This window comes from Pedobacter sp. AC163 (assembly GCF_979258665.1).
This window is the reverse complement of the sequence record NZ_OZ409872.1, coordinates 2,710,560-2,825,902: the sequence shown is the minus strand read 5'-3', so window position 1 is coordinate 2,825,902 and position 115,343 is coordinate 2,710,560. Positions and strand designations below refer to the sequence as shown.

Below are 115,343 nucleotides of genomic sequence, written 5' to 3'. Positions count from 1 at the left end.
TGATCTTCACTTTGTTTGTGGTTACAGGCTGATCCAATTTGATTAATCTTTTGGCGCCAATACTGGTTCCATCGTAAATCTTTTTCCAGCTGTTATTCTCCAATATCTCAATATTGTAAGCTTCTATTCTTTGACCAAGCGGGATGTATTCTTGCAGGCTAACAATATCAAATGTTTTAGGCGATTTCAAATTAATCTCCAGGCTTGCAGTATGGTTATTATCTGTTGTGGCCCAATAAGTTTCCTTATTATTATCAATCAACTTATTTACGGAATAACTTTTTCGTGTATTACTGGCCGTTATGCTAGCATTTTTGGCAAAGTTATTCGCGAACGTATTTTTAACCATTTCCCCAAAAGTTTTTAGTGCTAACACATCATCATCATGTAACTGCCCCCGTGTATCTGGCGCTAAGCCTAAATCCAGACCGGCGCCTCGTCCAACGCTTTTTAAATACAGTTCGAAAAGCATTTCAGGGGATTTTGGTTTTTCGGTAGGATGATAGAACCAGCCTTTTCGCAAAGGAACATCACATTCTGCAGGCATCCAAAATTTACCGTTTCTTATTCCCTCAGGGCTCTCAGGATAGTTTGCCTGACCAGGTACTGCAACATTTTTTCCTTTTGGTGGCATTGGTGTAAAAGTAGCCCAACTGGTTTCCGCGGCATGCCCGTCTTCATTTCCCACCCACCTGATGTCTAGTCCGATGTCACTAAAAATATTGGCCATAGGTTGCATTTTTCTGGTAATGCCCCAGGTATTTGCCCAGTCATAATAGGTTGTGTTATCAATGGAACGTTTTTCTCGGGCTCCACCATAATAACCGTCACCACCATTTGCTCCGTCGTGCCAGCTCATAAATAATTCTCCGTAGTTGCCGTATAATTCTTTAAGCTGCGCTTGATAGATGGCTAAATATTTATCGGTGCCATAAAGCGGATTATTTCTGTCCCATGGCGAGCAATAAATGCCGAATTTTAAGCCAGCTTTTCTTACCGCCTGCTCCACTTCTCTTACCAAATCTCCCTTTCCATTTCGAAACGGACTTTTATTAATATTATAATCTGCTGTTTTCGTTGGCCATAATGCAAAACCGTCGTGGTGCTTGGCTACTAGAATAATTCCTTTTAATCCACCTGCTTTAGCTGCGGCAATAATTTGTTCAGCATCGAAGTTAGCTGGATTAAACGTCTTTGGGTCTGCATCACCAAAGCCCCATTCTTTATTCTCAAAGGTAGTAGGTGTAAAATGAATTAAGCCGTACACTTCTACATCATGCCAGCCAAGCTGTCTTTTTGATGGAAGAGCGCCATAAGTTTCAGGCGCATTTTGAGCATAGGTATTTATTGACAGGAACAGTAAAAACAGGGATATTATTCTCATATTGTTATCTTCGGTAAGCCAAATTACTAAGAATAAATTTGATTATTTGGAAAAATATTGAGCTAACTTTTCTCTTACAAAACGTTTCACCCTCAAAACCATATTTCCTTTTCTGGTGGATAGAAAGTGCTTGATGACTTGATAGGCTTTTTTGTCTTCCTCTATCACCTCTGGAAATTCAGTAATGGGTTTTGGGTTGATTACCACGTTATAAATATCGTTGATTCCGGAGTGCACACCAGTTCCGTCATGCCCAATATTATTCACCAGAGACTGGGATGGGTTTAGGGTTAATCCACCTTTCAAAAATATGGAAGCATACCAGCGAATAGCCCAACTGTTGTTTTTGCCTTTTTTAAATTCGAGCATCTGTTTCCAGAAATTCATTTTATTTTCTATCGAAAATGCCGATTTTTTCTTCTTATCAAATTGTTTGATGAGCGTATCAATGTTTGGCTCGAAATTCTTCCAAGCTCTCCCCCAGGTGGCCCATCCCCAACTGGTAGCGGCTCTGTAAAAAAATGATTGCGGTAAATCCTCTGCCTTTAAAGGATACATGTAGGCGCCGATATGCATTACTTTTTCTTCATCGCGATAGCGATTTAGGGCATCGTTAAAATACCTCAGCGTATGCGGTGAAATGATCAAATCATCCTCCAAAACGATCACTTGATCGTAATCCTTAATCAGTTTGGTTACGCCTTCTATCACGGAATTCGCTAAACCAGCATTTTCTTTTCGCTCAAATACCTTTACAGATTTAAAACCTTCAACTTTGTTAATCAGCGCTCTTACTTCTGCAACATTTTCTTCTTCTGATTTTGATTTTGCACCATCTGAAAATATAAACAAGTTGCTTTTGCCAGCTAAATCATTTTCCTGCAAAAATTTTATCGTACGTTCGGTATGTTGCGGACGATTGTAAACAAAAAGGGCTATTGGTGCTAGGTTTTGCATTGATGTTGTTTTTTCACCATTTAAGTGATGTAAGTTTCATTTAAGCCAAAAGGCATTAAAAAATTCTCTCGTATAATTCGTTTACATAGGTTTTTTGGCCTTCTTTAAAAATGTGGGTGCAATTGAAATTAATCATTAGTCCCATGGGTTGGTTTAATAGTTTCATATAAGTCAAAAGTTGCGCAATATGTATAGGCGCAACTGTATTTACTGATTTGAGTTCTACGACCAATGTGTTTTCGATTAATAAATCACATCTTAATTCAGCTTCAAGTTGGAGACCTTTGTATTCTATAGGAATGCTCAATTCGGTTTCAAAACTTAGGCCCTTTATTTGTAATTCATGCATCATACATTTATGATAGGTGCATTCTAATAATCCTGGTCCTAACGCTTTATGAACTTCAATTGCAGCGCCATTAACTTTGTAAACCAAATCCTTCAAATAATCTCTTGTTAAAAACATAATTCCTAATTCATTAAAATGAGTATGGATGTATTTGAAAAGGGAGATTTACTTAATGTTGGTACAAAAACTTATATTTTCTTATATTCCTTATATGGTCAATTTTTCTAAATACTTTAAAATATATGCAGATTTTGATCTGACTTTTGCGTCAAAACTGTATACGCATTTGCAAATTGCTCCTGCTTCTTTCTGCCCAATAAATTACCTAACGTTTTTTTAATTTTGTACTCCAGCTCGATCTTTAAATTCTTAGCAAAGGTTTCCGGGGCCTTCCTGTTGATGAATTCGTTAAACTTTACGGTTTCTGGCGCTGTCATCGAAACCTTATCTTCCAGAATTTCCAATCCTTCGCTTTGCAATAAAAACCGCAATGAGGTTGGCGTATACATATTAATGTGGCCATAATCCAAAAAGTGTTTCATGCGGTTATCTACGCCAAAACGGTAATCTTTTGGTACTTCAACCACAATATATTTGGCTACCCTTTTCAGTTCGCGAAGCAGGATACGCTCATGCTCTACATGCTCCAAAACGTGAGCGAGAATAATCAAATCGAAGCTATCATCTGCGTAGGGGATCTTATATCCATCGAAAGTCTGCGCTTCCTTTAAATGAGATAATTTTCTGTCGTTAATGATATCTACACCACTTTGGGCAATTTCCAAGGCATAAAGTTCGGGCGCAAAATTCCAATCATTTAAAAAATGCAAGATACTACCATCGCCAGCACCAACCTCCAAAACCTTTTTCGGTCGAATGCCTTTACAAACATCAACAATGTTTTTGGCCTTATATTTAGCACCAAGCATGCGCCAGGCTACATCACTGTTGGTGTAAAAATTATCGTAGGCTGTTTTAACTTCTTCGCTTAACATAACATTGGAGATTAAATGCCCAAACAATTATCGGCTTTATAAAAAACCGATGTTGCTTTTTCATAAAATAAGCCCGGAGAAATTCCGCTAAAACTAAGTTCCTTAAAGCCTTCTTCTTTTAAAAAAATGCGGGCAGGATCATAAACTTCGCGTTCGCTATCATCTAAAACAACTACGCCCGTTGGGGTTAAAGCCTCTAAGCTGTATCGGCAGCATCGTACCCGATCGCGGCCATCAACGATAATGATATCAAATTTTTTGCCTAACAAAGCGGCCTTTTTTGCATATTCCCCATCGCGTTGAAGCTCGCAAAAGATCATTTCTGCATTTGCCGGACTTGTTCCTTTTACCTTATCAAACCAGCCTTTATCATGCTCAACAGAGGTTACAGATCCGGCTTTCTCTGCATAAAAAATAGTAGAATTTCCAGATCCATATTCGAAAATATGTAGAGATTTATTGATCCGTTCTTTAATAAAATCGATAAAGGAATAGGTTACCCAAGGGAGTGCTTTGCCCTTCCCATCAACCGCTTGTTTTTTATCAAAGGCCGTGAACCATCCAATGCTGTTCAGATAACCTTTATGTCCGTATGATAGTAATGCTTTTAGCCTGTTAGGTTTTGCAATTAATGTAGAAAGTGCTTTTAAAGTGCTCAACGTTTTAATATTTTTTGAAATGCTGTGATCAAAAATAATGATTTTAACATCATTATTCCTTGTTGACGGGTTTTAGGGATGAGTAAGATATAAAATGCGGAGCTTGAACAGGCAATCAATGTTGCAATTGATGCGCCAACGCCTGCATATAGCGGGATTAACCATAGATTAAGAAGTATATTTATTATTGCGCCAACTGCAGTTCGGTAAAAGGAGATTTTAGTAAAACCTTCAGCAAGAAGAAATTGTGAGCTGGCGCTTCCTAAAAAAACAAACACGCCAGACCAGATATGAATGGGTAACATATTTTCTGCTCCTGCAAAGCGATTATCATAAATAATATCGATAATAATATTGGAGCTGAAAGTGATTATGAGTGCAACAGGTAGGCTTATCGCCACCAGTAAATCATATAAATTTTGCAGTCGTTTAATATAGCGGGCATGATCGGTTTTCCTGGCATGAATTAAAGCCGGAAAAACTGAAGTTACAATTGCAACCGGAATGAAATACCAGGCTTCGCTAATTTTTGCTACAGCACTATATATCCCGACGGCTGCACTTCCTTCACTTTTTAACATGACCTGATCGATCTTCATGTAAATAGAAACCATTACCGCTGATAATATTAACGGTGCTGATTGTTTCAATAACGATTTCGCCCGTTCTTTTTTAAAATGCCATTTGAAGATGCTAAATCCCTTAGAATGATACCTGATTGTTAATCCCAATGCCAGAATAAAACCATCGAAAACGAGTGCCCACGCAAACCATATTACTGGCACCTTTAAATACACGAGGATAATTTTAAAAACCGCAGAAGCGATTACGCAAATATTTTGAACCTGAACAACATATTTTGATTGCACCTGCGATTGAAAATAAGAATCGACTACGTTGAAAGATTTAAAAAAAGCTGCAAATGAAAGCAATGCCACTACATACGTTAAGGGTTCTCCAGGCTTATCAGAAAAATGATGGAACAATAAATACAAACCTATTGAAACAGGGATCAAGAGCAAGTTAACTGTTAACCTTAATAATAGAGAAGTTCCGAGTATTTCATCTTTTTTTGTAGGATCATTTATTATTTCCCGAATCACGAAGGTGTCCAATCCTAACGCTCCAATTGCAGCAGCAATCGCAGTAAAAGCATCGGCAAAGCTTAAATCCCCAAATGAAATCGGCCCCAGAAATCTGGCGACCACGAAGCCAACAATCATACTCAGGATGCGGCCAAACATCAGCCAACCCGTATTTTTTAAATACTTGTTAAATGCTTCTTCGTCAAATCCTTTTATAGTAGGTAACTTCATTAGCGCAAAGATGTAAAAAAATGTTTATCGCCAGATGAAGTATCCAAAAGTCAGTGAAAAACATTTGATAAATATGAGCGTTAACATTATACATTAATAACCAAATAAGATGAAACAGATCAAAATTATTTCCTGCTTTATTATTCTTGTTGTTTTTGCGTCTTGTAAAAAGAGTAATGAAAACCCAGTTTCGGCAAATGAGCCACCTTTAACCTGGCAAGAACATTGGTTTGAACATAACCAAGTGGTTAATCGGGTATTTTTCAATGATGATTTAGCAGTTTATTTTGATAAAGATGTGAATAAATCCATTACCTGGCCAAACGATTACCTAACCAAAGTATGGCAATATACCCGAAATGTTTATGGCGATTTTGGTCAGGATAAACGCTTGTTTGCCATTTTCCATACCGCGAAATATAGTGGCGGTCATCCTTCAAATTATTTCGAAGCCAGTCATGACAATCGAAATGTAATTGATGTGGGCTTATCAGATGCGAATGCCTGGGTTGGTTTTACCGCTGGCGAAAAAGACATTGTAACCCATGAGGTGGGTCATATTGTTGAGTTTGCATCAAAAGGAAAACATAACTCTCCAGCTTTTAAAATTTGGGGCGATAGCAAGTGGATGGAAATTTATCAGTACGATGTTTACAAAAAGCTGGGGATGACTGCTGATGCCGATCGTTGGTATAATAAATGTATGGCTACAGTTGATAATTTCCCGCGGGCAAATACGCAATGGTTTAAAAATTGGTTCTATCCAATATATGCCAATAACGGAGGAACTGCTACTTTAAATAGGTTTTTCGTGTTGTTGTCCCAAAATTTCCCGGCAAACGGAAGCGAGTACTCAAGGGACATGAACTGGGGAGAGTTTGTTCATTTTTGGAGTGGCGCTGCAGGTGTAAATTTGAAAGCTCAGGCTACTACCGCCTTTGGCTAGACAAGTGATATGGAAAATCAATTCAATAAAGCCAAAACTGATTTTCCGAATATAAAATATTAACTCAATGGCGCACCAACGGCAATATCGCATCGGTGTCCTGATTCACCATGTTTTGGATTTAGTTTAGCCCCAGTCTGGTTTTCCGCAGTTTTTACAGTTGCTGGTGCAAGAGTAGTTGGAGATGAGCTAACTGTCATTGCAGGTTGAACCGGTTTAGAAGTCAATGGCGCACCAACAGCAATATCACATCTATGGTTTGGTTGACCATGCGGAGGATTCATTCCTTTAGCCACTTTGGTGTTTATAGTTTGGGTCACCACTGGCTTGCCCGTAATTGCTTGTGCTGCTTGAACAGGTTTCGAATCTAATGGTGCACCAACAGCAATATCGCATCTGTGCCCTGGTTCCCCATGTTTAGGATTTAAGTTTTTTCCACTGCTGTTGTCTGTAGCTGTTTCTGTTACGTTAACTGCTACGGGCTGTGCTTGCGTAACGGGTTGTTGAGCTTGAGCCGTTGCGGCTTGATTCAATGGTGCTCCTTCTGCTAAGGCACAAGTATGGCCTGGCTCGCCATGTTTAGGATTAAATATTAATGTTTTGCCCGTGTTCTGCGCTGTAGCCGTGGCAGTATGAGTGCCTTTCTGCAATCCTTCCAGCCCACCGGGAGTAGCAACAACTGCGTTTTTCTCTTCTTTTTTTTCGCTATTGCACGAACATAAAATCGTCAAGGCGAATAGATAAAATAGGTGTTTCATAAAACTCAAGGATTTAATCAAATATGAGCAAATATTTTTATCGTTTAAAACTGTCCTCAATTCTAACCAACTGTTTTAAATGGTGCTTGAGATGAATTTCGATAAAACGAAGCCATTGTTTTGCATTTAAATATCCTAAACGAGGATGTTTGGTTTTGATCGTTCTATCGGCTGTTGCAACCAGAGGGTAAATTTTACTTAGCGATTCCTCAAATTCAAGAATGAAGTCTAAAGCTTCGGCTTTCGTTATTTTTTTTACTCGATCTATTAACCGTTTAGGCACTTTATATTTTTGCGACGGAGGGAAGGCGCCGAGAAATAAAATAACCTTAACTGCAAAATGAGTCGCTTCCTTTTCACCTTTGCCCTGAGCACTATTCTCTAAAGCGATTAGCGATAATAAGCTGGCATCGAATATATGCGAATACACCTCGCTATAACTCCAACCATTTATGGGTGGGGTTACCTGAAAAACTTCATCATCATAATGTGCTAGTTTGCTTTTATAAGCATCCACAATTTTATGTATTGATGTATTTACTTTGGAGCTTGTCATTTAATAAAGATAAAATAACAATTAGAAAAGCAACATTAATTCTTTCAAATGAGTAATTTGTTTGGCTACATCGGCAGGTTTTTCCTTTTCTAACGGATTGAAGAAAATAGCTTCCATACCAAAATTCAAAGCGCCATATATATCTGCTTCCAAACTATCGCCAATCATGATGCTCTCTGCCTTTGTTGCTTTGGCCTTATCCAGTGCATATTCGAAAATTTGTGGGTTTGGTTTATTAACGCCCACATCTTCAGAAATAATTACGTTTTCGAAATAAGGATTTAAATTGGATAAATTCATTTTGGTCAATGTCGTTTCCTTAAATCCATTTGAAATAATATGCAAAGAATATTTTTCCTGTAGATAAGCCAAAACTTCTTCAGCAGCCTCAAAAAGATTAGTCTTGGTTGGAGAAATACTGACGTAATCATCTTCAAATTGGTGCGGTACCGAATCGGGGTGAATCCCCAATTGAATAAAGGTTTTGCTAAAACGTTCTGCCCGTAAAAATTCTTTGGTAATTTTTCCAAGGTGATAATCTGCCCAAAGCTGATGGTTGTTCTCCGTATATTTTAAAATGAAATCGGAGCATGATAGTAGGCCAAGTTCCTTTAATTTATGGGTATGATAAAGTTCGTTCAAGGTTTCTTCGGCATTCCGATCAAAATCCCAGATGGTATGATCGAGGTCGAAAAAGATGTGTTTCTTCATTAAAATGTTTTTACAAAAGTAGATCATCTATGTTAATAATAGATAGTCTTTCGTTTTAGTTTGTAATTCTTCAATTAAACTCTCATCCATGTATTGATAATCATCTGGAATGTCCAGAATGATAATCCGCTTATTTACAATCTCATCATTAAACTTTTCAGCTATTCTTTGTTTATGTTTTTTTTCCATTACGAAGATGAGATCTGCCCATAATATATGGCCTGAGTTTAATTTGATTCTGGCAGATGGCGCAGTGCCTGCAGAGCGAATCTGGTGTTGACTGTGGTTTTTAAAAATTGTCTCCGCAGTTGCACTACGCCACTTATTTCTACTGCAAACAAAAAGAATGTTCATGTTTTTTAGCCCTGTTTATTTTCTTGCTACATCCTGCTTTATCCTTAAATCCTTGTAATCTTGATTACACTTTCTCTCCATAAGCCAAATCTCCGGCATCGCCTAGGCCTGGAACAATGTAAGATTTGCTGGTCATCTCCTCATCAATGGCTCCCAGCCAAAGTTTAGCCTTTGGGAGGTTGGCTTTTACGTGAGTTACGCCTTCGGTACTGGCAATAGCGGCTACAATGTGCAGCTCGGCAATACGATATCTATTCATTAATTCTTTGCAGCACATCACCATGCTTTGTCCGGTGGCTAACATCGGGTCGGCCATAATTAATATTTTACCATCCAAATCCGGAGTAGAGATGTAATCCATTTGGATCACGAAGTCGCCGCTTTTTTTAACTTTTCTATAAGCGGAAATGAAGCAACATTCCGATTTATCAAAGGTGTTCAATAGTCCTTGCTGCAAGGGTAAGCCCGCTCTTAAAATGGTAGCCAGAACAGGTTGTTGCTCCAAAACTTCGCATTGCGAAACCCCTAAAGGCGTAGTAACATCTTTAGTAACATATTTCATCGATTTACTAATTTCATAGGCGAAGAACTCTCCAATACGTTCGAGGTTTTTTCTAAAACGCATCGAATCTTTTTGAATGTTTTCATCACGAAGCTCGGCGATGAACGTGTTTGCTATGGATTTTGTCTTGCTTAAATCGAAAGTTGTCATTTTGCAGGTTTTGGGTAAGGGTATGGCTAATTTATTGTTTTTGATTGGTAAATGGGTAACATCTTTATGGCTAATTAATCAAAATGGCATTTTATATTGCTTAGCCAGAGAATAATTTTTAATTTACTCATCGCATCACTAAAACGTATTAGTTAGGCGATAACCAAGTATTTTCTTAACCTCAGTTTATGAATTTAGCTAAGCTTCGTAAAATCTTTACCCTTACTTTTATAGTTCTATCTTCCGTGCATGTTTTTGCTCAGCGCAAAATCATCAGCATTCAATCTGAGCTCGGAGCGATGATTAATCTTTCTGATTTGCCAAAATATACCGATGCGGTGGTCAAGCAATTTTCATCTTATGATACAACAGGGAATAACGATGATGGTTTTAGCGGGAAGTATTCCTTTATTAGAAAAAATGCAGATGGAAGCTCGGTTATTTTCGAAGATAAGGGGGCTGGGGTCATCAATCGGATTTGGACACCAACGCCCACCAATGATACACTCGATTTTTATTTTGACGGAAGTAAAAAGCCTTCTTATTCCATCCGTTTTGCAGACCTGTTTTCTGGCAAAGTTTCGCCCTTCAATCTTCCCCTGTGTGGCAACCAGATTGGAGGTTATTTTTGCTACTTCCCAATCCCCTACAAAAATGGATGTAAGGTAGTTTTTAGAGGTAAGAAACTTGAGTTTTACCAAATTCAATATCGCAATTTTGGCAAGTCAGCTACTGTAAAAACATTTAATCCAGCTTTATCTGCTGATGAGAAAACAGCTTTGGAGAAAATTTCTACAACTTGGGCAGATATCAAGGGACAAAATCTTTCGGTAAAAAACGCCGAAGCATTTGCAGTCGATAAAATCCTTAATCCCGGTGAAAGCGTTACCTTATTAAGTGTAGATAAGCCCGGTCGCTTTGTTGGTTTTGAAATGGAAAATGCCCTTCTATTTGAAGGATTAAGCAAACTTATCGATATTAAAATTACCTGGGATAATGAAAGCCAGCCTGCCGTTTACATGCCGCTGGCCGACTTTTTTGGCTATGCTTTTGGTCGGGTATCCATGCAAAGTCTGTTAGCAGGGACCGCCAACAACATCAACTACAATTATTTTCCAATGCCCTTTGATAAAAATGCGAAGGTGGAATTAATGTACCGAAAAGCCACATCGGCTGAAAAGGCAGAGCCGCTAAGAATTAAAGCAAAATGGTATTATTTACCCCTGCCACGGAACTCAAATACGGAAGGGAAATTTTACACTTATTGGAACCACGATAAAAATGCAGCAATGGGTAAGCCACATGTTTTTTTGCAGGGAGAGGGTAGAGGGCAATATGTAGGCACTATTTTGCAGGCGCAAGGTTTAAATCCAGGGATGACGCTATTTTTTGAAGGAGATGACTACACTTCAATTGATGGGAAAATGACCATGCATGGAACTGGTTCTGAAGATTATTTTAATGGAGGTTGGTATGCTTTGCTCGATCGGTGGGACCGGAAAATGAGCCTGCCTCTACATGGTTCGCTGGATTATTCCTTGCCCTTCAGCCGAACCGGGGGCTACCGCCTGTTTTTAACAGATAAAATGCCCTTCGAAAAAAGTATTCTCCATACCATTGAACATGGTCCGGAGCAAAATAATAAACCTGTCGACTATACATCCGTAGCATTTTATTATGCCGATAAAGCCATCTCCACATCAGCTAAACCTATAAATGAAAACACTTTGGTTTACCTTCCGGATACCATGATGGTGTATCCACAATTGATGAATGTTAGTTTTAACGGGCAAGCCACTATCAATGGAAACAATTTTATTTCTACCACAGGGGCACAAATCAGAATAGATTTACAGGAAATTCCCAACGGGAAATATAAACTTTTTGCCGATGTTGAAACTGCACCCGATGGTGCAGAAATTACTTTCTGGCAACGGCAAACACAGGTGAGCCAACCCATTTCCTTTTACAGCAGTCAAAAAGAAACCAAAAAGAAAATGTTTTTATGCGATGTAGAAATCAGTGAATTTCAAAATACGGTAACGCTTCATTTCAAAAACGATAAAGAGAGAAACAGGCTAAATATTGACCGACTAATTTTGATAAAAACAAAGAATTTGTGACCTGCCTAGCTGTTCATCTCATTAAAAGCAGCCTGCAGTTTTTTATATTTCAAATGGTTGGAGATACTACGTAATTCCCAGTTGCTTAAAAACTGGCCATTAACAAATTTTACGCCATCGATATAGTCTTTTAGCGTTTTTTTAATATCATCCAAGCTCATATTTTGTAGAACCGAGTCATTTAGGCAATAAGACTTAACCAATAGTGCTGTCACCTTTTCCAGCTGCAAATCGTACCAGTTAAATGGTGTACAAGTTCCGGCCCTAAAACCCGAAACTTCTGGATAACCCATAGAGTAATCTGTAGTAATGCCGGAGTTCAATAGGTTAAGGTAGCAAATCGGGAATTTTAAGGTTTCTAATTGTTGACTGCTTAAATTGATTTGATTAGGTAAAATCTTTTTTAGCTTGAATATGCCGTCTTTAATTTCATTTATTTTTTCCTTATCACTTGCGCAAGGTCGTAATAAGCCAACGCTTTTGTTAGTTAGCATTTGGGAGACTCCATTCTCCTGAATGTATTCAATTGCTACTTTTGGAAAATTTATAAAAAATACGGGCTTGATTTTTTGCTTTTCAATTATCGTTTCAAGTGCAGTTAAGGCCGTTTCATTGTTAATGCCAAAGCCGGTTAGTTGATCAAATTTTGAACTTAAATAACTGTTTTCTTTGCTGAATAAAGTGCTAAATATAAATCGTGTCTTCCTTAAAAAACCCTCAGGAGCATTTGGTGTAATACTAAAGTTAATACAAGGCTGACTGCTAAAATTTTTATCTGCGAAATTTACAGTGGGGTGCTTTTTGCGGATAATATTTTTAATCAGCAGTGCCCATTCATCGATAATGGGTCGGTCTAAAACCTTCCATTTATATTGGTAGCTACTTATGGCCTTAAATTCCTCATCGTTTTTTTGCTGATGCAAATATTCCTCATATCTCGTTACAATAAAAAAAGATGCAGCGAAAACATCAAAAGGAAGTGCAGAACTTTCTACCGGAAATGGCACCTGGTATTCGCCAAAAGGAGTAGTTTTGATATTTAGTTCATTAACCTTGTTGGAGAAGAGAATGGCAGTGCTTTTAAAAAAAATCTCGTCTCCGAATGGTTGTTCTCCATAGCTAATTTTAACGTGCTGGCTCTGTAAAAAATATTGGCTGTTTCCGGTGAATTCTATTTCGGCTCTGAGTATTTCCTTAAAGATAAAATTGAAAATGTACTTTATCCGGGGTGTTAAAACAGATGAGAAGATGATTAAATGCATAACTTATTTTAACAGTGCCGTGTATAAATTAAGATTATAAATAATTCTTCCCGCAGGTATGATTTTGATGTTAACGGGATACTAAAAATAGTGTTATTTTAACAGTAATTTAATATTTAATACAAAAATGACACTTAAAAGTTTGCCGTAAACTTTTTGTCTGGATACAAAATCTTGGTACTTTTTCTGATTTTGCCTTTCACAATATGAACGATACTCATCTGATCATCAAACAAATCGTATAAGATAATATTGGTAACTTCTGCTGATTTAAAACTGTTAACTTTTTCAACTTCCAGATAAATATTGGTGGCTTCATGATCGATCTCAAAACCTACATATTGCATGTTAATCTGCTTTCCGTTCGCCTTAATTTGTAAATGGGAAATGATATATTTTTTAATCACCTCATCCATTTTACCTTTAATTGCAGGATTAGTTAAGTCTATTTTTTGCTTGTAGTTTTTGGCCAGTATCGATTCAAAATCATCAGTAAAAATTCTGCAGCTTACCTCAATCGTTTTTTCTTGCTGATTGTAGTTTAACTCAGTTGTGCTTACATGTAATGGATGTTTCACATTAAATGCAAGGCAAACGTAACCGCATATCAGAATGGCAAAAAAGAATTTTATCTTACTCATGATTGAACCGATGAAATGCGAATTTACGAAATTATCGCTACGATGTTGTGATTCAATAGAGAGACTTGTTTCTCTCGATTCGAAATTTTGATCAAAAGGAATATATGTTCCTCTATCAACCCCTATGTCAGTAACATTTTAGGTAAACTTATCTGTTGTTTTGCGAAAATGTTAACTTTTCAGAATTATTAACTTAATTTTAAGCTTTAAAACTATCACATCCCGTTAGTTATCGAATTATTCATGCCGTTACAAGATTTTATTTTCTACTTTAAGTTAGGTTGGAGCCATATCATCAGTGCCGATGCTTTGGATCACCAGCTGTTTATATTGGCCCTGGTTGCAATTTACAGCTACACTAACCTAAAGCAAGTATTGATTTTGGTAACTGCATTTACAGTAGGGCATTCGCTAACTTTACTTTTGAGTGTGCTCGATATTATTCGTTTTGATAGCAAATGGGTAGAGTTTTTAATTCCCTGCACTATTGTCATTACTGCAGTGAGTAATCTATTTAGAAAGAATTTTTCCTTAAAATCGATCAAGATAAATTATTTTTTGGCGCTTGGTTTTGGATTGGTACACGGGATGGGTTTTGCAAACTCTATTAGAATGATGCTTGCGAAAGACCAGAATATAGGCTGGGGTTTGTTCGGCTTTAATGTTGGTTTAGAAGCAGGGCAGGTTTTTATGGTTTTAATCATTTTATTAATTACGTTTATTATTTTTAATTACACCAGAATTAGGCGCTTTAGCTGGGTTTTGTTTATATCGGCAGCCGTATTTAGCCTGGCTTTAAAAATGGCTTTAGAAAGAATACCCTTTTAGCATTAGAAAACATCATGAATAAATTGTTTACATTAACTGGCCTGCTTCTTATTTCTGGTAGCATGGCTACGGCTCAAAACATTCAGAACAATCCTGGTAGCAACCATGGAAATAAATTTGAGCAGTTGGGTACTATTTTGCCTACCCCAAATGAGCAGCGTACAGCAAGTGGTGCGCCAGGCGTAAAGTATTGGCAACAACGAGCGGACTATAACATTAAGTGCGAATTGGATGAAAAAAACCTGATGTTGACAGGTTCTGAAACTATTACCTATACCAATAATTCTCCTGATCCTTTAACTTACATTTGGTTGCAACTGGATGAAAATGAACACAGTACTTCTAAAAGTGCAAATTACCAGGATGCAACGAAAATGCCTGCCGGCGGAACTACGCAAACACTTGATCAATTGAGTGCCAAAGGCGATAATGGCAACGGGATCAACATTACCAAACTGACAGATGCAACAGGCAAGAGTTTAAAATACACGGTGAATAAAACCATGATGAGGGTTGATTTGCCCGTAGCTTTAAAAACCGGACAGAAGTATATTTTCAATATCAATTGGAATTACAAAATTACTGACAGGATGAGCGTTGGCGGCAGAGGTGGATATGAGTTTTTCCCTGCAGATGGGAATTATCTTTTCACCATGACGCAGTGGTATCCCCGTTTATGTGTGTACAGCGATTTTCAGGGTTGGCAAAACCACCAGTTTACAGGCAGAGGTGAGTTTGCCTTAACTTTCGGCGACTTTAAAGTTCAAATGACCGTTCCAGCTGATCACCTGGTTGGATCAACTGGTGAATGTATCAACTACAGCGCAGTGTTAACACCAACCCAGTTGAGCAGATACAACACCGCAAAAACAGCTACAGCTCCGGTAGAAATCCAGACCTTAGCCGAAGCAAAAGCTGCTGAGGGTAAAAAATCTACTGCTAAAAAAACCTGGGTATTTAATGCCAACAACGTTCGTGATTTCGCATGGACTTCTTCCAGGAAATTTGTTTGGGATGCTATGCCACAAAAAATTGAGGCTAACAACAACACCGTAATGTGTATGAGTTTTTATGGTAAGGAAGCTTACAATTTATACAGCAAATTCTCTACAAGAGCGGTAGCGCACACCATTAAAACTTATTCTGATTTTACCATCCCATATCCTTACCCGGTAGCACAAAGTATTGAAGCCGCCAACGGAATGGAATATCCAATGATATGTTTCAACTACGGCCGTACCGATGCAGACGGAACGTACAGCGAAAGCACCAAAAACGGAATGTTGGGCGTAATTATTCACGAGGTTGGGCATAACTTTTTCCCAATGATTGTAAACAGTGATGAGCGCCAGTGGACCTGGATGGATGAGGGTTTAAATTCATTTGTTGAATACTTAACGGAAGAACTTTGGGACAATAAATTTCCGAGCAAGAAAGGCCCGGCTTATACCATTGTTGATTATATGAAATTGCCGAAGGATGAGCTCGAGCCAATCATGACTAACTCTGAAAATATTGTTCGCTTTGGTCCGAATGCTTACTCAAAGCCGGCTACAGGTTTAAATATCCTTCGCGAAACCATTATGGGAAGGGAATTATTTGACTATGCTTTCAAAGAATATTCGAGAAGGTGGGCATTTAAACATCCTGAACCTGCTGATTTGTTTCGTACCATGGAAGATGCCAGCGGCGAAGATTTAGACTGGTTTTGGAGAGGTTGGTTTTATGGAACAGATCCTTGTGATATCTCTTTGGATAGCGTGAAATTTGCCAAAGCTGATTTTCCGAAAGAGGTGCCGGCGGCAAGATCTAGAATGGTTAAAGTGGACAAGCCTGCTTTAAATGCTTTCGAAGATATTTCGAAAATCAGAAACCGTGAGGATAAGAAAATTAATTTCTACGTTGATAAAAATACAGGCGCACAAGATTTCTATTATAAGTATGATAGAGGTATGGTTACCGTTGATACCACTGCTACAACAAAACAAGAAACGGCAATGCCTTACGAAGTTGTCCCGGAAGGAGACCAGGCCAAGTATGCGAATAAATTTTTGTACGAGCTGAGTTTTAGTAATAAGGGCGGTTTGGTTATGCCAATTATTGTAGAATTCGCGTATAAAGATGGAAGCAAGGAAATTGATCGTATCCCTGCACAAATCTGGAGGCACAATGAGTTGAAAACATCTAAGTTTTATGTTAAGGATAAAGAAGTAGCTTCAATTTTAGTTGATCCATTACGTGAAACAGCTGATATTGATACAAGTAATAACACTTGGGGCGGCAAAGCAAAAGAAAGTAAATTCAGAGCATTTAAAATGAAAGCTGCAACCGCGGTTAGAGGCCAGTCGGTTGGCTCAAACCCAATGAAAGTGGCAGGAAGTAAATAGATATTTTACTGTTTGATTAGAAATCCTCGTTGAATAATTTCAGCGAGGATTTTTTTTACTTAGTAAATCAAAAGTTCAACTTTAGATTTACTAGGTTGATGCTAATTTAAAGTCAATGAGATAGGATTAGGAAATTATGAAATAAAAAACCAACGGTTTTAAATCGTTTTGAACTTCGGTTGGAATCTCTTCATTTTATTCCAACTATTTCTAACTTTTCTGCCTGTTTCTTGTTTATCCTGTAATTCCGAATCCCCCTAACTGTTTTAAGGTTTTACACGAGGAAGAGAGCTCATCAAAATTGCTTATCACATCAATTTTGACTAAATTTGGTTAACAATGGAATTCAATATTACTTCAGAATATAAACCTACCGGAGATCAGCCAAATGCAATTAAGCAATTGGTTGATGGTGTAAACGCCAACGAACATTATCAAACATTATTGGGTGTTACAGGCTCTGGAAAAACATTTACCATAGCCAACGTAATTGAGCAAACCCAGAAGCCCACGCTAATTTTAAGTCATAACAAAACTTTGGCCGCTCAGCTTTATGGCGAGTTCAAGAATTTCTTTCCTGAGAATTCGGTTAATTACTTCGTTTCCTATTACGATTACTATCAGCCAGAGGCTTTTATAGCTTCGAGCAATACCTATATTGAAAAAGATTTAAGCATTAACGAGGAGATTGAAAAACTCCGTTTGCGCACCACATCGTCTTTAATGAGCGGTCGAAGAGATATTATTGTGGTTTCCTCCATCTCCTGCATTTACGGTATGGGAAATCCTGAAGATTTTTCCCGGATGGTTTTCCGATTTGGCGTAGGTTTAAGGATTTCTAGAAATGCTTTTTTACATAGTTTGGTAGAAATCTTATACTCTCGCACCACAACTGAGTTTAAACGGGGAACTTTTAGGGTTAAGGGTGATACCGTAGATATTTACCCGGCATATTTAGATCATGCCTATCGCATTTCTTTTTTCGGCGATGATATTGAAGAACTTTCTGCCATCGATCCGGTATCGGGTAAAACATTGGAAAAGTTGGAAGATATGGCCATTTACCCGGCCAACCTCTTTGTTACCCCAAAAGATCGGTTTAATCAATCGATCTGGGGAATTCAGGAAGAACTGGAAATCCGCAAAAACCAGTTGATCGCCGACAGGCATTTATTGGAAGCAAAAAGATTGGAAGAACGCACTAACTTCGATATCGAAATGATGAAGGAGTTGGGTTATTGCTCAGGAATTGAAAATTATTCACGTTTCTTCGATGGTCGCCAGCCTGGTATGCGTCCTTTCTGTTTGTTAGATTATTTTCCAGATGATTATCTGATGGTGATTGACGAAAGCCACGTTACGGTGCCGCAGATCAGGGCCATGTATGGTGGCGATAGGTCACGAAAACTATCACTCGTAGAGTATGGATTTCGTTTGCCAGCTGCGCTGGATAACAGACCGCTAAATTTTAACGAGTTTGAGGCTTTGGCACCGCAAACCATATATGTAAGCGCAACGCCTGCCGAATATGAACTGGAGAAATCGGAAGGTGTGGTGGTAGAGCAAGTGATTCGTCCGACGGGTTTACTTGATCCGGTAATCGAAATCAGGCCTGCAATTAATCAGGTAGATGATTTGCTGGATGAAATCGATTTAACCATAAAAGATGGCGGACGTATTTTGGTAACAACTTTAACCAAACGCATGGCCGAAGAATTGACCAAATATCTGGATCGTTTAAACATTAAAACAAGATACATCCACTCGGAGATAAAAACTTTAGAAAGGGTAGAAATTCTTCGTGGTTTACGTTTAGGGGAATTCGATGTTTTAGTGGGTATTAACTTGCTGCGTGAGGGACTGGATTTACCAGAGGTAACTTTGGTAGCCATTTTGGATGCTGATAAAGAAGGCTTTTTACGGTCAGAGAAATCACTCATTCAAACCATTGGACGTGCCGCCCGTAACGATCGGGGCAGGGTAATTATGTATGCAGACGGAATCACCGAGAGCATGGAAAAGACAATTTCTGAAACCAACCGTCGTCGCGATATACAAATTGCTTACAATCTCGAGCATGGCATTACCCCTAAAACAGTTGGTAAATCTCGCGAAGCGATTTTAGAGCAGACTTCAGTACTTGATTTCTCTCAGAAAGCCAGTGATAATAAAGCAAGAGCTTATGTAGAAAATGCAGAAATTAGCATTGCTGCTGATCCAATTGTACAATATATGGGTAAAGCTGAGTTGCAAAAAGCGATAGATAATACCAAAAAGGACATGCAGAAAGCCGCAAAAGATATGGACTTTTTACAGGCTGCAAAATTGCGTGATGAAATGTTTGCCCTGGAAAAAATGTATAACGAAAAGTTTGCTAAGTAACGTTTTTACTTCCATATTGCTAAAAATCGAAATTTATTCAGAATTTTGAAGCAAATGAACGGTCAGAACAGAAAAGATATTTACCCAGGTTTAGAAGTTGGCATCATCTTAAAAAAGGATCAGCGCTCAGGAAATATTACTTATGGGGTGGTTCAAGCGCTACTTACCTCAGCGGCTTTTCACTCACGTGGAATCAAAGTAAAGTTGGAAGATGGGCAGGTTGGGAGAGTGGCAGAAATTGTAGAAGAATAAAACTTTCTTTCATATTTTCGCCTTTTAGGTTTGTAATGGGAATGCAATTAAAGAATTGAGACGTAACAAAATAAATTTTGGTACGTCTATATTTGTAACAACAGTAAATTAAAGAATGGCATTTATTAAATTTATATTCATCGCAATATTAGTTCTTTGGATCATCAGAATGTTGATTCGATTGATATTGCCGATGCTGTTTAATAACCTGGCCAGCAAAATGCAACAACAAGCAAGCGGACAGGGGCAGCAGCAACAACGAAGATCGAAACCGGAAGGCGCAATATCTATAGATTATATGCCGCCTAAACCCGATCAAAGTAAAACGGATAAACTCGGCGACTTTGTAGATTACGAAGAAGTTAAATAGAATTCAAGTCCTGATGAAAATCGGGACTTTTTTTTGCTTTAGCTACAACGATGACTTCCTTCGAAAGATAAGATAGGTATCCACAACTGTTGGTCGACGAGGAATGATTTTTCATCATTTCGTGGCAATCTACCATTGATGTCTTTGTTTTTCGTCATTGCGATTCCGATTTTATCGGGAGAAGCAATCTCATTTGATAGCACAAACCAAGAATGAGATTGCTTCGTACCTCGCCTGCCTTCCGCAGACAGGCAATGACGACCGCCTTAAACTATAACCAATTTTCGCTTAATTCCTTTCCCGCTGATTGCGGAGATTTACGCAGATCGCTATCTTATCTGCGTAAATCATTTTAATCCGCGGGTTAATCTCTCGCCTCCACGTCATTGCGAGGCACGAAGCAATCCCAGTGCGATAGAATACAAAACCATAATTGTAAGTTTGCTTCGTGCCTCGCAATTGCGAGAAATGCTTCTTAAGCATTTCGTGACAATCTCGTAAAGTTCAACCTCTATTCAGAGTTTAATATCCGATTCTCAAATTCGCAAACTCACAATATCATGTACAGCCTCCTCAATTTTTCCATATTGGAATTCAAACCCATTATCGAGTAATACAGCTGGTTTTACCCACCTGCTTTTTAAAATTAATTCGGTTTCGGTACCAATAATTGCCGCACCAATACTAAGCAACCAGGCTGGCGTGGGTAAACCAAACGGAATTCCGTAGGTTTTTCTAATGGTTTTCATGAGCGTGTTATTGGTCACGGCATCTGGAGAAGTACAATTTACTACACCGCTAATGGCTTCGTTTTCTAGTAACCATTGAATGCTGTGAATCGCATCTTGTTCATGTACCCAATTCACAAACTGATTGCCATCACCTTGTTTGCCACCTAAACCAAATTTTACCAGGTTAAGCAATCTTGGAAATGCGCCATCGCTGCGGCCCAATACAATTCCCATTCTTAGCGCTATTTTTCTCGTTCCAGGCGTTTCTGTCTCGAAAAAACAACTTTCCCAGGCTTTGCATACATCAATAGAAAAGCCGTAGCCAATTTCTCCCGTATATTCATCTTGTGGGCGATCTTCGGCATGGCGATAAATAGTAGCGGAAGTAATATTAATCCAAAGCTTAGGCGGATTGAGCAAAGTCTGTATCACAGTATTTAACAGGCGAGTAGGAATAACCCTTGAATCTATTATTTCCTGCTGATTTTGTTTGGTATACCTACAGTTTACGTTTTTGCCGCACAGGTTTACCAATAAATCAGCGCTGTCAATAGCTTCGGTCCAATTACCTTCCGTTTTCCCATTCCATAAAATTGTTCTTACATTTCCATTTTGCGCTTTTTCCTTTCTACTCAAAATGATTACTTCGTTTGCTAAGCCACTAAAGTGCTTGGCTAACAAGCCACCCAAATACCCATTTCCACCAGCTAACACTATTTTATTGTAAATCATGACTGCTAAAAGTTAAAAATTAAACCTAAAATAATTAGACGATAAACTGCCCAGGTAATACTCATTACCAAACCCAGTTTCAAAATGTTACTTCTTCGAATATGTTCTAGAAACATTAGGCCGGCTACAACTAAAAAGTATAAAACATAAAGTGCGGGATGGATATTAAAAAGCTGATGAACCAGCAAACCTACGGTCAAGAGAAGTGAGCCAGCAAAAGAAATCGTCATCATATTGCCTAAATAATCCCAAAGCTTCTCTTTGCGGTAAAAACTAATAATTAAACCTTGAAAAAATATTTGTCCGCCACAAATAAAATACTCCCGATAAGCACTTCCCAGTGGAACATAATCGCTTAATAAATGGGCGTAAGCCGTTAAAATGTATGCCGTTAAAAACCAGGTAAACAGGAGGTAGGCAATACGATAGTGAATTTTAAAAGTAGGTTGAACACTATCGGCTTTGGTATTTGCAGGAATAATAATTTTTCTGTTGTAGGAAACGAAAGCGTAAAACTTAGCCATAATGAAAAGGAATGGCCCAAATGCAAATAGCGGCTTAAATACCGGCATGGCATGACCAATGATTTTAAACAAACTTTTTATACCATAAGTTACTTCGCCATTTTCCGTATTAACTAATGCAATTTCATTAGCCGCCCGTTGCCTGTCAACCAGCGGACAAAGATGTGCCGGCGTATGCTGGTAGGCTGCTCTTCCGTTTAAATCCAACATGCCAGCTTTTACAAATCCCTTGGTATAAAAGTGGCACATTGGACATTCTTCATCAAATAAAATGACGTGGTTGTTTAGCGTTTTCATCGTTTCTATATTTTAAACTTTCAGTAAAAAATGAAAGATTGGGTTAAAAAATAAAGCCGCTTAGGCTTTAAACTCCTCCACTTCTGGGAGGGTTGGAGTTGGGGCTATTTAAAAACCTTTAAAACAGATCCCCAGAACCAACTTTCTTCAGCTTTTAGCATGGTTTCCAGTGTTTTATCTACATTTCCAGCAAGCTTATTAATATCGGTGATCGATTTTTTAAACGTTTTGTATTCCGGATCTTTATCATCGCCCTGAACAGAAGAAAGCTCGTTTAATACTTTCAATACCGGCTCCAACTCTCTCTTTTTTCTCTCCTTGGCTACTTGCCTGGCAATGTTCCAAACATCTTTATCTGCAAAAAAGTATTCCTTTCTTTCGCCGGCTTTATGCTGCTTTTCAATCAATCCCCATCCAATTAAATCTCTCAAAGTCATATTCGCATTTCCCCTGGAGATACTCAAAGTTTCCATAATCTCTTCGGTAGTTAATGCTTCAGGAGAAATTAATAATAAGGCATGCACCTGAGCCATTGTACGGTTAACGCCCCATTCCGATCCCAACTTACCCCATGCTTCAATGAATTTTAGTTTTGCTGCTGCTAATTCCATAAACAAATATAACAACATTTTTAAAGTTTCAAAAATTATTGAAAGTTTATTTTTTTTGAAAGTTGTTATTTGGAATCTCTTTTAACCTGGTCTATCAATTGCTGGAAACCAGCATTCTCCTCTAAGGTATTTAGCAAATCGATTTGGCCTCGATCAAAGTAAACAGAAAGGCGTAAAACGGGCAAGGCGAGCTTTGGCTCAAACATAGTTCCGGGGGCAAAGCCGGGTTCATTGTTTTTCGCTCTGTCGCGATCAAACTTAACCGTTGTATGCACATATTCCTCATGCTGCTTTTCGCCTTTCATATACGGAATTAACCAAGCAACACTTTTTTGTATCGAAGAGCCGGCGCCAGATTGATAGGTGTAAAAATTTTCGCCTTTTGCCCGATCAATCATAATGGCAAGCTCCAGCATCGGTTCCAGGTCATAAATATGATAGTGCATAGCATCACGTTCTTTGAAATCTAAACTGGTACCGTCAGCATACAAATTGATATTGATATGCTGCTTTAATTTTTCAATTGTCCAATCGATCAATGCCTTGTCGTTTAGCGTGTAGCCAATTTCCCCAACAACCTTTAATCGGTGTGCATTCCAGTTGTTTATGGCGGTGCCTCTGCCGGATTGCATTCGCTTGCTGTTAATCTCTGCCAAGGCGGTTTCCTTTAGCCATTTTTCGATCAATGCCTTGTCTTTACCACCAATAAAATCTTTAATGAGATCATAGGCTTCAACCGCTTTATCCAAATTGGTATCATCTATCGGGTTACCATTTGGCTGGTTAATTTTTGCCCATGCGATTAAGAAGGACAAAGATTTGTCTAAATATTGTTTATTTCCATTAAGCCGATATTGTAGCGCAAGCGTATACATTTTATTCATATCGGCCAATGCCTGCTGAGTTTTTACCTTTTTTGGATTTCCTTTTAATAGACCTTCAGTCCTGATCGTATCAATCGGATTTGGTTGTTCCAGGAGAAAAGAAGAAACCAGTTTTTCAAAACTACGGTAAAGCTTTTTATTCTTCTCCGTTGATGAATTTTCCAACTTCAAAGTCGATATCTCCTTTTGATTAAGACTGACAATTTGTGTAAAACCTGAAAACGAAGCCAATAGAATCAGCACTGTAATCACAAACTTTCTCATAATAAAAGGGTTGAAATGTAAATTGATTATACAAAACTAAATTTTTATTCCACTCACATTTAATTAATTCCTTTTTTATCCCGCCCAAATTTTTATTTTTGACGTTCGTTTAAACTTAAACAAACCTTAATGAATAACTGGTTTAATAAAAATGGCATCCACCTCGCCATTATTGCATTTTTTGTAGTCATTACCTTTGCCTACTTCAGTCCTGTTTTGCAGGGAAAAGCGCCACAACAAGGCGATGTTTTGCAGGCAAAAGCCATGCAGAAAGAAATTATGGATGTGAAGGCTGCAACTGGAAAAGGTCCGCTTTGGACTAACCAGATGTTTGGAGGGATGCCAGCTTATCAAATATGGGTACAATATCCATTAAATATTACCACTTACGGTATCGATGTAATTAAAGGTGTATTTCCTGATCCTGTTGGTACAGTGCTTTTATATTTGCTGGGCGCTTATTTACTGTTTTGCGTACTCAAAATTAATCCCTGGCTTGCTGCAGCAGGAGCGATTGCATTTGCGTTTACTTCCTATAACTTTATCATTATTGCCGCCGGGCACAGTAATAAAGCATTGGCCATAGGTTTCTTTGCACCAATTTTAGCTTCAATCATCCTGGTTTTAAGAGGAAGATATTTAGTTGGGGCGAGTTTATTGGCGCTATTTATGGCTTTGGAAATCCGTTCCAACCATATCCAAATGACGTATTATCTTTTTATAGCCTTGTTTATTTTGGCTTGTATTGAATTATATCACGCCTACAAAGCCAGCCAATTGGCCACCTTTGGTAAATCAATTGGCTGGGCAGCTGCGGGAATTATCTTAGCAGTTATGGTTAACGCAGGTACACTTTGGACGACTTATGAATATGGCAAAGAAACCATTCGTGGAAAATCAAATTTAACGACTGATAAATCGGAGCCTGCAAACGGTTTAGATAAAGAATATGCTTATCAATGGAGCCAGGGTGTAGGCGAGAGTTTCACCTTTTTAATCCCTAATTTATATGGGGGTGCCAGTGGAGGACAATTAAATCCTGACGGTAAATTTATCAAGATCTTGCAAGATGGAACAGTATCAAATGTTTTAGGTCCAATATATGGTCAGGATACAGAAAAAGCATTAAATGCGATAGCTCAAAATGCAGGGTCAAATTATTGGGGTGATAAACCAGGTACTTCCGGACCATATTATTTTGGAGCGATTATTTGTTTCCTTTTTGTATTTGGCCTGTTTGTCGTAAAACACCGTTGGAAATGGTGGATATTGGGAACCAGTATCCTATTATTGTTCCTTTCTTTTGGACAAAATCTTCCTTTTATTTCAGATCTTTTCTTTGACTACCTGCCTGGCTATAATAAATTCAGAGCAGTAGAATCTATTTTGGCTGTTGTAGGTTTATTGGTTCCGCTACTGGCCATACTAGCCATTAAAGAAGCACAGGATGGAAAGTACGATCAAAAATATCTGGTTCAGCGCCTCACCTGGTCTGCAGGTATTACCGGTGGTTTTGCGCTTTTGGTTGCAATAGCCCCGACTGTATTTTTCAGCTTCACCAGTTCAACCCAAGCACAATTAACAACCTGGTTAAATCAAATCACACAAAATAATACTTCACTTACTGCTCAAATTTTGGCAGCGGTAAAAGAGGACCGCGTGAGCCTGGCTCGTGCTGATGCTTTACGTACTTTGCTTTTCATCGCTATCGGCTTTGGCTTAACCTGGGCATTTATCACCAAAAAAATGAACATGCAACTGGCGTTTGGCTTGTTGGCAGTAGTTATCCTGGTTGATTTATGGCAGGTTGATCGCCGCTACTTAAACAATCAAAACTTTGTTGCAAAATCAGATCTCGAAAATCATTATCAACCACGTGATGTAGACAACTTTATTTCTGCTGATAAGGATCCAAACTTCAGGGTTTTTGATTTATCGCTGGGCGATCCATTTAAAAGTGCTGAAACATCGTTTTTTCATAAAACGGTTGGGGGATTCCACTCAGCCAGGTTAAAACGTTTCCAGGAGCTGGTTGATCATCAGTTAACAAAAAGCATCAATCAAGATGTTTTGGATATGTTAAATACCAAATACATCATCACCCAAGATCCGCAAAACGGATCGTATAAGATGCAGCGTAACGCTACTGCTGCGGGTAATGCTTGGTTTGTACAAAGTGTTCAATATGCTAAAAATGCCGATGAAGAGATGAAAGCCATCAGCAGCTTTGACGCGAAAAAAGAAGCAATTGTTGATGAGCAGTATAAATCATTAATCGATACCAAACGTTTGGGTACAGGTGTAGAAGGGTTTATTAAATTGACCAATTATACACCTGATCATTTAACTTATGAATACTCTTCAGCGAAAGATGTGATTGCTGTTTTCTCTGAGATCTACTACAACAAAGGTTGGAAAATGTATATCGACGGGGTTGAGAAGCCTTATTTCAGGGCAGATTACATTCTTCGAGCTGCACAACTTGAAGGTGGGAATCATAAATTGGAATTTATCTTTCACCCAACCTCTTATTATGTAGGAGAAAATATTTCATTGGCAGGTTCAATTTTATTGCTTGCTGGTTTGGGCTTCGGGTTTTACTCAGAAAACAAGAAGAAAAAGAAGATAGTTAAAGGTTAACGGATTAGCTTATAATTCGATTAACCGAACTAAAAGTCTGTTTAAAGCAGGCGCTAAGAAGATAGAAAGTCATCTGATGAATAGAAGTACAAGGCTTTGTTCATTGGATGACTTTTGTGTTTTTGACAAGTTATTTTTCACAGGGATTAGCCCTTTTTATCCTTAAAGCAGTTGCAATATGCAACTTTACCTGCGGTTTTGACATCCTTTATCATTTCGAAGAATAATTTAATAGTCTCGTAACATTTGGTTGATAAACAGTGTCTTACATTTGTAATGTAAAATCAGATGATATGCTAGAGTCATTCTTCGCCGTTTGCTTGTTAATTATTGTACTTTATTTCTTTAGTCCTTTTGAGGTTAAACTTGATGAGGAAGAAGAGTGGTAGGATAATCTTCAATATTTTTAAACTGCTTAATTCAGGCGGTAATAAATTCTTCTCCCCTAAATTTCCCGGTTATGGATAAAAGAACCATTGATGTAGTCGTAATTTCCGATGTACATTTGGGCACCTACGGCTGTCATGCCAAAGAGCTTCTCAAATATTTGAAGAGTATTAAACCTAAAACCCTTATCCTAAACGGAGACATCATCGATATCTGGCAGTTTAGTAAAAGCTATTGGCCCGAATCGCATATGAAGGTGATCCGCAAGCTGATGAAGTTTGTATCTGAAGGGGTTCAGGTATATTATTTAACAGGAAATCACGATGAAATGCTAAGGAAGTTTGATGGGATGGAGATGGGCAGCTTTCACCTCCAGAATAAATTAATTTTAGAGCTCGACGGTAAAAAAGCCTGGTTTTTCCATGGAGATGTTTTCGATGTAACGATGCAGCATTCTAAATGGTTAGCCAAAATGGGCGCCGTTGGATATGATACATTGATTCTGATTAATAGCTTCGTGAACTGGATCCTCACCGCTTTTGGCCGTGAGAAAATGAGTTTCTCGAAGAAAATTAAGGCAAAGTTTAAAGATGCTGTAAAGTTTATTAACAGCTTTGAACAAACTGCTGCCGAATTGGCCATCGAGAAAGGATACAATTACGTGGTGTGTGGACATATTCATCAGGCAGAAAAAAGGAATATCACAACTGAAGATGGCGGGGTAACCTACTTGAACAGTGGCGACTGGGTAGAAAGTTTAACCGCTTTGGAGTATCAAGATCAAAGTTGGACCATTTTTAAATACAATCATATAGATTTTATCAAAGATGAATTAGACGAGGGGATCTTATCAGATGCTGAAGATTTAAAAAGTAAACTCGATGTAAACATACTTTTACAACATATTAAGTATGAAATTGCTCAATAATTTTAGATATTCGGGCACAAATGAAAATACTTTACGCAATTCAGGGAACAGGAAACGGTCACATTAGCCGGGCGAGGGAAATTATTCCATTGCTTCAAAAATACGGCGAACTCGATATTTTAGTGAGCGGTACACAGGCAGATGTTAAGCTTAGCCAGCCAGTGAAATATCAATTACATGGCTTCAGCTTCATTTTTGGGAAAAAAGGTGGTGTAGATCATTTTGCTACCTGGTTAAGCATGAATCTTTTTCGTTTCAGAAAAGACATGAAGCAATTGCCGCTGAAAGAATATGATCTGATTGTGAACGACTTTGAGCCTGTAAGTGCCTGGGCTTGTAAACTGCAGGGAATTGACTGTGTATCGCTTAGTCACCAAGCGGCCTTTAAATCAAAGAAAGTACCGCGACCTAGAACATTGGATTGGGGAAAGTTGATTCTAAGCCGTTATGCACCAACTAAATACCACATCGGATTTCACTTTGATCGATACGATACCTTTATTCACACCCCAGTAATCAGGGCTGAAATTAGGGCAATGAGAAGTGAAAACTTGGGTCATTATACTGTTTACTTACCAGCTGTTGATGATAAAAGGTTGGTTCAGTTATTTTCACAAATTCCTCAAGTGAAATGGGAGGTTTTCTCTAAACATAATAAAGAAGCTTACACTCACGAAAATGTTTCTGTACAGCCCGTAAACAATGAAAAATTTAACAAAAGCCTGGCTACCTGCGAAGGTTTATTTACCGGTGGGGGTTTCGAAGGGCCAGCGGAGGCGCTTTATTTAAAGAAAAAATTACTGGTTGCACCCATGCGCTTTCAGTTTGAGCAACAATGCAATGCTTATGCACTCAAGCAATTTGGCTTGCCTGTAATCTGGGGAAGCACAAGAAATTGGTTGCCTATTGTTAAAGATTGGGTTAATAATCCGCAGAAACATGAATTCGATTTCCCTGATGAAACGGAAAAGATTATTGATGATATGGTGAAAAAATATGCGAGGGTGTAGTTTTTAGTATGGAGTTCGTAGTGTTAAGTCCTTAGTCTGGGGCTAAAGTTTGCTCCTTGCTCTTTATTCCTTACTCCTTATTCATTGCTCCTTGCTCATTATTCCTTTCTCCTTGCTCTTTCATCCTTACCCTTTTGTCCTTTCAGCTTTTTATCTTTACTTTGCCTACTCTTTAAAAAGGCATGATTAATCAGTTTCGACAGTTAAATCCAATTAACCTCTTGTTTCTATTGGCTTACACATTTTTGATGCGTATTGCCATTTTTTATGAGACGCCAAGTCAGCTGAATTTTGATTTTTTGGAGCCTTTCGCCAGGCTGTTGATCAACATTGATTTAGATAATGCATTTTCGGCTTCAGCCAATATCTTTTTCGCGGCAGTAATCGTTTTTTCACAGGCCTTAATTTTTAATAGAGTTATCAATAACCACAATTTGCTGGCTAAACCAAGCTTTTTGCCTGCATTAATGTACATCACCGGGATGAGCTTATTCATGCCCTTCATGATTTTAAGTCCTGCGTTGATCGCTAATTTCTTATTGATCTGGGTGATTGATAAATTTTTAAAATTGGGCAAGAGCGCAAATTCCATTACCACAGTTTTTGATATCGGAATGATCATTGGCGTTGGAACGCTGATCTATTTTCCGTTCATGGCTATGTTATTGATGATTTTTTTAGCGCTTTTGCTTTTTAGATCTTTTAACTGGCGGGAGTGGGTTGCTGGCCTCGTGGGATTTATCACCGTGTTTTTCTTTCTTGCTGTATTTTATTACTGGCGTGATAACCTATCCTCTTTTTACCAGATCTGGAAACCTTTGGGCAATAAGTTTCCTTCTGTTTTTCAGGTGAACTATAACGATTATCTGGTGCTAATTCCGGTCGCTATTATTATCGTTCTGGCGTCTTTACAACTGCGTGAAAACTTTTTCAGAAGCTTTATCAGCACACGGAAAGGATTTCAATTGCTGTTTTTTATGTTCATTGTTGCAGGTGCCAGTTTCTATTTAAAACCAAACTTTCGGATCTGGCATTTTCTGCTCTGCGTACCGCCCGGATCAGTATTGCTGGCTTATTATTTCAGCAATGCGAAAAAGCGTTGGTTTTACGAAACCCTCTTTGTTTTATTTGTCCTATCTATACAATACTTTCTTTTCGTTTAACCTTTTTTAACAAAATACTAGATCAAAACTTAACAAAGATTGATAGCTTTGTGGCAGGATTTTGCGATTAATGCTTTTTGGATTGTAATTCGCTTGATAGAGATAGGTAGTATATCAAACAAATTTTCGTGTTAAAATACATAAATGCATAGTTTAAGCATTGATATAGGTAATTCATCGGTGAAGGTGGCTGTTTTTGCAGGAAAAGAAATCGTTCATCATCAACGGTTGGCTAAGCTGGGTATTTTAGATCTTGGTCAGCTAATCGACAAGTTTTCGCCCAAAAAATCAATCATCAGCAGTGTAAATCAAGAGATTGGAGCGCTGGAGGAATATCTAAAAAAACACACTCAATACGTCCGGTTTTCTGCGACCCTAACTAAAGGCGTTACGAATAGATACGAAACACTGATAACCCTTGGGTTGGATAGATGGGCAGGAATTTTAGGCGCAAATAGTTTATTCGCAAACGATGCTTGCCTGGTGGTTGATGCCGGAACCTGTATTACTTATGATCTGCTTACCAGCAAAAAAGAATATTTTGGCGGAAGTATAAGCCCCGGGATAGCCATGCGTTTTAAAGCTGTACATGAGTACACAGGGAGATTACCTTTGATAGATTGGAGTGCAAACGAAGCCATACCAGAAGGTAAGGACACGCAATCGGCCATAAAAAATGGTGTTTTGCAAGGAATTATAAATGAAATTGAAGGCTTTATCGCCTTAAATAATATAAAAGAAAGTGCTTTAAAGGTGATTATAACAGGTGGCGATGCTAATTTTTTGTATAAGCAATTACAAAACAGCATCTTTGCGCCTCAAATTATACAAGATCCCTATATCGTATTAAAAGGATTAAATGAAGCTATTGCAGATTAAAATGTACAAAAGAATCAATTATATTGCAGCCATACTCGTTCTAGTTTGTGGTTTAGGTGCTCAGGCGCAGGTTACCACTTCATCTCCATATTCAAGGTATGGACTTGGAAATATCAAGGGTTCATTGTTGCCACAGTTAAGGGCAATGGGCGGTATTTCTACTGCAGTAAATTCCATTACAGGATTTAATAACATCAACATGCAAAATCCTGCATCATATTCAGCCATCACTTTAACTACTATTGATGTAGGCATGAGTGCAGGCTTAACCAGTTTAACCCGAAATAACTTAAGCGAAACCAGTTTCAATGCTACTTTCAGCCACCTGGCATTTGCCATTCCGGTAAGTAGAAGATCGGCATTCAGTTTTGGAATCCTTCCTTATTCTGATTTAGGTTATTCTTACAGAAACAAGGTGAAAATTGATACCACCAGCGTAGATCAACTTTATGAAGGTGAAGGTGGTTTGTCAAAAGCCTATATCGGTTATGGCTATCGTATTGGCGATCACTTAAGAATTGGTGCCAATGCAGAATACATTTTTGGTAATCTTCAAACAACAAGAGCAACAGAATATGCCCTTGCAGGTGCAATCAATGCAAAACTTCAAAATAAAAATAGCGTAGGTGGCTTAAACGTTTCCTATGGTATTCAATATGATTTTAATGTTGGCAAAAGAACATCAGTAACTTTGGGCTACTCAGGAAGTAACTCGGGTAAATTAAATTCTAACCAAACATTTTTTGCTACCCAGTATACCAGAGATGCTGCTGGTAATGAAAGTACTGCGCTTGATACTTTAAATTCGGTAGATAACGGGAAATCGAACTTGACTTTACCATTAACGCACAATTTTGGTATCTCCATTAAACAAAGTGATAAATGGTTAATCGGGGCCGATTTTAGAATGAGCAAATGGGCTGCAACCAGTATTAACAATGTAAATTCTGGCTTACAGGATAGCTGGGGTGCATCATTGGGTGGCCAGTGGACACCAGATGCGACTTCGTATAATAGCTATATGAAACGTATTGATTATCGTTTAGGCGTAAATTACGATAAAACCTACATTCAGATTAATAATCAGGACATTAAACAAATGGGCGCTTCATTAGGTTTTGGATTTCCATTGCCAAGTGCTAACGCAGGTTCGGCGTTCTATAAAATTAACTTCACAACAGAAGTTGGTCAGCGGGGAACGGTAAGCAATAACCTCGTAAAAGAAAAATTCATTAACTTTCATTTAGGATTTACACTTAACGATACCTGGTTCCGTAGATATAGAGTTGATTAATGAAACCGCAAACTTTTTTCTTTGGTTTAATGCTGGGTATGCCATTATTTTTGGCATCCTGTGGCGATGACGACTTGAAAAAAGCAAATCCGGTTGCCATCAACAAAATCACTTTTTCCAGAGACAGAACTATTGGCGTAGAAGTGATATACAGTGATTCTGCTCGTGTAAAAGCCAAAGGAAATGCCCCAATCATGGATAAGGTTACCCCATCAGAAGGTGCAATCTATCAGGAAATGCCCAAAGGGGTAAATATCGACTTTTTCAATCCAAACGGAACCATTGATGGAAACCTCGTTTGTGATTACGCCATCCGTAAGGATCAGGATAAAAAGACGGAGTTTAGAAAAAATGTAGTTGTTAAAAATAGCAAGGGCGATACTTTTTCTTCCCAGGAGTTGATTTGGGATGAAATAAAGAAGATTTTCTACTCTACACAACGTGTTTACGTAAAGGGCGCCGATGGTAGCGAAGGCAATGGGATCAACTTCGAGGCTCCACAGGATTTCAGTACCTATTCAATGGAAACCGGAAGTGGCGATCTAAATATGAAGGAAGGCATAGCGCCATAAGAGATGACAGAATGAGTGAGTTTTGAATGAGTGAATAGCTAGGTAATACCTCAAGTTTTTATATCATTCTCTCATTTTATCCTTCTTTCATTCTCTAATTAAGCAATTCTATTTCCCTAAATATTAAACACTTGATAAATAAAATTTTGTGTTTTCTTTTTTAAGGCAAATTTGTATCTTGCGCCCTCTTAAAAAAAACTAAATAAATTTATAATTACAATATGGGATTAATGACATTTTTGCGTAACCGTGCTGGCTATATCTTGGTCTTCGCAATCGGTTTTGCAATTGTTGCATTTTTAGTAGGCGATGCAATTAACGTGGGTAAGCCTTTTTGGTCGGCAAATCAAAAAGTAGTGGGTACGGTTGATGGGAATGATATCAGTATTGATGATTTTCAACCAAAAGTAGATCAGAGTTTAAATCAATACAAACAACAATTCGGCGGAAGCTTAAATCCTCAAATGACAGCTATGGCTGTTGATCAGGCCTGGAATGCTGAATTGGCTGGCGTTTTATTGAACAAAGAATATGAGCGTTTAGGTTTAACGGTTTCTGAAGATGAGTTGTTCGACTTATTGCAAGGCCAAAATCCAAGCCCAATCATCAAACAATACTTTTCAAATCCTCAAACAGGTCAGATTGATCGTGCTACTTTGATGAATTTCTTAAAATCAAAAGATGCACAGGCTTTGCAGCAATCAAATATGTTGCAGCAGCAAATCAAAGAACAGTCTTTACAGGCTAAATATTCAAACTTGATCCGTAATTCGGTTTATGTAACTTCACTAGAAGCGACAGATGAATATACCAACCGCAATAAGCTGGCTAACTTTAAATATGTAGGTTTAGATTACAGTACTGTTGCTGATGCTTCGGTGAAATTAACTGATGCAGATTATTCAGCTTATTACGATGAGAACAAAGCTCGTTTCAATAATCCGCAAGAATCTCGTTCCTTCGATTATGTATCTTTCAGCATTCGCCCAACTGCAGCAGATTCTGCAGCAGTAAAAGCACAGGTTGAAAAAATTGCAGCTGATTTCAGAACTTCTAAAAATGATTCTCTTTTCGCCGCAATCAATTCTGATGTTAAAGTACCTTATACTTATTTATCAAAAGGTAAACTGGGTGATGCAGCTTTAGATTCAGCGGTATTTGCTTTGCCAGCGGGAAGTTATTATGGTCCGACATTAACCGGAAATTCTTATAAGTTGGTAAAAGTGATCGATACCCGTTTCTCTCCAGATTCGGTTAAAGTAAAACACATTCTAATTGATCCGGCTAAAGTTGGCGGTGAAGATAAGGCAATTAAGTTAGCCGATTCGTTAAAAGGCTTAATTGCCAAAGGCGGTAACTTCGCGGAGTTAGCCAAAATCTATAGCGTTGATGGTTCGAAAGATCAAGGTGGTTCTTTACCTTCTTTTACCCGTGGCCAAATGGTTCCGGAGTTTGAGAATGCTGCATTCGATGGCAAGGCTGGCGATTTGAAAGTGGTAAAATCACAGTTCGGTTACCACATCATGAGCATTGAAAGACAGATGGGTAATTCGAAAGTGGCGAAATTAGCTTATATTGAGAAAGCATTAGGCGCAAGTAGCAAAACGCAGCAAGCAGCCTATAAAGCGGCAAGCAATTTCTTAAACGATGTTAAAGGGAAAGATTTTGCTAAATATGCACAAGAAAAAGGTTTGAAATTAGCAGTTGCCGATAAGATTAGTGCAACTCAAGGTTTCGCTGCAGGTTTGGATAACCCACGTAAACTCATTCAAGATGCTTATGCTGCAGATAAAGGTGATGTTTTACCTGAAATCTACACCATGACCAATGAATATGTAGTGGCTCGTTTAACCGCTGTTAACCCTAAAGGTATTCTTCCGCTAGAGGCGGTTAAAAAAGAGATTCAGCCGTTGGTATTGAATGAAGTTAAAGCTAAAATGCTTAAAGATAAATTGAACGCTGCCGGTAAAGCAAGTTTAGATCAAATTGCATCTAAAGTGGGTGCCCCGGTTAATCCAGTTCAAAATATCGTATTCGCAAATCCTGTTATTCCAGGTGTTGCGCAAGAAAACAAATTGGTGGGTAGCGTATTCGGTACACAGCCAGGTAAAGTTTCTGCTCCTGTAGCGGGTGATCGTGGTGTTTATGTTTTTGTTGTGGATGGATTTACTAACCCAGCGCCGATTGCAAACATGTTTAAACAGAAGGAAAGTATGTTGTTAAGCTTAGGCCAACGTTCTGGTCAGGCGGCTTTCCAGGCTTTAATTGATCAGGCTACTATAAAAGACAATCGCGTGAAATTCTATTAATTAGAAATTCCGTAAATTTGCAACCGTCTCCACTTATAGTGGGGACGGTTTTTTTATTTAACAGCCATGGAAATTCAAGAAAATATCGTTAATAAAGTAGCCAGCAGTGGTTTAATTACTTTAAACCTGGAAGATTTTTATCATAAAGGAGAAAGGGTAATCTATGATATCAAGGATAATCTTTTTCACGGGTTAATGTTAAGGGAAAAAGATTTCAGGGCATTTATTAAAGAGCATGATTGGACCCAGTATCAAGATAAGAATGTGGGAATTGTCTGTTCTGCAGATGCCATTGTACCTACCTGGGCATATATGCTCTTAGCCAATAAGCTTCAGCCTTATGCCAATGAAGTCGTTTTTGGCGGGTTGGAAACGCTGGATGCAGTATTGTTTACTAAAGCGCTGGCTAAAATTAATCCACAAGATTATGCGGATGAACGCGTTGTGGTAAAAGGTTGTGGAGATATTGATGTTCCGGTTTCCGCTTATGTAGAAGTAACGAACTTGCTTACACCTGTAGTAAAAAGTATTATGTTTGGCGAGCCTTGTTCTACTGTTCCGGTGTTTAAAAGGAAAGATAGCCCAGCCCAGCCCTAACCTGCAAAAGAGAAAGCTTCAAAGCTTTGTATTTTATCGCGTTTAAATAATTTTAGTTTGGTTGGCTTTTTGTATATATTTCGGATTGATGATATAGCATTACATTCTCAATCGTTATCATCATAACACACAAACGAAACGCACAAGCAAATGAAAAAATTAATCTTATTATTCACGATAGCCATTGGAGCATTTAAGCTCCAGGCGCAAGAGTTGCCGCTCAAGAAAGATCCGGTTTTTCAGGAAGGAGAAACCTTACAATATAAGTTGCGATACGGCTTTATTACGGCTGCAGAAGCAACCATCAAAGTAACCAATTCTGATTTAGTTTTTGATAATAGGCCAACTTACAAGCTTACTGTTGATGCGCAAACATCAGGAACCTTTGATGTTTTTTATAAGATCAGAGATCATTACGATTCGTACATTGATAAAAAGGATTTGTTGCCTTATTTTTATCAGGAAAATATAAGGGAGTCAAGTTATAAGCGACAGGATAAAGCTCGGTTCAATCAGGACGGGAAAAAGATAGTATCTAACAGGGGTACTTTTACTTCTCCAACTACACAGACTTTTGATTTGGTTTCCGCATATTACTTCGCAAGAAGTCTGGATATTTCTAAGCTTAAAGTTGGCGATAGTTTCAAGCTGAACTATTTCCTGCAGGATGAAGTTTCTGCTTTAGAAATTGAATATGTGGGTAAAGAAACCATTAAAAGTAAACTAGGGAACATCCGTTGTTTAAAATTTAGTCCATCCATTAAACCAGGCCGGATATTTAAAAAAGATAGCCGGCTGTATTTGTGGGTTACCGACGATGGTAACAGGGTGCCTGTAAAAGCGCAGGTAGAAATTCTAGTTGGCGCCGTAACCATGGAATTAAAATCAGCCGCAGGCTTAAAATATGCTTTAGCAAAAGAATAATGATGATAGAAGTGGAACAAGTGCTGGTGCACGAAGACGTTTTAAAGGAAAACTTTGTTTGTAACCTCAGCAAATGCAAAGGGATCTGCTGTGTAGAAGGAGATTCGGGTGCTCCACTGGATCATGATGAAACTGCTGTTCTGGAAGAAATCTACCCAAAAATTAAACACTTGCTGAATGAAAAAGGTATTCAAGCCATTGAAGAGCAGGGCGTTTATGTAGTGGATGAAGATGGCGATTTAACTACGCCTTGTGTTGATAAAAACAAAGAATGTGCTTATGTGCTTTTTGAGGGCGGCATTACCAAATGTGCCATTGAAAAAGCTTACGAACAGGGAATCGTAGACTGGCAGAAACCTATCTCTTGCCATTTGTATCCTATCCGCATCACCAAGTATCCTGAATTTGATGTGCTTAATTATGACCGTTGGCACATTTGTCACGATGCCTGTACTTTCGGAAGAGAATTGAAAGTGCCGGTATACAGTTTTTTAAAAGGGCCACTGATCCGAAAGTATGGAGAAGATTGGTATAAAGAGCTGGAAAGTTCGGTAGCGGCGATGTAATTTATTTTTGAATGCTGAGCGATGATTTCATTTCAATCAGCCAGGGTTAAATTATGGTACTTGCGAATCTGCAGGGACTGATAGGTATGGCTAGACGAGTATTTTCATTGGATATTTTACCAAAAAATTAAATATATCAAAGAAGCAAAGCAGACGAGCCCACCTATCATGACAATCAAACAGCCTAGCCTTCTCATAAAATCTCGGGACGATTATTAGTTTTGCTAAACTAATTAATTATTTATCTTTTTCAAATAGCTAAACAGATTTCGTTTTTTATCGCTTCAAGATTAGCTCAAGTTTTTTGATACAATCCAATATGTTTTGTTAATAGAAATTTGTAACGCTGATCAGGTAGCTATATTTACAGTGAAGCAGTAGATCTTAACTCCTGATCTTAGTCTTTAAAAGCCAATAAGTTGTTTAATTGTAATAACTATCTTATTTTAGCCGACTGAAAATCATTTTATAACTGTGAAAAAAATTCTAATCACTGGTGGGGCAGGCTTTATTGGCTCTCACGTAGTCCGCCGCTTTGTAAACAATTACCCGAATTACGAAATCGTTAATCTTGATGCGTTAACTTATGCCGGTAACCTGGCTAATTTAACCGATATTGAGAACAAGCCTAATTATAAATTTGTAAAGGCGGACATTACCGACGCAGCTGCGATCATGGATTTGTTCAAAAATGAAAATTTCGATGCAGTAATTCACCTGGCGGCAGAAAGTCATGTCGATCGTTCCATTGCTGATCCTACTGCGTTTGTAATGACCAATGTGATTGGAACAGTTAACTTGCTAAACGCGGCACGTGAGTACTGGAAAGGTGATTATGATAAAAAACGTTTCTACCATGTAAGTACCGATGAGGTATATGGCGCTTTAGGTGAAGAAGGCATGTTTACCGAGACTACCGCTTACGATCCGCATAGTCCATACTCGGCTTCCAAAGCCAGTTCCGATCATTTTGTAAGGGCCTATCATGATACTTATGGAATGGATTGTGTAATCTCTAACTGTTCAAACAATTACGGTTCACACCATTTTCCTGAAAAATTGATTCCATTAGCCATCAATAATATCAAAAACAACAAACCTGTACCTGTTTATGGTAAAGGAGAGAATGTTCGCGATTGGTTATGGGTAGAAGATCACGCCCGTGCCATTGATGTGATTTTCCATAACTCGAAAACTGGCGACACTTACAATATTGGCGGTCATAATGAATGGAAAAACATTGATTTAATCAATCTGTTGTGCAACATTATGGACCAAAAATTAGGTCGTGAGGCTGGTGAATCGGCAAAACTGATTACATATGTTACTGATCGTGCTGGCCATGATTTACGTTACGCCATTGATTCTTCCAAATTACAGAATCAACTCGACTGGGTACCTAGTTTGCAATTTGAAGAAGGTTTAGCCAAAACGGTTGATTGGTACCTTCAAAATGAAGACTGGTTAAATAATGTTACTTCAGGGAATTACCAATCTTACTACGAATCACAGTACAATAATAAATAATGGAACTTGAACAGACAGGTTTAAAGGACTGTATCATTATCAAGCCGCGAGTTTTTGAAGATGCACGTGGATACTTTTTCGAAAGTTTCAATAAAGAAACCTTTGAAGAAAAAACAGGTTTGTCCGGCGATTTTGTTCAGGATAATCAGTCTCTTTCTTCTTATGGAGTAATCAGAGGCTTACATGCCCAAACAGGCGCATTTGCACAAGCGAAACTCGTGCGTGTAACTAAAGGAGAAGTTTTGGATGTTGCAGTTGATGCCCGACCAGGTTCGCCTACTTATGGACAACACGTGGCGGTAAGGTTAAGTGCAGAGAATAAACTGCAGTTGTACATTCCTAGGGGATTTGTACATGGTTTCTCTGTATTAAGTGAAACTGCAGAATTTTTGTATAAGTGTGATAATTATTTTAATAAAGCATCAGAAACCGGCGTGATTTACAATGATACCGATTTAAACATCGATTGGTTAATTCCCGCTGATGAGGCCTCAGTTTCTGACAAAGATCTGTTATTAAAACCTTTCGCTGATTTACAACATGGGTAAAATATTAATTATAGGTGCAGGCGGTCAGTTGGGGCAATGTTTAAAAACCGTTGCCGAACGAAGAGGGATTAATGATATTATTTTTCCAGCTGAGGCAGAGGCCAATATTTTGAACCAACCTGGATTAGAATCTTTGTTGCAAAAGGAGCAACCGGCTTTTGTAATTAACTGCGCTGCATATACAGCTGTAGATAAAGCGGAGGACGAAGTGGAGCTGGCAAAGGCAGTAAATGAAACGGGTGCAGCAAATCTAGCTTTGGCTTGTGCTTCCAATAAGGCCACTTTAATTCATGTCTCTACCGATTTTGTCTTTGAAGGAAATGTGGTGAAGCTATTGTCGGAAAACGACGAGGCAAACCCCATTAATGTATACGGACAAACCAAATTGGATGGTGAGAAAGCGGTGCTTGCTTTACTGAAAGAACATTTTATTCTTCGTACCAGCTGGTTGTATTCTGAATATGCCAATAATTTTGTGAAAACAATGCTGAAATTGGGTGCAGAAAGGGATGAACTTAATATCATAGCTGACCAGGTAGGTACACCAACTTACGCTATTGATTTAGCTAATGCTATTTTTGATGTTATTGAATCTGGTTCTACACAATATGGTGTGTATCATTATAGCAACGAAGGCGTAACTTCATGGTTTGATTTCGCTAAAACCATCTTTGATATTAGTCGTACATCGGTTAAAGCAAATCCTATCCCAGGTTCCGCTTATCCAACTAAGGCCATTCGCCCGGCATTTTCAGTGATGGATAAATCAAAAATTAAATCTACATTTAATATGGCTATTCCTTATTGGAGAGATAGTTTAGTAAAATGTATTGAAAAGCTAAAAGAAAATAATTGACGTCAAAGAGTGGATTAGTTTAGAGAAATCTAAAATCTAATGTCTAAAATCTAAAATCAAATGAAAGGTATAATCCTAGCTGGCGGTAGCGGAACACGCTTACACCCATTAACACTTGCTTGCAGTAAACAAATGATGCCGGTTTATGATAAGCCGATGATCTATTATCCGCTATCTACTTTAATGTTGGCTGGAATCAAAGAAATACTGATCATTTCTACACCCCACGACCTTCCTAATTTTGAAAAACTTTTGGGTGATGGAACTTCATTGGGATGTAAATTCAGCTACGCTGTCCAGGCAGAGCCAAATGGTTTGGCACAAGCCTTTGTGATTGGCGCTGATTTTATCGGTCAAGATAAGGTAGCCTTGGTTTTGGGTGATAATATTTTCCATGGTGATGGTATGGCCAAACTTTTACAAGCCAGCTCAGATCCAGATGGGGGAGTGGTATTTGCTTACCAGGTTGCAGATCCAGAACGTTATGGTGTGGTAGAATTTGACGAAAACAAAAAGGCTATTTCTATCGAAGAAAAACCAGTTTCGCCCAAATCAGATTATGCGGTGCCAGGGCTTTACTTTTATGACAATGAAGTAGTGGAGATTGCTAAAAATATTAAACCTTCTCCTCGTGGCGAATATGAAATTACCGATGTAAACCGTGTATACTTAGAGCGGGGTAAATTGAAAGTAGGCGTATTGAGTCGCGGTACCGCCTGGTTGGATACCGGAACTTTTGCCTCTTTAATGCAGGCTGGTGAATTTGTTCAAATTATCGAAGAACGCCAGGGTTTAAAAATTGGATGTATTGAGGAAATTGCGTATCGCATGGACTTTATTAATGCTGAACAATTGAGAGCAATTGCCACGCCGCTAGTAAAAAGTGGTTATGGTAGTTATTTGTTGAAATTGGTTAAATAAAAGCTGGTAAATAATTTTTCAAGGGCGCTGATCTTTCGGCGCCCTTTTTAGTTTAAGACCTCAATCAGTCGTCGTCTTTCCTAATCGTCATCTCGACCGTAGTGGAGAGATCTTTTTTTAAGGAAATCTTATCGGATATTTAAACCATATAGAAGTATAGGACATATAAATTGTTGTACTCAATCATTCGTCTTTTAACAATCAATCTCCTCACCAAATCGTCATCCTCAGCTTGACTGGGGATCTGCTGCTAAAGGAATTTTTTTCGCAAAATTTAATTTCCTTGCCAGGTCGTAATCTCCTCCAAAGCGATGGGATCTTTCTGAAATCAAGGCATGAGCAAGGTTTAACCTCACCCCCCGCCCTCTCCTTTAAGAGAGGGAGCCTATGACGGCAATAGCATCCTGCCTAACTCAATAAATCGTCATTGCTTGCCTGCCACAGCAATCCATTCATTTAGAGAAGCAATCCTTTTGTTTTTAAACCATATAGAAATATAGGCCAGATAGTTTGACTTGTCCGATTGTTGATCTTTATAATTAATTTTATATCATAAAATCCTCCACCAATCGTCCTCTCGACCGTAGTGGAGAGATCTTTTTTTAAGGAAATCTTATCGGATATTTAAACCATATGAGAAATATAGGCCATATAGGGTTGGTTTACTCAATCATTTATCCTTTAACTATCAATCCTCCTTGCAAAGCCGTCATCCTCAGCTTGACTGAGGATCTGTTGTGAAGGCGCCTTTTTCGGAATTTAATTTCGTCGCCAAATCGTGATCTCTACCACAGCGATGGGTCTTTCTGAAATCAAGGCAGGAGCAAGGTTTAACCTCCCCCCCGGCCTCTCCTTGAAGAGAGGGAGCCCATGACGGCAATAGTATCCTGCTTAACTCAATAAATCGTCATCGCTTGCCTGCCGCAACAATCCACTCTTTTAGAGAAGCAATCCTTTTGTTTTTAAACCATATAGGCTATATAGTTTGATTAGTCCGATTGTTGATCTTTATAATTAATTTTATATCATAAAATCCTCCACCAATCGTCCTCTCGACAGCAATGGAGAGATTTTTTTCCAAGGAAATCCTTTCGGATATTTAAACCATATAGAAATATTGGACATATAGGTTTATGGAAATTGTGCCTCACTATATGATCTATATCCCTATATGGTTATATACTTTACGTTAATTTTGAACCATATAAAAATATAGGACACAAGAGTTTGGTTTACACAATTATTCATCTTTGGAAAAATCCTTTAAAAATCAATCTGCTCACCAGATCGTCATCCTGAGCTTGACTGGGGATCTGTTGCTTAAGGAATCTTTTTCACCACATAATCCCCTCGCCAAATCGTCCTCTCGACCGCAGTGGAGAGATCTTTCTGAGGAAATCTCTAAGGCATTTTCAATACGGACTATTTTTCCGCTAATTCTTGCTGTGTTTTATCCTCAAGTCCTTGAATTTTGATATGCATCACAGTGATTAAATCTTTGGAACACCTGTTAAATTCTATATCTTTGGCGGCATCGCATCAATATGAATCATGATAAGTCTATAGCCGTTATTGGACTGGGTTACGTCGGCCTGCCTTTAGCCATTGAATTTGCTAAAAAATATAAGGTTATTGGATTCGATACTAATTCCGATCGTGTTTCATCTTTGAAAAGTCTGACAGATGCAACCAATGAAGCGAATCTGATTGATTTAAAAAACGTTCTTGGGTTCGAAGGCAACTATGGTTTGAAATTAAGCAATGCATTAGTGGATATTGAAGATTGCAATGTATTTATTGTCACCGTTCCAACCCCAATTGATCATTTAAAACAGCCCAATCTGGAGCCACTGCTGTCCGCAAGTAAAATGATTGCTGGAATCTTGAAGAAAAATGATATTGTTGTATACGAATCAACGGTTTATCCTGGCTGCACAGAGGAAGATTGCGTTCCTGTGCTCGAGCAGTATTCAGGTTTAAAATACAATATCGATTTCTTTTGTGGTTATTCTCCGGAACGCATCAATCCAGGTGATAAAATTAATACGCTCACTAAAATAAAAAAAGTTACATCTGGTTCAAATCCTGAAATAGCGTTAGAGATAGATGAACTTTATGCTTCCATCATTACCGCTGGAACGCATTTAGCACCAAGCATTAAAGTAGCTGAAGCATCAAAAGCGATTGAGAATGCACAACGTGATGTCAATATTTCATTTGTAAATGAGCTGGCCTTGATTTTCGATAAAATGAACATCGATACCTCAGATGTTCTTGCCGCAGCTGCTACCAAATGGAATTTTTTAACTTACAAACCTGGACTTGTAGGCGGTCATTGCATTGGCGTTGATCCTTACTACCTCGCACATAAATCTGAAGCGATGGGTTACAAACCAGAGGTTATCCTTTCTGGCAGACGAGTGAATGATAATATGGGGCTATTTGTAGCGAATAAGGTCATTAAACTGATTATCGCAAATAGTGGGATTGTAAATGGAACAAAAGTCCTCATTTTAGGTTTTGCCTTTAAGGAAAACTGTCCGGATATCAGGAACACTAAAGTGATCGATATTTACAACGAACTTCGGGAATTTAAAATTGATGTTGATGTATGTGATCCCTGGGCAAACAAAGAAACGGTTAAACTTGAATATGGAATTGATCTGATTGAAAAAGAAGAGTTTAAGCAATACCATGCCGTGATTATTGCAGTTGCTCACCAGCAGTTCTTAACAATCGACTACGCCAAAATGAAAAAAGATGGCGCAATCATTTTCGATACAAAATCTTTTATTGACCGCGAGTTGGTGGATGCGAGGCTGTAGATAAACTAATCGTCTTTTCAACGAAAGGGGAGATCTTTCTGGAATAAGGGTATGAGCGAGGTTCAACCTCACCCCCCGCCCTCTCCTTAAAGAGAGGGAGCTCATGACGGCAATAGCATCCCGCCTAATTCAATAGATCGCCATGCTGACCGTATCGGAGAAATCTATTGTTAGGAAAGTTCTTTTAATTTTCAAACCATATATTGACATAGGTCATATAATTTGGTTTATCCAATTGCTGCTCTTTTTAAACAATCTTCTATCATAAACTCCATTTCAATAAATCCCCTCGGCCAATCGTCATCTTGACAGCATTAGAAACAATCTTTTAAGTAGCTTATTTGCTTTTCGCCTCTTTGCTATCGAATGTTTTTTATCTTCCAGTACTTTATTTTTGTACCAATTCTGTTCCAATTAAGTATCTGAGGTCTTTCCTTGTAGAGAGAATCCAAGTTATCGTTTAGGAGTATTATTTGATATTGGGATGAGATTTGAAACCTTCATTCACGAAGGAATATTAGTAATAGAATCGTTCAGTCTGTAGTTAGCTACTAAAAAAGACTACATCAATATTGACATTTTCGTTACCTATAAATATTTTCCGTATGTTTGCATGCTCAAAAATCTATGGAATAATTTATGAAGGTTGCCCTTATTACTGGCGTTACTGGACAAGATGGTGCTTACCTGGCAGAGTTTCTGCTCAAAAAAGGCTATTTTGTTCACGGTATTAAAAGACGTTCATCTTTATTTAACACTGATCGAATCGATCATCTCTATCAGGACCAGCACGAAAACAATGTTCATTTCAAGTTGCACTATGGCGATTTAACCGATTCAACCAATCTGATTCGGATTGTTCAGGAAACGCAGCCCGATGAGATTTATAACCTGGCGGCGATGAGCCATGTACAGGTGAGTTTCGAGATGCCAGAATATACGGCCAATGCCGACGGAATTGGTACTTTACGTTTGCTGGAAGCGGTTAGGATTTTAGGCTTAGAGAAAAAGACCAAAATCTATCAGGCCAGTACGTCCGAATTATACGGCTTGGTACAGGCGGTTCCTCAAAGTGAAACTACCCCATTTTATCCACGTTCTCCTTATGCAGTGGCAAAGATGTATGCCTATTGGATCACGGTCAATTACAGGGAAGCTTACAATATGTTTGCCTGCAATGGAATCCTGTTTAATCATGAGAGTCCGTTGCGTGGAGAAACATTTGTGACCAGGAAAATTACCAGGGCTGCTGCCAAGATTGCTTTAGGCTTGCAAAACTGCTTATACTTAGGCAACCTTTCTGCTCAACGCGATTGGGGCCATGCTAAAGATTATATCGAGGCAATGTGGCTGATTCTCCAACAAGAGCAAGCAGAAGATTTTGTAATTGCGACAGGGGTAACTACTACCGTTCGTGATTTCGTACGCATGAGTTTTGCCGAGCTTGGCATAGAAATTGAGTTCAGCGGCAAGGATGAAAATGAAAAAGGGGTGATTATCGGAGTAGACACAGAATTGGTAAGCCAGTTAGGCCTTGATCCCGCAAAATTGTTTTTAGGTACAACGGTGGTTAAAGTCGATCCAAAATATTTCAGGCCAACAGAAGTAGATCTTTTATTGGGCGATCCGACCAAATCAAAGACAAAATTAGGATGGCAACCGAAGTATGATTTGGAAGCACTAGTTAAGGATATGATGCAAGCCGATTTAGCCTTGATGAAAAAAGATGAACATTTAAAGCAAGCGGGCTATAATACCTTAAATTATTTTGAGTAGCCAACAAAGTCGACAAATAATATATCCAAACAAATAATAAAAAGAGGAAAGTAATTTCCGGATGAATGCCGATCAAATCGGATCAATATGAAACAAAGTATAAAATTATTAATTCTAGCCATCTCTTTCCTTACGTTTAGCATTAGTGCTTATGCACAAAATTATGCAAATGTAAAGGTAGATGAACTCTCTGATGCGCAAATCTTGCAAATGATTAAAAAAGCCGAATCTATCGGATATTCTGATGCCCAACTAGAGCAGTTAGCTGCGGCGCAAGGCATGAAATCCGATGAGGTACAGAAATTAAGGCTTCGGGTAGAGAAAGTGAAAAAGCAAGGCACTGCCTCTGCCGTACAAACCGATGCCAAGGCGGTTTCTACAGGTCGCGAAATGAGCGAATCAACAGGGGGTGGTGAGATCAGTAACGAAAAAAAAGAAACTGATGACGAAATAGCCCCGAAAATATTTGGCGCAGAATTGTTTCGCAACGGAACCATCACATTCGAACCCAATCTTCGCATAGCGACTCCGAAAAGTTACATTATAGGTCCTGATGATCGGCTATTAATCGATTTGAACGGCGATAACGAGGCTAGTTACGATTTACCTGTGAGTCCTGATGGCGTTATTTCCCTTCAATATGTGGGCAGGATTGCGGTTGCTGGCCTAACCATTGAGCAAGCCACTTCTAAAATTCGTTCTGCACTGTCTTCTACCTATCCTTCTTTACGGTCAGGAAGGACAAGTGTAGCAGTTAATTTGGGCAATATCAGGAGTATCAAAATTATCATGACTGGGCAGGTAGTTAAACCTGGCACTTATACTTTATCTTCGCTATCAACGGTTTATAATGCACTTTACGCTTCTGGTGGCCCAGCACAAAACGGTTCATTTAGAAATATTCAGTTGATTCGGAATAATAAGGTAGTTGCCACGATTGATGTATATGATTTTCTTTTGAGGGGAATTCAGCAAGGCAATATCCGCTTGCAGGATCAGGATGTAATCAATGTTCCGGTATTTGAGAAAAGAGTGGAGATTACGGGTGAGGTAAAACGGTCTGCTTTATTTGAGGTGGCCAAAAACGAAACATTAAAGGATGTGATCGATTTTGCGGGTGGTTTTACCACTCAAGCTTATACAGCCAAAATTAAAGCCTTCCAGAATACAGATCGCGACCGTAAAATTATAGATATATCTGCTGCTGAACTGAACGCCTATTTACCTAAAAATGGCGACAAATTTGTGGTGGAGGCGATCCTGGACCGTTTTGCTAACAGGGTAGAGATAATAGGTGCGGTATTCCGTCCGGGCGTTTACGAGTTGTCAAATGGGCTTACTTTGCGTGCTTTAATTAACAAGGCAGACGGTTTGAGAGAAGAAGCTTTTTTAAATAGGGGATATATCAACAGGCTGAATATTGACAATACACAGGCGCTGATCTCTTTTGATGTCGCTAAAATTATTGCTGGTACAGAAACCGATATTCCACTGCAAAGGGAAGATAAGATTACGATTTCCTCCATATTGGATCTTAGGGATGAGTACAAAGTGACCATTCAAGGTGAAGTAAGAGCGCCAAGTACCTTTGAGTATGCGGATAGTATGACTTTAGAATCGGTGATTCAGTTGGCTGGTGGTTTCAAAGAAGGAGCGACGCCTAATCGCATTGAAATTTCAAGAAGGGTAAGGAATAGTGACGCCACTGCACCTTCTGCAAGGACTGCGGAGTTGTTTATTGTGAATGTAGACCAGAATTTACGCTTGGTAGGTGAACCTTTTATGCTAAAACCTTTTGACATTATTACAATCAGGAATGCAGAAGGTTATACCGTACAGAAACAAGTGAAATTAGAGGGCGAGGTGGTATATCCGGGTACCTACACCATTATTCGGAAGGATGAGCGAATCTCGGAACTGATCAGGCGTGCCGGGGGCTTAACCTCTTCCGCCTATCCTGACGGTGCATCACTCAAAAGACCAGGGGCGCAAAAAGTAAATCCAAATGATAAGAATGCCATCAATGACCGGGATGAAGAGGACAAGAAATTTCTAAACCTGAAAAGAGCGAGAGAATCAGGAGTACGGGATACCGTAGCTGCGGAGGTAGAGCAGAAATTGATTCAAAGTGATTTGGTAGGCATCAATTTAGTCAAAATATTAAAAGATTCGCTAACGAGGTTGGATTTGATTGTAGAAGATGGCGATATTATCCGGGTACCGAAAACCTTACAAACGGTTAAAGTAACTGGGGAAGTCTTAAATCCAAACAGCATTGTATATATGCCGGGAAAAAGTTTAAGACAGTATATCAACGGTGCTGGAGGCTATACTTCTAGTGCAAGAAAATCTGGGGTATATGTTAAATATCCAAACGGTTCAGCAGCTGCAGTGGGTAAGTTTTTGTTTTTTAACAATAATCCTAAAATTAAACCAGGAGCTGAAGTATTGGTGCCAAAGCGTGCGGAGCGTGAGCGTATGACAGCGCAGAGTTGGATTGGGATAGGCACTGCCGTCGCCTCTCTAGGAGCCATAATTGTGAGTTTATTAAGATAGATAATTGTAAAACTTTCTCATGTATCGAGAGATAATAGGCCACCTACAAAATAGTCATCTGATTAATGGTGCGTGTAAGGCATATTTTATGTTAATCGCTTGAGTAAAAAAAATAACAAAGAATACAAATGACCACATCTAGCCAGGATAATATTAATTTAGATAACAGCGAAATCACCCTTAAACAGGTTATCATGAAGTTTCGTGAATGGTATCGCTACCTGTTATCAAAATGGGTAATCATCTTAATCTTTATCTTAATCGGAGCCGGCCTGGGATTCCTTTATTCAATAATGAAGAAGCCAATTTACACGGCGACCACAACCTTCGTATTAGAAGAAGAGAAGGGTGGAGGTGGCTTAGGCAATTTAGCTGGATTAGCATCCATGGCAGGAGTAGATCTTGGAGGTGGGGGTGGTGGAATTTTCCAAGGTGATAATATTCTTGGTTTATATAAGTCGAGAACCATGTTGCAAGAAACCTTACTCACTTCCATCGAGGTGTCAGGGAAACAACAATTGCTAGTCGATCGCTACATTGAAATAAATGATTTAAGAAGCAAATGGAAAAAAACACCAAAATTGATAGATGTTAGCTTTCCACTTAAAAATGATCAATATGGCGCATTGATACCCAATAGATTGCGGGACAGTTTATTAGGATCGTTCATCGATGATTTAAACAAAAAATATCTCAATGTAATTAAGCCTGATAAGAAATTAAATATCATACAAGTTGATGTGAAGGCTCCTGACGAGATTTTCGCTAAAGCATTTAATGATGCGTTAGTAAAGAATGTAAATGAATTCTTCATCAATACAAAAACTAAGAAGGCAATTCAAAATGTTAAAATATTACAACATAAAACAGATTCTGTTAGGAATGTAATGAACGGGGCAATTTATTCAGCCGTTGCTGTTGCCGATGCGACGCCGAATTTAAATCCGACAAGACAAGTACAAAGGATTGCACCCTCACAAAAAGCACAGTTTTCGGCTGAAACTAATAAATCTGTACTCGGGGCATTACTTCAAAACCTTGAGCTTTCCAAAATGGGCCTTTTGAAAGAAACACCACTAATTCAAGTGATAGATCAACCGATTTACCCCCTAAGTGTAGCTAAGTTTGGAAAGATTAAAGGATTGATTATTGGAGCATTTTTGGCAGGCATAATGATAATAATCGTTTTGATTTTGAAGAAGTTTGTGAGTGACACAATAAAATAATATTTGATAAACTAATGAACATACTTATATCTGGAATAAATGGTTTCTTAGGTAAAGCGCTTACTGCACTTTTACATGAAGATTATAATATTTTCGGATTAGGAAGAAGTAAGTCATCAATGAATGAGATTGAGGTATTCTCGTCAGAAGAGTTGGATTCTTTAGATCTAGATATAGATATTGTTATTATGTGTCATGCAGCCATTTCTTCGGGAACTGTTTCTCTTTCTATTGACGAGTTATTCAAAGTAAATGTTGATTTAACCAAACGTCTTGTAGATAAGTTTGAAAATGCATTTTTTATTTATATTTCAACGGTGTCGGTCTATGATCTAAATTCTAATTTTATTTCAGAACATTCGCGTATTAACCCACAATCGGATTATGCAATTTCAAAATTATGGGCTGAGAAAATCGTCAGCCAACGGAAAAAGCATTCAATATTGAGGCTTTCCTCTGTTTATGGGATTGGTATGAAGGAAAATACAATTATTCCTAACTATATCAGTCAGGCATTAACTAAAAAATCGATACAAGTATGGGGAAATGGGGAGAGGGTTCAGAATTACGTGCACGTAGATGATGTAGTAAAATATATATTTTTGATAATTAAGAATCGAGATTCATTGAAGAATAAATTGCTCCTTGGAGTATCAAAAAGACATTATTCAAATTTGGAACTAGCGAAAATAATTTGTGAGTACACAGGCGCAAATATAGAGTTTGTAAATGAAGACAAATCTTATTCGTTTAAATACAAGAATGACCTCACGTTAAATGACCTAAATTGGGAGCCAAAAAGAGAGTTAGATACAGTAATACAACAATATATTGCATGGAAAATAAGATAGTACTGGTAACAGGAATTGGTGGGAATGTGGGGCAGGGAATATTGAGGAACATTAAGGATAAATATCCAGATATCAAGTTAATAGGGGTTGATATAGCTTCTTTTACTCCTGGAAATTATCTTTGTGATAAAACATTTCAAGTACCATACTCATTTGAGAGTGAGTATATACCTACAATTATAAAAATCATCAATGATGAAAAAGTTGATTTAGTAATTCCTTCGACAGATTACGAGATTTACTTTTTGTCTTTAAATAGAAATAGCATAAATGCAACAATCGCTGCAAGTGATCCTGAAACTACCAAGATATACTTAGATAAATATGAGACTTATCTATACCATACTAAAAACGACATACCCTTCGCTAAATCTTGGACACCATCAGATTACGATTTTTCAGAAAAGGATATTATCGCGAAACCGCGAGAAGGCCGAGGTTCCAGAGGCATATTAATCAATCCGGATGAACCAAACAAATTACCTGCTAATTATTTGATTCAACCATTAATTAAGGGTAAAGAAATTACCACAGCGGTGTATGTAACTAAAGAAAACATTCTACACGCTCTTTTCACTATGGAACGGGAGCTGACAAATGGTACGACCTCTAAATCGAAAGTTATATTTGAATATGATGAGGAGTTAAAAAAGATAGCAAATAAGATGATCCAATTAAAAGGATTAAGAGGAAGTTTCAACGTACAATCTATAGTTACAGATCGTGGCGAAATTGTTCCTTTCGAAGTTAATTGCAGGATATCAGGTACAAATTCAATCAGACATAATCTCGGGTTTCAAGATGTAGTATACACTGTCCAAGAATATCTTTTTAATGAGGAACCAGATGTAGCAAATGCAATTAAAGGAATCTCTACTCGAATTCTGCTAGATATAGTATACCCAGGAGCTACAGATGAAAATAGCCTAAACAATAGCTCAGCTAAACATATAATTTATTAGAAATGATTAAGTATATTTTATTTGATGTTGCAGGCACACTTTTGGGTAAGCCGAGCTTATTTGAAAAGTTAAGTTTATCATTGACAAGTTGTGGCTATTCGATCGATTTAAGCGAGCTAAAATTTAAGCATAAGATGGTTTCTGAAATAATACACTTTCCTGACCGTACAGATGAAAAATTTTATCAACACTTTAATTCAGAATTGTTACGGGCTTTGGGGATTGTTCCAAACGAAGAAATTTTAAGTAACATTTTTGCAAACTGTACTTATTTACCATGGGAGAAATTCTCGGATACTAATATTTTAGATGACATTGCTTTGCCAATCGGCATTATATCAAATTTTAACAGTTCTCTTAAAGAGAAAATCAACAATTTCTTTGGCCCAATATTTAAAAATATTTTAGTGTCAGAAGAATTAGGTATTGCAAAGCCAAATTTAGAGTTTTATGCAAAAACACTTGACGCCATCGGTTGCATGGCAAGTGAAGTATTATATATTGGCGACTCTATCAAGTTAGATATTGAGCCTGCAACTAAATTAGGAATAGAAAGTTTGTTAATTGATAGAGACAACTTTTATTCAACATCCAGATTCAAAATAACAAGTTTAAAAGAAATATTGGATAATATTTAAATGAAAAAACTCGCGATAATTGGAGCAGGAGATTTAGGCCAGCAAATTGCTCACTTTGCAATAAATGATAATCACTACGGTCAAGTTGTTTTTTTTGATGACATGGAAAAAAGTAGTGAGATTAATGGGTTTAAGATTATCGGAAGATCAGAAAACGTCATTGAAGAGTATTCGAAAAATAGTTTTGATGAATTAATTATTGGTATAGGTTACAAACACATTCAAATAAGAAAATCAATATTTGATATGTTTAAGCAGAAAGTGCCATTTGGGAAAATTATACATTCTTCTTGTTATTTAGATGATACTGTTATTGTTAATTCGGGGTGTGTAATCTACCCAAAATGTATATTAGACACAAACGTAATTGTGGGGTGTAATACAATCTTAAATATAGCATGTACTATTGCGCATGATAGTAGAATCGGTGAAAACTGTTTCTTGTCTCCCAGAGTGGCTATAGCCGGTTTTGTTAATATTGAAGAAATGTGTGTTTTAGGAATCAACTCCACAATAATTGACAACTTATCAATTAAGTGTAACACCCAAATTGGTGGGGCTGGCTTAGTTATAAAAAATATCGAAAGAGCAGGGCTATATGTGGGTAACCCAGTAAGATTTATTAGAGAGAATATATAATATATTATAAAATGATACCATTTAATAAGCCTTATTTAACAGGCAAAGAAACTCATTACATCTATGATGCTGTAAATTCGGGCAAGATCTCAGGTAATGGAAAATATACTCAAAAATGCCAAGCTTTTTTTGAAGAACAATATCATTTCAAAAAAGTGCTGCTCACAACATCTTGTACTGATGCACTTGAAATGGCAGCTATTTTGGCAAACATTAAAGAGGGTGATGAGGTAATTGTTCCTAGTTTTACTTTCGTTTCAACGGCGATTGCGTTTGTTCGTCAAGGCGCTAAAATTGTATTTGCTGATTCATATGCCAATAATCCAAATATTGATGCAGACAAAATTGAGGATTTAATTACTACTCGCACGAAAGCAATAGTCCCGGTTCACTATGCAGGAGTGGCTTGCGATATGGATAAAATAATGGAGTTAGCAGAGAAGTATAATCTATTAGTAATTGAAGATGCTGCTCAAGCCATTGATAGCTTTTATATTAATAAATTAGGGGAGAAAAGAGCACTTGGTTCGATAGGCCACTTTGCAGCCTTCTCCTTTCATGAAACTAAAAATATAGTATCGGGCGAAGGAGGGATGCTGGCAATTAATGATGAAAGATTTATATCCAGAGCGGAAATTATTTGGGAAAAAGGAACCAATAGAGCAGAATTTTTTAGAGGCGAAGTTAATAAGTATGGATGGGTTGACACAGGTTCATCGTTCTTACCTTCGGAGATAATTGCCGCATTTCTTTGGGCGCAGATTGAGAATCTATCAATGATTCAGGAAAGAAGAGTAAGCTTGTGGAATTATTATTATGATGGTTTAAGCAAATTGAATATTCAAAAGTTTGCGCTGCCTGAAGTCCCAAATTATGCTACTAAAAATGGACACATGTTTTATCTGACGTGTGTTAATGGAGAAACAAGGGATAAGTTAATCAGTTCGTTAAAGGACAATGGATTTCATGCAGTTTTTCATTATTTATCTCTGCACTCAAGTGAATATTATGCTCATAAACATGATGCCGGTAGGATTCTCCCAAATTCAGATAATTTTACGGAATGTCTGGTACGTTTACCCCTATTTTATGAACTAAATTTTGAGGATCTGGATAAGATTTTTGATTGCTTAGCGCTAACATTTGAAGATGTTAAGGGATAAGATAAATTCCTTGCTCGGCGGCTTTAAAGGTAACGATCGTTCAAAAAAAATTCAGGTCAATGTTTTAGGGTCTATTATGCTTAAAGGGATTAGCATTTTACTCAGCTTAGTAATTGTGCCCTTGACTATCAACTATATTTCGCCTTATCAATACGGGGTTTGGATTACTATTTCTTCCATAATTGGCTGGCTAAGTTTTTTTGATATTGGTTTTGGAAATGGACTAAAGAATAAATTTGTTGAGGCAGTAACTCATGGAAAGCACAAATTAGCAAGGATTTATGTAAGTACCATTTATGCTGTTTTGGCAATTATTATCTCGATTATCTGGCTGTTAGCCATAGTTGGTTCCAACTTTATTGATTGGGCCAAGTTCTTAAATGTGAAAGGAATCCAAAATAAAGATTTCTTTTATGTTATGTTGATTGTGGTTACAACTTTCGCCTTTCAGTTCGTATTAGGCTTAATCAACACCATATTGTCAGCGATTCAAAAACCAGTAATCACATCATTAATAAATGTGATAAGTCAATTGATGGTGCTTATAGGAATATTTATCATGTCCAGATTCACTGCGGGTTCAATATTGAATTTGAGTTTGCTTACAGGTGTGGTTAATTCAGCAGTATTGATTGCGTTTTCCATTTATCTATACGTCACATCCTTGAAAACCTATGCTCCGAAGTTTGGACTTATAAATTTCAAACACGCAAAAAGTTTAATGAATGTTGGGTTAAGCTTTTTTATTCTTCAAGTGATCTCCATTATCTATTATGAAACAAACAACATTATCATAACCAAGACATTAGATCCACTAAATGTTACTGTCTACAATCTGGCTTATAAATACTTGACAATAATTGGAATGTTTTTTAGTATTATACTGGCACCCTTTTGGAGCGCATTTATCGAAGCTCGAGTACTAAAAGATTTTAATTGGATGAAAGCTGAAACACGTAAACTGTATAAAGTTTTTTCGTTTTTTGTAATTGGGGCTATTATTCTTGTTATTGCCTCGCCATTTATTTACTCGGTCTGGTTTGGTAACGCAGTATCAATACCGTTTATATTAACCGCATTAATGGGAATTTGGCAGATCATAAATATGTGGAATTCGCTTCATTCTACATTAATCTATGGTTTTGGCAAAATTAGGGTTCAGATGATTGCCTCTGTGACAGTTGGAATTTTGAACATTCCTTTAACTATTTTGCTTTGTAGATATTGGGGGTTAAGTGGAGTGGTATTTTCCCAAATACTTCTGGCGATTTTAATATCCTGGATAGGGCCCCTACAATTAAAAAAGTTATTTAATAACGATACAAATGGAATCTGGAATAGATAATAAAAAAAACATCTTGATATTAAGCAGTTTTCTTTCCAAAGATGGCTCTTCAAAAATGATTAAAGATATTTGTAGATCACTTGGGAATGATTACTTTGTTGATGTACTAACTAAGTATCCGCTGGCTATAGATGATTTGACTGTATATTCCGCATTCAATAAGTATGAAGCTTTGTTTCATTCAGGAATTCGGTTTTTGAAAAGGCAACTGACATATTTTAGCAATTTTTTAATTAAACCAAAAGAGTCAAATGCACTACCTTACTATTTTTTTGGTTTAAATGAAGAAAAACCGCCAGTCAATCCTAAACGGATTTTAAATAAGATTGAGAAGAACTACGATTTTATTTTAGTGTTCTTTTGGCAGGGCTTACTTAATTCAGTGTCTTTGAATCAGATTTATTTGCAGTACAAAACGCCATTATTATTAGTTGCAGCAGATATGTACCCAATGACAGGAGGTTGTAGTTATTTTTGGGATTGTAATAGGCTAGAAGTGGGTTGTGGCAATTGTCCTGGTCTGCAACCTTTTCCGTTAGCTGATCGTACTGATAAAAATATGATTCTAAAACGGGAAATGCTTTCTCAAATTAATTGCATATTTTTAGGCAACACCTGGCAAAATAGCCATGCCAATAAGTCAAAGCTATTTAAAAAGATAGGCTTGGTATACCCAATAGTTGATGAGCTTGTGTTTAAACCTCGTGATAAAGGTATTTTAAAATCGCAGCATAATTTTTCGAATAAAAAAATACTGTTCTTTGGGTCCCTTGGTGTAAATGATCCTAGAAAAGGAGCTGGCCAACTTGTAAATTCGTTACAACTGCTTTTAGCTAAAAGGCCTGATTTAGTTGAAAATCTGATGCTGGTGATTGCTGGGACAGGTGATAAAATCACCGGATTAGAAGGTTTTGCAACGCATTATACTGGCTACTTAGACTTTGGAAAGTTAGCTGAATTCTATGCTTTGGCAGATGTCTTTTTAAGTCCTAGCATCGAAGATGCTGGGCCGATGATGTTAAATCAGGCACTTATGTGTGGCACTCCATCTGTTGCTTTTGCAATAGGAACAGCTTGTGATGTCCTGAATCCTAATACTGGTTATTTAGCAAGGTATGCAGATTGTAATGATTTCAGTGATGGAATTATTCATTTATTAACAAGGTCTGATGATGAATTGAAGATCATGCAGGAGTTCTGTAGAAATGAATCTTTACAACGTTCGTCGTATGAGGGATTTAGAAAATACATACTTAAGGGGTATGATAGCCTTAATCAAAATAAGGATTAATCGTTTGAGTTTTTTAAGTGAAGTATTTTTTAAGTAATTAGTAATATTTAATAGCATTATAATGAAAACGAAAGCCAAGATAATCGCCATATACCTTCCTCAATATCACCCAATCCCAGAAAATGACTTGTGGTGGGGTAAAGGCTTTACCGAATGGAGCAACGTTGCCAAAGCGAAGCCTTTATTTAAGGGGCACTACCAGCCGCGGTTGCCCGCCGACCTGGGTTACTATGATCTTCGCGTTCCTGAAGCAAGAAAAGCGCAAGCTGATATGGCTAGAGAGTATGGCGTTGCAGGCTTTTGTTATTGGCATTATTGGTTTGGGGAAGGTAAACAGCTTATAGAACGGCCATTTAATGAGGTTCTTGAATCAGGGGAGCCAGATTTTCCATTTTGCCTTGCCTGGGCTAATGAAACCTGGAAAGGGTTTGTTCACGGCCTCAAAAATAGAAATATCCTGATAGAGCAAAAATATCCTGGCGTAGCTGATTTTACGGCCCATTTTATGAAAGTGCTGCCTGCGTTTAAGGATAAAAGGTATATTGAAGTGGATGGAAAACCGCTATTTATGATCTATAAGCCCTTTGGGGATGAAAAGGTTACTCTTTTCATGGACACATGGCGTAAGCTTGCTCTTGAACACGGTTTGAATGGAATACATTTTGTTGGTCATTGTAACGATCATAAATATAGCGCACAACAGATACTTGATTTAGGTTTTGATTCAGTTAATACCGTAAGATTAGATAATTATTTAGCTAATCATCGTTCATTAACTACGAAAATAATGGGAAGGTTGAATAAGATTTTAAGGGGCGTACCCCTTGCTTATCCATATAAAATAATGTCTAAATATTTTATTGAGCCATCAATAGATAGTAATAAGGATGTTTTTCCAAGTATTATCCCCGGTTGGGATCATTCTGCCCGGAGCGGTAGGGAAGGGCTGGTAATGACAAACGTTACACCTGAACTTTTTGATAAGCATGTTAAAGATGTGTTAGAAGTAATTGAGCATAAAGAAGAGGAGAGAAAAATTATTTTTATTAAGTCATGGAATGAATGGGCTGAGGGAAACTATATGGAGCCTGATATAAAATGGGGTAAAGCATTTTTGGAAGTATTAAAGAAAAATATAATTCGCTAAAGATGTTATTATCCATAATCGTTGCTACAAAAGGACGCTCAACAGAGATAGCCGACTTATTAGAATCAATCAGATTTGAGAAGCCAGAACTAATTGAGATCATAATTGTAGATCAAAATGTGTCAGACGCACTAAGTATTGTCATTAAAAATTATAAAGGTGATTTAAAGATAAACCATATCAAAACGGAGGCAAGAGGCGCATCTAACGCCAGAAATGTTGGTATACTACATTCACAGGGGCAGTATCTATGTTTTCCTGATGATGACTGCAAGTTTATGGATAACACTATTGACATTGCGCTTGAAAAAGTTGAGCAGCATGATGTAGTTTTCGGTAAATGCGTTGATGAGTATGGAGAGGACAGTGTAATAGCTTTTGCTAAAGGAGAACATACACTCACTTTACAATTTCACGAGAATATGTTTGTTGAAGCAACCATGTTTGCAAAACGACAAATTATGTTAGATTATAAATATGATGAAACCTTGGGGGTAGGTACATTTCATGGTGCGGAAGAAGCATATGATCTAGTTTTGAGATTGTTGAATGATGGAAAAGATTTAGTATATTCTGATAAAATCATTTTCTATCATCCCAATAAAATCTTAAATCATTCATCAGAGTCAGAAGTGAGACGGGTTTTTAGCTACCGTTGTGGCTTTGCTAAGCTATGTTTTAAGCATAAGTTCTATCAAAAATATTTTAAAAGACTTTTTATGGTTGCATTGGCAATACCATATTTTTTCTTTATAAATAGAAGTAAAAGTAGATATTATCTATCCGAATTTTTGGGTTTACTTATGGGAATTGTAATTCGATAGATGAAAAACTTCGTAAAGAATAATGCCTTATATAGCATCTTTGTTATTTCGCAATTAGTTGTGTTTATTTTTGCTATGCAAAAAGATGAGATTATCGGTGATAATTACCATATACAAAATGCATTAATACTTCATTTTTTAGCAATAGTGTTGGTGTCTATTGGTTATTCATTTAGAAAGAAAATTTCATTGACAATCAAAAAAAAAGTTCGAAAGGAAAGCGATATAACCTATTTAAAGCAAGGATTTTTTATAGTGGGAAGCTTATTAACTATTATTGGCCTAATTACCTCAATTTTAACAGTAGGAAGCATAATTTCACCTCAGGAATATTTGATGCAGTTGGCGGCCCGCGATGATGCGGTTGCAGGTATTAGACAGGAAGCAGGAGACGGAGGACTTGGAGGAGTATTTAAGATGCTGAACTACTGCCCGCTTGGCGTTTATTTAATTACTTCGGCTTTTCTAAGTTTTTATAAATTTGATGAAATTACGTTGAAAAAGCTAAAGCGATTAAGCACTTTTGCTCTTCTATGTGCTGTCGTGAAAGTAGTGTTTTCATTAGATCGATTAACAATAATGGCGATTTTGATCGTACAGTTATATACAAATCTGCTTAAGCGCAAAGTCTCTCTTAAATTTATTATCGTCTTTGCAGGAATTTTGATGTTGGGTGGTTTTATCACTGCATCAAGGATGTCCGATTCAGGATTTGGCGATTTTTTGATTGTTTATTTTAAGCTAAGTTTAGTAAACTACCAGCTGGTACTTGATAGTCAAAATGAATTTTCATATGGGCTTCAAACCTTCCTATCACCCCTAGGATTTATCGGTAAATTTTTTGGTGTTGAGATAAGTTCAACTGAACCTAAAAATTGGGTTTGGAATCCTGCTCAATATTTCAACTCCTATCTTTATATGGATTTTGGCTACCTTTGTTTAATCTTTTATCCACTTTTTGGTTATTTTTTGCGCTGTGTGGAAATCTTGAGAAAGCAAGGTAATAGATTCTACACAGGGTTTTATTTTGTATTGCTATTTTGCATTGCAACATTTATTACTGTACCGTTTATTAGAGGAATGGAATTTTGGTTGTTGATAGTGGTTACTATAGCACTTTCCAAATTTATTAAAATAAAATCTGTTAAAGTATGAAAATTGTTATGGACAACATCGTTTTCACGCTACAAAAAGCTGGAGGCATATCCACATATTGGAGAGAACTATCTGTGAGGTTGTTAGCTAATAATTTCAAATTAAAATTTCTGGAGTTTGACAGTAATAATATCGTTCGAGAAACTCTTGATATACCAAATGAAAATATCATTCAAAGGGGTAAAATAAGATTAATTGATAGATTTAAAATAGTTTCTCTTTCAAATGAATCTGATAAATTTATCTTTCATTCTAGCTATAACACCTTTACGAACAACAAACAAGCGCTACAAGTTTGTACAGTACACGATTTTGTACACGAAAAATTTTATAGTGGAATTCGTCGCTTTCTTCACGCATATCAAAAAACGAAAGCAATTAACCAGGCAAATCATATCATAGCAATATCAAACAATACAAAGAAAGATTTGCTGGAATTACATCCCCATATTAATCCTTCAAAAATTACCGTAATTTATAACGGAGCATCCGATGAGTTTTTCCCCTTAGAAAAGGAAGCAAAAAATGTAGCTATTAAACCCTATTTATTATTTATTGGTTCTCGTGAACATTATAAAAATTTTAATTTTTGCATAGAGTTACTCGAAAAAGTAGATCAGTTTCAGTTAAAAATAGTGGGTGCTCCTTTAAATAGAAAAGAAATTGAACTTTTAGAGAAAAAAGTTCCTGGTCGATGGTCCCTGGAGGTTAATATAGACAATTCAGTACTCAATAGGATTTATAATAATGCATTTGCATTATTATATCCATCATCTTACGAAGGATTCGGTATTCCAATATTGGAAGCCATGCGCAGCGGTACTCCCTTTATTGCTTTAAATAAATCGGCTATCCCTGAAGTAGCAGGTGATGCCGGTATCTTGGTAGATCAACTAAACATTCAGGATTTTAAGGAAGCACTTGAAACGATTGAATTGACAAGAGAAGACATCATTACAAAAGGATTTATTCAGGCACGAAAATTTTCATGGGATCGATGTTATCAAGAAACACTGAAGGTTTATCAAGATTTATATAATTAATGAAAATTTCAATAATAACAGTCGTTTATAACAACGAACTTACAATTGAGGATGCTATAACCTCTGTTTTATCTCAAACATATGAAGACGTTGAGTATGTCATTATTGACGGAAAATCTTCAGATAATACAACTACTATCATAAATAAGTATGCTGAAAAGATAAGTGTTTTTATTTCTGAGCCAGATAAGGGCTTATATGATGCCATGAACAAGGGGATAAATGCGGCTAGCGGCGATATCATTGGCATCTTAAACTCTGATGATTTATACCAAGATGAACATGTTTTAAGTGACGTAATTTCCATGTTTAAGCGAGATACCGCATGTGATATTGTATATGGAGATTTAGTTTATGTCAAGCAGGATAATGTAAATCAAGTGGTAAGAAAATGGAAATCTAAACCATATTATCCTCGATTTTTTGAGCATGGTTACGTGCCCCCGCATCCAGCATTATTTCTGAAAAAGAATGTTTATAAGGAGGCGGGTTCATTTGATCTTAAATTTAAATTAGCTGCAGATTATGAATTCATGTTTCGCGTGATGAAAAAATTTAACTTTCGATCTATCTATTATCCCAGGCTAATGGTTAAAATGCGTTTAGGAGGGGCTACTAATAAAAATATCAGTAACATCATAAATGGCAACAAAGAGATTATGAAAGCGTGGCAACAAAATGGCTTTAATATCCCAATATTTTTAATGCCACTGAGAATGTTGAAAAGAATAGCTCAATTTTTTTGATAATGAGAATTATTATAACAGGTGCTCGAGGCTTTTTAGGCACACATATTAATTCCGAACTTTCTAATGATTATGAGATTATAACGATTTCAAGGAGCGGAGCTGATTTGAATGTTGACTTAGCAAAGGCAATCCCAGATTTACCACCAGCTGATTTGATTGTACATTGTGCAGGCAAGGCGCACTCTGTTCCTAAAACCGAATTAGAGAAACAAGCTTTCTTTGAGGTAAATCTCACTGGAACTGCCAATTTATTAAAAGGGTTAGAATTAGCTTCAAGCTTACCCAGATCTTTTGTTTTCATCAGTACTGTTGCTGTTTATGGCAAGGAAAGTGGAACGATGATCACTGAAAATCATCCTTTAAATGCTAGCGACCCTTACGGACAAAGTAAAATTCAGGCGGAAAAATTAATACAAGATTGGTGCAGTGAAAAACATGTAGTTTGCACCATATTGAGGTTGCCCCTTTTGGTTGGAAATAATCCACCAGGTAACTTAGGTGCGATGATTAAGGGTATTACAAAAGGTTATTATTTTAACATTGCTGGAGGTAGCGCAAAAAAAAGCATGGTGCTTGCAGAAGATGTTGCTAAAATTATTCCTGAAGTAGCAAAGATTGGAGGTATATTTAATCTTACAGATGGCTATCACCCCACATTTGCAGAATTATCATCTTCAATCGCTAAAAAGATTGGCAAGGCGGCCGGCATGAATCTCCCATTTTGGGCTGCAAATATTATGGCAAAGTTTGGAGATTTATTGGGCAATAAAGCGCCAATTAATTCGAGAAAAATGGGAAAAATAATATCAGATCTCACTTTCGATGATTCAAAAGCAAAAAAAGACTTAAATTGGAACCCCAAACCAGTGCTAACTGGATGGAATAATATAAATAGATGAAAATAGCATTAATAACAGGAATAACGGGGCAGGATGGTGCCTACCTTGCAGATTTATTATTAAAAAAAGGATATGAGGTTCACGGGGTTAAACGCCGTAGTTCATTATTCAATACAGACCGGATCGATCATTTATACCAGGATCCACATGAAAATAATGTGAAGTTTAAATTACATTATGGCGATTTAACTGATTCTACTAATCTGATTCGAATCGTGCAAGAAGTACAGCCAGATGAAATCTACAACTTAGGCGCCATGAGTCATGTGAAGGTTTCCTTCGATTCACCAGAATATGTGGCGAATGTGGATGGTATTGGTACCTTAAGGATATTGGAAGCCGTTAGAATTTTAGGTTTGGAAAAGAAAACGAGAATTTATCAGGCCTCTACTTCTGAATTGTATGGCGGAATGCCTGAAAATAAAAATGCGCAAGGTTTTTATGATGAAAATTCACCATTTTATCCACGTTCTCCATACGGAGTAGCTAAGATCTATGGCTTCTGGATTACTAAAAACTACCGCGAAGCTTACAATATGTTTGCCTGTAATGGTATTTTATTTAACCATGAAAGTCCGTTAAGAGGTGAAACCTTTGTTACGCGTAAAATTACCAGAGCTACTGCTAAAATTGCCTTAGGTTTGCAGGATAAATTATTCTTAGGTAATCTAGATGCGCTACGCGATTGGGGACATGCGAAAGATTATGTAGAGGCGATGTGGTTGATTTTACAACAAGATGTTCCTGAAGATTATGTGATTGCTACTGGTGTGACCACCTCAGTAAGGGATTTCGTAAAAATGTCTTTCCAGCAGGTTGGGGTAGAACTGGAGTTTAAAGGAACGGGTGTAGAAGAAAGAGCCTATGTGATTTCTTGTGCCAGTGCAGATTATCAACTTAAAATAGGTAAAGAAGTAGTGGCTGTTGACCCTGCTTACTTTAGGCCTACGGAGGTTGATTTATTGATTGGAGACCCAACCAAATCAAAAACTAAATTAGGTTGGAAACCTCAATATGATTTAGCAGGGCTGGTGGAAGACATGATGGCTGCTGATGTCACTCATTTCAAAAAAGAACTGATGCTAAAAGCAGCAGGCTATAGTGTTAAGAACCAATTTGAGTAAGAATTCTATAAAAGGAGGTTGCTTTCCCGAGAAATAGGAGCGTGCTGTCATTCTTCTCCGATGAATCGGAGCACGCTCTGGCAATGAAGAATCAAAGAATGAATAAAACAGATAAAATTTATATTGCCGGCCACCGCGGAATGGTGGGTTCTGCTATCTTGCGTAACCTCGAAAGCCAGGGTTTTGACAACATTGTCACTCGCACATCTAAAGAATTAGATTTGAGAGACGCTTTAGCTGTAGCTGAATTTTTCAAAACCGAAAAACCAGATTATGTATTTTTGGCGGCCGCAAAGGTGGGTGGTATTGTGGCCAATAATACCTACCGGGCGGATTTTTTATATGAAAACCTGATGATCCAAAATAATGTGATTCATCAGGCCTACCTTAGCAATGTCTCTAAATTGATGTTTTTAGGTTCATCCTGCATTTATCCGAAGATGGCACCCCAGCCATTGAAAGAAGAATATTTATTAACTGGCGAGCTGGAACCCACCAATGAGCCTTATGCGATTGCGAAGATTGCGGGCATCAAAATGTGCGACGCCTATCGTGACCAGTATGGCTGCAATTTTGTATCTGTGATGCCGACCAATCTTTACGGCCCAAATGACAATTATGATTTAAACAATTCACATGTATTGCCTGCAATGTTACGTAAGTTTATTGTAGCTAAGCAAAACAAAGATCAAAGTGTAACCATCTGGGGTACAGGAACACCGAAACGGGAGTTCTTACACGCCGACGATTTAGCAGAAGCCTGTGTGTATTTAATGAATCACTACAATGAGCCTGGCTTGGTGAATATTGGTGTGGGTGAAGACGTATCAATCCTGGATTTAGCTAGGTTGGTAAAGGAGATAGTGGGATTTGAGGGGGAGATTCTAACAGACACAACTAAGCCAGACGGTACGCCAAGGAAATTGATGGATGTAAGTAAGCTTAATGCAATGGGCTGGAAAGCAAGTACCTCATTAAAGGAAGGCATACAAAAAGTATATAACGAAGTAAAAAATAATGACTGGCAATAATAATACCCATATTCTGATTATGGCCGGCGGTGTCGGTTCACGCTTTTGGCCCAAAAGCCGAAATCATTTTCCCAAACAATTCATCGATATTTTAGGCTTGGGCAAATCCTTGTTGCAGCTGACCTACGAACGGTTTTTAACTATTTGCCCGAATGAGCAGATTTATATTTTAACCAATTCCGATTATGCGGGTTTAGTAAAGGAACAATTGCCAACTATTTTAGAGCAAAACATTTTATTAGAACCAAGTCGCAATAATACAGCGCCCTGTATTGCCTACGCCAGTTACAAAATCTCAAAAAGCAATCCTCAAGCCAATATATTGGTGGCACCTTCGGATCATTTGATTTTGAAAGAAGATGTGTTTTTGCAGAAGGTAGCGCAAGGCTTAGATTATGCGGCCAGTAATGAAGCATTGATTACTTTGGGGATTAGCCCTACAAGGCCGGATACAGGTTATGGGTATATCAAGTTTATTCAAGAGCAAGAAGTAAAGGCTGAGGAGCAAGGATTAGGGAGCAAGGAGCAAGGAGCGGAGATAAGAAAAGTAACTGCTTTTATGGAAAAACCCTCGCTTGAAAAAGCGCAAGCTTATTTAACAAGTGGAGATTACGTATGGAATGCAGGTATTTTTATTTGGTCAGCAAAAGCAATAAAAAATGCTTTTGCAAGTTATGCTCCAGAAATAGCGGCTTTATTTGAAGCAGGTGATGACTATTATAATACAGCAGAAGAGAGCAATTTCATCCTGGAACATTATCCTTCAGCTCCCAATATCTCTATTGACTACGCCATTATGGAAAAGGCAGACAATGTTTATACGATCCCGGCCGATATTGGCTGGTCGGATTTAGGCACCTGGGCATCCTTACATGGCGTGGCCGAAAAAGATCAAAATAACAATGCGATTAGTTGTGCCCAAATAAATATTACAGCCACGGAAGATTGTTTAATTCAGTTACCTGCTGGCAAAGCTGCGGTAATTAAGGGATTAACGAATTTTATTGTAGTTGATGATGGTAAGGTTTTGTTGATCTATCCAAAATCTGATGAACAAGAAATTAAACAAGTAGCTGGACAAATGGTGGCAGATTTTGGAAATGATTTTAGGTAAATGTGCTGTGTTACTTTTTTAGAGGGGTGATAATCCAATTTTATTTAATATAGAGTGATTGTGATTTAATAAAAACCAATTACACTATACTAAAGTCAAGTTCTGGACAACATGATGAGATTTCTCCTCGCAATGCTCGTTCGAAAAGACGGTAATAATGGGTTTAAACGGTAGGACAACCAGTATCCTTTCTTTCCCTCTCTTCAACGAGAGGGATTGTTGCTAGTTTAGTACAAGCACTAAATTGATAGGGTGAGGTTTATCGCTAATTTGTACAAATTTCCTCCCTATACTACAGATGTGAAATCGGTGAAGGTGAGTTCGAAAATACATTATGAAGTAGGCTTATGTGTAATAATTATTATCTTCGCCATTATAAATTATGACTACATATCTATCTGCTTTAATTATATTGGTTGCCTTATTTGCACTGGAGCTTGGCTATTTCCAAATCGCCGATCGATTCAATATCATTGATAAACCCAATCACCGCAGTTCACATACTTCGGTCACCATTCGTGGCGGCGGAATTATCTTTAGTCTGGCAGCGATGATCTCTTTTTTCTGCTTCGGTTTTGCGTTTCCTTATTTTATACTGGGATTGGTGTTGATTAGTTTAATCAGTTTCCTCGATGATATCTTTACGCTAAATAACAAGGTGAGGCTCAGCATTCATTTAATTGCGGTATTATTGATGTTTTATCAATGGGGTCTTTTCGGGCTGGCCTGGTATTGGATTCCATTTGCTCTGATCTTTGTGATTGGGACGATCAATGCCTATAATTTTATGGATGGCATCAATGGCATTACCGGTGGTTATAGTTTAATGGCTGTTGCTACGCTATATTACATCAATGAAAAAGTCATCAGTTTTACTTCTTCAGATTTATTAATCACCATTGCGCTATCCTTATTGGTGTTCAATTTTTTTAATTTCAGGAAGAAAGCCAAATGTTTTGCCGGCGATGTGGGCAGTGTGAGCATTGCTTTTATTATTGTCTTCCTGATTGGCCAATTAATTATTCAAACGGAAAACTTCAACTACATTTTATTACTGTTATTTTATGGCTTAGATGCGGTGAGTACCATCGCCTTCAGGCTGATTAGAAAAGAAAACATATTTGAGGCCCATCGCAGTCACTTTTATCAATATTTAGCCAACCAACTCAAATGGAATCACCTGATCGTTTCGGGCCTATACATGTTGATCCAGTTATTGATTAATCTACTTCTTATCTTTTTGGTCGGTAATCACCTATGGTCGGCACTGTTATTGCTTGGAGCTTCTGGATTTCTATTTCTCACTGTTCGATTTGCAACAGAGGGAAAAGAAAGATTGTTTCATTTGAAGTCGTGATATGAATAAATGGGTAATTTATGGTGGAGGCGGTCATGCCAGGGTGATTGCAGACGCAATTAGATTAAATCAAGACCAGGTAGCTAACTTTTTTGATGATAACGAAGATTTAAAAAAAATGGCTGGCAAGCCTGTTGTCTCCTATCACGAAAACCATATGCCAGAAGCCAAAATGATTATTGGGATCGGGAATAATAAAATTAGAAGAGCGATTACACAATATATTGTACATGAATTTGGCGTGCTGATTCATCCCGATGCGACGGTTTCGGATGATGTTTTGATTGGAGAAGGAACGGTGATTTTGGCGGGTGCGGTAATACAATCTGGCGCTGTAATTGGAAAACACGTGGTGATCAATGCCAATGTAACCGTAGATCATGATGCCATTATTGGCGATTTTTGCAGCATCTACCCGAATAGTTATATTGGTGGAGCAGCAAATATTGGTGCAGGAGTAACGATTGAAGCTTGTACGGCTATTCCTCGTTTGGCCACTATAGATGCCGTTTTTGATATTATGGAGCCAGATTTATTTTAGCTGATTTTAAATGCCTATCTTTACTAAAATTTAGCCTATTGTATTTTGTTTACTCAATTTAATATTGTCCCACGCTGGGTCATTTTCATTCTGGATCTGATCATCTCGTCTTTGTCTTTGGTTTTTGCTTATTCATTAAAGCATAATCTCGATTTAACTGCCGTGGAAATTCCGGAACTTGCCAGGAATCTTCTCGTAATGGGAATGATCACTGTGGCTGTTTTCTTTCATATCAAAACCTTTACCGGCATCATCAGGTATACCAGTGCGCAGGATTCGTTTCGGATTCTCATTTCTGTGGTGATTGCCAACGGTACTTTCTTTGTGATGAATCTGATTGGCATCACCTTTTTCAACTATCCGCTTATCTCCACAACGATTCTAATTACCAATGGCTTAACCAGCTTTCTATTGCTGATGACTTACCGGGTATTGATCAAATACTTTTTTCTTTACATCAAAAACTTAAACCTGGACAAAAAGAAGGTAATTATTTACGGCGCAGGTGAAGCCGGTTTAGCCACGAAACGGACTTTTGATCATGATGGGAGTGTTAATAAAACGATTGTCGCTTTTGTGGATGATGATGTGCGCAAAGTGGGCAAGACTATTGACGGGGTAAAGATTCTGGATGCAGCAACATTGCCACAACTGGTAGATAAACATGAACTGGATGAAATCATTTTTGCTTCATATACCATTCCGATCGAAAAGAAAGATGCGATTGTAGACATTTGCCTGGAGAACGATATCAAGGTACTTAATATTCCGCCATTAGATGTGTGGATGAATGGACAGCTGAAACCGGCACAAATCCAAAAGCTGAATATTGAAGATTTATTAAATCGGAAATCCATTAAGATTGATATTGAAGGCATTGGTCAGATGCTCAATAATAAACGCATTTTAATCACTGGCGCTGCAGGTTCCATTGGGAGTGAGATTGTACGCCAGCTTTCTAAATTTGATGTGGGCTTGATTATTCTTTGCGATCAATCGGAAACGGCTTTGCATGAGCTTTATTTAGAATTAGAAGAAACCAATAGCAGCAAAAACTTTCATGCTTTTGTAGGGGATGTTCGCGATGAGCAACGTATGGATAAGTTATTTGAAACTTACAAACCGCATTACGTTTATCACGCTGCCGCCTACAAACATGTGCCTTTAATGGAAGACAATCCGGCAGAGGCCATTAAGGCCAATGTGTTGGGTACCAAAACCATTGCAGATAAATCAGTGAAATACGGAGTGCAAAAGTTTGTGATGATTTCCACGGATAAGGCGGTTAACCCTACCAACATTATGGGCGCATCTAAACGCATTGCCGAAATTTATGTGCAATCGCTGAATAATTCTTTAAGCACAGATGGCTTTATCTTCAGTAACGGTTTGCAATATATCAATGAACTGAATGTAAAACCCATTACCAAATTTATCACCACCCGTTTCGGAAATGTATTGGGTTCCAATGGCTCCGTGATTCCAAGGTTCAGGCAGCAGATTGAAAAAGGAGGTCCTTTAACGGTCACCCATCCAGAGATTACCCGTTATTTTATGACGATTCCAGAAGCTTGCCGTTTGGTATTGGAGGCAGGTTGTATGGGGAAAGGTGGGGAAATTTTTGTATTCGATATGGGTAAATCGGTCAAGATTGTGGAACTGGCCAAAAAGATGATTCGCCTGGCCGGTTTAGAGCCCAATGTAGATGTGATGATCGAATATTCGGGTTTGAGGCCAGGAGAAAAACTCTACGAAGAATTACTTAATGATAATGAGAACACCTTGCCCACCCATCACGATCAGATTATGATTGGGAAAGTAAGGGAATATGTTTTCGAAGAAGTGGAGCGTCAGATATATGAATTGATTGCTTCAGCCAAATCAGATAACGACAGGCAGGTGGTGATCAACATGAAAAAACTGGTACCAGAGTTTAAGAGTAAGAATTCAATTTTTGAAGAATTGGATCAATTGCCTTAAACCTGAATGATATGATGAAAAATAAGATTTTACTGGCCGTTATGGTTTTTTTTTTAGCCTCCTGTGCTAAAGAAGTTAAAAATGAACAAGAGGTTTATTTTAACGATTTTGAAGGTCAGAACACGAAGGGGATCTCAAATGCCCTTGCCGAAAAATACAACGGATCAACCGTTTTAGGCCGTTATAATTCATCCGGTTTCGATTTAACTCTGAATGACCTTCCCGCTCATAAACTGGTAGAAATTTCCTTCGATTTATATATCCATGATAGCTGGGATGGAAATAAAACCAGCAAAGGTATTGATGGACCCGACATCTGGAAAATGATTGTGGATGGTAATCTTTATATTAATACCACATTTTCAAATGAAGATTGCGACAATAGCGGCTTCTGTCCGCCTCAATCTTATCCGAATGATTACCCCAATGCTTATCATAATCCTAAAAGCGGAGCGAGCAATACCAATCTGCCTGGCGTATGTAATCTGGCTGGCAAAATGGGTGGTACCACGCTTTATAAAATCAAAAAGGTGATTGAACATCAGCAAGCTAATTTGTTGATGCAATGCCGGGATCAACTCATTCAAACCAATGCGCCTGATCCAAAATGTGATGAAAGCTGGTCTATAGATAATCTGACAGTGAAAGTAATTAATTTATGAGAAAGCCGATTCAACTCATGCTCGCCTTGCTGTGTTTGGGCAATCTAGCTTATGGCCAAAGCCTTCCGGTAGGGAGTCAGGCCCTTGAAGATTATTATCGCAGGGCGCAGCTGGCCGGGAAATTAGATTCGACCATATCCTTTACCATCCGACCACTTATACCGTCTGCTGCTTTTAAAATAAAGGATTTTGCCTATCCTGATTCGCTCGAACAACGTTATAATCTTTTGGATGCGGATCATTCAGGCTTTTCAAAGAATGGAAAGCTAAAGTGGCAGTTATTGCCGATGAGTATTCAGTTGCAAACCAATTCCCATCACCCTTACGGTTGGAACGATGGAGCGATGATTCCTGCGAAGGGATTACAGTCTTTGCTTTCGGCGGGGATATATGCTGAATATGGTATACTGAGTGTTCAGTTTAAGCCGGAAGTGTTACTCGCGGCCAACAGTAGCTTCGATACCTTTGATAAAGACCATTACGATGTGATTACCGCCCGTTACTATGATTTTTATAATAACATAGATTTACCCGCCCGTTTCGGAAAATCGGGTATTACCAAAGCGTATTGGGGGCAAAGCAGCATTCGGTTAAATTATAAAGCCTTATCTTTTGGTTTGTCTACTGAGAATTTGTGGTGGGGTCCAGGCTTACGTAACTCATTGTTGATGAGCAATACCGCCCCTGGTTTTAAACACCTGACTTTAAATACACGTAAGCCAATTTCAACTCCTATAGGTTCTTTTGAAGGGCAGATTATTGCAGGCCGTTTGGAAGGCTCCGGTTATGGTGTGCTGGAACCAGAACGGGAATATTTTGGTCAGCCGCTTTATGTGGAAAAACCGAATGATTGGCGCTACCTTAGTGGTTTGGCGATTACCTGGCAACCTAAATGGGTACCTGGTTTATTTTTGGGTTTAACCCGAAGTGCGCAGACTTACAGCAATGGACTAAATAAATTTGGAGATTACTTGCCCTTTTTCTCGTCGAAGAAACAAGAAGCCGCTGCCGAGGCGATTAATAAACGCGACCAACGGAATTCTTATTTTATGCGTTGGTTGTGGACAGAAGAAAAGGCTGAAGTCTATTTCGAGTATGGAAGGAATAACTATTCGGGCAGTAGCAGTGATCTGGCTTTGGAACCGAACGTTTCCCGTGCTTATATATTTGGACTTAGGAAATTGTTTCCTTTCGGATCCAGAAAAGAAGAGCAACTGATGCTGAGTGCTGAAGTGACGCAATTACAGGAAACCAACATCGCTAAGGTGTTAAATTTAGAAAGTTGGTACAGCAGCAAAAGTGTGCGCCACGGCTACACCAACAGAGGGGAAGTTTTAGGTGCTGGGATTGGACCTGGGGCAAACATTCAATCCCTGGAAGTGAGCTGGGTAAAAGGATTGAAAAGACTTGGAATCAACTTTGAACGGCTGGTGCATAATAATGATTTCTATTATTATGCTTATGTAGATTCGAAAGATTACCGGAGGCATTGGGTTGACTTAAGTGTTGCGGCCAGCGGAGAATGGAATTACAAGAATTTTATTTTTAATGCGAAGCTTCAAGGCATCCAGTCTTTGAATTATCAGTGGTATTTGATACAGGCCCCCGGCGAATTATACATGACGCCAGGAAAGGATGCTTTTAATTTGCAGGTGCAAGCCGGCCTTACCTACCGTTTTTAATTTTGATAATCATGAAGAAGATTTTTAGCATAGGCTTGCTCGCTTTGGTATTGACTTACAGTTTCAATCTGAAGGCACAAACGGTAGCCGTTGGAACTACAATAGAAGATTATTACCGCCGCTTGCAGCTGTTGGGTCAACTGGATTCTTCAATTTCTTTTACCAACAGGCCCATTACTACTGAAGCGATTAAGAAAGATAATATTTTTGATCCGGAAGAACAATTGCTTAGGGAGGGCTGGCTGAAAAAATCAGGACCCGTTCATTTTGCTAAGGGTAAAGGAACATTTCAGATTTTGCCTTTCAGCTGGCAGCAACAATTCAATTCTCACCATCCTTTCGGTTGGAATGACGGACCGATGATTCCAGCGAAAGGCTATCAAACTTTAGTTTCCGGAGGTTTTTTTGCCAAAATAGGACCATTGAGTATTCAATTGAAACCAGAATATGTTTTTGCTCAAAACGCAAAGTTTGAAAGTTATGGCGAAAACCGGAATGATACAGAGCTAGGCGCATATTACGGAGGAAACAACAACTACATTGATAACCCAGAGCGATACGGCAATAATTCTTATTCCAAATTGGGATGGGGGCAGAGTAGCATTCGTTTAACAGTAGGTCCGGCTTCAGTAGGTTTATCCAATGAAAACATTTGGTGGGGCCCAGGCTTGAGAAATAGTTTAATGATGAGCAATAACGCTTCTGGTTTCAAACATGTTACGTTAAATACAGTAAGGCCAGTTAAGACTTATATTGGTTCATTCGAAGGTCAGATTATAGGAGGGCGATTGGAGTCTTCGGGATTCAGTCCTTTGGAGAATACCACATTATCAAGCGGAACTGTTGTATATGATAAGCCCCGTGAAGATTGGCGTTATTTAGGGGGATTGAACATCAGTTACCAACCAAAATGGGTTCCAGGTCTATTTCTAGGATTTACACGAACTTTCATGTCTTATGGAAGTGACTTGAACAAGTTGGCCGATTATGTCCCGTTTTTTATTCCTTTTCAAAAAACCAAAATAGGAGAAGGCGCTGGTGATGACGGTAATGCCCGTGATCAGCGAACTTCGCTTTATGGCAGATGGCTTTTTCCAAAGGCACATGCAGAAGTTTATTTTGAGTATGGCTTGAATGATAATTCTTATGATTTCAGAGACTTTATAGGTTCGCCCGATCACTCCAGGGCTTATCTTTTTGGCATCAAGAAAATGGTTCCATTAAAGAAGCATGAAGGAGAGTTTATCCAATTTAATGCAGAGATTACGCAGATGTCTCAAACCATTGATGGAACTTTGCTAAGATATGCAGGAGGTTTCTACTATCATGGAGAGGTCCGTCAAGGCTATACCAATAATGGAGAAGTTTTAGGTGCTGGATCTGGCACAGGCGGAAATCTGCAATCCTTCGAGCTAAGTTGGGTTAAAGGTTTCAAGAAGCTTGGTTTATCTTTTGATCGTTTGGAACACAACCGCGATTTTTATGACAATGCTCGTTTTGCAGCCGCCAAAGGTGGTAGCAGAAGCTGGGTAGATTTTGCTTTCGCTGCAGTTGGTGAATGGAATTACAAAAACCTTTTGTTTAACGCCAAGCTCCAGGGCATAAAATCTTTAAATTACCAGTGGAGGCAAAAGGATCTTACGGAGAGCCAATATTATATTCCGCATAATACTGTATATAATTTTCAAGGACAGTTAGGGGTTACTTATCGGTTTTAGATTTGTAAATCTACAGATAAAGAGGCTGTAGCTATAGATATTTTTGTCACCCTGAGCTTGTCGAAGGACCTATTTAAATACACTTTAAAGTGTTTCGACATACTCAACATAACATATCCTGGAGGGTTGGGGTTACAAATCCCGACCAGCTGGAAACCTCTACTTGTAATCCTGAGCTTGTCGAAGGACCTGTTCAAATACGCTTTGAGGTGTTTTGACAGGCTCAACATGACAGCTTCGGGAGAGACGGGATTACAAAATCCTGATTAGCTGGAAACCTCTACTTGTCATCCTGAGCTTGTCGAAGGACCTGTTCAAATACGCTTTGAGGTGTTTTGACAGGCTCAACATGACAGCTTCGGGAGAGACGGGATTACAAAATCCTGATTAGCTGGAAACCTCTACTTGTCATCCTGAGCTTGTCGAAGGACCTGTTCAAATACGCTTTGAGGTGTTTTGACAGGCTCAACATGACAGCTTCGGGAGAGACGGGATTACAAAATCCTGATTAGCTGGAAACCTCTACTTGTCATCCTGAGCTTGTCGAAGGACCTGTTCAAATACGCTTTGAGGTGTTTTGACAGGCTCAACATGACAGCTTCGGGAGAGACGGGATTACAAAATTCTGATTAGCTGGAAACATCTGCTTGTCATCCTGAGCTTGTCGAAGGATCTATTAAAATAAGCTTTAAGGTGTTTCAAACTCAACATGACAGATCTGGAGAGACGGGATTACAAATGCTCATTAGCTGAAAACATCTACTTGTCATCCTGAGCTTTTCGAAGAACCTGTTCAAATACACTTTAAGGTGTTTCCACAGGCTCAACATGACAGATCGGAGAGTTGGGATTAAGGTGTTTCGACAGGTTCGGTGCCGATAGGCGGGCGTGGGTTCTATTGAGCCTCTAACTCAGGTTTCTTCCTTATTAACAAAATTAAACAAAACAGGGCGCCAATCACAAGGCCGCCTATCGCGATTCCGCTAGCGTACCTCATCCGGTTTTTCTTTAATGGCAGTTCAGGTTCATCTACTATTTGGAAAGTTGGCGTTTCCTGCATCAGCATAGACCTGCTTACTTCCAGGTTTTTAATAATTTCAGAATAGATGGTTTGAAGCACTCTTTTATCGCGTTCCTGAAGCTCAGCACCTACACCTAAAGTTGCAAACGCCGGGTTTGCATCCAGCATAATGGCATTGGCACCGGCAGCTGCATAAGTTTTTCTATTGAGCAATCTTCCGATACTATCAGCACGGCTTTGAAACCTGTTTACATTAGTCCGTAACCGCTTGGTCTTTGTTTCAATGTAAAACCTGGTCGCCTCATCAATGAGTCTGGTACAAATTAAACTGGCCAGTTCTTCATTTTTAAGTGTTGCTGTAAGTGCAAAGAAACCAAGTTTTTTATCCGGTTTGCTGACAGAAAGTTCTTTTTCAGCAAGTTTTCTGATCATTTCATGTAGCAAACTATCTTGTAACCGGCTGTAATTCCTGGTATCTGGTGGAAACATGATCGTTTCCTTTTTGACGTTGGTTTTTAAATCTTTCCAATCTGCCTTAAGTTTATAAGCATCGGCATATTTATCGGCCAAAGTATATTTGCCTCCACTATCCAAAGGTGTCAGAAGCGTTTGTTTCAGCATTTTTTGACTGGTAAGGAGCTGAAGCACATTATCTCCTGCAAGTACCCCACTGGTTCCACCTGTTAATCCGCCAATATCAAAGCCCATTTGGCCAGCAAGTGAAGATAGCAATCCACCCCCGCCCGATTTACCCTCTTCTACAACAAAGGTAAGCTTTGCCGTATAGGTAACTGGCCAAAGGTAAGCCATAACCGCACCTAAGGCACCACCGATTAATCCTATTATCAGAATTCTGATTTTGAACTTCCAAAGGTAATTAAGATCTTTTTTACGGGCACTGATCATTTTTGCGAAAGAAAAATCTTCCTCAGCCGTGATGTATTTTTTATCGTTTTCAGCAACTGACATAATTTATTTAAATAAGATGGCAATTAAACTTACGATGCCAGTTAATGCAGACGCTATAGTGGTAATCTCTGCGAAGCCCAGTTTGTTTTTGCCAGTCTTTTCCGGAACAATTATTTGGCTACCCGCTGTTACTTTTGGATAGTTTTTGATAAACAGGAAGCTCTTTACCGGAGCGTTTATGCCATTAGGATATTTAATATAGGCGCCTTTTAACCTTGCACTCTCGGTAATACCTCCTGCTGCATCAACATAATATTTGAAATTTGAATTGGCGTATCTCAATAGTTGTGGGTTATTTACTGCACCATTCACTTCTACAAAAGGTTGGTTTTTAGGAATGAAGAGACTATCTCCAGGCATTAAAATGGTCGCATCTTTGGCCTGTCTTTTTCTTTTTCCTGTTAAATCCATATCTACCCGTACGCCATTCCTGTAAACCTGAGTGTTTTCAAGCGAACCCATTGGGGTAATTCCACCGGCACGTTTAATAAATTCCATTCCTGTTTCATCTCTTCTTTGCTGCGCATAATCGCCCGGAAATAGTACCTCTCCTTGTACCTTTACATTGCCAATAGAACGATAGTTGACCAAGCGGGGCACATAGATGTAATCAAGAGGTTCTAAGAGGAAATTTCCATCTGAAGTACTCAGTGCCGAATCCAGATTCAGCGTAATGATATTAACCAGCTTATTGGATAAGGTATCGGTCAGATCTTTTACTAATCTGGATATTTCAATTCTATGATTTGCTGCATCATTCTGGAACCCTTTAGCCATGCTTACTACATCTGCAACACTCATCCCTTTTCTATACTGGAAGGTGCCCGGTGCCCGAACATAACCAGCGATGCTAATGGAGGTTTCATCTCTGAGATCTTTGGTGGAGGTGATAAATACCGAATCTTCTCTCATTAATGCAATATCCTGTATCTTTCCAGACATTATATTTCCTAAATTAAAGGAAATCATTTCCTTTTCCAGGCTTGGTGTAATCCTTTTAATATAACCATTTCCTAAGTTAGCATCATCCCGAAGCCCATCGGCTTTGGCGATTAATGATTTTAGGGTAACCCCTTGATTCAACTCAAATGTACCAGGTCTATATACGGCTCCTTCTATCACCACGCGATTAGCAAAGCGTTCCAATATGGCGCCAATATAAACTGAGTCTGCGTTTTTTAAGGTATAGCGATCAAACATATCTGAAGAAATATCTTTAACGCTTCTTTCCTTTGGCCCAACTTGAGTAACCTTTGCTATTCCTTTATAGGCCAGATCTGCAAAACCTCCTGCATAAGTAATTAAATCGGCCAGCGTTTCTGCGTTTTTAAGTTCATAACTACCTGGTCTTTTTACCGCACCGTCTATGGCAACTCTGGTATCATATACTGGTATCCTGATCACATCCTGATCCCGCAGACTTACATTTTCGCTTTGAATTCCCTTTTGAAGAAAATTGTATAAGTCAACGGTTTGAATAACCCGGTTATTTCTAATCAATTCAATTTTACGCAATGAACCGCGATAGGTAGGGCCACCACTTTGGTACAAGGCATTAAAAAGTGTTGATAAAGACGAAACGGTATAGGTGCCTGGTGTGGCCACGTCGCCGATGATGGTAACCCTGATGCTTCTAACTGTTCCTAAATTCACAGTCAATTTGGTTTGTCCGGATGATAGCGCTGGATAAGCCTTGGCCATTTTCGCTCTGATTTGACTCGTTGCTTGTTCAATACTTAAGCCATTCACATAAACTAAACCCGCATATGGAATTTTTACAGTTCCTTCGGGGCTCACTTTGGCATTGGTGGTACTTTCGTTTACTCCTGTTAGCAAAATAGCCAATTCATCATCTGGGCCTAAGACATAATTTTTAGGTGTTGCAATTCTAATATTGGGTTCAAACTTGATGTTTGGGTTGCTAAAAAACTCGTAACCATATATTGGGCTGCTTTTCTTTATCGGCTTTGCTTCGGTGATTCTGGTGGTATCGCGGTTTTGATTTCCCTGAGGCTTAGCAGCCGGAGTACTGGTAGCGGCCGCCTTTGCCGTTTTTCCTCCGGAAGAGAGTTCGGCAAGTCGTTCTTTGTATTTGTCAACTTCTGCAGGATCCATGCCTCTTGCCACAAGTAATTTAATTGCATCAGCTTCGGAAATTCCAGAAGCCTCAAATCTTTTCGATATCTCCAGAATTTGTGCATCAGATAACTGTTCAACCCTCACTTTACTCAGATTATCGACAGATATTTGTGCGAATAATGACGTAGTGGCCAATAACATAACCAATAGAAAAGCACAGTAGATAAATTTTAAGCGCATGAATTGAATTTTAATGGTAATATAGCTGCAAATATAAGTTAAAAACTGATGCATCGTTTATGATGAATAGGTTATTTCGCGGTAAAGACCGCTGTGCAAAGCCGTTGATTTTATATCACTTATCAATATCGAGCAGTGGAATGAAAGGCCATAATCATCTTTAAAATTTGAAGGAGTAGGCAAAACTATTTTTTACTCAACAGTTTCGCCATCTCGTTTTTATAGGCTTGAGTAATTTTTTCCCAATTGTATTTTTCTGTTAATCCTAAGCTCACCTTGTCTTTTAATTCCTGGATTTTTTCAGGTTCAGACTCCATCTTTTCGAGCATGCAACCCACTGAGTCAGCATTCTCATCAAAGAAAAACCCATATTCACCGTTATTTAACATTTCACGGTTGAAAATGGTATCTAAGGCTAAAATAGCGCAGTGGTTAGACATTGCTTTTAGCATGGCCGGGTTTGTTCCCCCGTATTTGTGTCCGTGGATATAAGAAAAGGCATTTTGATAGAGTGCCATTAGTTCATCCTGGTCTTTAACATAGCCCAAAAATATGAGGCGTTCATTTTGAGTGGCCTTTAAATCAGAAGCGTATTTATCGGTATAAGGAACATCGCCAACAATAACCATTTTTTTGGTTGATTGAGATTCCAGGAAGCCTCTAATGATCAAATCAGCATTATTGTCTGGAACCAGGCGGCCTACGATAAGATAATAATCTTCTGCTTTGAGGCCGAAGCGATCGATTGAATTTAATGCAGCCTTTTTATAGTCCGGTGCGCCGTAAGCAATCACGGTAGAATCTTTATTGAATTCTTCTAGATAGACTTGTCTCATTCCTTCGGCATCGGTAATGATTTTGTCGTAAAGAATGGTAGCCGCTTTTGCTGCCCAGTAGAAATATTTTGCACCCAGGCCCTGCCATTTTGGTCTTAACCATTCCAGGCCATCTACATTAATCATGGTTTTTTTTCCGGTAATCTTTGGAATCCAACCCATAGGCCCAGCAGCAAGATTGACTACAAGCAATACATCTGCTTTGCTGAAAGTTGCATGTATAATTGAAAAAAAGGAATGGATGATTTGGTTTAAAGATTTTTGCGGAAGCGTTGGGATATAATGAAGGTATATTCCATTTACTTGCTTCGGAAAGGTATTAAAAAGATTTTTTTGACAGTAAATATGTACTTCAACATCCTGCTTGACCAATCTTTCGCTTAACTCTTTTACAAAGGTTTCAAAGCCTCCATACACGTAAGGATAACCCCTAGACCCTATAATTGCAATTCTCATTTATATATTTTGTAATGCAGGAATTATTTTCGTTAACCCTTCGAAATAATGCTGTTGGTTAAATAATTTCTCTGCATGTATTTTTGCATTTTTCGCGAATTTAGTAATTAAAGCATCATTGTAGAACAATGTATTGATTTTATTTGCTAAATCTAGCGCATTCGCGGGCTCAAACAGTAGCCCTGTTTCATTGTGAATTACGGTTTCAGGGATTGCACCAATGTTTGATCCAATTACAGGCTTACCCAATAACATGGCTTCGATAATGGTAAACCCCAAAACCTCATACCACTCAGATGGGCAGACTAAAAAAGAAGATTTTTTAAGTAGAGCCCAAACTTCTTCTTTGCTTTTTTTACCCAGAAACTCAACATTTATTAAGTTATTGTCTTGAGCAAATTGCGCTAGTTCATCTTCCTGAGTACCGTATCCGATGATTTTTAACGTTATTTCTGGGTGAGATTTCATCGCATTTAACAGCGTATGTACACCCTTTATTTTTTCCAGCCTCCCCACATAAATAATATATTTTTGGGCTGCTGCATCAGATAGATTCAGGTTAATCACTTCCGAAAAATCATATCCATGATACAGGTGGTGAAGCTTTTCTTTGAAGAAGTTAAATGACTTAAATTTCTCGTACGAGAATTTAGAAGGACAAATAAAATGATCTACATCTTTGTAATAGCCACGCAAATGATGTACATAATTCTCAACGGATGCGGCTATGCTGGGAAGTAAACTGTTTTTCTTACACTTTTTAATAACAGCGTGATAGAATTTGCCACCTTTGCAAGCTTCGCAAATTTTATCATTGCTTACAAACGTACTTTCAGGGCAAATCGGTGTGTAGTCATGTAGCGACCAAATGATGGGGATATTTCTTTTTTTTAAAGTTTTTAAGATGCTGGGCGTAAGGTAGTGATTGATCAGGTTAAGATGGGCAAGGCCGATATCTACCTCATCAAGCAGCTTTTCCAGGCATTGTTGTGCCTCTTTTGAATAAATACTATTCGATACAATTTTAAAACCTGCAGTCAGTTTTTTATCTGCGTTTAAGGCTTTATAATTAATATTGCTGATAAAATATTTTTGATAAACAGATGGAAAGTTGCGTTCATCCTGCATGGAAAAGGGAATAACCGTATGGCCATGATCTTCATAAATTTTGGTCACATTTTCTATGTACGTCCAATCTCCTCCGCTTGGAAACCAAGTCCAGTTTGCAACTAAAATATTCATTTATTTGATTGCTTTACTGCATATAAACGAATAATGCCACCTTTATTAAACATCGCTGAGAACAATTCGAGCAGTATAGCAAAGGGTAGAACAAGCAAAAGGCTAACCATCAACAACACTGTTTTTTGTTGTTTTAAATCAGCAATCAGGAAACCTTTGTATCCAAACCAGCTAAAAATAGTTTGCACCATTCCAACAATTCCGAGGTGCAGCGAGAAATAGGAGGTAGCTATTATTTTGCAATTATTCTCCTCTACAAGTTGCTGAATCCTTTTTGGTTTGAAGTGGCTTAAATGCCTCGGTACATCGAGATGCATCCATCTGTTTCCTGCCCATTTCGATTGCCAGCTATCAAAATTTGGAACTTCGATAACGAGTAAACCGTCATCTTTTAAATTTTCATTAACAAGATTGCTTAGAAAATTATTTGAAAGATGGATGTGCTCCAATACGTGAAACATGGTCAACACATCAAACTGTTTTCCAAAAACGGAACCAAATGTATAGTATTCTGTGTTAATGTCCAGGTCAAAATGTGTTTTTGCATAGTTCGCACGAGGCATAGAACTCTCAATGCCTTTTACAATGAAGCCCTTTTGCTTGGCGAAGTGCAAAAATAGTCCCTTTCCCGAGCCGAAATCTAATAAGCTTGCTGGATGGCTATGGACATGCTGTTTTATTTTGTGGAGAACCAGATTGTATTCGGCTTTCTGAATTTTAAAGAAAATACTTTCCTTGGTATCTCTTACCGTATAATCTTTCTCATCATAATAAGAGGAAATATCGATTTCATGATCAACATAGGTGTAATGATGAAGGCATTTGTCACATTCCCTGATCTCATATTCTTCACCTGAAATCGTTTTAACCTTAAATAGAATGGTATTTAATTGGGTTTTTTCGTTCAAACAAATGGGACAGGTAATGTTTATCATAATTTATCTCCAGTATATTTCTATATGGATTTTAGCGGGCAAAGTTAGCAAAAAATATGCTACTGAATACGTTCAAATTCCTGGAGTAAAGATTTGGCTGTTTTCTCCCAGGAAAATAGCTTTAAACGCTCCCTACCTTTGTTGATTAGCGTTGCTCTCAATGAGTCGTTGTTCAATGCCATTTCAATTTTAGCTGCTATATCGTCAATGGAAAACGGATCGAAGGTGAGCACGGCTTCGCCGCCAATTTCTGGCAGGGCGGTATTATCGGCTACAAGTACGGGCAAACTGTATTTGAAAGCTTCTAGTATCGGGATGCCAAAACCTTCGTTAGTAGATGGGAAAACGTATAGATGCGCATGTTGGTAGATTGCGGACAGTTCCTGGTCTGAAAGATATCCCGGGAAAATGATATCCTGCTCACATTGAGATTCAGCTAGCGCTTTGTTAATTTCCTCGCTATCATCACTAAACATTTTCTTCTCTATTTTTCCGGCTAAAACTAGCTTCAAATCGTCATTGCCTCTCTGTTTTACTTTTGCAAAGGCACGAATAAGGGCAGGAATGTTTTTTCGTTTATTCATTACCCCAACATGGAGAATATATTTTCCAAAATGATTTTTTGATGGAAAATCAACGAAAGTTCCAAGAGATTTCGGTCCTTCATAAATTACAGGCATTTTTTCTATTGCGATGTTGGTGTATTTATGGATTTGCTGTCTGGCGAACCTACTGGGTGTGATCACTAAAGGTGAGCACCTTGCTGCAGGTATTGCTGTTGCCAACGTAAGTTTAAGCCAAAGTTTGTTAAAATGTTCGGGGCTTTCAAAGAAAAATGCATCGTGAAAAACCGGAACGGTTTTATAGCCTAACTTTAACATTGGCACCACATTATCCGTACAGAAAAGTACATCAACACCTTTAAGCCAGGCTTTAATTGGCAAGCTTACTTGTTTCCAAAATTGATACCTCAAATGTCCGAGGAGTTTAAGCAGTTTATGGTTGCCCAGGTATGGAGGAAACAATGTATCAAAGAAGTAAAATTGATATCTCGGATTAGTGTTGTGCTTAAATATTTTGCACAATTCTTCGAGGTATGTTTTGGTGCCTGTTTGTGCAACCTGAAGATCTTTTACGTCAATTCCTATTTTTAATGGCTTAGGCATTGGCAGGTTCAATTTCTGTGGATTTATGTTCTATAACTGCAACTTTGGTAGAGATGACGCTTACAAATAAACCGGATAGAAACCAGGTAAAATAAGAAATGTAGGATGATGATTCTATTTCGGATGTTAGCGAAGGAACGATAAAGCCAATCTTAATTAATAATAAAGCAAGGCAGATTTTTTTCTCTTTGCCTTCCAGACGGTGAAACCATTTAATTCCTTCTTTTATAAAAGAGATATAGATAACGAGATATAGTAGAAGCGCCAAAATTCCGGCTTGAACACCAACAATGATGAATTGATTCTCGCCGCCAATGTTTTCTCCTAATGTGCCCCCAATCCTGCCTGATGAACCCAAACCCAGTCCGAGTGGGTTTGAAGCGATCGCTAAAGCACCCTGAATCCATTCCACCAAATGACCAACGCTAGAAGGATTACTGAAATTTAAGGTATTGATAATCACCATTTGAATACCATCATTCTGGTCTTGTTCTTTCGTTAATAAATAAGTGATGTAGATGGCAACTATTGCGGCTCCGGCGTGCACGGTGTTGGTGATAAATTTCCTTTTCGTGATTAATGAATAGGCATAAACTAAGATAAAGTAGCTGGCAAAGGCTGACCTTGAAAACGCGAAAATGATGGAAAATAATGTAGCGCCTAGCGCAATATATCCAAATTTATCGAGTTTTAAGGAGTAATTTTCGGCTGTGTAAAGCGCTGCAAGAACGGATAGCGCAATAATTGTAGCTGATGCAAATTCTAGGGGATTAGCAAAAAAACTGGCAAAACGTTTGTATCCACCCTCAGATTCAAATGTCCACGTTAAGCCAAAATTTCCACTTGGCTCGAGGTTAAAAAGGTAAAAGTTGTAATCAGCATAACCCGTACTCGTTTGTAAATGCTGGTCATTCAAAACTTCTGTGAACATTACCAATGCTGCTGCGATGGAAACCACCAATACATAGTGAAAGTATTTACTAATGTAGATCTCTTCTGATTTAAAAAGACGGCCACAGAAATATACCAGAACAAAGAACGATAAAGTTCTGCAAGCCATTATTCGATCTACCAAACCTTGTTCGCCAATTGGTAAAATGGCATACAGAATAGTATATCCGAAAAATCCGATAATCAGGTAATCGATATAATGAAATTTTATTTTTGTTTTTAATTTCCAGATACTAAAACTCAGTACCACTACAATCAAAATTTCTTTAAAAGACTGGAGGTAGATGATGATGTTCCGTAAACCAAGCATAAAGGTTACTGATAATACGGTTGTGTATATCGAGAGGCCGAAAATGAGAAAAAGCATAAAACCTTCCTTCTTTCCTCTAACAATGTCAGACATGGCCAGGGTAAAGGCAAATAAATACACAAGTGGAAATATGATCATCATGGCCAGATGGAACTTAAAGGTGTAAATAATCCCTCTTTTATTCCCTGGTAAAGATAGGCTGCTTTTTTCTTTCTTCCCCTAATAATAAAATAGCTATACAGCGATACGTAATAAAACGAATCTTTAATAAAAATGATCGGGATGAAAACGGGATTTCCATATCTCCTTACGAACCAGATCTTGTTTCTGCAAAGGTAATAATGGATAACCGGACTTAAAGAACCTTCGCTATTTTTACTTTTCTGCTGACCAGATACGCCTGCTTCATGATAGATTTTTGTACCTGGAAAATAGTATAAATCCCCTAAATTTTTCAAACGGAATGATAAATCTACATCTTCGTAATAGAGGAAAAACTTGCTATTCAATAAACCGGTTTTTTTAAGCGTTTCGTTTCTCATCAGCATGCAACAACCCGTTAACCAATCTACTCTTTCGGGAGATTTTAAACCTTGTCTTTTCTTGCTGTTTTTTGAATAAGTAAAACCGAAAATTTTGTTAAAAAATGAACCTCCATTCCAAAGTTTATCTTTTTGATATAAATAATAAATGGATGGTTGAACGGCGACGGTTTCTGGGTTGTTTTCTAAATGCGCTATTAGTGGGGAAAGAAAGTTTTCGTCAACTTCTGTATCGTTATTGAGTAGAAGCGAGTAGGTATAACCTTTTTCGATGCTGTATCGCAAGGCTGTATTATTTCCTTCTGCAAAACCTAAATTGGTTTTGTTATCGATAAAAATGTGATTCGGGAACTGTTGCTGTAGAATTGATAAAGAATTGTCACTAGAGCCATTATCAGCAATGATAATGTCGTAATCGCCTTCATCACAATATGCTGTAATGGAGGATACGCAGCTGATGGTATGTGCCGGGGTATTCCAATTCAGTATAATGATAGCTACAGGCTTATGCATTTTTGTTGGATGAACGTTTAATTACATAGTTATACATGATTAGTGCACTTCCATCGATTAGAAGCGTATAAGCACCAAACCACTTTTGCAACCCTTGTGTAACGAGAAACCAGGAAGTGAAAGCCGATATGCAGAACAATATGAGTGCAATCCTGAATATAGCTAAGGTGTTATTCTTGAGTAATAAATCGAGCACATTAAGCACGTTTAATGCAGCTAAAAATGGAACAAAGGCCATTACCCTCAAATACATGATGGCGTCCTGGTTTCGTTCGCCTGAAAGTAAGTGTACGAAAATTTCGGGCATGATGAACAATACTAACGATAAAGTTAAGAACATCAATGCGATTAACTTTCCCATTTTGGTTTTATAGACTTTCCATGAATGGATGTTTTCCTTATAAAGCTGAGCTGCTTTAGGATAAATGGCATTTGATACCGATATAATAAGAATCCTGGAAGAACCGATCACTTTGTCGCAAATGGAATATGCGCCCAACCACAGCGGGTTTCCCCATTTTGCCAGGGAGAAGATCATCAACGATTGCTGGAGATGGACAGAAATATTATTAACAGTAAGGAAAAAATTATCTTTTCCAATTTTTGATAATTCTTCTTTATTGGGTAAATGAAGGTTTAACTTATGTTTAATCATGGCATACATTAACAAAACTGCGTAAGCTAGCGTACTGGCTGCACCAATAATAAAATTTACCCATTCTGAATCTTCTGTTCCTTTAATAAAGGCCAGGACGGCCAAAATCACTAAAACCTTAGATATAAGGTTAGCTATATTGTAAATTTTTAACTTTTCAGTGCCCAGGAAAATAAACAATGGGTTTAAAACCTCGGCTAAAACTACAGGCGAGGATAAAAGAATAAATTGATAGTAACGGATGTTGGCCCATTGTAGAGAAAAAATAAGGATAAGGTAGAGGATGAATATAATTGTTCTTACCCAAAGTGTACTAGAAACCACCTGGCTTAATTTGGTATTTTCATTCACATACATGGCCACATCCCTCACGCCAGACTGGTTGGTGCCGTAATTAATTACAATTGATGATAAGCCAGAAAATGTATTTGCTAGGATAACCATGCCAAATGCTTCAATGCCAATTATTCTGGTGATGAGAGGATACATCAACAGTATGAGCAATATGTTAGAAATTTGAATACTGCTTAAATTAAAGAAATTGGAAACTATTTTAGTTTCCTTTAAACCATTTATAAAATTTGATAGAACTTGCTTCAAAACTTTTTGGAAGATGTTTGGCAAATTTATATAAATAAAATAGAACATGGCATTAAAAATGTTTTGCCAGAGGGCTAAGCTTGGCTTGTTTTTTGTTGTTAAGCTTACGAATTTGATGTCGTTTGACGGTTATCTTATCCAAACAACCAACAAATTATCTGTTAACTAAACAAGCTAACTATATTTGCCAAAATTTCTACCACATCAATGATTGAAAGTAATAGTACTTATTTTAAGACGATAAGTATCCTTATAGATCTTCTTCTAGTCAATTTAGCTGGCTATCTAGGATATGCAATTGCTTATGATACTTTCGGTATTGCTGATGGAAGGGGGATTAATTTTCTCCATATCCTGCTCATTAATTTTGTTTGGTTTAATGTTACTCAGATCACCAAAATTTATCAGGACATGTTTGTTAAGGATGCCATTCCTACCATCAAACAATCTTTGTGGAGCCTTGTTTTTTTAGGCGTTATCATCTTCGTTTTGGTTGTCTATCTTCGTGATTTTAACGTATCCAGCCGGTTAATAGTTTATGCAGGGCTTATTTTCGCCCCCTTGTTTCTGATAGGTAAAATTGTTTTTCTCCTTTTAAGGCGATCGAGCAGGGCAAAATTAATTAACTACAAAAAGGTGGTTATTGTTGGGGCCGGACCTTTAGGTTTGGACCTAAAAAATTATTTGGAAAAGCACACCCATTTAGGATATAAAGTGGTTGGCTTTTTTGACGATGCCCCAGAAAAGCAAAACCTTACCTATGTAATTGGAAAAGTGAATGAGTGCATCGACTATGTGAAAGATAGCAATATCAATGAAATTTATTGCGCTTTGCCAGATAGGGCATTGGCTAAAATCGATACGTTAATGCGTCAGGCAGATAAAGCACTTATACGTTTTAAGCTTGTGCCTGATGTAAAAGACTATTTCAAGAAAAACGTAATGGTTCAATTATATGGGCACTTACCTGTTTTAAGCCCGCGTACGGAGCCGCTAGAAATTCTAAGCAACCAGATTATTAAAAGGCTTTACGATGTCGTTTTCTCTCTGTTCATTATCATATTTGTAATGAGTTGGCTAGCCCCTGTTTTGGCTATTTTGATAAAAATGGAGTCGAAAGGCCCCGTTTTTTTTAGACAGCTTAGATCAGGTAAAGATAATCAACCCTTTTACTGCTTAAAATTTAGAAGCATGTATGTGAACAGCGACGCAGACTCAAAGCAAGCCAGTGCAAATGACGCTAGGGTTACCCGCTTAGGAGCCTTTATGCGAAGAAAAAGTATTGATGAGATGCCTCAGTTCTTTAACGTATTAATGGGCGAAATGTCTGTTGTTGGTCCTCGTCCACATATGCTTCAGCATACGGCAGAATACTCTGCACTCATTGATCAGTTTATGGTAAGACATTTTTTATTGCCGGGCATTACGGGTTGGGCGCAAGTGAATGGTTTTAGAGGGGAAACCCGTGAGGATGGCTCGATGGAAGAACGCGTAAAATCAGATATCTGGTATCTGGAAAACTGGTCGTTATTACTCGACCTTAAAATTACATTCCTAACTATTTGGCAGGTTATTTTCGGGCATAAAAATGCGAATTAGGTAAGTTTAAGCCACATTTGAATTATAAAAAGGAGCGAATCAAATAATTTTCCGTCCTTTGCAAAATCATTCAATTATAAATTTATGTTAATGAAGAAAATTTTTACCATCCTCCTATTAATATTTTTAGCTGGTCGAATTCAAGCCCAATCTCAATACCAACCTTATTCATATCAATTTTACCAAAAATTAAATAAAGAGGTATACAATACAGATACCCGCTTCCATAGCAGTTTAAAGCCTTTTTTTATTGATGACAGCTTGCTTCTTGCAAGAGGTGAACAACTTTTAAGTGTCGGCATAGATTCTTCTCGTCATTCATGGGTATCCCGAAAGTTATTCAATGAGCATTTATTTGATATTCGTAAACCAGAATTTACCGTGTATGCCGATTTTCTGCCTGATTTTCAAATAGGAAAGGATTTTTCTGGAAAGCAAAATTTATGGTTAAATACACGTGGTTATCAGGTTGGTGGAACAGTAGGTAAGAAATTTTCATTTTATACCAGCGGCTTTGAGAACCAGGGAAGGTTTGCTAAATATTATACAGATTACGCCCGATCTTTGAACGTTGTTCCTGGGCAGTCTTACAATAGAGATTATGGATCTAACGCAGGTAAAATGTCTCTTGATTGGTCGTACGTAACAGCCTTAATTTCATACACACCAATTAAGTATCTCAATATTACAGCAGGTTACGATAAAAACTTTATTGGAGATGGTTATCGCTCCATGTTATTATCAGATGTTTCTTCACCTTATCCATTTCTAAAGTTAACCGGAAATTTAGGTAATGTTCAATATATGGCATTGTGGGCTTCGATGCAAGATCCTTCCGTTCCAAAATTATCATACGAAGCAGGAAATCGTAAGAAGGGTGGAGTTTTTCATTACTTAGATTGGAATGTAAATAACCGATTATCTATTGGATTTTTCGATTCCATTATTTGGGGTCAAACTGATGATTTAGGAAATAAAAGAGGTTTTGATTGGGGTTATGCCAACCCGGTAATTTTCCTCCGCCCTGTAGAGGCTTCAAGTGGTTCTCCTGATAATTCCATGATAGGCCTAACAGCTAAATATAAATTTGCAAAAGAAGTTGTTGCATATGGTCAGTTCTCTTTAGATGAATTTGAAGCGAGCAATTTCTTTTCCAGTAATGGAAGTCCACGGAATAAATACGGATGGCAACTGGGGATAAGAGGTGCTGACATTTTTAAAATCGAAAATTTAAATTATTTGTTAGAGTACAATACTGCTAAACCTTATACCTATACCGGCCGTACCCAAATCGTTAATTATACCTCTTTCGCAGAGCCACTCGCTCATCGTTTAGGGGCAAACTTTAGAGAGTTATTAGGAATTGTTAACTACTCCTGGAAAAGATTTGATTTTACTGGCCAATTGCAATATGCAAAATATGGTTTGAGTTTGAATGGTCAGGATTATGGTCGGGATTTGAGTATTCCATATGCCGAAGCAATCAAACAAACGGGTAACTTTACTTCACAGGGATTACGTACAGATCTTTATTATGCCGAAGGAAGGGTAGCTTATATCATCAACCCAAAGTATAATCTACGCCTAGAGGTTGGGGGCATTTATAGAAACGAAAGTAATTCCTTAGCTAAAAACAATACTGGCTTAATCACTTTTGGATTAAGAAGTTCATTCAGAAATCTTTATACCGACTTTTAACATCGTTTTTACTAACATAAAAGAGCCCCATTTAATTTAGATTAGGTGGGGTTTTTGTTTTGATAGTGATTGATTCACCTGGTGTAGATTGTTATTAATTATAATATTCTCAAAGTTTGATAACAGGCATTGCCAAAACGAGGTGATGCCGCTCAACACAATTAAAGTTGGGTTTCTACCGTCACTTCTTTCTCAGCGCCTTCTAAAACCTAGTATTTAAGGGCTATTGATAGGCGCCATGCCTTTAGATAATTTTATGATTGTAATCTAGGTGAGCCTGGCATCACGTAATGCCCTATTATCTAACAAATTCAAGCAGAGGAAATAATGAAAATTGCTATAATTGGTACAAGAGGGATACCCGATTTTTATCGGGGATTTGAGAAGAGTGCTCAATTTATTGCGCTTGGTTTAGTGGAGGCAGGACATGAAGTTATCGTATTTAATTCGCATAATCATCCTCATCAGAAAGCAAGTTGGAAAGGTATCAATCTTGTTCCGGTTTATGATCCAGAATTTAAACTGGGAGCGATTGGTAACTTTATATATGATTACTATTGCTACAGGGGGTTAAGAACTCAACACTGTGATCTGGTTCTTCAATTTGGTGCAACATCTTCCATTTGGTCTTGGTTGGTTCCTAAGGATGTTTCCCTAATTTCCCATATATATTCTTTAGAATGGAAACGTAGCCGATATAGCATCCTCGCTGCAAAAGTTCTTCAGCTTGCTCAAAAATTAGCTGCTAATTATAGTGATTCAATAGTTTCAGATTCGCAAGACGTAAATGAGTATTTGAAAAGAAAGCACAATAAGCAGGTTAGATTTATTCCCCAAGGGGTAGAATCTTTCGAGCCGAAAAACCAAGAGCCATTAGGTGAATATGGATTAGTTCCGTTTGATTATCATATGTACATAGGCAGCCTGGAAGCAGATAGTTGTGCAGATATGATTTTGACTGGGGTAATTGATTCAAAAACCGAGAAGACATTTTTAGTTGTGGGCAACTGTTCCACGCGTTTTGGTAGGTATTTACAAGAAAAGCACCGCAATCATTTACATATTAAGTTCCTGGGCAGTATTTATGATGCAGATAAGCTCAATCATTTAAGGTACTACTCCAACCTCTATTTTTATGGTGATGCCGCTGATGGTTCCACTCATTTACTACTAGAAGCGATGGCTGCTAACTGTTTAGTGTCTGCTTATGATAGCCTATCCAGCCGTTATATATTAGGTGATGATGCTTTTTATTTTAGTAACGTAAATCAAATAGCAGACTTGCTGATTTCAACCAAAGATAAAGCGGAAGGTTATGCGGAATGGATCAGTAGAAATCAGGTTAAAATCACCGAAACTTATAATTGGAATGTTGTATTACATCAATATCTGGATCATATTGATGCCTTACAAAATGAAGATCAGCATGATCCTCAGCATTCACAAACGTACCTATATTCAAGATAAATGAGCATTACCAATAGCTATGTTTTCCAAGATTGGAATAGCAATCAATACAATGTTAAAGGCAGATTTGTGATGATTGCCTTTAGGTGTGCCTCATTTGTGAGTAAATATATTTTACTTAAAATTATATTTTGTTGGTATTTGCTCATCTATAAAGTTGTTATTGGATGGTTGCTAGGTGTTGAAATTGATCCAAAGGCGGCAATTGGAAAAAATTTTAAATTGGAATATGGTTTTGGTTCCGTAATTACTGGAACTGCCAGGATTGGTGATAATTGTACGATCAGACATCTTACTACGATAAGCAGTAAAAAAAAGGAAGATGGTTCGTTAGGACCATCACCGATAATTGGGAACAATGTTGATATAGGCGTTAATGCCAGTATAATAGGTGGCGTCCATATTGGTAATGATGTAATTATAGGCGCCGGTGCAGTGGTTACAAAAAATATAAAAAGTTATTGTGTAGTCGGAGGAAACCCAACTGTAGTGTTGAAAATGATCTATAAGTTTCCGCTTGATAAAGATCTGATAGAAGGAAACACCCTCGATATTTTTTAATATTTATCCCAAAGCCTGCCAAAAAAGGTTGGGTTTGCTTTCTTAATCTCCTGATAGAAATTATCCGAAATAGGCATATTTACTGTTACCTTACTTCCTTTGTAGTTCTCGATAGTCAAACTTCCATTTAGTCTTTTTACCCTAAGCCTGATATTAGATAAACCCATTCCAACGTTCCCGTTAGAAATAGGATCAAATCCTTTTCCATTATCCTTAATTATCAGCGTAATCATGTCCTCAGCTATCATTAATTCCAAAGAAACTTTGCTTGCGTTTGAATGTTTTAGGGTATTATGTGCTATTTCCTTTGCTAAAAGATAGAAATTTCTACGGCTTTCACTTTTTATTTTAAGGAAAGGAATGTGTTCTGGGAGTTTTGATTTAAAATTTATGTCTGAATGTTTAAATAATTTAGCTAACTGCTCATCAATATAGAAAATTACACTGTCAAATTGATCATTTTCAGTGCTAGTTGTCCAAATTATGTCATTTATTTTTACCGAAATGTCTTTAATCATCATATTAATCTCTTTTAATTCAGGGATTTCACTGTGATTTTTACTTAATAATTCTGAATATAATTTGATTGCCGAAAGGCCAGAGCCGAGTTCGTCGTGCAGTTCTTCGCTTATCCTTTGTCTTTCTAATTTAATTGCTTGACTCTGGGCTAAATACTCACTTTTGTATTTACGTAAAAATTTATTTTTTGGAAAAAAAATGAGTACTACGATTATTGAGACTAAGATAATCATGATAATCAATATCCAGATCAAATCTGGCTGGCCAATCAATAGATTGTAGTTAAGATAGCAGAATATAAAAAAGAAATTCATAATAATTCGTTCGTAAAGTAGGTTAAATAATACAAATATATACAATGATGATGGTTTTTTTCGTATTATAATTGTGATCTAAAACGTGGCATTCTATATCGGGGTTATGCATCAAAATTTTTGCTAACTACGTGATTAAAAAGGGCATACATTTTCTTTGTGTTTTAATACTGCGACTCTAACTTAGCAAAAATTTCGAGGAATGACTTTATCATCACTCAAAATGTATGTCCCTAACTTCTTGGGTTTATAAGTATTTAGCTTTTTCTACCCCTATTAGAAAAAGTTATTCTTAGCTCTTGAGGAAAGGTTGTTGTCAAACCATATTAATTACTAATCCCAGAATAATATGATTACTATCTCTATTTTAGAAGATCATGCGCAATACCGCAATTTGCTCGTTAAAGCAATCGAAAACAATAAAACTTTTGAAATAAAAGGTGTTTATTCAACCGCAGAAGATGCATTGAAGAAAATGCATCTTGATAAACCTGATGTTGCCCTTATAGATATCAAATTGAATAAAGAATCTGGTATTGAGTTTATAAATCAAGCAAAATCGAGCCTTTCTTTAACGCAGTTTTTAATGTGTACCAGCTATCAAAATGATGAAAACGTTTTTAACGCATTAAAAGCAGGAGCATCTGGTTATATTTTAAAAGGCTCAAGCATGGAAGAAATTTATAGTGCAATTACTGAACTTTATGAAGGCGGTGCTCCAATGAGTCCATATATTGCAAAACGAGTTATTGGCTTGTTAAATGGCAAACAAGCTAACCCGACCTCTTTTGGCTTATCAGAAAGAGAATTGGAAGTATTATCGTTATTAAGTAAAGGGATGCTTTACAAAGAAATTTCTGATCAACTGTGTATCAGTCCAAACACGGTAAAGAACCATTGTAAAAACATTTACAAAAGGTTGCATGTACAGAACAAAGTCGAAGCTTTAAATAAATTTAATCAATACAGTGTAAACTCCTCTCTGCCAAGATTTAGTTAAATAATAGTGTTTTAAGGGTGGCTTAAAGACAGGTGGCCCTTTTGGGCTATTGTTTACGAGTGTAGGATATCATTAATTTACATCAACAAAATTAGATTGCATTAACCTCATTTGAGATAGAAATTAATAAAACACACACCCGCTATGAAGAGCCGTCACGTTTTCTTGCTGATTACTTTACTGGTTATTTTAGATGCCTTAGCGATTAATTGTTCGTTTGCAGTTATTTATTTTTTCGGTTTTTTAAAGGGCGCTATAGATGGGGCGGCCAGGGTTTTAATTTCAATTAATATTTCTTATCTGATTGCGGCTTTAATTTGCGGAACATATACCTTTTCAAATGTTCAAAAACCAAATATTTTATATAAAAAGGGGATTTTTACTTTCGCAGTTTATATTGTCTTAACCCTTTTGCTTATTCAGCAACCTATTTTTGAATTAAACACTGCCGTGTCGTTATTCTATCTTTTTGCAGCGCAGTTGTTATTTCTCATCACCATTCGTTTAATGATCTACGTATCTGACCGGTACTTTTTGAAAATGGATTTGTTCAAAAGGAAAATTGCAATTATTGGAGATCATGAACTCGGTTACCGCCTGGAGCGGTTTTTTCTTAAAAATGAACTTACTGTAAATTTTGCCGGCTCATTTAGAGATTTAAATGCATTGGGTATTGTTGATGATCAGCCAGTAGATAACTTGCACAATTCAATAAAATACGCAATAGAAAATCAATTGGATGAAGTTTATACAACTGTGTTTCCGAAGCAAAGCCCTGCCTTAGACAAGGTATTAGCTTTGGCGGAACAAAATTGTGTTAGAATAAGATTTGTTACTTCATTTATGCACTACAAACGCGATCAGGAAGCTTTTAGTAGAGCAAATTATAAATTGACTAATTATTACGATGGAATCCCGATCCTGGTAAATAGAGTTGAACCATTAACTAAACTGAGAAATAGAATTATTAAAAGGGGCTTCGATATTTTCTTTAGCTTATCAGTTATTCTTTTTGTACTCTCGTGGCTGTTTCCAATTATCGTCTTACTCATTTTAATAGAATCCAAAGGAAATCCAATTTTTAGGCAATTGCGGTCTGGTAGAGATAATAAACCTTTCAATTGCTTCAAGTTTAGAAGTATGCGCCTTAATTCAAACAGTAATACCCAGCAGGCAACCAGAAATGACCCTAGAGTAACCCGAATAGGATCTTTTATGCGTAAAACCAGCATTGATGAACTACCACAGTTCTTTAATGTATTACTAGGGCAAATGAGTGTTGTTGGACCTCGGCCGCATATGCTTAAGCATACAGAAGAATACCGTCAAATCATTGATCAGTATATGGTGCGTCAATTTTTAAAACCAGGGATTACAGGGCAGGCTCAAGTGAACGGTTTCCGCGGCGAGACCAAAGAACATGGACAAATGGAAGGTCGTGTTAAACATGACATCTCCTATATGGAAAACTGGAATTTACTGCTTGATGTTAAAATCATATACAAGACAGTAACCAATGCTTTAGGTGGTGAAGAAAATGCTTTTTAAGCATATACTTATTAAAGTATTGAATTCATTTTCTTTACACCAACCTTCTTAAAAGAAACAAGCAGCTACTATTATATTTTCTTCCTGGCAAATTCTCCCTCAATTGCCATCTTACTAAAATAGGTTATACTTTTTCTTTGTAAGCCTTTCTGTTTGCCAGATTACTATTTCTCCTGTAGGTAAATTAATATTGAGCTAATTGTATAAGATTTTGTTCGGTAAGCTTAAGTATACTTAAGAATGCCTGCTTGTGTGAGTGACAGCTAAAAGGAGTTTTATTTAAAGATTCGCCTGGTTTTAATTCATCAGTTGTTCGGTTATAACGGTTACTTAAAATAGAGAAAATGATCTTCAAAATGGAACGTAACTCCGTGTCTAGCTACCTTAGCTCATTTACAAAAATGTAATTGTGCGATGATGGTAATTAAAGAGCACATAATTAATGGGATAAAGCCTGAGGTGAGCGGAAAAAATGTTTAACCTTTTGATAATCGTATTTTTGAGTCCATTCCTTAGTCTCATTAAACAAAAAAGGTGAGAGACAGGAACCACTAAATCTATAGTAATAGGTATTCCGCTTAGTGCGTTTTATAAAAAAAACAGCCAGGTAAAATCTACCTGGCTGCTCTTGTGTAAAAGTTACTGAAGCCTTTATACTTTCTCCCTGCTATAAATTAGTGCTTAAATGGTAGCAGAGGTAAGTGCTTCACTAGCTTCATCAATAGTATCTCCCATTTTAAAATACTCATTCTGCTCTTTTCTTAATCTATCAATCAATCTACCTTCGGGAAGGATTACGTCATCATAGGTTAACACCTGATCTTTCTGGATATTGTGTTTCAGGATACAGTTTTCTGCAACTCCAATAGGCAATAAATTTTCGGCATAGGTAAGATCAGCGTTTTCGCAAAGACCATAAGTCATATATTCACCAATTCCGTCTAATACTTCGCCAGCTTTTAAATCGATCTTCGCTGCGGTAACTACTTCAACATAAGGTTTATCTAAAGGGGTAAGTGCCGCATCTTTAAACAAAACTGCCCTTGCTACTGTTTGAGGTACTTCAAAATGACAAAGGTGATACGGTGTATAAAATAAATAAAGTGGTCCTTCGCCAAGTTTATAAAGATTTAAGTAATGTTGCTGAATAGGATCATCATGTGTTCCTAAAACAAAAACACCAGGCGAAGGTTCGGCGCCAACAATGTAATCTACTATACCCGGTCCTTCAGTAAGTTCTTCTAGTGGATATTGATCAAGTACATCTTTTAAATGTGTGCCTGATGGAACAGTTGGGCCAATCATTCCTCTTTTAGAAACCCGCATACCGGTTCCATTTGCAACAATGGCTTGTTCAAAAGATATTTTGCTACCGTCAGCAAAGGAAGTTACCATCACTGGATTTTGTCCCCACTTTTCGGCGAAGCCTTTTTGCGTAGTAGGATTGCGATAGGGGTCATGTAAGCCTTTAATGTTGCCAATTAGTACAGGTTTTACACCCATGGTTTTTACAAAGCGATACAAATTCATCATTACTCCTGGCTGGTCTCCATCAGCATTGGTAATTACTACACCTGCCTTATCAGCATAAACTTTCAGAATAGGACCTACTGTTCCATCCAATTCTGCATCCATCAATATCACATGCTTTTTGTTTTCAATTGCACAAAGCGTTACCGTGGCAGCATATTCTACCGCTCCCGTAACTTCTATAATTGCATCGATACCCGCTGCTTTACAAAGTATTGTTGGGTCTGATGTTACACTATATAAGCCATTCAGTATATTCCTATCCAGTTCTGCTGCATCGCTCACTTCCAGGCTTTCTTCAATTCCGGCCTGGTTGTAGGCAAACTTTGCCTTATCGAGGCTTCGGTTTGCAATGGCTACCAACTCCATGCCTTGTACGTATTTGCAAATTTGCAATGCAATACCTCTACCCATAAAACCAGCCCCTACCAGCCCTACTTTAATGGGTTTATTTTGTGCCTGTAATTTAGCCAGGGCATTATCAACTATAATCATAAGGATTAGATTTTAAATAGATTCGTGATTAGATTCATTAACGCCCTCATTTATTAAGGCGTGTGCCTGATCTTTTGCGGAGATTACAACAGGTTCTATCGGCCATTTGATAGTGAACGAAGGATCATCCCAACGAAAGCATTGTTCAAATCCAGGCGTGTAAAATGCTGTCACCTGATAAGTTACATCCGTATTGTCTTCTAGCGTTATAAAACCATGGGCAAAACCTTCAGGAACATACAACATCTTATAGTTGTCTGCTGTAAGTTCTACTCCAATCCATTGTTTAAAGGTTTCAGAGTCTTCTCTCATATCCACAATCACATCATATATAGACCCTCTTGTACAACGAACAAGCTTCGTTTCTTCAAAGGGTGCTTTTTGCATATGCATACCTCTAAGCGTTCCTTTTTTTATGTTGAAGCTGATATTGTTTTGAACAGCGTTAGTATTCAAGTTAAACTCTTTAAACTCGTCGCTGCAGTATGATCTGGAAAAGAAACCACGTTCATCAACCATTGGCTTAATATCAATAACGTAAGCCCCTTTTAATTTTGTTTCTGTGAAGTTCATTTTTGTTGTTGTTAAAAGGTTAAAGTTGGTTGCTTTTGTTTGGAGGAAACCGATTTAAACTTCCATTCCAGATCTTCATTAAGAAGATTTTTTTCCTGCAAGTCATTAAGGATTCTTAACCGCATATATGGTGAGTTATGGAAGTTTATGTTGTCAAACTCCATTGCATTAAGCCCATTGTAAAGCTCTTCGATAGTATCGTTTAGATTACATAAGGGCTGTGCCTCTGGTGCGAGTTGTTCGAAAAGTGAGAAATCTACTTTATAAGATCGCTCATCAGGGGTAGCATTTTTGTTTAAATCAATCTGTACTCCTGGAATAGCATGTGCAACAGCTTTTGCTAAATCAATTACCTGATAGTTCCATCTGCTGCTTCCCGCATTAACCGCTAAAAATTCACCACCGGCATTATTGTCTCTGGTTATTGCCCAGTTTATCGCCCTGGCCATATCTTTAATGTGAATTAATGGGCGCCACGGACTTCCATCGCTAAGAATTTTGATTTTTCCACTACTTACCGCACCTGCTACGAAATCATTTAAAACTAAATCTAGTCTTAGCCTCGGGCTCATGCCGCAGGCAGTAGCAAACCTTAGACAGGTAATAGAGAAAGTACTTGAAGCAAGCGATTCCAAATCACGCTCTGCATAAACTTTTGATTTTGCGTAAGCGGTAAGTGGGTTTAGTTGCGAAAGTTCGGTTTTTGCAGGTCCATCTGCTTTTCCATACATGCTGCAGCTTGATGCAAATACGAAAGCACTTGCGCCCGCAGATTTTGCTAAACTTGCAATGTATATGGCCGACTTGAAGTTGATGTCGTAGGTTACATTTTCATAACGGTTACCCATGGCATCATTTGATATTGCAGCCAAATAAATTACTTTATCAACTCCCTCCAAAAGCGCTAAATCTACAGATCTCACATCGCCAAAAATTTGTTGGTCTAATTGATTTTCAGGTAGATAGGATGCGTAGGTAAGTGAGGAAGAAAAATACCCCATATCATAACCAATTAAAGTGGCATCTGGGTAATTTTTGCGCAACAGCGCAACTACTTCCGGGCCAATGTAGCCCATGTTTCCGGTAATAAGTATTTTCATCTGGAATTAATTGATTTTGTGGTGATGAAACCCTCCCCGCTAAAGGCAGGTATCAGATTTTAACATCCCAAGTTTTGGTTTGAAAAAGCTTAAGGGTTTCCTACTATAATAATTATGGATTTTTTAAACGGCCGCTATCTTAGCTACTGCTATATTATGTAACAGCGATTCCCAGTGCCAAGGTGCTTTCCCTTGTTGCCATAATTCTTCCAATACGGTTTTATCGCGAAGAGTATCCATGGGCTGCCAAAAGCCGGTATGTTTGTAGGCACTTAACTGGCCGTCTTTGGCAAGATTTTCCATTGCCTCTTTTTCCCATACAGAATCATCGCTTTCAATGTAATCGAAGATCTCCGGTTCCAAAACAAAAAAACCGCCGTTTATCCAAGGCATTTCAGAACCATCAGGTTTTTCCTGAAACGAATTCACCAAGTTTTCTCCTTCTCCAAGATTAAAAACTCCAAATCTGCCCGGTTGTTGGACAGCTGTTAAAGTGGCATATTTACCATTTAGCTTGTGGGAGTTAATGGCTTGCGTAATATCCACGTCACTTAAGCCGTCTCCATAAGTCATGCAGAAAGTTTCATTTTCAAGGTACTTTTGTACTCTCTTTAATCTTCCACCTGTCATTGTATTATGGCCGGTATCTACTAATGTGATTTTCCAGGGTTCAGTTTCATTCTTATGAATTTCCATGGTGTTGGTTTTCATATTGAAAGTGACATCCGAGTTATTAAGGCAATAATTAGCGAAATACTCTTTTATTACATAACCCTTGTATCCACAACAAACAATAAAATCATTTATGCCATAGCATGAGTAAATCTTCATGATATGCCAAAGAACAGGTTTGCCGCCAATTTCTACCATAGGTTTGGGTCTCACACCGCTTTCTTCGCTGATACGGGTTCCTAGCCCGCCAGCCATAATAACTGCTTTCATAATATTTAATTCTTCTTAGTTCTGGTTTGGCTCAATTTCAAGACAGCTCAACCGTTTATCGATTAGTGATTAATACTATTGATGCTACTTTATTTAACGCAACGGACCTAGGTATTAACTAATAAAAAAGACAGTTTTATGCTTTACATAAGTAGATAGGCTATTTTCTTGATTTTGAGAGCTTATCACTAAATTATTTGATATCAGGGGGCTAAACAATAGCCCTTTAATACTACATTGAGGAGATTAAGAAGTGGTTATTGCCGAAATGTTTTCATTCAGCAGAAGCTTCGAAGAAAGTTTATTTACAAGCAAATGGTTAATGCCGAAAACAGATGGTGGCCTGTAATATGGCTAAGGATGAACGATACTAAAGGTAGAATAAAAATGGGTGCGCTTAATGTTATTGTGGTGCAGATTTTAGAAATGCGGATTAGGATACTGCCTTAATTGGTTGAGGTGTGATCATTTCCCGTTTAGTAACCGTATATAAACAGTTTGCCACGTTGTAAGTCAGCAAGTTTAAATTGCATTTTTCATCAATAAATTTCCTTGCTTTTAGGCCCATTTCTACTGCCTCATCTGGATGATCTGTAATATATTGAATCGCCGATCTCCAGGCTTCTGCATCTCCATAAGGTACTTTAATTCCAAAACCTTCTTTCTCCACATCAAAAGGAAAGTAAGGATTATCGGACGTAATAAGAGCGGTTTTAAGCGCCATTGCTTCTAATAGCGAGGTTAGGCCAACAGTATAGTTATGCTCATTGCATGATACCACTGCGCAAATACTTTTATAAACCTCATTAGCCAAAAACTTATTGGTGTTTTTATTTTCAACTATTTTCACCATAACGTTTTCATGCCTATCAGCATATCCCATCAATAGTTTTTCATTGTTCATGGAACCATGAACTTTGGTAGTATATATTTTGAGAGTGCTTCTAGGAGCGCTTGAAAATGCCTTTATAAGCGTTGGGAAATCACGATTTTCTCTTCCAGTTGAACAAAAATTATTGCTGGTTTCCTTTTTGTTGCCATTAATAATGCCATCAAAATACTCAGTATCCGGACCCCACTGCATTTGAATCAGTTTGTCAGAAGTTGTAAGTTTAGTGGCCAATGTTTCCTCGATATGTTTATTGGTAAACATGATCATCTTATCAAGGCCATTGTAGTAAAGTTTAAGTAATTTATTTATAAACTCATTTTGTGATGATTTTACTGCCCGGTGTTGCCAGATGACGATCGGTTTCCGAAATAAACCAATGCTTCTCAGTAAAATTAAAAGTTCCAATCCGTAAGGTGTACTCCCGTAAATTAAATCGAAGGATTCACTGTGAAAAATGATTTCGAAAGCTACTTTTAATGCCAGTAATATTCGATTGCCTAAATATGAGTTTTCTATATAAGAAACTTTGATTCCAAATTGATCCAAGCCCAAAACTCCGTTGAAAAAGTGCCCAGGTAAAGCATTTGCTTCAGTGCTTTTTAGAAAACGGTGATAATATAAAATTTTCATAACAATAGGAAGTATTTGTACTGATTTTTTGGTGCTTGCTAAATCTGACTATGCTATTAATAGTAGGTTAGAATAAATGGTGAATGTAAATGCATTGGGTTAGGGAATTTTGGTGATAAAGAGAAATGAGCGGCTGCGTTAAAATGTTGCTTGATAATTATTACTTTATTCTTGTTTGTACACTACTAATGTATTATTCATACTTAGGTTTTACACACCGCAAATATATATTAATGGTGTAATGCATGCAAGCGTTCATGGTCATTTCACCAGAGCTATATTTAAAATTAACGATTTATGAGTAGGTACGCATAGCTCAAATTTATAGATCAATATTTCTATTTTGTTTAAATTTAGAGCTTACTTCCTCTTCTGATATTAAGATTTTCTCCATATTTCAAACTATTGTTAATCAATCGTTTATGTGTTTTTACGCTAAGACGATTAAGGTTTTGAATCAAGCTTTCGAAAATAATAATCAGTCAAACACTACTCTTCTAATGCCGTTTTAATGTTGTTGTCCTTGTAGTTTTAATTATACTTTTAGTGAGGCAATTTAAAGCATAGCCCTATAAGGCTATTGATAAAAGTGCGCTAAAATGTGACTTTCGTATCGGTGATTTGTTTAAAGCCAAATCATTTGATACACCTTAACTCCTAATTATGAAAAAGTATTATTTCCCCTTAATCGCATCTTTGCTATTGCTTATCAGCTCATGTGGTTCTTATAAAAATATCCCTTATTATCAGGACCTTAATCGAAGTGCTCCAACTGAAGAACAAGTTAAGAACTATTCTCCTTTAACCATCCGTCCTAACGATATTTTAGCAATTAAAGTAAGTAGCAGAACGCCGGAATCATCATCCATATTCAGTTATGAGCCCAACAATCAGCAAAATGCTATTCCTGGATATCAGGTTGATACAAAGGGAAATGTACACTTACCGGTAATTGGCAGCATAAAGGCAGAAGGTTTAACTACTACTGAACTTCAAGAAAAAATGAATGTCATGCTTTTAAAGTTTTACAACGACCCTGTTGTTAACGTTCGTATTTTAAACTTCAAGGTAAGTGTGTATGGAGATGTGGAACGCCCAAATGTTTATACGCTTCAAAATGAGCGAACTACTATTACTCAAGCCTTGAGTTTAGCAGGTGATTTAAACATTACCGCCATGAGAAAAAGTGTTATACTGGTGAGAGAAGAAGATGGCAAAAGACAGTTTATTCCGATAGACCTCACCTCAAAAAAAATATTCGAATCACCCTATTATTATGTGCGTAACAACGATGAAATATATGTGCAGCCAGATAGAACAAAATACGCAACTGTAGATCGTGGTTATAGAACAGCTACACTTGTATTGTCTGGCTTATCTATCATCGCAATAGTTCTTTCAAACATTTACAGGTAATTTTATGAGTACTCAACAAGCCCAGTTCACAACCTTTATGGTGGGTGAAACATCAAAAAAAAGCGAAAACTGGAAAGTAGTTTTGAAAAAATACCTCTTCCACTGGCCATTATTTTTAATTGCTTTAATCATTACTGTTTCATTAGCTTTTATTTACCTAAAACGGTATAAACCGGTATATGAAATTAAGGCCACTATGATTGTGAAAGATAATAGTAAGCAGAATAACAGTAAAGACGATTTGCTCGACGAAATGGGTACCAATTCGCCGGATTTAATTGAAAATGAAATCAAAGTTTTAAAATCCCGTCAATTAATAAACTTAATTGTAGATGACTTACAGCTTTGGGTTACCTATTATAGGAAAGATGGTCTGTTTACTAAAAACGATGCCCTTACTTCTAGTGATTTATATACCGATAGCCCTGTAAAGTTTGTGCTTACAAACACTAAAGGTAAACTGAACAACCAAGGCATTAAGGTTAAATTGATTGATAATAAGCATTTCGATTTGCTTACAAAAGATGGCAAATCTACCCCATTAACTTATGGTCAGGAATACCAGGACAAGTTTGGCAATTGGAAACTTATTCTGACTAAGAAGTTGAACGAATCCAAAGGTAAAGTAATGATCATTGCCCTAACTGATCCGGAAACCAAAACACTGGATTTGCAAAAAGCTATTGATGCGAGTTTATCAAGCAGAATGGGAACATCGATTGACTTAACGGTTTCAGATATTAATGAGCAGAGAGGAAAGGATATCTTAAATGCTGTTATTGCAAACTACTACTCTTCTGCAACCACAGAAAAAAATAGAGAACTGAAAAAAACACTTGAATTTTTAGATCAACGCCTGGCTTCGTTAACGGGAGAATTATCTACAGCAGAGAAAGGTATTGAAGGGTTTAAAAGCAGCAAAGGATTAACCGATATTAGCTCACAAGCTGAAATTAGTTTACAAAACTTGCAGGCAAATGATTCAAAACTGAACGAAATCAACTTGCAGTTAAATGTAATTAATGGTATTGATCAATATGTCAATTCATCAAGAGAGGGAAATAAGATTCCGTCAACAATAGGAGTAAATGATCCAGCGCTATTAAATGCGGTTGAGCGGTTAAGCGTAATGCAATTGGAGCACGATAAAATGGCAGCAAATATGCCTGAAACCAATCCTGAGTTTGACCCGATTAACAGGCAGATTAAAACGACAAAAGGTGCAATTAAAGAGAGCGTTAGGAATATAAAAGAAAATTTGCAAAATGCCAGAAGTAAATTGCAAACCTATAACAATCAGTTCGAGGCTTCGATCAGAGATATTCCTACAGAGGAACGTCAATTGGTTAATATCAAGCGGCAGCAGTTGAGTAAGGAAAATACTTATACTTATTTGCTTCAAAAACGCGAAGAAGTTGCAGTTAAATATGCAGCCAATTTATCAAACAACAGAATTGTTGATGATGCTTATGCAGAAATTCCGAAAAACCGAAAACCTTTTGTGTTTTTGTTGTCGCTCGTTTTTATCGTAGGTATGCCCGTTGGCTTCATTTATGGACGCACTGCTTTATCTGATAAAATATTAAACGCCGACGATATTACTAAAGTAGCTGAAGTGAAAGTAGTTGGTGAAATTCCATACGAAGGTGGAAAGGAAAAGATTGCTATTAGAAAAAACACGCTTAACGCAGTTAGCGAGCAATTAAGGGCGCTGAGAATAAAACTTTATTATCTCCACAACAAAACCGATTCTGGTCGTATTACGCTTGTTACTTCAAGTGTATCAAAAGAAGGAAAAAGCTTTACCAGTGTAAACATTGCTGCTGCATTATCACTGGCACAGAAAAAAACCGTGGTTGTTGAGTTGGATTTGAGAAAGCCAAAAATTGCTAAATATTTCGGGCTAGCTGAAGATAAAAGAGGAGTGACTGATTATCTAAATGGCAAAGCAACCCTTACACAAATTACACAGAAAACAGCTGTAAACGACTATCTAGATATTATTTCCTGTGGTGAAATTGTTGATAATCCATCTGAACTTCTCGAAACAAAGCAACTGCAAGACTTGATAAAGAAGCTTGCTGAGCAATATGATGATGTTATTATTGATAGTCCACCGGTGCATTTGGTACCAGATGCAATATTGCTTTCAAAGTTGGCCGACGTAACACTTTATGTGGTTAGACAGGGATACACCGAAAAGTCTGAAATGGAATTTTTAAAAACATTAAAAGACGAAGGCCATCTGAAAAATCCATATGTAGTATTTAATTCTATCGAGAGAGTGAAATATGGCTATGGATACAGCTACGACGAATCGTACTACAGCAACTCAAAAAAGAGTATCGTAAGTAATTTATTTAGTGATTTTAAGAGTAGATTTTAATTCGTAATCAAACCTAAACCAATCCAAGTAATGTTATTTAGAGGTGCCTATCAGCTAAGTGAAAATCCGAAAATTATCGGTATTCAAGATTATGAAGCCTTGGAAGAAATCGCCAGGAAAAATAATAATGAGGATATTATTGCGCTGGTTCATCTTACCTGGAACCATGCAAAAGTTTATAAGATGCTTGAAAAAAAGCTCTTTTTTAGAAAGCTTAAAAAGTTTGGAGTAAAGCCAATGATGATGTGTAATTCCACTTCGGAAGATAGTTATCGTAATATTTTCAATATTCCCGGTATGAAATGCCCGATCTACATTTATACAAATGACAATGATTATTTTGTAGAAAATGTAGAAAAAAAGTACGATGCTATTTACGCAGCTCAAATTATTCCTTTTAAAAGAATTGGCTTAGCCAGAGCGGTTGAAAGCATTTATATTTTAACCTATACGCAAGGAGCAGGTACAAGAGAGAATGATTTACATGGCGCTTATCCTGAAATGAAGCATGCGGATTTTAACAGGAACTGGAAAAATGTTGCCGAAAAAAACAGGCTTTTTAATGAATCTAGAGTGGGTTTATGTCTTTCAAAAGAAGAGGGACCAATGCTGGCAAGTTTAGAGTATATGTTGTCGGGGATTCCTGTGGTTAGCACAAAAAGCACAGGAGGAAGAACAGAATACTATGATGCCGATTACACCTTAATTGTAGATGATAATCCAACCGCAATTAAAAAGGGGGTAGAGAATTTGATTGCAAGACAGGTAGATGCAGAATACATTAGAAAAAATACACTATTCAAATTAAACAGAGATAGAGAAAACTATGTTCAGGTAATTATTGAACAACATAAAAAGCATACAAACGAACAATTATCGGGCGATGCCATTATGAAAGCGCTATTTACAAATCCACTTGAAAGGTTTGTCACCTTAGATTCGCTGGTAACTAATGGGTAGGTTAGAGGCAATAATGATTTTAAAGGGTGCGTTGAAATTCGACTCAGCAAAAAAAACTAAAATACAATCGAAGATAAAAACCACTGGCGTTTACCTTCTTGTTCCTATCATCAATTTTAGCGTTTCGGTGTTTACATCGCCATTGTTTGCGAAGTATTTAACTGCCGAAGAATTTGGTTACTTTGGTTACTACACCTCATTGATGGGGTTTATCAATATCTTTTTCAGTTTATCTTTCACCACCTATTATATGTCTGTTTACTACGGTGATCAAGACAGGAAAAAGGTGCTTGTAACCCTAACCTCTTCATTGCTTTTGTGGAATCTTATTTTTCTTCCACTGGTTTACGGTGGCTTTATTTTATTTTTTAGGTTTTCAAATTCGCAGGTGCCATTCTACCCTTTTGCCGTTTTAACATTTGTTACAGGCTCAATTGGTGTTTATAAAAACTTTCTCCAAATAAACTACCGTTTGGGCGAAAAGCCACTTTCTTATTTTTTCATTGTATCAGGCTATAGAGTGCTTTCTACCTTATTGGGGCTGTATTTAATCATGGAGTTAAATATGAATCTTGCTGGAAGAATGGCTGGATTACTAATCATTGAAATAGCTTTTTTCTTTTTGTCTATGATTCATATCTATAAAGGATTGAAATTTCATATCGATAGGAAAATACTGAAAAGCGCATTAAAGGTGATACTTCCTTTGCTGCCTGCATCTTTACTTTATATTCCAATAATTGGTTTTGACAACATCGTTCTCGAACGCTTAGGAAATCCGAAGGAAATGGGTTTATACAATATCGGCAAAGGCATTTCTACTTATGTGTATACGGCTTTGTTTCCGTTCTTTCAAACCTTTGAACCCGATATATATAAATATGCCAGCCAAAAGAATGTTGGTGCGCTAAAAAATACGTCTATGTTTTTAATTGTAATTGTGATCTTAAGTGTGGTTACTTTTTGGCTAGTCTCACCATTCATCATTAACTTTTTAACCAATGGTAGATACCCTCAAGCTGTTATTTATGCTAACATATTAGTGGTAACCAGCGGCTTAATGATTATTTTTTCAATGTTCGACGCCATTATTAATGCGTTACAGGCCACTAAGCTCCACCTTATTATTAATGGTACTACAGCTGCATTTTGCATAGTGGCCTATTTTGTTGGTAGTATTTATTTTAAGCAGATAGGCGTGGCATTCGTGTCCGTTATTTCTTACTTATTTCTAATTATCCTGCAAAGCATCTTCATCGTTAAAAAGTTTAGAAATTATAAAACAGTATTGTTGAATTAAATTGAATGATATGAAAAAGACACCAATATTGCTCGTTACTTTCAGTCGCCCGGATACTACTAAACACGTTTTCGATGCAATAAGGAATTATAAACCAGATAGGTTGTATATTTTTTCAGATGGCCCAAGAGAAGCCAGATATGAAACCGATAGCGTTAAAATTAATGAAACAAGAGATTTGTTCGATGCTATTGATTGGGATTGTGAGGTGGTGAGAAAGTTCAATACCGAAAATCAGGGCTGCGGTGCAGGCGTATCTGGGGCAATTAGCTGGGCTTTTGAAACAACTGAACGATTGATAATCCTTGAAGATGACTGTTTGCCCTCACAATCTTTCTTTCCTTTTTGTGATAATCTGTTAGAAGAATATGCTGATGATGATCGAGTAATGCATATTGCGGGAACGCGGTGGAATGAGGAGTTCGAAATTAAAGGCGATAAAAATTATTTTTTCAGCCAATATGGACACATTTGGGGCTGGGCTACTTGGAAACGAGCCTGGAATAAGTATGATTTTTTAATTAAAGAGTGGCCCAACTTTAGTAAAACGCGACTGCTGGATGAAATGCTAGATCATTATTTTCCATTGATAAAAAGATGGGAATATATGTTTAACGACATTTACCACCAAGATAAAAAGCACACCTGGGATTACCAATGGCAATTTGCAATTTTTAAGAATAAGGGTTTATGCATTACTCCGGTAGATAACTTAATTACCAATATTGGCGATGTTGGCGAACATTTCAGTGAAGCAACAACGGCGCATCACCGGGCACGTACAGAAATGGTTGGCGAATTGGCGGGGCCCGACTATTTCCATTCGGAGTATGATTTTGATGCTTATCATGGGCGCAAATTTTTCCTTGGCGGAAGAAGCCCGATCAAGATTCTGTACGATAAAACGCTAGGTAAATTCATGCTCAGATCATTAAAGCTAAAAAATTAAAGTAATGAAGGTTTTGCATATATGCTATTCTGATGGTGGCGGGGCTGGTACAGCGGCTGTACGCTTACACAAGGGATTACTTCAAATTGGCGTAGATAGCAAGATGCTGGTTTTGAATAAGAACTCCAAAACCGAAAACGATATCTACGAATTTCCAAAGGGTAGCAGGGTTTTATTGCTTTTTCTTCGGGTGTTAAAGAAATTGGGTTTTCCCCAAACACTCGAACACAGAAACGATAATAACTACCGGAATTTTACGGGTCATTTCGAATTTTTCTCTTTTGCGAAAACTTCATTCTCTCATTTGGTTCAGCATGAATTAGTGCAAGAAAGCGATATTATTAACCTTCACTGGGTACCCAACTTTGTAGATTATAGCTCATTTTTTAAAACGTTGAAAAAACCTATCGTTTGGACTCAACATGATATGAATGCCTTTCAAGGTGGTTTCCACTATAAAGAAGATACCTTAAGGAATTCTCATTTGAAAGACATTGATTGCCAGCAGTATGAGTGTAAAAAAATAGGACTGTCATATCTGGCAGATCTTGATATGACAGTTGTTTCTCCTTCAAAATGGATACAGAATGAAGCGCTTAATTCAGAGAACTTGGGGAGGTTTAAACATGTTCATATTCCCAATGGGATAGACGAAGCAGTTTTTAAATATAAGGTTGATGGACTCACTAAACAATTGATGGGGTTGGATACCAGTAAAATCACGGTGCTGTTTATCTCTGAGACCATTAAAAGTATCCGCAAAGGTTTTAATTTTATCACGGAGCTGGTAAACGATCCAGCTATCCATTCGAAATTCGAGTTTATAGCCGTTGGAAGTATTCCGGGTAATGAGAAAAATCCTAATATCAAATATCTGGGAAGTATTAAATCTGAAGCTGAAATAAGCTTAGTTTATAGCGCTGCCGATATTTATTTACTGCCTAGCAGAGAAGATAATTTGCCCAACGTAATGCTTGAAAGCTTAGCAGTGGGAACGCCCGTAGTTGGCTTCAAAATCGGCGGGTTGCAGGATCTGATTACAAATGGTGAGAATGGTTTCTTAGCAGAAGAAATTACGCTTGAAAGCCTTCGGAACGCACTATTGAAGTGTGCAAATCATCTTAATAAATTCGATAAACTACAAATTGCTGAAAAAATTGGCATCGGGTATAATTTGATAGTACAGGCCAACAAGTATCATAAGGTTTACAAAGAAATGGTTCGTTAACATGAAACTAAAAATAAATTCTACCCTTTTAATCCTTCTCAAAATTGCAGCCTCGGTAATTATTGGGCCTTTTACCTATTCTATATATTCAATGCCTGTTACAATAGCTGCATTGCTTATAATCATTTTCTTGTTCTATATTTCCCTGCACAAAAAAGATTATTTTTCATTTTTGATGCAGTTGTTTATTTGTAACCATTTTACTTACGGTTATGAGATAGGAGGAACATTTAATCTGGCAGCATCAATAGCATTAATTGGTCATTTATTTATTCATGGTAAAGATTTTTTCGCCGAAACCCGATTTACTAAAACAACGGTATTCCTCATTATTGCATTTTGTGTAGTCGAGGTCCTCAGTTTAGCCAATAGTGGTACGCCTTCTAATGTGCTGCTCATCTCCTCTATCACATTTTTTAACTTCTTTTTCTTATTTTATTATTGCTCTAAAATAAAGCTTGATGCTACACATTACATCAAAATTGTGCAGATAATGGGCATTTATTTCGTATACATGTTCATCAATGCCCTAAATCAACGTTATAGTTTTTTTGTTTCTCCCTATGAATTTTTTCCAAACCTTGGAGAAGATATCGTTTGGGAACTTGATATTCCAAGATCGGCAGGAACACTCGGCAATTTCGAATTTTACGCAGAATACTCAATTTCCATTATAGCACTTTGTTTGCCCGGTATATTAAGTGGGGAGTTTAAAAAAGTAGGTTTAGGTTTCTATTTATTTACTATCCTTATCGCTGCACTGGGGTTATTCGCCATTGTGTTGTCAGGTACCCGCTCTTCCATTTTGTTGTTGCCTGTAATGATTATTTTTACCATAATTCTCCTCGGAAGGCGTGTAAAAGTTTTAAATATTGTTGTTGGTACTATTGGCTTAATGTTGCTTTTTGCTGCAAATGCATCGTATAAATTTTTCGATTTTGAAGTATTCTCGAAAAGAAGTGAACAGGTGGATATGAATAACCTTACACTAAAAAGTGTAATGAGTGGAAAAGACATGAACAGGGGTGAACTTTTCGAATATGGATTTAAAAAAATTGAACGATCTGGTGGTTTTTTGGGAGATGGTTATTTTACCAAAAGAGGGCAGTATGTTGCGGCACATTTTGATAAAGCCCGAACAGATGATATTCCTGATTACCATAATTTGTATATGAGTGCAGTAGTGCTTTGGGGTTATTTAGGCGCCTTTATTTTACTTTATTTCTTTTTTTCAACTATGGTAAGGGGCTTTTTGCTTTATTATAAATTGAAGCGACAGCATTACTATATGGTAGATCTTCTTTTGGGATTCAACTTATTATTCTTGTTTCTCATGATTAACCAATTTAAAATTCAGTTCATAAGGGATTCAAATTACTTCATGCTGATTTTAATCATCCTTGTTTTCTATAACTCTCTTATCTATTTATTGTCGAGAACCATCATTTATCCTAAAAAGAACTCAATAAACAAGTTATGAAAATCGCCGTACTTCTTACCACCTTTAATAGGCGAGATAAAACTATTGCTTGCCTGGAAAGCTTAAAAAAACAGTTTGGATTTGAAAATAATTCACTAGAGATTTTCCTTACTGACGATAATTCTTCAGACGGTACAATTCCTGCTGTGCTAAAAATTTTTCCAAAGGCTAATATTTTTCAGGGCAATGGTCAATTATTTTGGGCAGGAGGAATGAGAAAATCCTGGTCTGAAGCATTAAAACATCAGTTTGATTTTTACTTGCTGTTAAATGATGATACGCTGCTTCGTCCCAATGCACTTCAGGTTTTGTTAGATAGTTATTCCGAGGTTTATACCAGCAAAGGCTTGTCATCAATTGTTGTAGGGAGTACCTCTGGACTTACAGAAAAAAGTATTTCGTATGGCGGAAAAAAGCTTATCTCCAGTTATAATATCAAATCTAAACTGGTGTATAGCGAAACAGAATTGCTCGAGTGCGATTTGGGTAATGCTAATATTATGCTTGTTCCGAAAGCCGTAGTGGATAAAATTGGAATCCTTTCGGAGGTTTACACTCATGGAATAGCCGATTATGACTACACACTTCAGGCCAAAAAAAATAACTTTGGCGTGTATGTAGCTCCTGGTATTTTAGGTTCATGTACCGATGATCATGGTAATAACTGGAAATCGCGGAACAGTACTTTATCAGAGCGGATCAAGTTTCTTAAAAGCCCCAAAGGTTTGGCTTACAAAGAATATTTGTACCTCACCAAAACATTTTTTCCAGTTTCGTTTCCAGAAACCTTTGTAAAATTATGGATGAAAACATTGTTCCCGGTGATATGGGATAAATTCAAATCTTAAGACCCAAATCTCCTAAAAACATGAATGATAAACATACTCACGTATCTTATTTGACCCAGTGTCCCGGACCATATCGCGAAAAAATGCACGAATTGGTTGCTAAGCAGAACGAGTTTACTTATGATGTAATTTATTGCGTTAGAGTAGAGCCAGATCGCGAATGGAAAATTGAATATGGAAACTATGAAAAACATTTTTTAGCCGAAACAGCAAGTACCGTTAGGCATAACGATCCAAGTATTTGGAAGCTTCTAAATAAGATAAAGCCTTCGGTACTTATTATTACTGCTTTTAAACCAACCATGCTCTATGGAGTTCTCTGGTGCGTTTTAAACGGTAGCAAAGTTATTGTTTATAATGATGGAACTTACATTGCCGAGCAGCGCCTTTCTTTTGCACAAAAGTTGGTAAGAAAGCTGGTTAATATGGTTACCAGTGCATTTATGGCACCTGGCAATGGCACGATTGATCTTTATAAAAGCTATGGCGTTAGCGATGCTAAAATATTCAAAAGCTGTTTATGTGTTGATAATTCGCAACTCCAATATAAGAAGCCTGACGAACGCGAATACCATGTCATGTTCTCTGGCCAGATTATTGAAAGAAAGGCACCCTTTTTCTTTGGCGATGTAGTAATTGCGCTAAATAAGCTACTTCCTAATCTTAAAGTATTGATTGTTGGAGATGGTGAATTGCGCCCTGCTTTATTAAGTAAACTCGATGCAAACAACGTTGATTATAATTACACCGGGTACCTCAACCAAAAATCTTTATTCGAACATTATGCAAAAGCTAAAGTCTTTTTGTTTACAACCCTTGAAGACGTTTGGGGGGTTGTTGGTAATGAAGCTTGCGGAAGTGGTACGCCAGTAATAACCAGTAGAGATGCTGGCGTGGCTGATGACTTGGTTATTCATGGAAAAAATGGTTATATATTGGAACACAATGTCAACCTATGGGTAAATCACACGTTAAATTTATTAACAGATAGTGTTTTACTAAATGAGTTCTCTGAAAATGCGATAGAAATGGTAAAGCCATACAATCATCAACAAGCATCTTCAGGTTTAGTCGAAGCTGTTCGCTACAGTTTAGCTGATAATAAAAAAGAATTGAAATCTAATATTTCGGCGGTGTAGTTATGGAGTTTGTAGCAAATAAAAAAAAAGAAGTCTTATTTATTCTTCACTTACCTCCTCCAGTGCATGGTGCAGCTGTGGTTAATAATTATATTAAAACTAGTCCCCTAATAAACGAAAATTACGATACAGACTACGTTAGTTTAGCCACCAATACAGTTCTGGCTGAAACTGGAAAAGGAAGCCTTAAAAAGTTTTTTAAATTTATATCCATCCTATGGAAAGTATTTAGAAAGTTAATTAGCAAAAAGTATGATCTGTGTTATATGACGCTTACAGCTAGTGGCCCCGCTTTTTATAAAGATATAATTGTTGTAGCCTTATTGAAGCTGTTTGGGCAACGTATTATTTACCATTTTCATAACAAGGGTGTTGCTGCAGCTAAAGATAAAGGTATCAACAACTCTCTTTATCGTTTTGCATTTAATAACACAAAATCGCTTCTGCTATCAAAGTATCTATATCCAGATATTAAAGATTTTGTAAAGGAAGAAAATGTATATTATTGCCCCTGCGGTGTACCTGAATTAAATGCTGCTGAATTAATTGATTCAAAGTCCATTAGAGCAGGCCGAAAATTATCGATTCTCTATTTGTCTAACATGATGATTGAGAAGGGGGTGTACGTATTGCTAGAGGCCTGCGCTATTCTAAAAAAGCGTAACCTGCCTTTTACTTGTAATTTCGTGGGTGGATGGACAGACATTACGCCAGATGAATTTAATAACTATGTAAAGGAACATCACTTGCAGAATTCTGTTTTTGCACATGGTCCAAAATATGGAGATGATAAGGTAAAATTTTTTCAAAACGCGGATGTATTTGTGTTTCCAACCTATTACCATTACGAAGCATTTCCTTTGGTTAATTTAGAAGCCATGCAGTATTCACTTCCTGTAATTTCCACTACCGAAGCAGGGATTCCTGACGAGATTATTGATGGAGAAACTGGATTTTTAATTCCAAGAAAAGATGCCTTAATGTTAGCTGATAAATTACAGTTTTTTATCGGTAGCCCCGAAGCAGGTGTATACATGGGGGAGCTAGGGCGGCAGAGATTCAAATCTAAATTTACGTTAAATCATTTTGAAGAAAACATTTCAAAAATTGTCTTAAAAGCGATAACTGAACCTATTCATTAATTTTCTTTTTTGTATTATTTATATTACGATTCCTAAAAGGTGTTGTATAACTTTTACATTATCAGTTGATTAAGTTTTTGTTTGCTCATTAAGTCATTTTAATGTCTTTTTATTTTTATTCTTAGAAATTTAAATAATTTGAGATAATAAATGAACGAACTCTTTGTTTGTAAGGTTTAAATTTTGTTAATTTACCACCACCAAACAAATTAGTTTATTAAATGATTCAGAGTCCCGTAGATCATTTTATAAATTTCCGTTCTCGCAAATTACCGTATGTAAAAATTGTTTTTACTGCAATTTTAGTTCTTTATTTCAATTTTTGTATGGCAAATACCTACTACTTTTCTTCAATTTCGGGGAATGATAGTCGGTCATCAACAGAAGCCCAAAATCCTGCAACGCCCTGGAAGAGTATTGAAAAACTCAATTCTTATTTTTCCAGTTTAAAAGCAGGAGATGAGGTGTCGTTTAAGAGAAATGAGGTCTTTTCAGGATCCATCATTTTAAAGGCATCAGGCATATCTTTTACAGCATATGGAACAGGAAATAATCCAACTATTAGCGCATTAACAACAATTACACAGTGGCAACCCGTTGGGAATGGAATTTATGAAAGTTTAAGTACGCTAGAGCGTGCAAATGTCAATGTATTATTAATTAATAATGCAATTCAAGAATTAGGTAGATATCCTAACAGCAATGCTGCCAATAAAGGCTATCTAAAAATCGAATCTAAAACTGATAACTCCATTACAGACAGTAAACTCGGATCGAGCATCAACTGGAAAGGCGCTGAAGTTGTAGTCAGAAAAATGCATTGGATTTTAGATCGTCATCCAATTACGGCCCATAATGGCAATACATTGGTTTTTGATCGCAATAACAGTACCTATACTCCTAGCGATAATTATGGTTATTTTATTCAGAATGATCTTCGTACCCTTGATAGTTTTGGGGAATGGTACCATAATCCGTCAAACAAGAAGATATATGTATACTTTGGTACTAATGCACCGTCTTCATACAATGTCGAGGTTAGTACCTTAGATAATATTATAGCCTTAAATGCTGCAGATGGTGCACAATCTAATATCAGATTTGAGAATATCAACTTTAAAGGCGCAAATGAGAATGCATTTTCGCTAGCTTCAGGGTCGAATATCAGCCTTAAAAACTGTAATATAGAATTTAGTGGAAATACAGCGATAAGCGTAACGGATATAAAGAACCTTATTGTAGAAAATTGTATAATTTCAAGCTCACAAAATAACGGTATTGCGCTTACCGATCGTTGTACCGGCGCCATAATAAAAGGTAATTCAATCAATAAAACAATGCCATTTTCAGGTATGGGCAAAAGTGGCGATCATAACGGGATCGCTATTTATGCTACAGCCAATAATACGCTCATTGATCATAACCGGATAACTAATACAGGTTATGTGGGAGTTTACTTCGGGGGAGAGAATTCTCATGTAAAAAATAATTTCGTTGACAATTATTGTTCAATAAAAGATGATGGAGGAGGAATTTATACCTTTACCGGTGTGGTTAACACCAATTTTACCAATAGATCTATTGTAAATAACATCATTACAAATGGAATCGGAGTAAAAGAAGGTACCAGCTCAGAAACTGGCAGTGCAGTTGGGATTTATTTAGATGATAATGTAACTGGTGTAAACGTATCTAATAACAGTGTGAG

97 protein-coding genes (2 of these 97 cut by a window edge) are annotated in these 115,343 nt (G+C 37.5%); 65 read left to right on the top strand and 32 right to left on the bottom strand.

What is annotated here, in order from left to right; genetic code table 11:
- From ACZZZK_RS12130 to ACZZZK_RS12105, 6 genes are all read right to left on the bottom strand, one after another.
- On the bottom strand, nucleotides 1-1,384 hold the 5' portion of the coding sequence (locus ACZZZK_RS12130) for an alpha-L-fucosidase (RefSeq protein ID WP_463484369.1). The gene continues 65 nt to the left of window position 1, outside the view; the window shows 1,384 of its 1,449 coding nt (coding positions 1-1,384); its start codon is at nucleotides 1,382-1,384; the stop codon falls past the left edge of the window.
- Between the two features lie 42 nt (nucleotides 1,385-1,426).
- Nucleotides 1,427-2,341 carry a glycosyltransferase gene (locus ACZZZK_RS12125; RefSeq protein WP_463484368.1) on the bottom strand — a complete coding sequence of 305 codons (915 nt, stop codon included), beginning with the start codon at nucleotides 2,339-2,341 and terminating at the stop codon, nucleotides 1,427-1,429.
- Between the two features lie 55 nt (nucleotides 2,342-2,396).
- Nucleotides 2,397-2,807: a GxxExxY protein gene (locus ACZZZK_RS12120; protein ID WP_463484367.1), complete on the bottom strand. Its 411-nt coding sequence runs from the start codon at nucleotides 2,805-2,807 to the stop codon at nucleotides 2,397-2,399.
- Between the two features lie 116 nt (nucleotides 2,808-2,923).
- Complete coding sequence (locus tag ACZZZK_RS12115) at nucleotides 2,924-3,685, bottom strand: class I SAM-dependent methyltransferase (protein ID WP_463484366.1); 762 nt, start codon at nucleotides 3,683-3,685, stop codon at nucleotides 2,924-2,926.
- Nucleotides 3,686-3,696: 11 nt separating this feature from the next.
- Nucleotides 3,697-4,344: a class I SAM-dependent methyltransferase gene (locus ACZZZK_RS12110; protein WP_463484365.1), complete on the bottom strand. Its 648-nt coding sequence runs from the start codon at nucleotides 4,342-4,344 to the stop codon at nucleotides 3,697-3,699.
- Entirely contained in the window at nucleotides 4,341-5,660 is a 1,320-nt protein-coding gene (locus ACZZZK_RS12105; protein ID WP_463484364.1) for a flippase, read from the bottom strand. The genes ACZZZK_RS12110 and ACZZZK_RS12105 overlap by 4 nt, the downstream gene beginning before the upstream one ends.
- A gap of 109 nt (nucleotides 5,661-5,769) precedes the next feature.
- Here ACZZZK_RS12105 and ACZZZK_RS12100 point away from each other — a divergent pair, with 109 nt between their 5' ends.
- A complete protein-coding gene (locus ACZZZK_RS12100; RefSeq protein WP_463484363.1) occupies nucleotides 5,770-6,606 on the top strand; it encodes a hypothetical protein in 837 nt (278 codons plus the stop codon).
- Between the two features lie 59 nt (nucleotides 6,607-6,665).
- Here ACZZZK_RS12100 and ACZZZK_RS12095 read toward each other — a convergent pair whose 3' ends face one another.
- From ACZZZK_RS12095 to upp, 5 genes are all read right to left on the bottom strand, one after another.
- Nucleotides 6,666-7,364 (bottom strand): hypothetical protein, encoded by a 699-nt coding sequence (locus tag ACZZZK_RS12095; RefSeq protein ID WP_463484362.1) that lies wholly within the window; start codon nucleotides 7,362-7,364, stop codon nucleotides 6,666-6,668.
- Between the two features lie 37 nt (nucleotides 7,365-7,401).
- On the bottom strand, nucleotides 7,402-7,920 hold the full coding sequence (locus tag ACZZZK_RS12090; protein WP_463484361.1) for a hypothetical protein: 519 nt from the start codon (nucleotides 7,918-7,920) through the stop codon (nucleotides 7,402-7,404).
- A 21-nt stretch (nucleotides 7,921-7,941) separates the two neighbouring features.
- Nucleotides 7,942-8,631, bottom strand: coding sequence for a YjjG family noncanonical pyrimidine nucleotidase (locus ACZZZK_RS12085; protein ID WP_463484360.1), 690 nt, complete (start codon nucleotides 8,629-8,631; stop codon nucleotides 7,942-7,944).
- Between the two features lie 27 nt (nucleotides 8,632-8,658).
- Nucleotides 8,659-8,985, bottom strand: coding sequence for a low molecular weight protein tyrosine phosphatase family protein (locus ACZZZK_RS12080; RefSeq protein ID WP_463484359.1), 327 nt, complete (start codon nucleotides 8,983-8,985; stop codon nucleotides 8,659-8,661).
- A gap of 64 nt (nucleotides 8,986-9,049) precedes the next feature.
- Nucleotides 9,050-9,697, bottom strand: coding sequence for a uracil phosphoribosyltransferase (gene upp, locus ACZZZK_RS12075; protein ID WP_463484358.1), 648 nt, complete (start codon nucleotides 9,695-9,697; stop codon nucleotides 9,050-9,052).
- Between the two features lie 188 nt (nucleotides 9,698-9,885).
- Here upp and ACZZZK_RS12070 point away from each other — a divergent pair, with 188 nt between their 5' ends.
- Entirely contained in the window at nucleotides 9,886-11,820 is a 1,935-nt protein-coding gene (locus ACZZZK_RS12070) for a glycoside hydrolase family 172 protein (RefSeq protein ID WP_463484357.1), read from the top strand.
- A 5-nt stretch (nucleotides 11,821-11,825) separates the two neighbouring features.
- Here the strand turns inward: ACZZZK_RS12070 and ACZZZK_RS12065 are convergent, their stop codons facing one another.
- Both ACZZZK_RS12065 and ACZZZK_RS12060 read right to left on the bottom strand, forming a co-directional pair.
- On the bottom strand, nucleotides 11,826-13,082 hold the full coding sequence (locus ACZZZK_RS12065; RefSeq protein WP_463484356.1) for a DUF7033 domain-containing protein: 1,257 nt from the start codon (nucleotides 13,080-13,082) through the stop codon (nucleotides 11,826-11,828).
- 134 nt (nucleotides 13,083-13,216) lie between these two features.
- Entirely contained in the window at nucleotides 13,217-13,723 is a 507-nt protein-coding gene (locus tag ACZZZK_RS12060; protein ID WP_463484355.1) for a DUF6702 family protein, read from the bottom strand.
- A 243-nt stretch (nucleotides 13,724-13,966) separates the two neighbouring features.
- On the opposite strand from ACZZZK_RS12060, the gene ACZZZK_RS12055 reads away from it, so the two are divergent.
- From ACZZZK_RS12055 to ACZZZK_RS12035, 5 genes are all read left to right on the top strand, one after another.
- Nucleotides 13,967-14,551, top strand: coding sequence for a HupE/UreJ family protein (locus ACZZZK_RS12055; RefSeq protein ID WP_463484354.1), 585 nt, complete (start codon nucleotides 13,967-13,969; stop codon nucleotides 14,549-14,551).
- 14 nt (nucleotides 14,552-14,565) lie between these two features.
- Entirely contained in the window at nucleotides 14,566-16,938 is a 2,373-nt protein-coding gene (locus tag ACZZZK_RS12050) for a M1 family metallopeptidase (RefSeq protein ID WP_463484353.1), read from the top strand.
- A gap of 339 nt (nucleotides 16,939-17,277) precedes the next feature.
- A complete protein-coding gene (uvrB, locus tag ACZZZK_RS12045) occupies nucleotides 17,278-19,320 on the top strand; it encodes an excinuclease ABC subunit UvrB (RefSeq protein WP_463484352.1) in 2,043 nt (680 codons plus the stop codon).
- A 54-nt stretch (nucleotides 19,321-19,374) separates the two neighbouring features.
- Nucleotides 19,375-19,572, top strand: coding sequence for a YwbE family protein (locus tag ACZZZK_RS12040; protein ID WP_463484351.1), 198 nt, complete (start codon nucleotides 19,375-19,377; stop codon nucleotides 19,570-19,572).
- Between the two features lie 115 nt (nucleotides 19,573-19,687).
- Nucleotides 19,688-19,942, top strand: a complete 255-nt coding sequence (locus ACZZZK_RS12035) for a DUF4834 family protein (protein ID WP_463484350.1) — start codon at nucleotides 19,688-19,690, stop codon at nucleotides 19,940-19,942.
- A gap of 536 nt (nucleotides 19,943-20,478) precedes the next feature.
- Here the strand turns inward: ACZZZK_RS12035 and ACZZZK_RS12030 are convergent.
- From ACZZZK_RS12030 to ACZZZK_RS12015, 4 genes are all read right to left on the bottom strand, one after another.
- The gene (locus ACZZZK_RS12030; protein ID WP_463484349.1) at nucleotides 20,479-21,405 is read right to left on the bottom strand and encodes a TIGR01777 family oxidoreductase; all 927 of its coding nucleotides are present in this window, start codon (nucleotides 21,403-21,405) and stop codon (nucleotides 20,479-20,481) included.
- A 5-nt stretch (nucleotides 21,406-21,410) separates the two neighbouring features.
- Nucleotides 21,411-22,226 (bottom strand): thiol-disulfide oxidoreductase DCC family protein, encoded by an 816-nt coding sequence (locus tag ACZZZK_RS12025; RefSeq protein ID WP_463484348.1) that lies wholly within the window; start codon nucleotides 22,224-22,226, stop codon nucleotides 21,411-21,413.
- A 104-nt stretch (nucleotides 22,227-22,330) separates the two neighbouring features.
- Nucleotides 22,331-22,837, bottom strand: coding sequence for a GbsR/MarR family transcriptional regulator (locus ACZZZK_RS12020; protein ID WP_463484347.1), 507 nt, complete (start codon nucleotides 22,835-22,837; stop codon nucleotides 22,331-22,333).
- A gap of 65 nt (nucleotides 22,838-22,902) precedes the next feature.
- A complete protein-coding gene (locus ACZZZK_RS12015; RefSeq protein ID WP_463484346.1) occupies nucleotides 22,903-23,985 on the bottom strand; it encodes an alginate lyase family protein in 1,083 nt (360 codons plus the stop codon).
- 129 nt (nucleotides 23,986-24,114) lie between these two features.
- Between ACZZZK_RS12015 and ACZZZK_RS12010 the strand changes: the two genes are divergently transcribed.
- The 41 genes from ACZZZK_RS12010 to ACZZZK_RS11810 all read left to right on the top strand — a co-directional run bounded on the left by ACZZZK_RS12010 (nucleotide 24,115) and on the right by ACZZZK_RS11810 (nucleotide 73,404).
- Nucleotides 24,115-26,625 carry a YfhO family protein gene (locus ACZZZK_RS12010; protein ID WP_463484345.1) on the top strand — a complete coding sequence of 837 codons (2,511 nt, stop codon included), beginning with the start codon at nucleotides 24,115-24,117 and terminating at the stop codon, nucleotides 26,623-26,625.
- A gap of 460 nt (nucleotides 26,626-27,085) precedes the next feature.
- Nucleotides 27,086-27,940, top strand: coding sequence for a UDP-2,3-diacylglucosamine diphosphatase (locus tag ACZZZK_RS12005; protein ID WP_463484344.1), 855 nt, complete (start codon nucleotides 27,086-27,088; stop codon nucleotides 27,938-27,940).
- Nucleotides 27,941-27,960: 20 nt separating this feature from the next.
- Nucleotides 27,961-28,950, top strand: a complete 990-nt coding sequence (locus ACZZZK_RS12000) for a glycosyltransferase family protein (protein ID WP_463484343.1) — start codon at nucleotides 27,961-27,963, stop codon at nucleotides 28,948-28,950.
- Between the two features lie 182 nt (nucleotides 28,951-29,132).
- Nucleotides 29,133-30,113, top strand: coding sequence for a DUF6427 family protein (locus ACZZZK_RS11995; RefSeq protein WP_463484342.1), 981 nt, complete (start codon nucleotides 29,133-29,135; stop codon nucleotides 30,111-30,113).
- A gap of 144 nt (nucleotides 30,114-30,257) precedes the next feature.
- Nucleotides 30,258-30,992, top strand: coding sequence for a type III pantothenate kinase (locus ACZZZK_RS11990; protein ID WP_463484341.1), 735 nt, complete (start codon nucleotides 30,258-30,260; stop codon nucleotides 30,990-30,992).
- Nucleotides 30,973-32,286: a hypothetical protein gene (locus ACZZZK_RS11985; RefSeq protein ID WP_463484340.1), complete on the top strand. Its 1,314-nt coding sequence runs from the start codon at nucleotides 30,973-30,975 to the stop codon at nucleotides 32,284-32,286. Before ACZZZK_RS11990 ends, ACZZZK_RS11985 begins: the two co-directional genes overlap by 20 nt.
- Nucleotides 32,286-32,858: an LptA/OstA family protein gene (locus tag ACZZZK_RS11980; protein ID WP_463484339.1), complete on the top strand. Its 573-nt coding sequence runs from the start codon at nucleotides 32,286-32,288 to the stop codon at nucleotides 32,856-32,858. The genes ACZZZK_RS11985 and ACZZZK_RS11980 overlap by 1 nt, the downstream gene beginning before the upstream one ends.
- Before the next feature lie 221 nt (nucleotides 32,859-33,079).
- Nucleotides 33,080-35,167 (top strand): peptidylprolyl isomerase, encoded by a 2,088-nt coding sequence (locus ACZZZK_RS11975; protein ID WP_463484338.1) that lies wholly within the window; start codon nucleotides 33,080-33,082, stop codon nucleotides 35,165-35,167.
- Nucleotides 35,168-35,233: 66 nt separating this feature from the next.
- Complete coding sequence (locus ACZZZK_RS11970) at nucleotides 35,234-35,764, top strand: DUF2480 family protein (protein WP_463484337.1); 531 nt, start codon at nucleotides 35,234-35,236, stop codon at nucleotides 35,762-35,764.
- 150 nt (nucleotides 35,765-35,914) lie between these two features.
- On the top strand, nucleotides 35,915-36,688 hold the full coding sequence (locus tag ACZZZK_RS11965; protein ID WP_463484336.1) for a DUF3108 domain-containing protein: 774 nt from the start codon (nucleotides 35,915-35,917) through the stop codon (nucleotides 36,686-36,688).
- Nucleotides 36,689-36,690: 2 nt separating this feature from the next.
- Nucleotides 36,691-37,254, top strand: a complete 564-nt coding sequence (locus tag ACZZZK_RS11960; protein ID WP_463486288.1) for a DUF3109 family protein — start codon at nucleotides 36,691-36,693, stop codon at nucleotides 37,252-37,254.
- A gap of 474 nt (nucleotides 37,255-37,728) precedes the next feature.
- On the top strand, nucleotides 37,729-38,781 hold the full coding sequence (gene rfbB, locus ACZZZK_RS11955; RefSeq protein WP_463484335.1) for a dTDP-glucose 4,6-dehydratase: 1,053 nt from the start codon (nucleotides 37,729-37,731) through the stop codon (nucleotides 38,779-38,781).
- Nucleotides 38,781-39,329, top strand: a complete 549-nt coding sequence (gene rfbC / locus ACZZZK_RS11950; protein ID WP_463484334.1) for a dTDP-4-dehydrorhamnose 3,5-epimerase — start codon at nucleotides 38,781-38,783, stop codon at nucleotides 39,327-39,329. The genes rfbB and rfbC (ACZZZK_RS11950) overlap by 1 nt, the downstream gene beginning before the upstream one ends.
- The gene (gene rfbD / locus ACZZZK_RS11945) at nucleotides 39,322-40,185 is read left to right on the top strand and encodes a dTDP-4-dehydrorhamnose reductase (protein WP_463484333.1); all 864 of its coding nucleotides are present in this window, start codon (nucleotides 39,322-39,324) and stop codon (nucleotides 40,183-40,185) included. The genes rfbC (ACZZZK_RS11950) and rfbD overlap by 8 nt, the downstream gene beginning before the upstream one ends.
- 60 nt (nucleotides 40,186-40,245) lie before the next feature.
- Entirely contained in the window at nucleotides 40,246-41,106 is an 861-nt protein-coding gene (gene rfbA / locus ACZZZK_RS11940) for a glucose-1-phosphate thymidylyltransferase RfbA (RefSeq protein ID WP_463484332.1), read from the top strand.
- Between the two features lie 1,544 nt (nucleotides 41,107-42,650).
- Nucleotides 42,651-43,931: a nucleotide sugar dehydrogenase gene (locus ACZZZK_RS11935; RefSeq protein WP_463484331.1), complete on the top strand. Its 1,281-nt coding sequence runs from the start codon at nucleotides 42,651-42,653 to the stop codon at nucleotides 43,929-43,931.
- A gap of 639 nt (nucleotides 43,932-44,570) precedes the next feature.
- Nucleotides 44,571-45,707, top strand: a complete 1,137-nt coding sequence (gmd, locus tag ACZZZK_RS11930) for a GDP-mannose 4,6-dehydratase (protein WP_463484330.1) — start codon at nucleotides 44,571-44,573, stop codon at nucleotides 45,705-45,707.
- Nucleotides 45,708-45,794: 87 nt separating this feature from the next.
- Nucleotides 45,795-48,263: an SLBB domain-containing protein gene (locus ACZZZK_RS11925; RefSeq protein WP_463484329.1), complete on the top strand. Its 2,469-nt coding sequence runs from the start codon at nucleotides 45,795-45,797 to the stop codon at nucleotides 48,261-48,263.
- A gap of 194 nt (nucleotides 48,264-48,457) precedes the next feature.
- On the top strand, nucleotides 48,458-49,489 hold the full coding sequence (locus ACZZZK_RS11920; protein ID WP_463484328.1) for a Wzz/FepE/Etk N-terminal domain-containing protein: 1,032 nt from the start codon (nucleotides 48,458-48,460) through the stop codon (nucleotides 49,487-49,489).
- 14 nt (nucleotides 49,490-49,503) lie between these two features.
- Nucleotides 49,504-50,340 (top strand): NAD-dependent epimerase/dehydratase family protein, encoded by an 837-nt coding sequence (locus tag ACZZZK_RS11915; RefSeq protein WP_463484327.1) that lies wholly within the window; start codon nucleotides 49,504-49,506, stop codon nucleotides 50,338-50,340.
- The gene (locus ACZZZK_RS11910) at nucleotides 50,325-51,302 is read left to right on the top strand and encodes an ATP-grasp domain-containing protein (RefSeq protein WP_463484326.1); all 978 of its coding nucleotides are present in this window, start codon (nucleotides 50,325-50,327) and stop codon (nucleotides 51,300-51,302) included. The genes ACZZZK_RS11915 and ACZZZK_RS11910 overlap by 16 nt, the downstream gene beginning before the upstream one ends.
- Before the next feature lie 2 nt (nucleotides 51,303-51,304).
- Nucleotides 51,305-51,940 (top strand): HAD family hydrolase, encoded by a 636-nt coding sequence (locus ACZZZK_RS11905; RefSeq protein WP_463484325.1) that lies wholly within the window; start codon nucleotides 51,305-51,307, stop codon nucleotides 51,938-51,940.
- Nucleotides 51,941-52,579, top strand: coding sequence for an acetyltransferase (locus tag ACZZZK_RS11900; protein ID WP_463484324.1), 639 nt, complete (start codon nucleotides 51,941-51,943; stop codon nucleotides 52,577-52,579).
- 11 nt (nucleotides 52,580-52,590) lie between these two features.
- Complete coding sequence (rffA, locus tag ACZZZK_RS11895; RefSeq protein ID WP_463484323.1) at nucleotides 52,591-53,742, top strand: dTDP-4-amino-4,6-dideoxygalactose transaminase; 1,152 nt, start codon at nucleotides 52,591-52,593, stop codon at nucleotides 53,740-53,742.
- On the top strand, nucleotides 53,729-55,087 hold the full coding sequence (locus tag ACZZZK_RS11890; RefSeq protein WP_463484322.1) for a lipopolysaccharide biosynthesis protein: 1,359 nt from the start codon (nucleotides 53,729-53,731) through the stop codon (nucleotides 55,085-55,087). The genes rffA and ACZZZK_RS11890 overlap by 14 nt, the downstream gene beginning before the upstream one ends.
- Complete coding sequence (locus ACZZZK_RS11885; protein WP_463484321.1) at nucleotides 55,068-56,378, top strand: glycosyltransferase; 1,311 nt, start codon at nucleotides 55,068-55,070, stop codon at nucleotides 56,376-56,378. Before ACZZZK_RS11890 ends, ACZZZK_RS11885 begins: the two co-directional genes overlap by 20 nt.
- 61 nt (nucleotides 56,379-56,439) lie before the next feature.
- Nucleotides 56,440-57,525, top strand: coding sequence for a glycosyltransferase WbsX family protein (locus ACZZZK_RS11880; protein ID WP_463484320.1), 1,086 nt, complete (start codon nucleotides 56,440-56,442; stop codon nucleotides 57,523-57,525).
- A 2-nt stretch (nucleotides 57,526-57,527) separates the two neighbouring features.
- Nucleotides 57,528-58,349, top strand: coding sequence for a glycosyltransferase family 2 protein (locus tag ACZZZK_RS11875; protein ID WP_463484319.1), 822 nt, complete (start codon nucleotides 57,528-57,530; stop codon nucleotides 58,347-58,349).
- A complete protein-coding gene (locus ACZZZK_RS11870) occupies nucleotides 58,350-59,504 on the top strand; it encodes an oligosaccharide repeat unit polymerase (protein WP_463484318.1) in 1,155 nt (384 codons plus the stop codon).
- Nucleotides 59,501-60,547 (top strand): glycosyltransferase family 4 protein, encoded by a 1,047-nt coding sequence (locus ACZZZK_RS11865; protein WP_463484317.1) that lies wholly within the window; start codon nucleotides 59,501-59,503, stop codon nucleotides 60,545-60,547. The genes ACZZZK_RS11870 and ACZZZK_RS11865 overlap by 4 nt, the downstream gene beginning before the upstream one ends.
- Nucleotides 60,547-61,293: a glycosyltransferase family 2 protein gene (locus ACZZZK_RS11860; RefSeq protein WP_463484316.1), complete on the top strand. Its 747-nt coding sequence runs from the start codon at nucleotides 60,547-60,549 to the stop codon at nucleotides 61,291-61,293. Before ACZZZK_RS11865 ends, ACZZZK_RS11860 begins: the two co-directional genes overlap by 1 nt.
- Before the next feature lie 2 nt (nucleotides 61,294-61,295).
- Nucleotides 61,296-62,195 carry an NAD-dependent epimerase/dehydratase family protein gene (locus ACZZZK_RS11855; protein WP_463484315.1) on the top strand — a complete coding sequence of 300 codons (900 nt, stop codon included), beginning with the start codon at nucleotides 61,296-61,298 and terminating at the stop codon, nucleotides 62,193-62,195.
- Nucleotides 62,192-63,319 (top strand): GDP-mannose 4,6-dehydratase, encoded by a 1,128-nt coding sequence (gene gmd / locus ACZZZK_RS11850; protein ID WP_463484314.1) that lies wholly within the window; start codon nucleotides 62,192-62,194, stop codon nucleotides 63,317-63,319. Before ACZZZK_RS11855 ends, gmd (ACZZZK_RS11850) begins: the two co-directional genes overlap by 4 nt.
- Before the next feature lie 98 nt (nucleotides 63,320-63,417).
- On the top strand, nucleotides 63,418-64,350 hold the full coding sequence (gene fcl, locus ACZZZK_RS11845; protein WP_463484313.1) for a GDP-L-fucose synthase: 933 nt from the start codon (nucleotides 63,418-63,420) through the stop codon (nucleotides 64,348-64,350).
- Nucleotides 64,337-65,464: a mannose-1-phosphate guanylyltransferase gene (locus tag ACZZZK_RS11840; RefSeq protein WP_463484312.1), complete on the top strand. Its 1,128-nt coding sequence runs from the start codon at nucleotides 64,337-64,339 to the stop codon at nucleotides 65,462-65,464. Before fcl ends, ACZZZK_RS11840 begins: the two co-directional genes overlap by 14 nt.
- A 382-nt stretch (nucleotides 65,465-65,846) precedes the next feature.
- A complete protein-coding gene (locus tag ACZZZK_RS11835) occupies nucleotides 65,847-66,821 on the top strand; it encodes an MraY family glycosyltransferase (RefSeq protein ID WP_463484311.1) in 975 nt (324 codons plus the stop codon).
- Nucleotide 66,822: 1 nt separating this feature from the next.
- A complete protein-coding gene (locus ACZZZK_RS11830; RefSeq protein ID WP_463484310.1) occupies nucleotides 66,823-67,362 on the top strand; it encodes a PglD-related sugar-binding protein in 540 nt (179 codons plus the stop codon).
- A 45-nt stretch (nucleotides 67,363-67,407) separates the two neighbouring features.
- Complete coding sequence (locus ACZZZK_RS11825) at nucleotides 67,408-69,342, top strand: polysaccharide biosynthesis protein (RefSeq protein WP_463484309.1); 1,935 nt, start codon at nucleotides 67,408-67,410, stop codon at nucleotides 69,340-69,342.
- Between the two features lie 11 nt (nucleotides 69,343-69,353).
- On the top strand, nucleotides 69,354-70,004 hold the full coding sequence (locus ACZZZK_RS11820; protein WP_463484308.1) for a hypothetical protein: 651 nt from the start codon (nucleotides 69,354-69,356) through the stop codon (nucleotides 70,002-70,004).
- Complete coding sequence (locus ACZZZK_RS11815) at nucleotides 70,001-71,686, top strand: capsule assembly Wzi family protein (RefSeq protein ID WP_463484307.1); 1,686 nt, start codon at nucleotides 70,001-70,003, stop codon at nucleotides 71,684-71,686. The genes ACZZZK_RS11820 and ACZZZK_RS11815 overlap by 4 nt, the downstream gene beginning before the upstream one ends.
- An 11-nt stretch (nucleotides 71,687-71,697) precedes the next feature.
- Nucleotides 71,698-73,404 carry a capsule assembly Wzi family protein gene (locus ACZZZK_RS11810; RefSeq protein WP_463484306.1) on the top strand — a complete coding sequence of 569 codons (1,707 nt, stop codon included), beginning with the start codon at nucleotides 71,698-71,700 and terminating at the stop codon, nucleotides 73,402-73,404.
- Between the two features lie 895 nt (nucleotides 73,405-74,299).
- Here the strand turns inward: ACZZZK_RS11810 and ACZZZK_RS11805 are convergent.
- The 9 genes from ACZZZK_RS11805 to ACZZZK_RS11765 all read right to left on the bottom strand — a co-directional run bounded on the left by ACZZZK_RS11805 (nucleotide 74,300) and on the right by ACZZZK_RS11765 (nucleotide 85,967).
- The gene (locus tag ACZZZK_RS11805; RefSeq protein WP_463484305.1) at nucleotides 74,300-75,394 is read right to left on the bottom strand and encodes a hypothetical protein; all 1,095 of its coding nucleotides are present in this window, start codon (nucleotides 75,392-75,394) and stop codon (nucleotides 74,300-74,302) included.
- A 3-nt stretch (nucleotides 75,395-75,397) separates the two neighbouring features.
- Entirely contained in the window at nucleotides 75,398-77,713 is a 2,316-nt protein-coding gene (locus ACZZZK_RS11800; protein ID WP_463484304.1) for an SLBB domain-containing protein, read from the bottom strand.
- A gap of 185 nt (nucleotides 77,714-77,898) precedes the next feature.
- Complete coding sequence (locus ACZZZK_RS11795) at nucleotides 77,899-79,005, bottom strand: DUF1972 domain-containing protein (protein WP_463484303.1); 1,107 nt, start codon at nucleotides 79,003-79,005, stop codon at nucleotides 77,899-77,901.
- On the bottom strand, nucleotides 79,006-80,247 hold the full coding sequence (locus ACZZZK_RS11790) for a glycosyltransferase family 4 protein (protein ID WP_463484302.1): 1,242 nt from the start codon (nucleotides 80,245-80,247) through the stop codon (nucleotides 79,006-79,008).
- Nucleotides 80,244-81,182, bottom strand: coding sequence for a class I SAM-dependent methyltransferase (locus ACZZZK_RS11785; RefSeq protein ID WP_463484301.1), 939 nt, complete (start codon nucleotides 81,180-81,182; stop codon nucleotides 80,244-80,246). The genes ACZZZK_RS11790 and ACZZZK_RS11785 overlap by 4 nt, the downstream gene beginning before the upstream one ends.
- A gap of 59 nt (nucleotides 81,183-81,241) precedes the next feature.
- Nucleotides 81,242-82,348 carry a glycosyltransferase family 4 protein gene (locus ACZZZK_RS11780; RefSeq protein ID WP_463484300.1) on the bottom strand — a complete coding sequence of 369 codons (1,107 nt, stop codon included), beginning with the start codon at nucleotides 82,346-82,348 and terminating at the stop codon, nucleotides 81,242-81,244.
- Nucleotides 82,341-83,750 carry an O-antigen ligase family protein gene (locus tag ACZZZK_RS11775; RefSeq protein ID WP_463484299.1) on the bottom strand — a complete coding sequence of 470 codons (1,410 nt, stop codon included), beginning with the start codon at nucleotides 83,748-83,750 and terminating at the stop codon, nucleotides 82,341-82,343. Before ACZZZK_RS11775 ends, ACZZZK_RS11780 begins: the two co-directional genes overlap by 8 nt.
- Complete coding sequence (locus tag ACZZZK_RS11770; RefSeq protein ID WP_463484298.1) at nucleotides 83,747-84,664, bottom strand: glycosyltransferase family 2 protein; 918 nt, start codon at nucleotides 84,662-84,664, stop codon at nucleotides 83,747-83,749. The genes ACZZZK_RS11775 and ACZZZK_RS11770 overlap by 4 nt, the downstream gene beginning before the upstream one ends.
- A complete protein-coding gene (locus ACZZZK_RS11765) occupies nucleotides 84,657-85,967 on the bottom strand; it encodes an oligosaccharide flippase family protein (protein ID WP_463484297.1) in 1,311 nt (436 codons plus the stop codon). Before ACZZZK_RS11765 ends, ACZZZK_RS11770 begins: the two co-directional genes overlap by 8 nt.
- A 159-nt stretch (nucleotides 85,968-86,126) precedes the next feature.
- Between ACZZZK_RS11765 and ACZZZK_RS11760 the strand changes: the two genes are divergently transcribed.
- From ACZZZK_RS11760 to ACZZZK_RS11745, 4 genes are all read left to right on the top strand, one after another.
- Nucleotides 86,127-87,518 carry an undecaprenyl-phosphate glucose phosphotransferase gene (locus ACZZZK_RS11760; RefSeq protein ID WP_463484296.1) on the top strand — a complete coding sequence of 464 codons (1,392 nt, stop codon included), beginning with the start codon at nucleotides 86,127-86,129 and terminating at the stop codon, nucleotides 87,516-87,518.
- A gap of 90 nt (nucleotides 87,519-87,608) precedes the next feature.
- Nucleotides 87,609-89,216 carry a gliding motility protein RemB gene (locus tag ACZZZK_RS11755; protein ID WP_463484295.1) on the top strand — a complete coding sequence of 536 codons (1,608 nt, stop codon included), beginning with the start codon at nucleotides 87,609-87,611 and terminating at the stop codon, nucleotides 89,214-89,216.
- A 327-nt stretch (nucleotides 89,217-89,543) separates the two neighbouring features.
- Nucleotides 89,544-90,683, top strand: a complete 1,140-nt coding sequence (locus ACZZZK_RS11750) for a glycosyltransferase (RefSeq protein ID WP_463484294.1) — start codon at nucleotides 89,544-89,546, stop codon at nucleotides 90,681-90,683.
- Nucleotides 90,684-91,244 (top strand): serine acetyltransferase, encoded by a 561-nt coding sequence (locus tag ACZZZK_RS11745; RefSeq protein WP_463484293.1) that lies wholly within the window; start codon nucleotides 90,684-90,686, stop codon nucleotides 91,242-91,244. It abuts the gene before it with no gap.
- Here ACZZZK_RS11745 and ACZZZK_RS11740 read toward each other — a convergent pair.
- Nucleotides 91,241-91,996: a sensor histidine kinase gene (locus tag ACZZZK_RS11740; protein ID WP_463484292.1), complete on the bottom strand. Its 756-nt coding sequence runs from the start codon at nucleotides 91,994-91,996 to the stop codon at nucleotides 91,241-91,243. The two genes, ACZZZK_RS11745 and ACZZZK_RS11740, sit on opposite strands and share 4 nt — an antisense overlap.
- Before the next feature lie 430 nt (nucleotides 91,997-92,426).
- Between ACZZZK_RS11740 and ACZZZK_RS11735 the strand changes: the two genes are divergently transcribed.
- Together ACZZZK_RS11735 and ACZZZK_RS11730 are read left to right on the top strand one after the other, a co-directional pair.
- Nucleotides 92,427-93,077 carry a response regulator transcription factor gene (locus tag ACZZZK_RS11735; protein WP_463484291.1) on the top strand — a complete coding sequence of 217 codons (651 nt, stop codon included), beginning with the start codon at nucleotides 92,427-92,429 and terminating at the stop codon, nucleotides 93,075-93,077.
- 144 nt (nucleotides 93,078-93,221) lie between these two features.
- Entirely contained in the window at nucleotides 93,222-94,625 is a 1,404-nt protein-coding gene (locus tag ACZZZK_RS11730) for an exopolysaccharide biosynthesis polyprenyl glycosylphosphotransferase (protein ID WP_463484290.1), read from the top strand.
- Nucleotides 94,626-95,306: 681 nt separating this feature from the next.
- On the opposite strand, the gene ACZZZK_RS11725 is transcribed toward ACZZZK_RS11730, so the two are convergent.
- The 5 genes from ACZZZK_RS11725 to ACZZZK_RS11705 all read right to left on the bottom strand — a co-directional run bounded on the left by ACZZZK_RS11725 (nucleotide 95,307) and on the right by ACZZZK_RS11705 (nucleotide 100,787).
- A complete protein-coding gene (locus tag ACZZZK_RS11725; protein WP_463484289.1) occupies nucleotides 95,307-96,650 on the bottom strand; it encodes an NAD(P)H-dependent oxidoreductase in 1,344 nt (447 codons plus the stop codon).
- A 12-nt stretch (nucleotides 96,651-96,662) separates the two neighbouring features.
- Nucleotides 96,663-97,223, bottom strand: a complete 561-nt coding sequence (rfbC, locus tag ACZZZK_RS11720; RefSeq protein WP_463484288.1) for a dTDP-4-dehydrorhamnose 3,5-epimerase — start codon at nucleotides 97,221-97,223, stop codon at nucleotides 96,663-96,665.
- Nucleotides 97,224-97,234: 11 nt separating this feature from the next.
- Entirely contained in the window at nucleotides 97,235-98,323 is a 1,089-nt protein-coding gene (locus ACZZZK_RS11715) for an NAD-dependent epimerase/dehydratase family protein (protein WP_463484287.1), read from the bottom strand.
- 123 nt (nucleotides 98,324-98,446) lie between these two features.
- Nucleotides 98,447-99,265 carry a glucose-1-phosphate cytidylyltransferase gene (gene rfbF, locus ACZZZK_RS11710; protein ID WP_463484286.1) on the bottom strand — a complete coding sequence of 273 codons (819 nt, stop codon included), beginning with the start codon at nucleotides 99,263-99,265 and terminating at the stop codon, nucleotides 98,447-98,449.
- Between the two features lie 433 nt (nucleotides 99,266-99,698).
- On the bottom strand, nucleotides 99,699-100,787 hold the full coding sequence (locus ACZZZK_RS11705; protein WP_463484285.1) for a glycosyltransferase: 1,089 nt from the start codon (nucleotides 100,785-100,787) through the stop codon (nucleotides 99,699-99,701).
- Between the two features lie 663 nt (nucleotides 100,788-101,450).
- Here ACZZZK_RS11705 and ACZZZK_RS11700 point away from each other — a divergent pair.
- From ACZZZK_RS11700 to ACZZZK_RS11650, 11 genes are all read left to right on the top strand, one after another.
- A complete protein-coding gene (locus tag ACZZZK_RS11700) occupies nucleotides 101,451-102,203 on the top strand; it encodes a polysaccharide biosynthesis/export family protein (RefSeq protein ID WP_463484284.1) in 753 nt (250 codons plus the stop codon).
- Nucleotides 102,204-102,207: 4 nt separating this feature from the next.
- Nucleotides 102,208-104,589, top strand: a complete 2,382-nt coding sequence (locus ACZZZK_RS11695) for a GumC family protein (protein ID WP_463484283.1) — start codon at nucleotides 102,208-102,210, stop codon at nucleotides 104,587-104,589.
- A gap of 30 nt (nucleotides 104,590-104,619) precedes the next feature.
- The gene (locus ACZZZK_RS11690; RefSeq protein WP_463484282.1) at nucleotides 104,620-105,549 is read left to right on the top strand and encodes a glycosyltransferase; all 930 of its coding nucleotides are present in this window, start codon (nucleotides 104,620-104,622) and stop codon (nucleotides 105,547-105,549) included.
- A gap of 31 nt (nucleotides 105,550-105,580) precedes the next feature.
- The gene (locus ACZZZK_RS11685; protein ID WP_463484281.1) at nucleotides 105,581-106,849 is read left to right on the top strand and encodes a lipopolysaccharide biosynthesis protein; all 1,269 of its coding nucleotides are present in this window, start codon (nucleotides 105,581-105,583) and stop codon (nucleotides 106,847-106,849) included.
- Between the two features lie 10 nt (nucleotides 106,850-106,859).
- A complete protein-coding gene (locus ACZZZK_RS11680; protein ID WP_463484280.1) occupies nucleotides 106,860-107,798 on the top strand; it encodes a glycosyltransferase family 2 protein in 939 nt (312 codons plus the stop codon).
- Nucleotides 107,799-107,802: 4 nt separating this feature from the next.
- Nucleotides 107,803-109,026 carry a glycosyltransferase gene (locus ACZZZK_RS11675; RefSeq protein ID WP_463484279.1) on the top strand — a complete coding sequence of 408 codons (1,224 nt, stop codon included), beginning with the start codon at nucleotides 107,803-107,805 and terminating at the stop codon, nucleotides 109,024-109,026.
- A 1-nt stretch (nucleotide 109,027) separates the two neighbouring features.
- Nucleotides 109,028-110,506 (top strand): O-antigen ligase family protein, encoded by a 1,479-nt coding sequence (locus tag ACZZZK_RS11670; RefSeq protein WP_463484278.1) that lies wholly within the window; start codon nucleotides 109,028-109,030, stop codon nucleotides 110,504-110,506.
- The gene (locus ACZZZK_RS11665; RefSeq protein ID WP_463484277.1) at nucleotides 110,503-111,354 is read left to right on the top strand and encodes a glycosyltransferase family 2 protein; all 852 of its coding nucleotides are present in this window, start codon (nucleotides 110,503-110,505) and stop codon (nucleotides 111,352-111,354) included. Before ACZZZK_RS11670 ends, ACZZZK_RS11665 begins: the two co-directional genes overlap by 4 nt.
- 20 nt (nucleotides 111,355-111,374) lie before the next feature.
- Entirely contained in the window at nucleotides 111,375-112,493 is a 1,119-nt protein-coding gene (locus tag ACZZZK_RS11660) for a glycosyltransferase family 4 protein (RefSeq protein ID WP_463484276.1), read from the top strand.
- 2 nt (nucleotides 112,494-112,495) lie between these two features.
- Nucleotides 112,496-113,635 (top strand): glycosyltransferase family 4 protein, encoded by a 1,140-nt coding sequence (locus ACZZZK_RS11655; RefSeq protein ID WP_463484275.1) that lies wholly within the window; start codon nucleotides 112,496-112,498, stop codon nucleotides 113,633-113,635.
- Between the two features lie 326 nt (nucleotides 113,636-113,961).
- Nucleotides 113,962-115,343 carry the beginning of a right-handed parallel beta-helix repeat-containing protein gene (locus ACZZZK_RS11650; protein ID WP_463484274.1) on the top strand. Its footprint extends 2,956 nt past the window's final position, so the window shows 1,382 of its 4,338 coding nt (coding positions 1-1,382); it begins with the start codon at nucleotides 113,962-113,964; the stop codon falls past the right edge of the window.

Coding starts and splice junctions, on each gene's coding strand:
- ACZZZK_RS12120 (WP_463484367.1), bottom strand. CDS start 2,807: ATGTTTTTAACAAGAGATTATTTGAAGGATTTGGTTTACAAAGTTAAT.
- ACZZZK_RS11755 (WP_463484295.1), top strand. CDS start 87,609: ATGAAGAAAATTTTTACCATCCTCCTATTAATATTTTTAGCTGGTCGA.
- ACZZZK_RS11790 (WP_463484302.1), bottom strand. CDS start 80,247: ATGAATATTTTAGTTGCAAACTGGACTTGGTTTCCAAGCGGAGGAGAT.
- ACZZZK_RS12065 (WP_463484356.1), bottom strand. CDS start 13,082: ATGCATTTAATCATCTTCTCATCTGTTTTAACACCCCGGATAAAGTAC.
- rfbC (WP_463484288.1), bottom strand. CDS start 97,223: ATGAACTTCACAGAAACAAAATTAAAAGGGGCTTACGTTATTGATATT.
- ACZZZK_RS11840 (WP_463484312.1), top strand. CDS start 64,337: ATGACTGGCAATAATAATACCCATATTCTGATTATGGCCGGCGGTGTC.
- ACZZZK_RS11730 (WP_463484290.1), top strand. CDS start 93,222: ATGAAGAGCCGTCACGTTTTCTTGCTGATTACTTTACTGGTTATTTTA.
- ACZZZK_RS12040 (WP_463484351.1), top strand. CDS start 19,375: ATGAACGGTCAGAACAGAAAAGATATTTACCCAGGTTTAGAAGTTGGC.
- ACZZZK_RS11990 (WP_463484341.1), top strand. CDS start 30,258: ATGCATAGTTTAAGCATTGATATAGGTAATTCATCGGTGAAGGTGGCT.
- ACZZZK_RS12025 (WP_463484348.1), bottom strand. CDS start 22,226: ATGAAAACGCTAAACAACCACGTCATTTTATTTGATGAAGAATGTCCA.
- ACZZZK_RS12010 (WP_463484345.1), top strand. CDS start 24,115: ATGAATAACTGGTTTAATAAAAATGGCATCCACCTCGCCATTATTGCA.
- ACZZZK_RS11920 (WP_463484328.1), top strand. CDS start 48,458: ATGAAGTTTCGTGAATGGTATCGCTACCTGTTATCAAAATGGGTAATC.
- upp (WP_463484358.1), bottom strand. CDS start 9,697: ATGACAACTTTCGATTTAAGCAAGACAAAATCCATAGCAAACACGTTC.
- uvrB (WP_463484352.1), top strand. CDS start 17,278: ATGGAATTCAATATTACTTCAGAATATAAACCTACCGGAGATCAGCCA.
- ACZZZK_RS11655 (WP_463484275.1), top strand. CDS start 112,496: ATGGAGTTTGTAGCAAATAAAAAAAAAGAAGTCTTATTTATTCTTCAC.
- ACZZZK_RS11830 (WP_463484310.1), top strand. CDS start 66,823: ATGAATAAATGGGTAATTTATGGTGGAGGCGGTCATGCCAGGGTGATT.
- ACZZZK_RS11910 (WP_463484326.1), top strand. CDS start 50,325: ATGGAAAATAAGATAGTACTGGTAACAGGAATTGGTGGGAATGTGGGG.
- ACZZZK_RS11750 (WP_463484294.1), top strand. CDS start 89,544: ATGAAAATTGCTATAATTGGTACAAGAGGGATACCCGATTTTTATCGG.
- ACZZZK_RS12060 (WP_463484355.1), bottom strand. CDS start 13,723: ATGAGTAAGATAAAATTCTTTTTTGCCATTCTGATATGCGGTTACGTT.
- ACZZZK_RS11695 (WP_463484283.1), top strand. CDS start 102,208: ATGAGTACTCAACAAGCCCAGTTCACAACCTTTATGGTGGGTGAAACA.
- ACZZZK_RS11705 (WP_463484285.1), bottom strand. CDS start 100,787: ATGAAAATTTTATATTATCACCGTTTTCTAAAAAGCACTGAAGCAAAT.
- gmd (WP_463484330.1), top strand. CDS start 44,571: ATGAAGGTTGCCCTTATTACTGGCGTTACTGGACAAGATGGTGCTTAC.
- ACZZZK_RS11725 (WP_463484289.1), bottom strand. CDS start 96,650: ATGATTATAGTTGATAATGCCCTGGCTAAATTACAGGCACAAAATAAA.
- ACZZZK_RS11870 (WP_463484318.1), top strand. CDS start 58,350: ATGAAAAACTTCGTAAAGAATAATGCCTTATATAGCATCTTTGTTATT.
- ACZZZK_RS12030 (WP_463484349.1), bottom strand. CDS start 21,405: ATGATTTACAATAAAATAGTGTTAGCTGGTGGAAATGGGTATTTGGGT.
- ACZZZK_RS12000 (WP_463484343.1), top strand. CDS start 27,961: ATGAAAATACTTTACGCAATTCAGGGAACAGGAAACGGTCACATTAGC.
- rfbC (WP_463484334.1), top strand. CDS start 38,781: ATGGAACTTGAACAGACAGGTTTAAAGGACTGTATCATTATCAAGCCG.
- ACZZZK_RS11865 (WP_463484317.1), top strand. CDS start 59,501: ATGAAAATTGTTATGGACAACATCGTTTTCACGCTACAAAAAGCTGGA.
- ACZZZK_RS11795 (WP_463484303.1), bottom strand. CDS start 79,005: ATGAGAATTGCAATTATAGGGTCTAGGGGTTATCCTTACGTGTATGGA.
- ACZZZK_RS11800 (WP_463484304.1), bottom strand. CDS start 77,713: ATGCGCTTAAAATTTATCTACTGTGCTTTTCTATTGGTTATGTTATTG.
- ACZZZK_RS11860 (WP_463484316.1), top strand. CDS start 60,547: ATGAAAATTTCAATAATAACAGTCGTTTATAACAACGAACTTACAATT.
- ACZZZK_RS11875 (WP_463484319.1), top strand. CDS start 57,528: ATGTTATTATCCATAATCGTTGCTACAAAAGGACGCTCAACAGAGATA.
- ACZZZK_RS12055 (WP_463484354.1), top strand. CDS start 13,967: ATGCCGTTACAAGATTTTATTTTCTACTTTAAGTTAGGTTGGAGCCAT.
- ACZZZK_RS11925 (WP_463484329.1), top strand. CDS start 45,795: ATGAAACAAAGTATAAAATTATTAATTCTAGCCATCTCTTTCCTTACG.
- ACZZZK_RS11780 (WP_463484300.1), bottom strand. CDS start 82,348: ATGCCTAAGCCATTAAAAATAGGAATTGACGTAAAAGATCTTCAGGTT.
- ACZZZK_RS11765 (WP_463484297.1), bottom strand. CDS start 85,967: ATGTTCTATTTTATTTATATAAATTTGCCAAACATCTTCCAAAAAGTT.
- ACZZZK_RS11975 (WP_463484338.1), top strand. CDS start 33,080: ATGGGATTAATGACATTTTTGCGTAACCGTGCTGGCTATATCTTGGTC.
- ACZZZK_RS11970 (WP_463484337.1), top strand. CDS start 35,234: ATGGAAATTCAAGAAAATATCGTTAATAAAGTAGCCAGCAGTGGTTTA.
- ACZZZK_RS12050 (WP_463484353.1), top strand. CDS start 14,566: ATGAATAAATTGTTTACATTAACTGGCCTGCTTCTTATTTCTGGTAGC.
- ACZZZK_RS12020 (WP_463484347.1), bottom strand. CDS start 22,837: ATGGAATTAGCAGCAGCAAAACTAAAATTCATTGAAGCATGGGGTAAG.
- ACZZZK_RS12015 (WP_463484346.1), bottom strand. CDS start 23,985: ATGAGAAAGTTTGTGATTACAGTGCTGATTCTATTGGCTTCGTTTTCA.
- gmd (WP_463484314.1), top strand. CDS start 62,192: ATGAAAATAGCATTAATAACAGGAATAACGGGGCAGGATGGTGCCTAC.
- ACZZZK_RS12070 (WP_463484357.1), top strand. CDS start 9,886: ATGAATTTAGCTAAGCTTCGTAAAATCTTTACCCTTACTTTTATAGTT.
- ACZZZK_RS11820 (WP_463484308.1), top strand. CDS start 69,354: ATGATGAAAAATAAGATTTTACTGGCCGTTATGGTTTTTTTTTTAGCC.
- ACZZZK_RS12090 (WP_463484361.1), bottom strand. CDS start 7,920: ATGACAAGCTCCAAAGTAAATACATCAATACATAAAATTGTGGATGCT.
- ACZZZK_RS11715 (WP_463484287.1), bottom strand. CDS start 98,323: ATGAAAATACTTATTACCGGAAACATGGGCTACATTGGCCCGGAAGTA.
- rfbD (WP_463484333.1), top strand. CDS start 39,322: ATGGGTAAAATATTAATTATAGGTGCAGGCGGTCAGTTGGGGCAATGT.
- ACZZZK_RS11680 (WP_463484280.1), top strand. CDS start 106,860: ATGAAAAAGACACCAATATTGCTCGTTACTTTCAGTCGCCCGGATACT.
- ACZZZK_RS11675 (WP_463484279.1), top strand. CDS start 107,803: ATGAAGGTTTTGCATATATGCTATTCTGATGGTGGCGGGGCTGGTACA.
- ACZZZK_RS11805 (WP_463484305.1), bottom strand. CDS start 75,394: ATGTCAGTTGCTGAAAACGATAAAAAATACATCACGGCTGAGGAAGAT.
- ACZZZK_RS12105 (WP_463484364.1), bottom strand. CDS start 5,660: ATGAAGTTACCTACTATAAAAGGATTTGACGAAGAAGCATTTAACAAG.
- ACZZZK_RS12035 (WP_463484350.1), top strand. CDS start 19,688: ATGGCATTTATTAAATTTATATTCATCGCAATATTAGTTCTTTGGATC.
- ACZZZK_RS11700 (WP_463484284.1), top strand. CDS start 101,451: ATGAAAAAGTATTATTTCCCCTTAATCGCATCTTTGCTATTGCTTATC.
- ACZZZK_RS11900 (WP_463484324.1), top strand. CDS start 51,941: ATGAAAAAACTCGCGATAATTGGAGCAGGAGATTTAGGCCAGCAAATT.
- ACZZZK_RS11880 (WP_463484320.1), top strand. CDS start 56,440: ATGAAAACGAAAGCCAAGATAATCGCCATATACCTTCCTCAATATCAC.
- ACZZZK_RS11890 (WP_463484322.1), top strand. CDS start 53,729: ATGTTAAGGGATAAGATAAATTCCTTGCTCGGCGGCTTTAAAGGTAAC.
- ACZZZK_RS12085 (WP_463484360.1), bottom strand. CDS start 8,631: ATGAAGAAACACATCTTTTTCGACCTCGATCATACCATCTGGGATTTT.
- ACZZZK_RS12100 (WP_463484363.1), top strand. CDS start 5,770: ATGAAACAGATCAAAATTATTTCCTGCTTTATTATTCTTGTTGTTTTT.
- ACZZZK_RS11855 (WP_463484315.1), top strand. CDS start 61,296: ATGAGAATTATTATAACAGGTGCTCGAGGCTTTTTAGGCACACATATT.
- ACZZZK_RS12115 (WP_463484366.1), bottom strand. CDS start 3,685: ATGTTAAGCGAAGAAGTTAAAACAGCCTACGATAATTTTTACACCAAC.
- ACZZZK_RS11915 (WP_463484327.1), top strand. CDS start 49,504: ATGAACATACTTATATCTGGAATAAATGGTTTCTTAGGTAAAGCGCTT.
- ACZZZK_RS12125 (WP_463484368.1), bottom strand. CDS start 2,341: ATGCAAAACCTAGCACCAATAGCCCTTTTTGTTTACAATCGTCCGCAA.
- ACZZZK_RS11985 (WP_463484340.1), top strand. CDS start 30,973: ATGAAGCTATTGCAGATTAAAATGTACAAAAGAATCAATTATATTGCA.
- ACZZZK_RS11775 (WP_463484299.1), bottom strand. CDS start 83,750: ATGATGATCATATTTCCACTTGTGTATTTATTTGCCTTTACCCTGGCC.
- ACZZZK_RS11770 (WP_463484298.1), bottom strand. CDS start 84,664: ATGCATAAGCCTGTAGCTATCATTATACTGAATTGGAATACCCCGGCA.
- ACZZZK_RS11980 (WP_463484339.1), top strand. CDS start 32,286: ATGAAACCGCAAACTTTTTTCTTTGGTTTAATGCTGGGTATGCCATTA.
- ACZZZK_RS12095 (WP_463484362.1), bottom strand. CDS start 7,364: ATGAAACACCTATTTTATCTATTCGCCTTGACGATTTTATGTTCGTGC.
- fcl (WP_463484313.1), top strand. CDS start 63,418: ATGAATAAAACAGATAAAATTTATATTGCCGGCCACCGCGGAATGGTG.
- rffA (WP_463484323.1), top strand. CDS start 52,591: ATGATACCATTTAATAAGCCTTATTTAACAGGCAAAGAAACTCATTAC.
- ACZZZK_RS12080 (WP_463484359.1), bottom strand. CDS start 8,985: ATGAACATTCTTTTTGTTTGCAGTAGAAATAAGTGGCGTAGTGCAACT.
- ACZZZK_RS12005 (WP_463484344.1), top strand. CDS start 27,086: ATGGATAAAAGAACCATTGATGTAGTCGTAATTTCCGATGTACATTTG.
- rfbA (WP_463484332.1), top strand. CDS start 40,246: ATGAAAGGTATAATCCTAGCTGGCGGTAGCGGAACACGCTTACACCCA.
- ACZZZK_RS11965 (WP_463484336.1), top strand. CDS start 35,915: ATGAAAAAATTAATCTTATTATTCACGATAGCCATTGGAGCATTTAAG.
- ACZZZK_RS11785 (WP_463484301.1), bottom strand. CDS start 81,182: ATGATAAACATTACCTGTCCCATTTGTTTGAACGAAAAAACCCAATTA.
- ACZZZK_RS11690 (WP_463484282.1), top strand. CDS start 104,620: ATGTTATTTAGAGGTGCCTATCAGCTAAGTGAAAATCCGAAAATTATC.
- ACZZZK_RS11905 (WP_463484325.1), top strand. CDS start 51,305: ATGATTAAGTATATTTTATTTGATGTTGCAGGCACACTTTTGGGTAAG.
- ACZZZK_RS11660 (WP_463484276.1), top strand. CDS start 111,375: ATGAATGATAAACATACTCACGTATCTTATTTGACCCAGTGTCCCGGA.
- ACZZZK_RS11760 (WP_463484296.1), top strand. CDS start 86,127: ATGATTGAAAGTAATAGTACTTATTTTAAGACGATAAGTATCCTTATA.
- ACZZZK_RS11835 (WP_463484311.1), top strand. CDS start 65,847: ATGACTACATATCTATCTGCTTTAATTATATTGGTTGCCTTATTTGCA.
- ACZZZK_RS11960 (WP_463486288.1), top strand. CDS start 36,691: ATGATAGAAGTGGAACAAGTGCTGGTGCACGAAGACGTTTTAAAGGAA.
- ACZZZK_RS11995 (WP_463484342.1), top strand. CDS start 29,133: ATGATTAATCAGTTTCGACAGTTAAATCCAATTAACCTCTTGTTTCTA.
- ACZZZK_RS11665 (WP_463484277.1), top strand. CDS start 110,503: ATGAAAATCGCCGTACTTCTTACCACCTTTAATAGGCGAGATAAAACT.
- ACZZZK_RS11745 (WP_463484293.1), top strand. CDS start 90,684: ATGAGCATTACCAATAGCTATGTTTTCCAAGATTGGAATAGCAATCAA.
- rfbF (WP_463484286.1), bottom strand. CDS start 99,265: ATGAAAGCAGTTATTATGGCTGGCGGGCTAGGAACCCGTATCAGCGAA.
- ACZZZK_RS11810 (WP_463484306.1), top strand. CDS start 71,698: ATGAAGAAGATTTTTAGCATAGGCTTGCTCGCTTTGGTATTGACTTAC.
- ACZZZK_RS11935 (WP_463484331.1), top strand. CDS start 42,651: ATGAATCATGATAAGTCTATAGCCGTTATTGGACTGGGTTACGTCGGC.
- ACZZZK_RS11885 (WP_463484321.1), top strand. CDS start 55,068: ATGGAATCTGGAATAGATAATAAAAAAAACATCTTGATATTAAGCAGT.
- ACZZZK_RS11735 (WP_463484291.1), top strand. CDS start 92,427: ATGATTACTATCTCTATTTTAGAAGATCATGCGCAATACCGCAATTTG.
- ACZZZK_RS11740 (WP_463484292.1), bottom strand. CDS start 91,996: ATGATTATCTTAGTCTCAATAATCGTAGTACTCATTTTTTTTCCAAAA.
- ACZZZK_RS11815 (WP_463484307.1), top strand. CDS start 70,001: ATGAGAAAGCCGATTCAACTCATGCTCGCCTTGCTGTGTTTGGGCAAT.
- ACZZZK_RS11670 (WP_463484278.1), top strand. CDS start 109,028: ATGAAACTAAAAATAAATTCTACCCTTTTAATCCTTCTCAAAATTGCA.